A 115,343-nucleotide genomic window follows, 5' to 3' on the forward strand; every position below is an offset into this window, starting at 1 on the left:
GCTGCAGGTGGACGGCGACGGTGAAGCGGGAGTTGGCGGGTACGGCGGCCGGCGCCTGGGCGTCGACAGCCTGCCGGAGCGAGACGGTGTGCCGGCCGAACTTCGTGTCGGCGCGGCACGCATAAGTGGCGACGGGTGGCGTCGTCGGGGCGAGCAAGGCAAGAGTCACCGCAATACTGCAGTAAGTAGCCATATGGCTACTCTATGCAGTCACATCCCGAAGAGGAACCACCCGCCGACGGCCGCCGCGACGAACACGACGGGCAGCGCCAGCAGGAACCACGCGCGCCGCCGGCGCCGGCGCCGGACCGGCGGTTCGGTCGCGACCGTGGTGTCGATGTCGTCGTCGGTGATCGCGGTCCGCTCGCCGGCCCGCAGCGGCGCCTCCTGCTCCAGCCGGTACGCCTCCGCCTCCAGGCGCTCGGCCAGCGTGTCCGCGCGTTCCCAGCGGTCGGTGACGCGGTAGGCCAGCGTCCGCGCGAAGATGTCGTCGAGCTGCCCGACCGCGTCGTGCAGCACCGGACGCAGGCTCGGCGGCGGCAGGTCCGGGTCGCGGTTCAGCACGTCGCCGATCGAGCCCGCGGAGTACGGCGGATGCCCGGTGACGAGCGCGTACGTGACCGCACCGACCGCGTAGATGTCCGCGCGCTCGTCGAACCCGCCGTCACCGCGGCCCTGCTCGGGCGCCATGTACGACGGCGTACCGACGGCCTGGGTCAGCCCGGACGCCTCGGCGGCCCGTTTCGCCAGGCCGAGGTCGGCGAGCACGATCCGGTGCGTGCCGCCGCCGGCCTCGTCACCCGCCCGCAGCAGCAGGTTCGCCGGGGTGACGTCGCGGTGCACGACGCCTTCGCTGTGCAGGGCGGCCACCGCGCGCGCCAGGTCCGCACCCCACCAGAGCGCGTCCACCGCGTCGAGCGGTCCTTGCCGCAGGACGTCCCCGAGGGTGCCGCCGCCGACGTAGTCCATCACGAAGTACGGGCGGCCGTCCGGGAGCTTGCCGAGGTCGAACACCCGGACCACGCGGTCGCTGGAGATCCGGCGCATCAGCCGTGCCTCGGACAGGAAGCGCTCGCGCACGTCGGCCCGCGACGCCCAGTTGTCCGCGAGAACCTTGACGGCCACGTCGACGTCCAGGTCGTCGTCGTACCCCCGCCAGACGGTCGCGAACGCGCCCGCGCCGATCTTGTCCCGTAACCGGTACCGCCCGATGACATCCATCCCGGCTATTGTCGGTCACAACCAAGCTCAAAAGGGGGAGCATGACCGAGGAGTTGGAAGAACTCGCGGCTCGGGCGGCAGCCGGGGACCAGACGGTGCTTCCACAACTTCTTCAGGCGATCCGGCCGCAGGTGCAGCGCCGGGTGGCCAAGTTCCTGCCGTACCGGGAGGACGCCGAGGAGGCGGTCCAGGACACGCTCCTGCAGGTCGCGAACAAGGTCCATACCTTCAAGGGCACCGGCAGCTTCGCGGGCTGGGTGACGATCGTGGCCACCAACCAGGCGCGCCAGACCTACCGGACACTGAAGCGCCGCTCGGTCGAGCAGTCCGCCGAGGTGCTGCCGGAGTCGGTCGACCCGCGGACCACCTCGGTCATCGCCGGCTCGCGACTCGACCTGCTGGAGGCCTTGGAGGCCTTGGAGTCCAGCCATCCGCAGCTCGTCCAGCCGCTCGTGCTGCGCGACCTCGGCGCGTTGTCGTACGCCGAGATCGCCGACGAGCTGGACGTTCCGCTCGGCACCGTGAAGGCCCGGATCCACCAGGCCCGCAAGGCCGTCGCGGAACGTCTCACCGTCCGCTGACGCCGGCTCAGCCGTACGTCCGGCGGACCTCCACGGCCCGGCGGAGATCGTCGAGGAAGTCGGCGGTCTGGCGGCGGATGCCCGACACCACGGACTCGTCCGCGATCAGCGTCTCGGCCGGGGCGATCAGGTCCGCGTCCACGGTGAAGCGCGGCGCGATGCGGTGGGCGGTGAGCCCGAGGACCATCCCGGACCGGATCTCGCCGGTGTGCGCGATGTCGGTGAAGTAGCGCTGCGCGTACGGCGCCGTGGCGGCGGCCTGGATCGGGTGCCAGAAACCCTCGGCCGCGGCCAGCAACTCCTTCACGCCGACGGTCGGGTCGGTCATGATCCGGGTCCAGGCCGCCTCCTTGCCGTCGGGTAGCGCGGCCCGGCAGCGAGCGGCCTGGTTGACGCCTTCGGTGGAGCGGTCGCGCGCCAGCTCGGCGTCGATCTGCGCGGCGCCGTACGCCCCGAGTCGCACCAGCCGGAGAACGATCGCCCAGCGGAGGTCCGCGTCGATCGCCGGCCCGTCCGGACCTCCGGCGCCCTGCAACCAGGAGGTCAGCAGGCCGGCATCATCCGTGGTCGCGATCAACCCGCGCGCGGTCACCAGCTGCAGGCTGCTGCCCGGAACGGTCCTGGCCAGCTTGTCGCGCAGGGCCTCGGCCGCGAGCCCGTGGTACTGCTCGTAGTCCAGGTAGCGCCCGAGCAGCCGGATCTCCAGCCACTGGACGAGCGACCCGACGGCGATGTCGCTCGTCTCCTCCGGCAACGCGGCGACGAACAACTCGAGCGCCAGCCGCGGGTCGAACTCCGCGTCCGCCACCGAATCCCGGACCGAGTTCCACACCACCGCCCGGGTGGTCCCGTCGGCGATCTTCGGCAGCACCGCGGGCAGATTCGCCAAGCTCACGGCATCCAGCCGAACCTTCGCCCAGGTGTCGTCCTGAGCGTCCGGCACCACCACCGCCTCACCGACGACACCCACCTCTGCGGAGTCCTGGGTGATCACGGCATCCGCCGCAGCAGCCGATCCGTCCTCCCCGAACACCCCGACGGTCAACTTGTGCAGCCGCCGGGACGTGTCCGGACTCGACCGATGCAGCACCACCCCCGACGCCGTCCGCTCGACCGAGATCGTGTCCAGCCCGGACGTCCGCAACCATTGGTCCGACCAAGCATCCAGGTCGCGCGCGCCGGCCGCGGTCAGCTTCGCGACGAACTCCTGCAGATCCGCGTTCCCGTACGCATGCGCCTCGAGATGCGCGTTCACACCCGCGAGGAACACGTCGTCGCCCAGATACTTCGCCAGCTGCTTCAGAACCGCCGCGCCCTTGGCGTACGAGATGCCGTCGAAGTCGTCGAGCGACTGCCGCGCGTCCTTCAGGCTGTCCGGAGCGACCGGATGCGTCGAGCTGCTCTGGTCGGTGTGCAGCCCCCACCACTTGCGCACGAACGCGAAGTCCGTCCAGTTGTCCGCGTAGCTCGTCGCGTCCTCCGACACCCGGTGCGCCATGTACTCGGCGAACGACTCGTTCAGCCACATGTCGTTCCACCACTTCATCGTGACCAGGTCACCGAACCACATGTGCGCCATCTCGTGCACGACGATCCGGGCCCGGGTACTGCGTTCGGCCTCGGTCGACTGCCCGCGGTACACCAGGCTGTCGGCGAACGTCACACACCCCGGGTTCTCCATCGCGCCGAGGTTGAAGTCCGGCACGAACGCCTGCCAGTACTCGCCGAACGGGTACCGCTGCCGGAACAGCCGGTGGTACTCGTCGAAGGCCTCGCGGGTCGTCCGGAACAGGTCCTCGGCGTCGCGCTCGAGGTGCTCCTTCAGCGACTGCCGGCAGGCGAGCCCGAGCGGGATCCCGTCGTGCTCGGAGCGGATCTGGTGGTACGGGCCGGCCACGAGCGTGACGAAGTACGTCGACAGCGGCTTGGTCTCGGCGAGCGCCCACTCGCCCGGCGCCGTCCGGGTCGCGGCGCCGTTCCCGAGCACGACCCAGTCCTCAGGGCATTTCACGGTCACGGTGTACGGCGCTTTGAGGTCGGGCTGGTCGAAGCACGGGAAGTACCGCGGCGCGGACTCCAGCGAGGACATGCCGTACGTATAGACGCGGCCGTCCGCGGCGTCGACGGACCGGACGAGGCCCTCGCCGTCGGCGGAGTACTTCATGGCGGCAGTGACGACGAGCTCGTTCTCGGCCCGGAGATCGCTCAACGGATAGCGGCCGCCGTCCAGCAGCGACGGATCCAGGGCCTGACCGTTGAGCTCGACCGCGATCAGCCGCTCGGGCTTCACGTCCACCCAGCTGGTGGTGCTCGTCGCCCCGAACCGGATCCGGCCGGTCGTCACGAACGTGTCCCCGGCACCGGTCAGGTCGAACGCGATCTCGTACGACCGCAGGGTCAGGTCCGCCGCCCGTTGCCGGGCCTCTTCGACTGTCAGCGCGCGCATGCGGAGCACGCTATCTCCCCGGGCCGGTCGCCTTCCGGCGCGCGGTGTCTGCTGCCAGCGAAGCGACCGCGCGGATCTGCTCGTCGGTCGCCTGCTCCAGCACGCCCGAGATGAGCTCCGCGTCGTCCGGCTCGGCCAGCGTCGTCAGGACGTTCAGGGCGCTGAGGTGGTCGAAGCCGGCCCGGATGTCCTCGCTCGCCTCGACAGCGGGCCGGGCCAGGATCCCGAGCGCGACCTGGCGGACGTCGGCGGCCAGTGGTTCGAGCGGGTTGCCGCCGCTCAGCCGCGTGTACGCCGCGGCCACCTGGTACATGTTCAGCGCCCGGCAGACGGTCGGCACGTTCGGGCTGTGCAGCAACGCGTCGAACGCCTGCAGGGGGATGCCAACCTCGTCCGCGCTCATGTCTGAAGGCTAGTCGGCAGGCTCGCGCGTGAAGAACCGCAGTACCTTCTCGCCGGCGTCCGGGCCGGTCAGCAGGTCCGCGGCGGCTGCCGAGCGCCGTGCGGTCGCGGCGGCGCGGGACAGCATGGCCGGCTCGTACTCGTCGAGCGCCGCCTCCAGGTCACCGGGATGCGCGGCGACGGCCCGGGCCAGCTCGGCGGCGTCCAGCATGGCGTGATTCGCGCCCTCGCCGACCGGCGGCATCAGGTGGGCGGCGTCACCGAGCAGCGTGACACCCGGGCGGCGCGGCCAGGTCAGCCCGACCGGCAGCACGTACTGGGGACGGGCGACGAACGGTTCGTCGCAGGCGGCGAGCAACTGGCGGAACTCGGGCGCCCAGCCGTCGAGCAACTGATCGGCGGCGGGCAGTTCGAGATCCGGCGGGCCCTGCAGCGAGACGCCGACCGTGATCGTCCCGTTCCCGTTCCGCTGCGCGGCCAGCCGAAGCTCCGGCCCGAAGGCCCAGAAGTTGCCGCGGCCAACCATCGCCGCCAGGGCCGGCTGGGTGCGCTCCGCGTCGTGGATCGCGCTGAGGAACGAGACACTGCCGGTGAACTCGGGCTGGACGTCGGTCAGCAGGGAGCGGACGCGCGAGTTGGCGCCGTCAGCGCCAACCAGCAGGTCGCAGGTCGCCGTACTGCCGTCGGCGAAGTGCAGCGTGCGACCCTCCGCGTGCTGGAAGCTGCTCCCCCAGCGGACGGCGTCCGACGGCAACGACCGCAGCAGCAGGTCCCTGAGGTCCGCACGATCGATCTCGGGCCGCGCCATCGGGGCGTCGTCGGGCGTGTCCTCCTGGAGCAGCAAGGCGCCTGTGTAGTCGAACATGCGCATGTCCTGCCCCTCGCGACGGGCAGCGCGCAGAAACTCCTGCTCCAGACCGGCCGCACGCAGGGCGGCCTGGCCGGTGTCGGTGTGCAGGTCGAGCATGCTGCCCTGGTCACGGGCGTCGCGCGAGGCGTCCCGCTCGTACACCACCGCTTCGATGCCGTGCACGTGCAGCACCCGGGCGAGCGTGAGTCCACCGGGACCGCCGCCGATGATCGCGATCATGTCTCCTCCTCCTCGATACGCCGTATTGCTCGATACACTGTATCGGCAGAGGCAGTGTATCGTTCACCGGGTGCCGAACGACTCCGTGATCTGGGAACGGCCGGAGCCTCCCGAGCGGCAGGTCCCGAGCCCGCTCAGCCGGGAGCGGATCGTCCGCGCCGCGATCACGCTCGCGGACGCGGACGGCCTGGACGCCGTGTCGCTGCGGAAGGTCGCCGCCGCGCTCGACGCCGGCCCGATGCGCCTCTACCGGTACGTCGACACCAAGGACGAGCTGCTCGCGCTGATGGCCGACGCCGTGTACGCCGAGATCCCGGCGCCGACCGGGTCGACGCCGGGCGACGTGCTGCGATCGATCGGGCGCGGGATCCGGGACGCCGCACTGCGGCACGAATGGTTCGCCGACCTGCACGGTGGCCGGCCGCACCTCGGGCCGGCGACGCTGGCGCACGCCGAGGCATGCCACGCCGCGCTGCACGCCGCCGGTCTGGACGACCTCGACGCGAGAGCCGGCGCGATGGAGACGCTGAGCGTCTACCTGGTCGGCGCCGTCCGCAAGGAGGTCGCGGAGCGCCGCGCCGAGCGGGCGAGCGGGCTGGACAGAGCGCAATGGCAGCACGCGTTCGGGCCCTACCTGCAGCGGATGCTTGCCACTGGCCACTACCCACGGCTGAGCGAGTCGGTCCACGGCGCCCGGCACCTGACCGCGTCCGAGGTGTTCGAGCTGGGCCTGGACTATCTCGTCGCAGGTATGGATCCCCGTTAGCCGTCGGCCGCCGCGTGCAGATGGGAAGCGAGCAGGTGGGTGGCTTCCGGTGCGTCCGCGGCGTAACACAGCAGGTGGGCCCGCCGTGACCAGGCGTCCTGGAGCGGGCAGATCTCCGCGGCGGCCGTCGCGTTCACGGCCCGGCGCGGTACGACGGCGAGGCCGGCGCCGGCGGTGGCGAGCGTGATCAGCGCGTGCAGGGTCGGCACCAGCGTGCGGTACCGCGGGGCCGGCGCGTGCGGGCCGAGGCGGTCGACCATCCACTGGCTGAGCGGCGACGTCCGGTCGAGGCCGACGAGCGGATGCTCGGCCACTTCGGCGTACGCGATCGAGGCCCGGCCGGCGAGGATGCCGCCGGCCTGGCCGATCACCACCAGCGAGTCGTCGGCCAGCGGCTCGGTCCGGAGCTGGGTCGGTTCGTCGTCGAGGATCACGCCGAGATCCGCCTCACCGGCCGCGAGCAGGCGGACGCTGCGAATCGTCCGGCGTTCGCTCACGTTCACGTCGTACTCCGGGTGGTCGCGGAGGAAGGTGGCCAGCGCGAGCGGGACCAGTTGGTGCATCGCGGACCCGCCGGCGACCAGGCGGATCGGCGCCGCGCGCGACCCGGCGTACGACGCGACCGCGCTGTCCAGCCGGATCGTCTCGGCGAGCACCTCGCGGGCGTGCCGGGCAAGAGTGGCGCCCGCCGGTGTCAGCCGGACGCCGCGCCGCTCGCGCACCAGCAGCGGTACGCCGGCCTGTGCTTCGAGCGCTCTGACCCGCGCACTGGCCGAAGGCAGGCTGAGGTGCATCAGGCGCGCGCCGCCGGTGATCGAGCCTTCCGCCGCGACGTGGGTGAACAGCCGAAGATCGTCCAGGTCGTACCGCATGGAACCAGCCTACGTCTCAGGCTAAGGCTGGCTACGGGGATCGCGCATTGTGGAGTGCGCGCCGACCCCCGATCCTCAAAGGGTGCTGCTGATCCTCCTGGCCGGTGTCGCGGCCGGCGCGCTCAACGCCGTCGGCGGCGGCGGGAGCTTCGTGGCACTGGCCGCCCTGGTCGCCGCCGGGATGCCGCCGGTCACCGCGAACGCGACCACGACCGTCGCGTTGCTGCCCGGGAACGCGACCAGCGCCTGGGTCTACCGCCGGGAGATCGAGGGCCTCAGCCAACCGTCACCCGCCCGGCTCACGCTGACCAGCCTCGCCGGCGGGGCGATCGGCGCGGGCTTGCTGCTGCTGTTGCCGTCGGCCTCTTTCGACGCGGCGGTCCCGTGGCTCCTGGCGTTCGCGACCGTCGTGCTCGCGTTCGGCAAGCGGCTGACGGCGGCGCTGCGGCTCGGGCGCCCGGGCCCGGCGGCGATCCTGGCCGGGCAGTTCCTGCTGGCGATCTACGGCGGGTACTTCGGCGGCGCGGTCGGCCTGATGATGCTCGCGTTCTGGACCGCGACGACCTCGCTCGACCCGGCGCGGGGCAATCCGCTGCGGGTCATCCAGGTCGCGGCGGTCTACCTCACCGCGGCGGTGATCTTCGTGTTCGCGGCCGACGTCCTCTCGCAGCCGCTGCACCTGGTCGCCCTGCTCGCGGGCGCGGTGCTCGGCGGGTACGCCGGGGCGCATGTCGTCCGGCGGCTGCCGCCGGCGATGCTCCGCGGGCTGGTCCTCGGCACAGCCGTCGTGATGACCGGGCTGTTCTTCGTGCGGGCCTTCGGATGAACCGGGCGCAGCTCGCGATGGCGTACCAGGCCTGTGAGGTCGCGGATCTCGCCGCCGCCGCGGTCGAGCTGGACGATCCGGTGGAGGCGGCGACGCAGGCGCAACGTGTCCTCGCGGCGGCTCAGCAGCTGGTCGCAGCCGCGGACCGGTTCGGCTCGTGCGAGCTGCCCGCGGATCAGCCCGGCTCGTGCGAGGTGCCTGCGGATCCGCTGCAGCGGTTCGCCTACGAGTATCCGGACGAGGCCGCCGGGGACGTCGCCGAGTGGATCAGCCGGCGTCGGTAGCCCGGCGGCCGCGCGGCGGCTGGTGCGCGAGCTGCTCACGCTCCTTGCGGAGGTACAGGCCCGCGGCGGTCGACACGCTGGTGAGCAGCCAGACCACGACACCGGCGTCGTCGGTGACACCAATGATCGGCAGCAGGTCCGGAAGGATGTCGATCGGCGAGACCAGGTAGATGAGCGCGAGCAGCCACAGGAACGTCCGGCTCTTCGGCAAGTCGGCGTACGTCCCCTGGCGGACGTCCCGGAGCAGCCGCGGCAGCGCCTTCGCCCGGTCGATGACGTTCCCGACCGGCACCGGCTCCCCGTTGGCGATCTTCCGCCGCCGGACCGCGCGCCGGCGCAACACCCCCAGCACACCGGCCGTAGCGCCGATCACAACCAGCCCGGCGCCGACCGCGACAGCAGGCAGCCCGACGACGTCATCGTCGCGAAACAGCAACGTCAGCAGCCCGATCAGCCCGAGCACCGCACCGAAGTACACCATCAGTCCACTGTAGACGTCAGCGCGTGACCGACTACTGGTTGTAGGGCTGGGACAGGAGAGGGCGGGTGTTGGTGAGGACCTGGGCGTAGTTGGCGCGGATGGCCGCGGCGTTGACGGTGATCGCCGGCTCAGGTTTGCCGACGGGGATCTGCCAGGTGGGCGGGGTGGCGGCGCCGGACAGGGCCCAGGCGGCCTGGCGGGCGGCGCCGAGGGCGACGTACTCGGCCGGCTCGGGGAGGACGACCTCGGCCCCAAGGAGGGCCGGAGCGAGGGCCTGTACGGCGCGGGAGCGGGCTCCGCCGCCGAGGAGCAGGACGCGGTGGACCGGCAGGCCCTGGTCGCGGAGCGCGTCGACGGCGTCGGCGAGACCGCAGAGCAGGCCCTCGACCGCGGCGCGGGCCATCGTCGCGGGCTGCATGGTCGCGCGGGTCAGGCCGTAGATCAGGCCGGTCGAGTGCGGGAGGTCCGGCGTGCGTTCGCCGTCCAGGAACGGCAGCAGGACCAGCCCGTCGCTGCCCGGTGAGGTGATCGCGGCCTCGTCGAAGGCGGACAGTTCCAGGCCGAGCATCTGCGCGGTCGCGGACATCACCCGGGCCGCGTTGAGCGTGCAGACGAGCGGGAGGTATTCGCCGGTCGCGTCCGCGAAGCCGGCCACGAGGCCGGTCGGGTCCGCGGTCGGGTGCGCGGACCGCGCGAACGCCGTACCGCTGGTGCCGAGGGAGACCGCGACGTCACCCGGTTGGAGGTCAAGGCCGAGCGCGGCCGCCGCGTTGTCGCCCGTACCTGCCGCGATCGCCGCACCGAAGGCCGTCTCACCGACGATCTCGGCCGGACCCGCCACGCGCGGAAGGGCGAGCTGGCGACCGAAGGCGAGCTCGACCAGGTCGGTCCGGTAGCTGTTCGTGGTCGGCGACCACCAGCCGGTCCCCGAAGCATCCCCACGATCGGTGGTGATCCCCTCGATCCCGGACCGATCCGCCGCGAGCCGATGCGTCATCCAGTCATGCGGCAACACAACAGCCGCAGCCCGCCGCACCGCGTCCCGCCGCAACGCGGCAACCGCGGCAGCGGCGGCGAACCCGTCAGACCCGTCGGACCGAGGGCCGCCTGCGCCGTGCGCTGCATCCCCCGCGCTGTGCGCGCCGTGCGCCTCGCCCGTGGCGCGGGCGGCTTCGTCTCTCAGCCAGCGCAGTTTGGTGACGGTGAAGGATGGGACGGGAACGGACCCGACGGCCTCGGCCCAGGTCTGCGCGCCACCCAGTTCGGCGATGAGTTCGGTGGTGGCGTCGGCGGAGCTGGTGTCGTTCCACAGGACGGCCGGGTGGACGACCTCACCGGAGTCGTCCAGCAGGACCATCCCGTGCTGCTGCCCGCCGATCGCGATCGCCCGGACGCCGTCGAGCAGACCGTCGGACGCGATCTCCCATGCCTTCCACCACTCGGCCGGGTCGACCTGCGTGGCATCCGGGTGCGGCGCCCGGCCCTCGCGGACGACCGCACCGGTCTCGGCGTCGCACACCAGAACTTTGGTCGCCTGGGTGGAGCAGTCCACCCCGGCGACCAGCCTCAGCTCAGTCATAGACGACAGACTAGAGGGCTTCGAGCGTGGCGCGGGCGCCGATCTCGTGCAGTGACTTCAGCGCGGCCCGGTACGGCGTCACGAACCGCTCGTCCGACGCCAGGTCCCCGAACAGGTCCGGATCCGCGATGAACACCAGCGGATCCTCCCGGTTGTGCTGCGCCCGCTCGACCAGCTTGTCCCGCAGCCGGTCGACGACCTCGATCGGCTGCCCCTGCTCGTCGACGCCCTCGGCGTACCGCGCCCAGGACGCCACCACGAGCACCGACCGCTTGATCTCCCGGCCCGCCGCCAGCTGCTCGCGCACCACCGGCAGCAGCCACTTCGGGATCCGGTCCGAGCTCTCCGCGCACAGTCGCGCCAGCGTGTCCCGCACCTCGGGATTCGCGAACCGCTCGATCAGCTGGTGCTTGTACCGGTCCAGGTCGACCCCGGGCACCGGCGGCAGCGTCGGCGTCCCTTCGTGGTCCATGTAGCCGAGCAGGAAGTCGACGTACAGCTTGTCCTGGCACACCTCGTGCGCGTACCGGTACCCGTCCAGGTAGCCGAGGTAGCACAGCGCCTGGTGCGAGGCGTTGAGCAGCCGCAGCTTCATGAACTCGTACGGCTCGACGTCTTCGACGATCTGGACGCCGACCTCCTCGTACGGCGGCCGCACGCCGCCGAAGTCGTCCTCGAGCACCCACTGCGTGAACGGCTCGCACACCACCGGCCAGCCGTCCTCGATCCCGAACCGCTCGGCCAGCGCCTCCCGGTCGGCGTCGGTGGTGACCGGCGTGATCCGGTCGACCATGCAGTTCGGTAACCGCACCTCGCTGTCCAGGAAATCGGCCAGCGACGGATCCTTCAGCCGCGCGAACGCGGCGATCATCTTCCGCGCGACGTGCCCGTTGCCCGGGATGTTGTCGCACGACATCACCGTGAACGGCGGTACGCCGGCCTCCCGGCGCCGGCGCAGCGCCTCGACGATGAACCCGAACGCGCTCCGCGGCGTCGCCCCCGGCGCGAGGTCCGCGGCCAGCGCCGGGTCGGTGGCGTCCAGCTCCCCGGTCACCTGGTTGACGTGATACCCGCCCTCGGTGATGGTCAGCGACACGATCCGCGTCGCGGGATCCACCAGCCGCGCGAGCACCGCCTCAGGATCATCGGGCGCGAACAGGTACCCCACGATCGACCCGACGACCCGGGGCTCCAGCGTGCCGTCGGGATGCTTGATCACCAGCGTGTAGAGACCGTCCTGGGCCGACATCACCTCCGCCATCCGGCGGTCGTTCGGCAGCACGCCGACGCCGACGATCCCCCAGTCCAGCGCCTTCCCGTCGTTCATCAGCCGGTCCAGGTACATCGCCTGATGGGCACGGTGGAACCCGCCGACCCCGAAGTGCACGATCCCCGGCGTCACCGCCGCACGGTCGTAGGACGGCACCGGAACGTCGTTGCCCAGGGCATCGAGAGCAGCTGTGGACAGCTTCACTTGACCGCCCCCAGCGACAGGCCCTGGACGAGCTTGTCCTGGGCGGCGAACCCGGCGATCAGCACGGGCAGCGACACCACGATCGAGGCGGCACAGACTTTGGCGAGGAACAATCCTTGACTGGTCACGAACCCAGTCAAGAACACCGGCGCCGTCTGCGCCACCGTGCCGGTCAGCACGCGGGCGAACAGCAACTCGTTCCAGCTGAAGATGAAGCAGATCAGCGCCGCCGACGCGATCCCCGGCGTGACCACGGGCGCGACCACGGACCGCAGCGTGCGGGACAACGACGCGCCGTCGACCGAGGCCGCCTCGAGGATCTCCACCGGCACCTCGGACAGGAAGCTGCGCAGCATCCAGACCGCGATCGGCAGGTTCATCGAGGTGTAGAGGATGATCAGCAGCCAGATGTTGTCCAGGAAGTGGACCGACTGCGCGAACAGGTAGATCGGCAGCAGGCCCGCCACCACCGGCAGCATCTTCGTGGACAGGAAGAAGAACAGCACGTCGGTCCACTTCTTCACCGGCCGGATCGACAGCGCGTACGCCGCCGGGAAGGCGAGCAGGATGACCAGCGCCGTGGACAGCAGGCTCGCGGTCAGCGAGTTCAGGATCGACGGCCACGGCCCGCTGTCGAAGAACGCCCGGTAGCCGTCCAGGGTCAACGGCGCGGCGACGTCCGGCGGGTTCTTCGCCGCGTCCTCCTCGGAGTGGAACGACGTCAGCAGCATCCACAGCACCGGCAGCACGAACAGGATGCCCGCGATCCAGGCGAGCCCGCTCAGCGCCCAGCCACCACCTCGACGCTGATGCCCCTTCACAATGGTGATCTGGCCACTCATCGACCGGTCTCCTCTCGGAACAGCGTGGATACCGACCGCAGCGCGAGGGTCGCGATGACGATCGTGCCGATCACCACGATCACGCCCGCCGCCGAAGCGCGGCCGTAGTCGTGCGCGGTGTAGAAGGTCTGGTAGATCGTGTACGGCAGGTTCGCCGTCCCGAGACCGCCCGACGTGATCGTGAAGACCGCGTCGAAGTTCTGCACGACGTAGATCGAGCCGAGCAGCGCGGACAGCTCCAGGTACTGGCGCAGGTGCGGGAGCGTCATGTAGCGGAAGATCTCCCACTGGTTCGCGCCGTCGATGCCCGCCGCCTCGATCACGTCCAGCGGCCGGCTCTGCAGCCCGGCCAGCAGGATCAGCATCATGAACGGCGTCCACTGCCAGACCAGCGCGAAGATGATCGACCACAGCGGCTGGTTGCTGATCCAGTCCGGCTGCGGCGCGTTGTCGCCGAAGATCCACTTCAGCACGCCGTTGAACAGGCCGTACGTCGGGTTGTAGAGCGCGTGCTTCCACAGCAGCGCCGCGGCGACCGGTACGACCAGGAACGGCGTGATCATCATCGTCCGGACCGCGCCCCGGCCGCGGAACTTCCGGTCCAGCAGCAGCGCGATCGCCAGCCCCAGCGCGAGGCTGATCAGGACGACGCCCGCGGTGAGCACGATCGTCACCCAGATCGCGTGCCGGGTGTTCGCGTCGGTCAGCACCCGGCGGAAGTTGTCCACCCCGGCGAACCCGCGCTCGTCCGGGTAGTAGGCGTTCCAGTCCATGAAGGACACGACCAGCGTGACCAGGAACGGCAACTGGGTCACGATGATCATGAACACCAGCGCCGGCATCAGCGGCGCCCGCCGGGCCCAGTCGCCGGCCTTGCGCATCATCGTGCCCTCGGAGCCGGGCGGCGCGGTGTGGCCCTTCGGCCGGGTCGCGGTGTCAGGTTTCGCGTCGACGGACATGCCGGCCACCCCTCACTTCGCTTGCCGCGAGCGGTACCGCTCGGCGACGTCGTCGGCGAGCTCCTGCCCGCGTTTCAATGCCTCGTCGACGCTCATCCGCCCGGCGATCGCCGAGCTCACGTCCTGGCTGACCTGGGTGCCGAGGTCCGGGAACTCCGGGATGTCGACGAACTGGATGCCCGGCGCCGGCCGCGGCTGGGTGCCCGGGTCGGTCGGGTCGGCGTTCTCGATCGCGTTCTTGGTCGGCTCGGCGAACGCCGAGGCCTCCTTGACGTAGTCCGGGATCTCGTACGTCGACGCGCGCTTGCCGGCCGGAACGTTGGACCAGCCAACCTTCTCGCCGACGAGCTTCTCGTAGTCCTTGCCGGACGCCCAGGAGATGAACTTCCAGGCATTGTCCTTCTTCTTCGAGGCTTCCTGGATGCCCCAGGCCCACGCGTACAGCCAGCCGGAGCTGTCGGTTTTCACGACCGGCGCCGGCGCGTAGCCCATCTTGCCCTTGACCGGTGAGTTCGGCGCCTCGAGCGAACCGGCCGCCGACGTGGCGTCGTACCACATCGCGACGTTGCTCTGGATGGTGTTGTTCAGGCACTCGGTGAAGCCGGCCTGCGGTGCGCCCGCCTCGCCGTGCGCGCGGACCAGGTCGACGTAGAACTTGGTCGCCTCGGTGAACTCGGGCGCGTCGACCTCGGCCTGCCAGTCCTGGGTGAACCAGGTGCCGCCGAAGGTGTTCACGACCGTGGTGAGCGGGGCGAACAACTGGCCCCAGCCGGGCTGGCCGCGCAGGCAGATGCCGCGCATCCCCGGCTGTGCGTTGTCGACCTTGGCCGCGATGTCCGCGACCTCCTGCCAGGTTGGCTTGTCCGGCATCGTCACGCCCTTGGCCGCCAGGACGTCCTTGCGGTACATGAGGAACGACGACTCGCCGTAGAACGGTTCGCCGTAGATCTTCCCGTCCTCCGCGGTCATCGACTGCGTCATCGGCTTCAGCACGTCGTCCTGGTCGAACGACGGATCCTTGCCGATGTAGTCCGACAACGGCGCGATCCACTTGCTCTTGGCATAGATCGGGATCTCGAAGTTGCTGACCGACGCCACGTCGTACTGACCGGCCTGGCTGGAGAACTCCTGGCTGATCTTGTCCCGGACGTCGTTCTCCGGCAGCACGGTGAAGTTCACCTTGATGCCGGTCTGTTTGGTGAAGTTGTCGGCGGTGAGCTTCTGCAGATCGACCATCTGCGGGTTGTTCACCATCAGCACGTTGATGCTGTCGCTACCACCGCCGCCGCCACCGCCGCCACCCCAGCCGGCGCAGCCGCTGACCGCGCTCACCAGGACCGCGACCCCGACCGCTCCGATGCGTTTGCGCCTACTCAGCACATCTGCCTCCGCTCATTTGAGCACGCCTCCGCTCACACCATGAGTGAACCGGGAAGGGGCTTGACCTGTCAAGGGTCTGTGCAACACTTGGGGACACGTGTGCTCATATGAGCGGGTTAGGGATTGGGGAGCGTTGATGGAGACGTTCGGGCCGGCACAGCTGGTGCTGACGGCGTCGATCGCGCGGCGGTACTACGTCGACGGGCGGTCGAAGGTGGAGATCGCGGACGAGTTCCGGCTCAGCCGGTTCAAAGTCGCGCGATTACTCGACCAGGCGCGCAGCAGCGGACTGGTGCGGATCGAGATCAGCCATCCCGGCGCGATCGACCTCGACCTGTCGGCGCGGCTCCAGGAGACCCTCGGGCTGCGCCGCGCGATCGTCGTGGACACCCCCGAGGTCGACGAGCCCGCGCTCCGCACCCAGCTCGGCAAGGCGGCCGCCGACCTGCTCACCGAGATCGTGACGCCGGAGGACGTGCTCGGCCTGGCGTGGGCGCGCGCGGTGACCGCGATGACCGAGCAGCTGACCTCGCTCGCCCCGGTGCCGGTCGTCCAGCTCACCGGCGCGCTGACCCGCCCGGACGTCGAGGCGAACTCGGTCGAGCTCGTCCGGCACACCGCCCGGCTGTCGGGCGGCCCGGCGTACCTGTTCTACGCGCCGCTCGTGGTCCCGGACGCCGCGACGGCGCGGGCGTTGCGGCAGCAGCCCGAGGTCGCGGAGGCGATCAGCCACTTCGACTCGGTGTCGAAGGCGGTCGTCGGGCTCGGGTCGTGGGCGGCCGGGCAGTCCACGCTGTACGACGCGATGGACGAGAAGGCGTGTGAGCAACTGCAGCGCCGCGGCGTCGTCGCGGACATCTCCGGCGTTTTCGTGGACGCCGACGGCGTACCCGTCCAGAGCCGGGTGACCGACCGCGTGATCGCGATCAACGCCGAGCAGATGGACAAGATCGACGAGGTGATCGCGATCCCGTACGGCCTGGCCAAGGTGGCAGCGGTGCGGGCCGCCGTCCGCAGTGGGCTGGTGAACGCGATCGTTACCCACGCACCCCTGGCGAAGGCCCTGCTGGAGCCGTCAAACTGACCGGCGATGCCTGCTGCTGAGGTCGAGCTGGTCGGAGGTACGGCGAACCGCGGGTTGGTGGTGCGGGTCGGGGATACCGTCCGGCGGCCGCTGCGCGCCAGCAGTACGGCGACGCACGCGCTGCTGCAGCACCTGGAGAGCGTGGGATTCAAGGGAGCGCCGGCGTTCCTCGGCATGGACTCGCAGGGGCGGGAGGTGCTCTCGTACCTGCCCGGGGAGACCGTGACGCCGCCGTACCCGTCCTGGTCGATGACGGACGAGGCGCTCGACAGCGTGGCCGGTCTGCTGCGCGAGTACCACGAGGCCGTGGCGGATTTCCGGCCGATCGGCCCGGAGTGGGCGGAGCCGGTGCCGGCCGGGTACGTGACCGGGCTGATCAGCCACAACGACCCGAACCTCGACAACGTGGTGTTCCGGGACGGGCGCGCGGCCGCGCTCATCGACTTCGACCTCGCCGGCCCCGGCTCGGCGCTGTGGGACGTCGCCACCGCGGTCCGCCTGTGGGCGCCGCTGCGGCCCGACGCGGACATCCACGACGTACGCCGCGGGCGGTCGTTCGCTCGGCTGCGCCGCTTCGCGGACACCTACGGACTGAGCGACGACGACCGCGTCCGCCTGGTCGACGCGGCCGCGGACAACCACGTGTGGTGCATGGACTACGTGCGCCGCGGCTCGGAGTCCGGGCACCCGTGGTTCCACCAACGCTGGACCACCGGCGAAGCCGAACTGACCGACCGCACCAACCGCTGGTTCAAACAGTCGGAGGCCGCACTCCGTCAGGCGCTTCAGGATTGAGCTCCCGCTCAGCCTCGTCCCTGCCCTCGTAGTACTTCTCGTGCAGCCGCTGGAACCACGGCGGGATCAAGGCCGTCACGATGCTCGGAAAGGTGCCCCACTCGCCGCCCACCGCGTACACCACGAACTCGGCACCGAGCAGGGCGATCATCACGATCCAGCCTTGGCGGCAGATTCGTGGCCCGTCGGAGGACATCAACCCGCGCCGGGTGACCGCTCCGATGCCGAACATGACCCCGATCAGCAGGAACAGCGTCGCCCTCGCAGTCAGGTACCACTGGTCGGCACCGGCGAACTTGCTGTCTCCGCGAAAGGTCAGTACCGCGGACACGACCGCCCCGACCGCGAACAGCGCGTAGAACGCGGCCCCCAGCTTCAGCTTCGGCATGTCTGATTATCGCGGGGCGGGATTGGCTGTTACTGCAGGAAGTGGACGAGAATGTGCCGGTGCGTTCTCGGGTGGTGTTGCTGGCGGGGCCTTCCGGCGCGGGGAAGTCGCGCCTGGCGGAGCAGGTCGGCCTGCCCGTCGTCCGGCTGGACGACTTCTACCGCGACGGCGACGACGATGCGATGCCGCGGTCGCCGCTCGGCATCGTCGACTGGGACGACCCGCGCTCCTGGGACGGCGACCGCGCGGTCGCGGCCCTGGAGCAGTTGTGTACGACGGGGACCGCCGACCTGCCGATCTACGACATCGCCGCCGACGGCACCGTCGGTCACCGGCCGGTCACCACCGGTGGCTCCCCGCTCCTGGTTGCCGAAGGCATCTTCGCCGACCAGATCACCGGCGCACTCCGCGACCGCGACCTGCTGGCCACGGCGATCTGCGTCTACCACCACCGCGTGGTCACGTTCGTCCGCCGGTTCCAGCGGGACCTCCGCGAGCACCGTAAACCCCCGCTGACGCTGCTCCGGCGCGGTCTGCTGCTACTCCGCGACGACCCGCAGGTGGTCCGCCGCTGTGTCGCCGCGGGCTGCGACCCGCTGCATCCGAAGGCCGCCCGGGCCCGGATCGAGACGCTGCTCATCGAAGCGACGTCTCGCTAGCACGCGGCTGTTCGCCTGAAGTTCACCAACTTCTGTTGGTATCGGTGCCGTGAGACGGAATCCGTCGGGCGTCGCCGTGATAGTGACCGCCTTCGTGCTGGGCGTGACCGCCTGCGGGAGCGAGGAGGGCGCCTCGGCGAGCGCTGCCCAGACCCCGGCCGCGAAGCACTCCGCACTCTCCGGATCGGTGGGCAAGCCGGCCAAGAGCGCCCTCGCCGCACTGGCCGCACTCCCTCGTGGTTACGTCGCCGACGCGCGCAACGCCCCGGGTCCTTTCACCGCGACGGCCTACTTGAGCACCTGGTCGGCTGACCCGGCGCTGGACCGTGCGCTGCTGCTCAACGCGAGCTTCGTCGAGGGCTACCGGGCGACTCGCCTCAGCCCGGACAAGAAGAAGCGCTACACCGTGCAGCTGTTCAAGACCGGCTCCCCCGCCAAGGCGAAAGCACTGCAGCAGGGCCTCTGGACTCAGGACGTCCACGACCACCCGTTCACGGTCCCGCACGCCCTCTCCGACGCCCGGGTCGAGTACGACGGCAGCACGGACCAGTCGATCGCGATCGCCGAGGCCAGCCTCGCGGTCGGCGCCGTGGTCGTCGAGCTCACCGTCCGCGAGTCCGGCGCCCTGGGCACCAACCTCACCCCGGACACCACCCTGGTCACCGCCCTGGCGAACGAACAACACACCCGCCTGACCGCAACCACCAACTGACAGGCCGGCCCGTTCACGCGAACGGATATCCCCTCGTGTTGGGGGTTCTTCGCTCGCACACCGACGAAGAACCCCCAAGAACAGGGGATATCCGTTCGAGTTGCAGGTCAGGCGGTGATGCGGTCCAGGATCAGTGGGCCGTGCTCGTACGACTCGGCGACCTCCACCGCGTCTGCCAGCGACTCGAGGGCGCGCTCGATGCGGCTGGGGTCGTCGGTGTGCAGGGTCAGGAGCGGCTGCCCCTCGGTGACCTGGTCGCCCGGCTTGGCGTGCAGCTCCACGCCGGCCACCGCCGATACCGGGTCCTCCTTGCGTGCCCGCCCCGCACCGAGCCGCCAGGCCGCGACCCCGACCGCGAGCGCGTCGAGCTTGGACAGGACACCGGACGCCGGAGCGGGTACGACGTGCTGCTCGGGAGCGACCGGGAGCTCCGCGGACGGGTCGCCGCCCTGTGCCGAGATCATCGCGCGCCACGCGTCCATCGCCGTACCGTCGCGCAGCTTCTCGGCGGGGTCGACATCGGTGACACCGGCCGCGGCCAGCATCTCCTTGGCCAGGGCAACGGTCAGCTCGACCACGTCGGCCGGGCCGCCGCCGGCCAGCACCTCGACCGATTCGCGAACCTCCAGGGCGTTTCCGGCGGTCAGCCCCAGCGGAACTGACATGTCGGTGAGCAGGGCCACGGTCTTCACGCCGGCATCGGTGCCCAGCGCAACCATGGTCTCGGCGAGCTCGCGGGCGTCCTTCAGGTCCTTCATGAACGCGCCGGAGCCGACCTTCACGTCCAGCACCAGCGCACCGGTGCCCTCGGCGATCTTCTTGCTCATGATCGAGCTGGCGATCAGCGGGATCGCCTCGACCGTGCCGGTCACGTCGCGCAGCGCGTACAGCTTCTTGTCCGCGGGCGCCAGGCCGTCACCGGCCGCACAGATCACCGCGCCGACGTCCTCGAGCTGCTGCATCAGCTCGTCGTTCGACAGCGACGCCCGCCAGCCGGGGATCGACTCCAGCTTGTCCAGCGTGCCGCCGGTGTGCCCGAGGCCGCGGCCGGACAACTGCGGTACGGCGACGCCGCAGGCCGCCACCAACGGGGCCAACGGCAACGTGATCTTGTCACCGACACCACCGGTCGAGTGCTTGTCCGCGGTCGGCCGGCTCAGCGTGCCGAAGTCCATCCGCTCGCCGGACGCGATCATCGCCGCCGTCCAGCGGGCGATCTCGCGCCGGTTCATACCGTTCAGCAGGATCGCCATCGCCAGCGCGGACATCTGCTCGTCGGCGACGTCACCCTTGGTGTAGGCGTCGATCACCCAGTCGATCGCGCCGTCGCTGAGCTCGCCGGAGTCCCGCTTGGTCCGGATCACATCCACCGCGTCGAAGCTCATTACTCCTCCAGGAACTCGGGCCCGAACGCGTCGGGCAGCAACTCCCGCAGCGGCCGGATCCCGGTCGTCGTCTCGACCAGCAGGCTCGGCCCGCCGTTCTCGTGCAGCAACTGCCGGCACCGTCCGCACGGCGTCAGCAGGTGCCCGTGCCGGTCCACGCAGGTGAACGCGACCAGCCGGCCGCCACCGGTCCGGTGCAGCTCCGACACCAGCCCGCACTCGGCGCAGAGCGTGATCCCGTAGGACGCGTTCTCCACGTTGCACCCGGCAACCACCCGGCCGTCGTCGACCAGCGCGGCCGCCCCGACCGGGAAGCCGGAGTACGGCGCATAGGCCCGGCCCATCACCTCGACCGCGGTGGCCCGGAGGGCCTCCCAGTCCACCGGGCCCGCGCCGCCGTCGGGGCTATTCGGTGACGTAGGGCTCACCGTCGGCCTTCGGTGCTCTGACCCGGCCCACCAGCCCGGCCACCGCGATGATGGTCGCCAGGTACGGCGCCATCAGCAGCAGCTCGCCCGGGATCGGGGTCTGGATGATCTGCAGCTGGGACTGCAGCTGCGTCGCGAAGCCGAAGAACAGTGCCGCGACCATCGCGCCGATCGGGTGCCAGCGGCCCATGATCAGCGCGGCCAGCGCGATGAACCCGTTGCCCGCGGTCATCTCCTTGCTGAACGAACCGGCGTACCCGACGGTGAAGAACGCGCCGCCGAGCCCGGCGAGGATGCCGGCCGCGAGCACCGCGGAGTACCGGATCCGCTTGACCTTGATACCGACCGTGTCGGCCGCCTTGGGGTGCTCGCCGACCGCCCGGATCCGCAGGCCCCAGCGGGTCTGGAAGAGCACGAACGTGACGACCGCGACCGCCAGGTAGGTCAGGTACACCAGGATCGTCTGGTTGAACAGGATCGGCCCGATGAACGGGATGTCGGCCAGGCCCGGGATCTTCACCGCCGACAGCACGTTCGGCGTGTTCAGCTTCTCCGCCTCCGGCTGCATGAACTGGTCGAAGAGGAAGCCGGTGATGCCGGTCGCGAACACCACCAGGACGACGCCGAGCACGACCTGGTTGACCAGGTACTTGATCGAGAACACGGCCAGCAGCCAGGCCATCACCACACCGCTGGCGGCCGCCGCGATCAGCGCCGCGGTGGCGCTGTTCGTCGTACTCGACACCAGCGCCGCGGTGAAGGCGCCGACCAGGAACTGGCCCTCGATCGCGATGTTGATGACACCGGCCCGCTCACACATCACCCCGGCGAGCGCGCCGAGGATCAGCGGGGTCGCGAAGTTCAGCGTGCCCTGGAACTGGTTCGCCAGCGGGAAGGTCTTGCCCGCGGCCGCCCAGCACAGGAAGGCGCCGATGAAGCAGATCCCGAGCAGCGTCGCCAGGTACCCGGAGTAGGACTGCGGGACCCGGCGCAGGAGGTACGCGCCGGCCGCGATGATGCCGATGATTCCGAGGACCAGGGCGACCGGTTGGGCGGGCAGACCGAGCAGGTTGTTCTGCAGGTCGCCGGAGACCAGCTGGAAAGTCGCCTTGCCGCCCTTGGTGAAGGCAGCCAGGGCGAGACCGATCAGCGCGAACACCAGCATCACGCCACCGACCCGCAGCCGGCGGGTGCGGTCGGCCGGGGCCTCGATGGCCTGCGGCTTGGGTGCCGCCGCGGGAACACTGTCCGGAGTCGTCTCGGTCATCCGTTCCAGCCTTTCGCGAGCACTGCGCCGGCGCCGCGTTCCTTCGGCAGGAACCGGAAGATCGAGCGCACCAGCGCCGGGGCCGCGACGAACAGCACGATCACGGCCTGCAGGACAGTGGTCAGGGTCAGCGGCGTCTGCGTCACCAGCTGCATCTGCAGACCGCCCGCGTTCAGCGCGCCGAAGAGCAGACCGGCCAGCACGGTGCCGAGCGGCGTACCGCGGCCGAGCAGCGCGACCGTGATCGCGTCGAACCCGACCGAGGCCGCGACCCCGTCGGTCAGCGGCAGGTCGGTGCCGAGCACCTGCTGGGTCCCGGCCAGGCCGGCGAGCGCGCCGGCCACGACCATCGCGATCACGTACGCCCGGCCGACCGACATCCCGGCCGTCCGGGACGCGTCCGCGTTCGCGCCGACCGCCCGCAGCTCGAAGCCGATCGTCGAGCGGTTCAGCAGCCACCAGACGAAGACCGCGGCGAGCAGCGCCAGGAAGAACCCGATGTGCAGCCGGGTGCCGCCGATCTGCGGGTACTGCGCGTTCGCGTCGACGATCGGCGAGATCGGGTCGGTCCGCCCCGGCCGCCGGAACGTCGTCGTGGTCAGCAGCCAGGCGAGCAGGTAGATCGCGACGTAGTTCAGCATGATCGTCACGATCACCTCGTGCGCGCCGGTCCGGGCCTTCAGCAGGCCGACCACGCCGCCCCAGATCGCCCCGCCGACCAGACCGGCGACGATCGCCACGATCAGGTGCAGGACCGGCGGCAGGTGCCACGCGAACCCGACGTACGCCGCGAAGATCGCACCCACGATCAGCTGGCCCTGGGCACCGATGTTGAACAGCCCGGTACGGAACGCCAGCGAGACCGCGAGACCGCCGCAGATCAGTGGCGTTGCCTGGGTCAACGACTCGCTGATCGCCGTCCAGCTGCCGAACGCGCCGATCGCCAGCGCCTTGTACGCCTCGCCGACCGCGCTCACCGCGGCCGAGACGGTGTCCATCGGCGCGGCCCCGAAGTACTTGACCGCCGCCTGCACCTGGTCGTCGCCGACGATGATCAGGATCGCCCCGACCAGCAGGGCCAGCACGATCGCGCTCAGCGAGACCAGGCCCTGGACCGCCCAGTTCGGCAGGCCGGACCCGCGCGGCTCCGTCGCGGGCGCGGGCGCCGGCGCAACCTCTGTCTCAGTGCTCATCAGATGGTTCCCAGGGTCGTCGGGTGTTCGATCGCCTCGTCGTGCGCCTCCGCCTTCGACGCGCCGGCCATCATCAGGCCCAGCTCGTCGCGCGGCGTGTCGGACGGTACGACGCCGACCACCTTGCCGCGGTACATCACCGCGATCCGGTCCGCCAGCGCGGCGATCTCGTCGAGCTCGGTCGACACGATCAGCACCGCCGTCCCGCGGTCGCGCTCCTCCACGATCCGGCCGTGCAGGAACTCGATCGAGCCGACGTCCACACCGCGGGTCGGCTGCGAGGCGACCAGCAGCCGCAGCGGGCGGGACAGTTCGCGGGCCAGCACGACCTTCTGCTGGTTGCCGCCGGACAGCGACGACACCGGCAGGTCGATGCCCTGGGTACGGATGTCGAACTCCTCCACCCGGGCCTGCGCGTTCTTGTCGATCTCGTCGGTGCGCAGCGCCAGCCCCTTGCCGAACGGCGGCTTGCGGAACAGGTCGAGGACCAGGTTCTCGGCCACCGAGAAGGAGTCCACGAACCCGTCGTGCCAGCGGTCCTCGGGGACGTACCCGATCCCCGCGTCGAGTCGTTGCCGGGTGCTCCGGCCGGTCAGCTCCTGCCCGTCCAGCGAGATCTTCCCGGCCGCGATCGGCGTCAGGCCCAGCAGTGCCTCGGCGAGCTCGGTCTGACCGTTGCCCTGGACACCGGCCACCGCGAGGATCTCGCCGGCCCGCACCTCGAGGTCGACGTCGTCGACGGCGGTGAACCCACGCTCGTCGATCACGGTCAGCCCCTCGACCCGTAGGACGGCGTCCTTCGGCGCGGCCGGCTCCTTGTCCACCACCAGGTCGACCGCGCGGCCGACCATCAGCTCGGCGAGCTCCTCCTCGGACGCGGACGGCTCGGCCTGGCCGACCACCTTGCCGCGGCGGATCACGGTGATCTTGTCCGCGATCGCCTTGACCTCTTTGAGCTTGTGGGTGATGAAGACGATCGAGGTGCCGTTCTCCTTGAGCTGGCGCATCACGCCGATCAGCTCGTCGATCTCGGCCGGGGTGAGCACCGCGGTCGGCTCGTCCAGGATCAGCACGCTGGCGTCGTTCACCAGTGCCTTGATGATCTCCACCCGCTGCTGCACGCCGACCGGGATGTCCTCGACCAGCGCCTCGGGGTCGACCTCGAAGCCGTACCGGTCGGACAGCTCGCTGACCACGGCGTGGGCCTTCTTCCGGTCCAGGACGCCGCCGGCCCGGGTGTTCTCCCGGCCGAGCATGATGTTCTCCGCGACGGTGAACACCGGGACCAGCATGAAGTGCTGGTGCACCATGCCGATGCCGTGCTTGATCGCGTCGCTCGGCGAGGTGATCTGCACCTTCTCGCCGTCGATCACGATCTCGCCCGAGTCGGGCTGCAGCAGCCCGTACAGCATGTTCATCAGCGTGCTCTTGCCGGCGCCGTTCTCACCGAGCAGGCAGTGGATCTCCCCCGGCTCGATGACCAGGTCGATGTGGTCGTTGGCGACCAGCGAGCCGAAGCTCTTGGTCAGACCGGAAAGCTCGAGGTGCATACGGGCAGCCTCCCCTTCAGACGGCGAGCCAGGAAGGCGCGACCTGTGGGTCTGCTGCCTTCCTGGCTCGCACCGTACTACGCAAGTGCGTCGTGGTTCAGGAGGCCTTCGGCTGAACCTTCGACTGGACGGTGATCTTGCCGCTGATGATGTCGGCCTTGATCTGCTCCAGCTCCGACTTCACGTCGGCCGGGATCTTGCTGTCGAACTCGTGGAACGGCGCCAGCGCCGTACCGTTGTTCTGCAGCGTGCCGGTGAACTGGGTGTTGTCGAACTTGTTGTCGACGACCGAGACGACCGCGTCCTTCACGGCCACGTCCATGCCCTTCTCGACGCTGCTCAGCAGCACCGAGCAGTACTCCGCGGCGCTGATGCAACCGTCGGTGTCGACCCAGATCGCGTTCACCTTGCCGTTGCTGGCCTTGGCCGCCTGCAGACCGCCCAGACCGGACGGGCCGGCCACCGGGAAGATCACGTCGGCGCCCTGGGTGATCAGGTTCTGCGCGTTGTTCTGGCCCTTGGCCTTGTCCTCGAAGTCACCGGTGAACAGACCCGCCTGCTTGGCGTCGTCCCAGCCCAGGACCTGGACGTTCTTGCCCTTCTGCTGGTTGTAGTAGCGCACGCCCTCGGCGAAGCCGTCCATGAAGATCGTCACGGTCGGGATCTTCAGACCGCCGAAGGTGCCGACCTTGCCGGACTTCGACATCGCGGCGGCCAGGTAGCCGGCCTGGAAGCTGGACTGCGCGGTGTTGAACAGCAGCGGCTTCAGGTTCGGGATCGGCTTGGCCGGGGCCGAGTCGACGATCGCGAACTTGATGTTCGGGTTGGCCGTGGCCGCCTTCTCGGTGGCGTCCTCGAGCTTGAAGCCGACGGCGACGATGACGTTGCACTTGGCGTTGACCATCGCGGTCATGTTGGTCGGGTAGTCGTTGTCAGACTTCGACTCGGCCTTGACCTCGGTCAGGCCCTTCTCCTTCACCGCGTCCTGCAGGCCCTTGTACGAGGTCTGGTTGAACGACTTGTCGTCGAAACCCCCCGAGTCGGAGACCATGCAGGCCTTGAAGTCCTTGTTGGCGCTGCCGCCTGCGTTGTCCTCGGTCGGCTTGCTGCCACAAGCGGCGACGGCAAGCGTCACGACGCCCACGATCGCCGTTCCCCGCACGTACTTCTTCACCGGACGTCTCCTTCGTCGACCAGATTCTTTTACCTGCCGCACGCCTTCCCCCACGTGCCGCATCCGCAGACTATAGGGCGACCCCCGTCCTTCTTTGAACGTCAAGCAGGCCTCGATACCGGAAAGTGACCGGCGTTTGCGTCACATTTCGACAACTTCTCCGGTGCGCTCACCCGGTGCTGCCTGGACGTCACGGTGCGCACGCTCCGTGGTTGCGCTCACGGTGCGTGTCCGTGACGGGCGGTGACCGGCGGGGAGCGGCCCGTCGGGCGGTGGTTGCGGGATGAAACAATCGCGGGATGAGTCATCAGTTGCTGGTCGCGGACGTCCTGGCGCGCGTCGAAGCGGTGCGCGAGGACATGGTCGAGGTACGGCGCGACCTGCACGCGCACCCGGAGCTCGGGTGGCACGAGGTCCGGACGACCGAGCTGCTCGAGAAGCGGCTCGTCGACGCCGGGCTGTCGCCGCGGGTGCTGCCGACCGGGACCGGGCTGATCTGCGACATCGGCTCCGGCGACACCTGCGTCGCGCTGCGCGCCGACATCGACGCCCTGCCGGTGTCGGACGGCGTCGGGGCGCCGTGGCGCTCGACCGTCGACGGCGTGGCGCACGCGTGCGGCCATGACGTCCACACGGCGTCCCTGCTCGGTTCGGCGCTGGTGCTGGCCGGGATGGCGCGCGACGGGCAGCTCAACCGGCGGGTCCGGGTGATCTTCCAGCCGGCCGAGGAGGTCATGCCCGGCGGCGCGCTCGGGGTGATCGCGGCCGGCGGGCTCGACGGCGTACGGCGGATCTACGGCCTGCACTGCGACCCGCGGCTCCAGGTCGGGCAGGTCGGCCTGCGGGTCGGCGCGCTGACCGCCGCCGCCGACAAGCTGCTGGTCCGGCTCACCGGGCCCGGTGGTCACACCTCGCGGCCGCACCTGACCGCTGACCTCGTCTACGCGCTCGCGACGCTGGTCACCGAACTGCCCGCCGCCCTCTCCCGCCGGGTCGACCCGCGCGCCGGCATGTCGCTTGTCTGGGGCCGCATCACGTCCGGCTCCGCCGCCAACGCGATCCCGTCCCGCGGCGAGGCCGAAGGCACCCTGCGCTGCCTCGACGTCGACGCCTGGCGCCTCGCCGACGAGCTCATCCCGTCGCTGGCCGCGCAGATCGTCGAGCCGTACGGCGTCGAGGTCGACACCGAGGTCACCCACGGCGTACCGCCGGTGATGAACGACGCGATCGCGATCAACGTCCTCCAGAACGCCGTCCACCAGACCCTCGGCTCCAGCGCCGTCGCCCCCACCGACCAGAGCCTCGGCGGCGAGGACTTCGCCTGGTACCTGGAACACGTCCCCGGCGCCATGGCCCGCCTCGGCGTCCGCCCACCCACCCAGCAAACCGCCGCCGACCTCCACACCCCCGGCTTCACCCCCTCCGAAGAAGCCATCACCGTAGGCACCACAATCCTCACCTCCACCGCCCTGCTCGACTGAGCCAACCCGCCTCCGGCGGGGTGCACAACACGCACTGCGGCGAATGCCCTGCCGTCAGGCGCCGTGGTTCGCCGGGAAGGACACCGCTTCGCGGCGGCAGTCCTTTGCCGCCTTCGGCGGGTGCTCAGCACGCGCTGTCTGCGGATGCCCTGCCTTCAGGCTCTGTCCGCGCCCCCGCGGCCGCCGTTCGCCGCCTCGAGCAGGTGCGCGGCACGCGCTGCCGTGGATACCTTGCCGTCAGGCGTCGTCCGTCGCCTGACCCGTCGGCACCACCTGCACGGTACGTATGCCCGACGACATCGCCTCACGCGCCGTCGCCCAACGCGGCAGCCGGCGACCCTATCCCAGCTAGCGCACCAGTTCGGCGCCAACCGCACCCGCACGACACCATCACCTGCGCAGCCCGCCGACCGCGGCACGAAGACGGGCCCGGCCAGCGGACCGCGCCAGGTTCTGCCGGCGTCCTTTGTCGGGCAGGTGTTGGAAGTTGTGCAGACTGCGTGCGGGTGTGTGCGCTATCGTCCGCAAGCATGTTCGGTGTGCGAGGTAAGACAGCTCATCTGGCGTGGTACCGGACCGACGACTCGGCGGCTGAGGTTGCTTTCCTGCATGGGTTCTCGGACTCGGCGCAGTGCTGGGAGCCGCTCCTCGGTGAGATGCCAGGGGTTCGGGCGCTGGCGATCGACGCGCGGGGGCATGGTGAGTCGGGGCTACCTGAGGAGCCCGTGCGGTACACGGCGCACCGCGACGACACCGCACTCGTACTGGCGGACCAGCCCGGAGACGGCGGAATAGTCGTGGTCGGTCACTCGATGGGCGCGATGTCGGCCGCCTACCTGGCCGCGGCGAGACCGGACCTCGTGCGTGCAGTCGTACTGGAGGACCCGCCCACCGGAGAGTCGCCGGCCCGCCGCAACGACGTACCGTGGTCCGAGCCGCAGTGGCTCGCGGACGTCCGGGCGCTCGACCTGCCGGCCCGGATCGCGCGGGGCCGGTCCAACGACCCCGACTGGTCCGACGACGAGTTCGAGCCCTGGGCTGTCTCGAAGGCGCAAGTCAACCCGCACCTCTTCGACCTGCCGTACCAGGACCCCGCGCCGCTGACCGACCTTCTGGCCGAGATCACCTGCCCGGTACTCCTGATCCACGGCGACACCAACCGCGGTTCCCTCATCTCCACCGAGTACGCCGCCCGGTGCGCCCAGGCCGCGGCCGGCGACTTCCAAGCGGTACACATCCCCAACGCCGGCCACTCAGTACGCCGCGACAACCGCCCGCGGTACCTCGCAGCCCTCACCTCCTTCCTGAACCACCACCGCTGACCCTTCGGCACCAGCCCGGATCTGGCGCACCGCCATTGCCAGGACCGCTGGTCTGGTTCCCAGGTTCCGCTGGTGCGATGGCCGGCGAGGAGCTCGTCCAAGCATCTGCCGGAAAAGGCGAGGGCTGCGTCGAGATTCCAATAGGCCCGTGGATACTCCGCGAAGCTCGCCGCAGCCCGAGTAAACCCTGTGGCCCAGTCTTCACCCGGTGCTTGAATCCTCTCCGGCAAGACCATCCGGCGTCGCCCGGCTTCCCGGTCCAAGACCTTCGTCAGCCGGCGCGCATCGAACGGGATCGCCGCGACGATCCGTACGATGTCGGCCAGATCGCGATAGCGGCTCGAGGTCGCTCCGTTCGAGCCGTAGCGCTCGTAGAGCGCACAGATCTTGTCGGCAAGGTGATGCTCGATCGGCGTTGTAGGGACCGTAGGCAGATCCCGAAGCGTCTCGTGATCGATGACCGGCTTCAAAGGCACCTGGTCGACCGGGGCGTCGAGGTGGCGACGAACGGTGAGGTCGACGCTGAAGCTCTCAAAGACGTGGCCGCCCAGCAGAGCACGAGCTTTCACCTTGGCCGTTTCGGCGCCGTAGCCGGCGGGATCGACCTCCCGATGGATCGTCACTGAGGCAAGTTCGAACTCGAACGGATCGGCGTGATACGGCTGACCGGCGAATCGGCGGAGCTCGGCCAGGATCTCCTCGGAGTCGATCCAGGGCGTCTCGCGGGCCAGATCGATGTCCTGCGTGAAACGGCCGCCGCCGGTCCGGATCAGCAGTGCATTGCCGCCCAGCAGCACGAATGGTGCGTCGTGGTTCTGGAAGATGCGGCTGAGGAAGATCGCGAAGATGTACTGCTTGCGGATCGGATCGGCCGCGACGCCGCGATTCCTGGCCTCGTTCGCCAATTTGGTCCCGAGGGATGCCCGGAGGCGATTCAGTTCCAGCTGAGTCGGTCGTTGCGCCATCGTCGGCGTCCCCGGTTCAACGCCGCTGTTCGCCGGCGAGGTGCTCGGCCACGGCGTGGCTTACGAGGTCTTGGAATTGAGGCGTGCGGAGCAGCTCCTCCTGCAATTGCGGGGCCATCAGCTCCAGAAGCCAGGTGTCCGGACGGAAGTCAGTTGCCTTGAGCGCTGCGCGAAGCAATGCGTTGCCACTGGGAGCTCTGAGCGAGCCGGCCGCCGGCTCGAGTGCCTGTGCGAGGGCCGCCGCACCGACTTCTTTGGAGGCGATTGCATCTCGTATTGCGACGGCGAGGTGATCGAAATCGATGCCGCCTGTGGCCAGATCTCCCACGGTACGAGCGACAGTGGTCACCGGTAAGCCGTCGACCCACGTGACGTCGCCCTCCGGCAGATCGCGCTTGCGGTACCGCGTGTCGGGTTGCGTGGTCTGCCGGCGAACGGCGCTGGTGAATTCGTACTTTGCGGGCAACAGATCGCCGATCCCATGTACGGCTGCCGCGGACTCACCAGACACCACAGCCAGCGGCTGCTCACCTGCCGGCTGACTGGCGGTCGACAGCCAGGCCGCCCGCACACCCTGCAACGACCCGGCGTCGGCCGAAGGCAACGCGTAGACACCATGCCGCACACGCTGAACCGTGCCGCGGCCGGCGAGGCGAGAGAGCTGCATCTTGGACACACCTGCCTCGTGCGCCTGCGCCGTAGTCACCAGACCCCACTGACTGGAACCGAGAAGCTCCAACGACTCCAGAACATCTAAGGTTCGCACGATTCTCACCTCCTATGCTCTGATGGTAACGCCGGTGGCGTTACTTTTCGAGTCGATGTGGCTCAGCGGCTTCTTTGAAGGTAACACGCATGCCTGTCACGTCGGAGCGGGCTCACGGCAGGCGGCTCAACAGTTGAAGGGGATCCTCAGTTGGAAGAGCAAGCAGCACGTCGCAGCCATGGGCGACCGCCCCGTCCAGCGACTTCGTCTGACGCGCAACCGAGCCGTCAGGCGCATGAACTCGCTCCGGTTCGCAGGCCGCCGGGCAGCGACATGACCCTCCGGAACCTGCTGCGGACGTCCGTCGGTTTCCCGAGCCTTCACGACTGCGCACCGTGCAGGTCGGCTCTCGTCACCACGCACGAACGGCGGACCGCGGTCGACCTGTGTACTTACCGCCGCCGACGCCGGGGTTGACTCCGGCGAAACGACGCCGTCACGCCACATTCCTGGCGCCGCCGCACTCCAGCAAAACACGCGATCCGCAAACGCCGAACGCGGCAGAAGACAGCCACCGCGAAGCGGCACCTTTACCCGTCACACCAATTCCCCGGTGCCGCCGCGGGCCGGCGGCGGGCCGTGGCCACGCAGCCGAAGGCGACCGACAAGTAGCCGCCGCGAAGCGCTGTCCTTTCCCCGTCACACCACATCCGATGAGCGCCGCTGACTCCGGCCGACACCACAACGCGCACCCGCCGAAGGCGGCAGAAGACAGCCACCGCGAAGCGGTATCCATCACCCGTGCCACCACATTCCACGCCGCCGGCAGCACTCCGGCCCCGACACCAGAGTCGCCCACCCGCCGAAGGCGGTAGAAGGCAGCCACCGCGAAGCGGTGACCATCACCCGTGCCACCACATTCCACCGCGCCGGCAGCTCTCCGACCGACACCACAGTCGCGCACCCGCCGAAGGCGGCAGGAAGACAGCCACCGCGAAGCGGTGACCATCACCCGCCGCACCACAGCCCCGGCGCCGCGGCACCCCAGCAACAACACCTGATCCGCACCCGCCAAAGGCGGCAGAAGACAGCCACCGCGAAGCGGTGTCCACCACATTCCATCGCGCCGGCAGCACTCCGGCCGACACCACAGTCGCGCACCCGCCGAAGGCGGCAGAAGACAGCCGCCGCGAAGCGGTGTCCTTTGGGCGGTGCCTTCCAGGTGTTGGTCAGAAGGTGTCGGCGGGGACGTAGACGCCCCACACGTCTCGGAGGGTGTTGCAGACCTCGCCTACGGTGGCTCGGGCTTTCAACGCTTGTTTCATGGGGTAGAGGCAGTTGTCGTTGCCCTGGGCAGCTTTCTTCAGGGCGGCGAGCGCCTCGTCGACCGCGGACTGGTCGCGGGTGGCGCGGAGGGTCGCCAGGCGGTCCACTTGCTGGGCCTCGATGGCCGGGTCGACGCGGAGCGGTTCGTACGGCTCCTCGTCGGCGATCCGGAACTTGTTCATGCCGACGACGACGCGTTCCGCGGAGTCGATCTGCTGGGCGATCTGGTACGCCGAGCGCTCGATCTCCTGCTTCTGGAAGCCCTTCTCGATCGCGGCGACGGCGCCGCCGTACTCCTCGACCTGCTCCATCAGCTCGACCGCGGCGGCCTCGACCTCGTCGGTCAGCGACTCGACGACGTACGAGCCGGCGAACGGGTCGACCGTCGCGGTCACGTCGGTCTCGTAAGCCAGCACCTGCTGCGTACGCAGCGCCAGCCGCGCGGCCTTCTCGGTGGGCAGCGCGATCGCCTCGTCGTACGAGTTGGTGTGCAGCGACTGGGTCCCGCCGAGCACGGCGGCCAGGCCCTGGATCGCGACCCGCACCAGGTTCACCTCGGGCTGCTGCGCGGTCAGCTGCACGCCCGCGGTCTGGGTGTGGAAGCGCAGCATCAGCGACTTGGGGTTCCGGGCGCCGAACTCGTCCTGCATCACCCGCGCCCAGATCCGCCGCGCCGCACGGAACTTCGCGACCTCCTCGAGGAACGTGGTGCGGGCGACGAAGAAGAACGACAGCCGCGGCGCGAACTCGTCGACGTCCAGCCCGGAGGCGACCGCGGCGCGGACGTACTCGATCCCGTTCGCGAGCGTGAACGCGATCTCCTGCGCGGGCGTCGCCCCGGCCTCGGCCATGTGGTAGCCGGAGATCGAGATCGTGTTCCAGCGCGGCAGCTCCGCCTGGCAGTAGGCGAAGATGTCGCTGATCAGCCGCAGCGACTCCTTCGGCGGGTAGATGTAGGTGCCGCGGGCGATGTACTCCTTCAGCACGTCGTTCTGGATCGTGCCGGTGAGCTTGTCCCCGGACACGCCCTGCTCCTCGGCGACCAGCTGGTACAGCAGGAGCAGCACGGATCCCGGCGCGTTGATCGTCATCGAGGTGGACACCTGGTCCAGCGGGATCTTGTCGAACAGCACCCGCATGTCGTCGATCGAGTCGATCGCCACCCCGACCTTGCCGACCTCGCCGTGCGCGATCGGGGCGTCGGAGTCGTACCCCATCTGGGTCGGCAGGTCGAACGCCACCGACAGGCCCATCGTCCCGTGGTCGATCAGCTGGTGGTACCGCTGGTTCGACTCGGCGGCGGTGCCGAACCCCGCGTACTGCCGCATCGTCCAGGGCCGCCGGGTGTACATCGTCGGGTAGACGCCGCGGGTGTACGGGAACTGCCCCGGCTCCCCGAGCTTGGCCGCCGGGTCGAACCCGTCCAGCGGCCCGTACACCGGCGCGAACTCGAACCCCGACTCGCTGCGATGACTCATCCCCCCACGGTATTCCGAACCACCACCGCACTGGTATGCACCAGCGGGTGAGATCGAGCACGCGCCGTGAACTGTTGACTCGTGACGTGGGTCACATCAGGCTGCCGCCATATGCACCGTCGACCGGGGAGGGGCGACATGCGGAGAACTGCTGTTTTCATCGCGGTACTGGCCGTCGTAGCGGGGGGACTGGCCGTGGGGCAGGCGGCGACAGCGGCGCCGGCGCCAGGGGGTGACGGGCTCGAGGTGTACGTCGGCGACCTCGACGCCCAGCAGCTGCAGAAGGTCGTGGACGTCGGCGTCGACCGGGCCGACCTCGCCACCGGGAAGGGCGCCGGCGGCACGACGAGGGTCGAGGTCGTCATGTCGGAGCGGCAGGCGGCGAAGCTCCGTTCGGACGGCGTCGATCTGAAGGTCAAGAAGGTGAAGGGCCACACCGCCAGCGAGGAGGCCGCCCGGCTCGCGGCGGCCGGCCCGACGGTGTTCCGCCCGTACAGCGGGGCCGGCGGACTGCTCGAAGAGCTGACCCAGACGGCGGCCGCGAACCCCGGCCTGGCCAAACTCGTCACCATCGGCACGACGGTGCAGGGCAAGCCGATCGTCGCCGTCAAGGTCACCAAGGACGCCCGCCAGGTCACCGACGGCTCCCGGCCCTCGGTGCTGTACTCGGGCACCCAGCACGCCCGCGAGTGGATCACCCCGGAGATGGTGCGCCGGCTGATGCACTACGTCATCGACGGCTACGGCCAGAACGCCGAGACCACGAAGATCCTGAACACCACCGAGCTCTGGTTCCTGCCGGTGGCCAACCCCGACGGCTACGACTACACGTTCGTCGGCGACCGGCTGTGGCGGAAGAACCTGCGCGACAACAACGGTGACGGGCAGACCGCCCCGGGCGACGGCGTCGACCTGAACCGGAACCTCGCGACCAAGTGGGGCTACGACAACGAGGGCTCGTCCCCCGACCCGAGCAGCGACACGTACCGTGGCCCGGCCCCGGGCTCCGAGCCGGAGACGAAGGCCCTCGACCAGCTGTTCCAGAGGGTCCGCTTCACCGAGCTGATCAACTACCACTCCGCCGCCGAGCTCCTGCTGTACGGCGTCGGCTGGCAGGTGAGCACGCCCACGCCGGACGACGTGATCGCCGAGGCGCAGGCCGGCGACGACGCGCAACCCGCCGTACCGGGGTACGACCCGGACATCTCGGCCGAGCTCTACACGACCAACGGCGAGACCGACGGTCACGTGACCGACACCTACGGGACGATGGCGTTCACGCCGGAGATGTCGACCTGCCAGACCGTGTCGGCCGCGAACCCGAACGACCAGTGGCTGCCCGAGGACTGCGTCAGCGTCTTCAGCTTCCCCGACGACGAGGGCCTGATCCAGGCCGAGTTCGCCAAGAACATCCCGTTCGCGCTGTCGGTCGCGAAGTCCGCGCAGGACCCCGACGACCCGGTCTCGGTGGTCGGGCGGAAGGCCGCTGACCTGGTCGCCGACCCGTTCACGGTCTCGTACGGCACCACCCAGCCGGTCGCGGTGATCGCCAAGCGGGCGTTGAAGAACCTGCGGATCAACTACCGGATCAACGGCGGCGACGCGATCGACGACAAGGTCGCGGAGTGGAAGGGCGGCGAGCGGTACGGCGACACCGGCGACCGGTACTACGCCGAGTTCCGCGGCACCGTCCGGCGGACGAAGCCCGGCGACTCCGTCGAGGTGTGGTTCACCGGAAACAAGGTCGGAACCGGAGCAGTCTCCAGCGAGCACTTCACGTACCACGTGGCCAGTGACATCGGTGGACAGGTCCTGATCCTGGCCGCTGAGGACGTCACCGGCGCCAGCCCGGCACAGGGCCTCACGTCGGCCCGGTACGCCTCCAGCTACGCGACCGCGCTCACAGCGGCCGGCATCACCTCGGACGTGTACGACGTGGACGCCAACAACCGGACCGCGCCGCACCCGCTGGGTGTGCTGTCGCACTACAAGGCAGTGGTGTGGGAGACCGGCAACGACATCATCACCCGCAAGATCGGCCAGCCGGGCGGTACGGCGGCCGAACTGGCGCTCGACCTGGAACTGTCGGTCCGCGACTACCTGAACGAGGGCGGCAAGCTGCTGTACACAGGCAAGTACGCCGGCTTCGCCAGCAACCAGGACGGCGCGTATTACTACAACCCGTTCGAGGAGCAGCAGGGCGAGTGCACCACGCCGCAGGCGTACCCGTGTCTCCCGCTGCTGAACGACTTCGAGCAGTACTGGCTCGGCGCCTACGCCCAGGTCGACAACAGCGGCAGCGACAGTAACGGGACGCCGTTCTCGATCACCGGGACATCAGGTGCGTTCAACGGGTTCGCCGGGACACTCAACGGCGGCGACTCGGCCAACAACCAGGACCACACCAACGCGTACGTCCTCACGTCGAGTGTGTTGCCGGCGGCCCAGTTCCCGCAGTTCGCGAGCTCGGCACCGCTGAAGTGGCAGCGGCCGGGTGGTGCGCCGTTCGAGCCGTTCACGGGTTCGCATTACGTCTACAGCCAGCGTGCGGACATCAGTTACAAGCGGCTGGCGCGCACTGTGGATCTGACCAGCGTGACCGCCAGTACCCAGCCGTCCGTGTCGTTCAAGATCTCCTACAACACCGAGGCGGACTGGGACTACGTCTTCGTCGAGGCCCACACCGTCGGACAGGATGACTGGACAACGATGCCGGACCTGAACGGCCACACGTCACAGGACACCGGCCAGAGCTGCCCGGCCGGTTGGGTGGCACTGCATCCGCAGCTCGCGCACTACCAGGGCTCGGACTGCTCAGCGACCGGCACCACCGGAAGCTGGAACGCGGCAACGGGTTCCAGCGCGGGCTGGCAGGACTGGAAGGTCGATCTCGCGCCGTACGCCGGACATCAGGTGGAACTCTCGATCAGCTATGTCAGTGACTGGAGCACCCAGGGCCTCGGCACCTTCGTCGACGACACCACGGTCACGGCCGGTACGACCGTGCAGACGTCGTTCGAGACCGACCTCGGCGGCTGGACAGTAGCGGGTGCGCCGGCCGGCTCGGCGGCGAATCCGAACGACTGGATCCGCACCACGACCGCCTTCGTCGAGGGTGCCGGTGTGACCACGCCGGACACGGTGTACCTCGGCTTCGGGGCCGAAGGGCTCACCACGCAGGCGATGCGCACCGACCTGGTCCAACGGTCGATGTCCCACCTGCTCGGTACGCCGTAACGGTGGCCGAGGCGGCCGTGCCTCATCACGCACGGCCGCCTCGGCGGCGATGCCCAGAGTTCGCATCCGACTAACCAAGCACAGCCCGGTGGCAACCTGAAGGACACTTCAAGGCCCTGCAGCCGTCGCCAGGGCATCGACGCGGTGTCACGAGAGCGTCGCCCAGGGTTCATGGTCGGTGAGGAACCTTCGAGATGTGCGAATCGTGATGGTGGCCGAGACCTTCCTGCCGCAGATCAACGGCGTGGCGAACACGGCTCGCCACGTCGCCGACCGGCTGCGTGCCCGCGGGCACGAGCTGCTGATCATCGCCCCCGGCCCGGGTCCGGACAGCTACGGCGACGTCCCGGTGCTGCGGGCGCGGAGCTTCCGGACGCCGGGCTACAAGGAGTATCCGGTCGGTCTGCCGGACCCCTCGATCGAGCGGGCGATGGCCGAGTTCCGGCCGGACCTGGTGCATCTCGCCTCGCCGTTCATCATCGGCGCGTACGGGCTGCGCGCGGCGCGCCGGCTCGGCGTACCGACGGTCGCGATCTTCCAGACCGACATCGCCGGCTTCGCCCGCCAGTACCCCTGGTACGCCGCCGCGGACCGGGGTATCTGGCGCTGGGTACGGCGGACACACTCGCGCGCCGACCGGACCCTCGCGCCTTCGACCTCGGCCGTCGACGCACTGGTGCAGCGCGGCGTACCGCGGGTGTACCGGTGGGGCCGCGGCGTGAACCTCGATCTCTTCGACCCGTCGAACCGGGACGAACAGTGGCGCCGGGAGATCTCTCCGGACGGCAAGCCGATCGTCGGGTACGTCGGCCGGCTGGCGGCCGAGAAGAAGGTCCGGCGGCTCGCCGAACTGGCCGACCTGGACTGCCGGATCGTGGTCGTCGGCGACGGCCCGGACCGCGCCGCGCTCGAGCACGCGTTGCCGACGGCAACCTTCCTCGGGATGCGCCGCGGCGCCGACCTGGCGTCGATCTTCGCCGGCCTGGACGTGTTCGTGCACACCGGCGAGCACGAGACGTTCTGCCAGACGATCCAGGAGGCGCAGGCCTCCGGTGTCGCGACCGTCGGCCCGGCCGCCGGCGGCCCGCTCGACCTCATCCACCCCGGCGAGAACGGCCTGCTCTTCGAGCCAGGCAGGCCCGGCTCGTTGCGCGCCGCCGTGAAGACCCTGCTCGACCACCCGACGGCCCGCGGCCGAATGGCTGCCAACGGCCTGCAACGCGTGCAGTCGCGCACCTGGCCCGCGGTCGTCGACGACCTGGTCGACCGTCACTACGCCGAGGTGCTGCGCGACGCGGCCGCCGTACGGCGGGTTGCATGAGCGGCCTGCGGATCGCGCAGCTGGCGAACTTCGTCGGGCCGACGTCCGGCGGGATGCGGACCGCGATCGAGCACATCGGCCAGGGGTACGTCGAGGCCGGCGCCGAGCGGATCGTGATCACGCCCGGCGAGCGGGACTCGGTGGTCGAGACCGAGCTCGGCACGATCGTCCGGGTGAAGGCGCCGAAGGTGAGCGGCGGGTACCGGCTGATCACCACGCCGTGGACCGTGATCGACGTCCTGAAGCGCTTCCGGCCGACCACGGTCGAGATCTCCGACAAGTCGACGCTGCTCCCGGTCGCGCGCTGGGCCCGTAAGAACGACATCGGCACGGTGCTGTTCAGCCACGAACGCCTCGACGCGATGCTCGCCCTCGGCGCGGCGCGTCCCGGCCAGCTCGGCGGGAACGACGTACTGCGGCCCGGCCGGATGCTCGGCGTCGGCACGCAGTGGTGGGGCGCGGACGGCGTGAAGTACAGCCAGCTCGGGATGGTCGCCACGGTCGCCGCGCTGTACAAGATCCTCGGCCGCACGTACGACGCCGTGGTGGTCACCTCGCGGTACGCGGCCGCCGAGTTCGACGAGGTGACGACCCCGCTGGTCCGGATCCCGCTCGGCGTCGACCTCGACACGTTCCACCCGTCACTGGGTTCGCCTTCGGACGACGGGGTTCTGAAGCTCGTGCACGCCGGCCGACTCTCCCGCGAGAAGAGCCCGCACCTCGCCGTCGCCACCGCGGCAGAGCTCCACCGCCGCGGCGTGAACGTCCGGATGGACGTCTACGGCACCGGCCCGCACCTCGACGAGCTGATCGAGATCGCCGGCGACGCACCCGTCACCTTCCACGGCTACGTCGACGGCCGCCGTACCCTCGCCAAACACCTCGCCGAGGCCGACGTCGCCCTGTCCGTCTGCCCCGGCGAAACCTTCGGCCTGGCAGTCCTGGAAGCCCTGGCCGCAGGCACTCCGGTAGTCACCGCCAACACCGGCGGCGCCCGAGAACTCGTCGACGATTCCTGCGGCCGCTGGGCCCCCGCCAACCCCGTGGCCCTCGCCGACGCCGTCCTGGCCCTGGCCCAGCATCCCAACCGCCGCGCCGCCGCCCGCCACCGCGCAGAGCTCTACACCTGGCAATCCTGCATCGACCGCATGCTCACCCTCCACCACCGCCTGGCCCAGAGCCGCCTCGCTGCGTAAGCGCCCGGCGACTGTCCGCTGACCACACTTGCAGGAAGCGGCAAGAGTGTTGCGGTCAGGCCCAGAAAGGCGGTAAGTCTCTCCCTTTCGCCGGTGCCACTCGGGGTGCGCCGGAGTCCCCTGCCCTGGAGATTCAATGCGCCGCGCCCGCAAACCCGCCCTGTTCCGCGCCGCCCTGGCCACCGCCCTGGCAGCCATCACCATCCCCTTCATCGCCCACGCCGCCTTCGGCGAGGAAACCGCCCTCGGCGCTCCGACCGCGCAGGTGTTCCCCACCCGCGCCGGCATCGGAGTCACCTGGGAGGCCACCGACGCCACGGCGTACCGCGTGGAACGCAAACAAACGGCCGACTGGCAGGATGTCAGCGGATCGCTCGCCGCATCGACCACCACCTGGGTCGACGAAACCATCGCAGCCGGTGCCGCCGCCGACTATCGCGTGGTCGCGACCACGGATACCGAAACAGCCACCAGCCCCGAACTCCACGCCACCCGCGTCGCGGAGGCACCGGCGATCGGCGACATCGACGTACTCGCCCTCGACGCGAACCGCAGCGGAGGCGCCACCTGGCTGCACGACGAGACGGCCGGTCCGGTCACCGCGTCGGGCCCCGTCGGCGGTTCGCGAACCCTGACGGCCGGCTCGATGAAGATCAGGATCCCGGCCTTCTTCGCCGGTCCGGGGTACTACGGCTTGCGATCGCAATCGGCGATCACGGTGACCCAGGGCGCGCAGAGCTGCGACTCGTCGACGACCGTGCACGTCCAAGCGGTCACTTACACGGCCGACGGGCAGCTGGAGACGCTCGCCGCCTCAGTCGCGATCAGCACCTGTACCGGCGCCGACCCGACCGGCTGGCTCGAGGTCCGCTACCGGAGCGCGGTCGGCTACAGCCTGCTGTCCATCGCACCGGACAAGCTGGAGTTCGGCCGCGTCATGGTCGGCACCCCGAAGAGCTTGCCGCTCACGCTTACCAACACCGGCACTGAGCCGGTGGGGCTCGGCAACATGTCCCTCAGCTCACAGAGCACCGCGGTCTGGAAGCTGGATCGCGACGATTGCTGGACCCTGCCCGCGGGTGCGTCGTGCACGGTGAATCTGACCTTCGATCCGATCGGCACGTACGGCTACGGGGACTTCACCGACACCCTGTTGCTCGCGCAGTCCAGCAACGTCCAGCCACGCACAGTCCGCCTGACAGGCACCTCGATCTCCCTGCCCAAGGCGCCCGAGTGGCTCGGCGTCGTGCCAACGTACTCGGGTTTGGTGCTGAACTGGCCGACCTGGAAGGTCTCCGGCGGCACACCGGTCCGTGCGTATGTCGTCCACCGCTACCTCGACGGCGTCGAGACGACCCAGCGGGTCGCGGCCGACCCGGCGGCCGGCGACTGGACCACGGTCACCGAGCCCGACCCGAAACCTGGCACGCAGTACGCGCTGTCCGTGATCAACGATGTCGGCGAAGGACCGGCGACCGCGCCGAAGACGGCGACCCGGGCTACTGACCAGCTCGCCGTGACGATCGGCAGGCCCGATACAGAGCTCGCCACATCGACGCTCTCGGGGTACGTCGTACCGCTACCGCAGGACTCCAACTCCGTCACGCCCAAGGAGTCGCTCACGGCCGCGCCGGGTGGCCGGGCGCTCGCGTACGTCACGACCGATACCGAGCAGATCCTCTGGACCCGGCTTGTCGCCCCCGGCCAACTCGGCGTACCGGCCAAGTTGTTGACGTCCACGGCGCCGATCACCCATCTCTCCTGGTCCCCGGACGGCTCGCGGATCGCGTTCCAGTCGCCGGAGAACGGGACGCCCTGCGTGTACGTCGTACCAGCGGCAGGTGGCGCACGGGTGAAGATCGCCTGCGACGTGACCAGCCCGAGCTGGATGCCCGACGCGTACACCCTGATCGTCTCGGACCGCCGGTTCGACGGTGACGACCGGTTCGCCCGGATCAAGGCGACGCCCGGCGGCACCCGGATCGCTACGCTGCCGGCGCCGACAGCGGCCGCGGACGGCGCGCCGGTCCGGGTCTCGCCCGACGGCAACCAGGTCGCCTTCGGCTCCGGGTCCGACGTCAAGCTGACCGACTTCTCTTCGCAGACGATCACGGTGACCAGGACCTTGGACTCGAGGGTCCGGTCGATCGACTGGAGCCCGGACGGGCGGTCGCTGCTGGCATTGAGCGACGGGAACAAGCTCACCAGCATCACTCCGAGCACCCACGGAGGTGTCGAACTCGACACCAACACCACCGCCCCGCGCGTAGACATCGCCCGGCAGCAACTCGGTCCGGTGATCGCGCCGACTCCGGAGATCGTCGGACCGCAGACCTCGATCCCGTTCGACAGCTCCGCGCTGCTCCCGGACACAAAGTTCATATGCTCCGTCACCTTCTACGTACCGGCGGCACCGTGTACCTCGCCGTACCAGGTAAGCGGCCTGCGCCCCGGCGAAGCCGACGTGGTGATCACCGCGACCGAGCCGGACGGAAGGGTCACCACGGCGCGCCGGACGCTGACGGTAGACGCGATCGGACCGATAGCCCGAGTGACGGGACCGGCGTACCAGTCGTCGGTCGCAGCGACGGCGAAGGTGACCGTGACGGCGACGGATCCGACCAACGTGGCGCCTGCGAGCGGCGTGGCGTCGTACGACGTGCGGTACCGGCGGGCGACGTCCGCGGGGGCGTACAGCGCGTACGTCCAGCCGTGGACCGGGATCACGGCGACCTCGGTGGACGTCTCGGTGGCGGCCGGGTACGAGTACTGCTTCTCGGTGCGGGCCAAGGACAAGTTCGGAAACGTCGGGGGCTGGAGTGCGGACCGGTGTTTCTCGCGGCCGTTGGACGACCGGTCGTTGGCGATGGCAACGACCGGGTGGGCTCGTGGGGCGTCGTCGAAGTTCTACTTCGGGACCGACACGCAAACCACGGCGTACGGGAAGTCGCTGACGCGGACCGTGCAGGGGAAGCGGTTCTTCCTGATCGCCACCCGGTGCCCGACGTGTGGGGCGGTGGCGGTGTACGCCGGTAGTCGGCTGCTGACCACGGTGAACCTCGCCTACCCGACGACGCACTACCAGGTCGTGCTCGGTCTGCCGGTGCAGAGCACGCTGTTCAGCGGGACGCTCACCGTGCGGACCGTCACCAGCGGCAAGATCGTCCAGATCGACGGGCTGGCAGTCGGTAGGACCTGACGAGCGGCAGCTCGACAGGAGGTGTTGCTCAGCCGGGCGCCGGGAGGCGCCTGGCTGAGCGTGAGGCCTCGGCCTGGTGGGCGTATACGTACTGTCGTGCTGCAGGCGTCAGGTCAGGTGGTCGTAGTCGCCGCGGACCCAGGCGGCGTGGCGGTCGGCCGAGCGGCGGACTACGGCTTTGGCGTCGACCGGGATGACCGAGCCGAAGTTGTTGTAGAGGCGGTCGTACTCGAAGGGGTCGAGGGAGCGGGCCACCCGGTCGACGACGGCGCCCGACAGCGGGATGCGGTTCGGGTAGCTGCGCATGAAGCTGACCGAGGTGCGGTCAGGGTTGGCGAAGATGGTGTCGCCGGACAGGACGACTCCCTTGCCGTCGGCACCGTTCGCCCAGTGCACGACCGCGCTGCCGGGGAAGTGGCCACCGGGCTGGATCAAGGTCACTCCCGGTAGCGGGGTCAGCTCGCCGGACCAGGTCTTGATCACCGGGTCCTGCCGCGCGACCCACTCCTTGTCCGCCTCCGAGACGTAGACCGGCACGTCGCCGAGGCGGTGGCTCCACTCGACCTGGACGCCGTACATGTGCGGGTGGCTGGCCACGATCGCCACCACCTCGCCCAGCGCGCGGACCCGGCGGACGGCGTCGTCGTCCAGGTAACCGATCGGGTCCCAGAGCAGGCTGCCCTCGGCGGTTGTCAGCAGCATCGACTGCTGCCCGATCCCGACCGGCGGCTTGGAGCGGACGCCGTACAGGCCCGGCTCGACCTCGTCGATGGTGACCTCGGTGCCGGCCGCGGCCAGCTCCTCGAGTGTGGTCCAGTGCTGCCCGTCGGCGGGCACCCACTGCCGCTCGTCGGCGCAGATCGCACACACCTCGACCTGCTCCGAGTGCTCCACCGCACACGTCGCACAGATCCAGAAACTCACCGTAACTCTCCCCTCTCAGCGGAAACCGCCAGTGTTTTCGTTCAAGCTCAGTTGAAGTCAAGGGCATCGGAGGGGCACCGTCGAGGGCCATTCCGGGCCCGGGGCGGCGGGCCACCGACGCGACCGATCTCACACCTGTCAGGACATTTCGGGGTGGGCGGCGGGATTAGCATCGAATCGGCCTGGATTCCGCCAGGCCCGGGAGCTCCGATCGGAGGACGGTTTGCCCAGCAAACCAGCCGGCACGCTCTACCGCGGCCGGGAGGGCATGTGGTCATGGGTCGCGCACCGGATCACCGGTGTCGGGATCTTCTTCTTCCTGCTGGTGCACGTGCTGGACACCGCGCTGGTCCGTGTCTCGCCGGAGGCGTACAACGAGGTCATCGGGACCTACAAGAACCCGATCGTCGGCCTGCTCGAGGTCGGTCTGGTGGCGGCGATCCTGTTCCACGCGTTCAACGGCATCCGGCTGATCCTGGTGGACTTCTGGGCCAAGGGCCCGCGCTACCAGCGGCAGCTGATGATCGGCGTCGGCGTCGTCTGGGTCGTCCTGTTCGTGCCGTTCGTGATCCGGCACCTCTCACACGTCTTCGGAGGCTGAGATGAGCGAGATCGCGGCTCCCCGATCCAGCAGCCGGTCGAGAAACCTGAAGGGCGGCGGCCGGAACCGCTCCGGCCAGACCAACTTCGAGCTGTACAGCTGGCTGTTCATGCGGCTGTCCGGGCTCGCCCTGGTGATCCTGGTGCTCGGCCACCTGTTCGTGAACCTGATGCTCGGCGGCGGCATCACCGCGCTCGACTTCGGTTTCGTGGCCGGCAAGTGGGCCAACCCGCTGTGGCAGGTCTGGGACCTGCTGATGCTGTGGCTGGCGATGCTGCACGGCACCAACGGGCTGCGCACGATCGTCAACGACTACGCCGAGAAGGACCAGACCCGGTTCTGGCTGAAGGCGCTGCTGGTCACGGCCGCGATCGTGATCGTGGTCCTCGGCACCCTGGTGATCTTCACCTTCGACCCCTGCCTCGACCCCAACTCCACGTTGTCGGTCTGCACATAGTAAGGACGTCATGCAGGTCCATCAGTACGACGTAATCATCGTCGGCGCGGGCGGCGCGGGAATGCGCGCGGCCCTCGAGTCCAGCAAGCGCACCCGGACCGCCGTACTCACCAAGCTCTACCCGACCCGGTCGCACACCGGCGCGGCCCAGGGCGGCATGTGCGCCGCGCTGGCCAACGTCGAGGAGGACAACTGGGAGTGGCACACCTTCGACACGGTCAAGGGCGGCGACTTCCTGGTCGACCAGGACGCGGCCGAGGTGATGTGCCGCGAGGCCGTCGACGCGGTTCTCGACCTGGAGAAGATGGGCCTGCCGTTCAACCGGACGGCCGAGGGCAAGATCGACCAGCGGTTCTTCGGCGGTCACACCCGAAACCACGGCGAGGCCGTCGTACGGCGCTCGTGTTTCGCGGCGGACCGGACCGGTCACATGATCCTGCAGACGCTGTACCAGCAATGCATCAAGCAGAACGTCGAGTTCTTCAACGAGTACTACGTGCTCGACCTGCTGATGACGGACGGCAAGGCGAGCGGCGTCGTCGCGTACGAGCTGGCCACCGGCGAGCTGCATGTGTTCTCCGCCAAGTCGGTGATCTTCGCGTCCGGCGGTTTCGGCAAGGTCTTCCGGACGACGTCCAACGCACACACCCTGACCGGCGACGGTATGGGCATCGTCTGGCGCAAGGGCCTGCCGCTGGAGGACATGGAGTTCTTCCAGTTCCACCCGACCGGCCTGGCGGGTCTCGGCGTCCTGCTGTCGGAGGCGGCCCGCGGTGAGGGCGGCATCCTGCGGAACAAGGAGAACGAGCGGTTCATGGAGCGCTACGCCCCGACCGTGAAGGACCTCGCGCCGCGGGACATGGTCGCCCGTGCGATGGCGAACGAGGTCCGCGAGGGCCGCGGCTGCGGTCCGGACGGCGCGTACGTGATGCTCGACCTGACCCACCTGGAGCCCGCGCACATCGACGCGAAGCTGCCGGACATCACCGAGTTCGCCCGCACCTACCTGGGCGTCGAGCCGTACACCGAGCAGATCCCGGTGTTCCCGACCGCGCACTACGCGATGGGCGGCATCCCGACCAACATCAAGGGCGAGGCGCTGGCCAACAACGACGACGTGATCCCGGGCCTGTACGCCGCGGGCGAGGTCGCCTGCGTGTCCGTGCACGGCGCCAACCGCCTGGGCACGAACTCGCTGCTCGACATCAACGTCTTCGGCCGCCGGGCCGGGATCGCCGCCGCGGAGTACGCCGAGACCGCGTCCTTCGAGGAGCTGCCGGACGACCCGTCGGCGTACGTCGTGGAGCTGGTCGAGGGCCTGCGGAACTCGGCCGGCGAGGAGCGGATCGCAGCGATCCGGGCCGACCTCCAGGCGACGATGGACCTGAACGCGCAGGTGTACCGCACCGAGGGCTCGCTGAAGCAGGCGCTGGTCGACATCGAGGCGCTCAAGGAGCGGTTCAGGAGCGTCGGCGTCCAGGACAAGGGCCGGCGGTTCAACACCGACCTGCTGGAGGCCGTCGAGCTGGGCTTCCTGATCGACCTGGCCGAGGTACTGGTGGTGTCCGCGCTGGCCCGCAAGGAGTCCCGCGGCGGGCACTTCCGCGAGGACTACGACAAGCGCGACGACGTGAACTTCATGCGGCACACGATGGCGTACCGCGACGTCGATGCCGAGGGCAACGTGAACATCCGGCTCGACTACAAGCCGGTCGTGCAGACCCGCTACAAGCCGATGGAGCGCAAGTACTGATGGACGTCAAGGTCAAGATCCTGCGGTACAACCCCGAGGTCGTCGACGAGGCCGAGTGGAAGACGTACGCCGTCACGCTGCAGCCGACCGACCGGGTCCTGGACGCGCTGCACAAGATCAAGTGGGAGCAGGACGGCACGCTGACGTTCCGGCGGTCCTGCGCGCACGGCGTCTGCGGCTCGGACGCGATGCGGATCAACGGCCGCAACCGGCTCGCCTGCAAGACCCTGATCAAGGATCTGAACCCGGACAAGGAGATCACCGTCGAGCCCATCAAGGGCCTGCCGGTGCTCAAGGACCTGGTCGTCGACATGGACCCGTTCTTCGAGGCGTACCGCTCGGTGATGCCGTTCCTGGTCACCAGCGGCCACGAGCCGACCCGGGAGCGGATCCAGTCGCAGGCCGACCGGGACCGGTTCGACGACACCACCAAGTGCATCCTCTGCGCGGCGTGCACGACGTCCTGCCCGGTGTTCTGGTCCGACGGGCAGTACTTCGGCCCGCAGGCGATCGTCGGCGCGCACCGGTTCATCTTCGACAGCCGTGACGAGGGCACCGAGCAGCGGCTGGAGATCCTGAACGACAAGGAAGGCGTCTGGCGCTGCCGGACCACCTTCAACTGCACCGACGCCTGCCCGCGCGGTATCGAGGTCACCAAGGCGATCCAGGAAGTGAAGCGGGCGCTGATCTTCCGCCGAGTGTGAGGGTGGGCCTCTCCTCGCGTAAGATTCCTCCGCCGACCTGACCCGCCTCGCGGGGGACATCTCTGCCTTGGGGGGTGACTGTGGAGCCGCGCCTGCGGGAGCTTTCCGACCGCTACTACCGTCGCCTGGTGGAGCTGTTGGAGCGCTGCGGCCTACCCCGCGGTCTGCCGCCGTTCCTGCTCCTCGGAGTGCTCGCGGCGACCACGTCGATCGTCCTCGCGGTCGTGCACCTGGCGTCACACCGGTCCGCGTCCGACCGGCCGATCGCGATCGCGCCGGCCGCCGCCGGGCGGTCCGGGAGCTCGGTGGTGAACTCCGAGCGGGCCCAGGTGCTGTCGGTCACGATGGTCACCCGGAACCGCTGGGCGGCCGGCTGGTCCGACTGCACCAGCGGCCCGAACTGCCGGTACGCCGCCGTCATCGACCGCGACGGCTCCCGCGCCGTCGCCCCCGAGTGGCCGGTGCCGTACGCGACGCTCCGGGCCGGTAAGGAGGCGGTCGCGGTCGCGCCGCCGCTCGAGGGCACGCTCACCGGCGCGGCGACGATGATGTTCCGGCTGACGTACGACGGCCCGGTGCTGACCCGGCTCCGGTACCGGCTCCCGACCTCGACGTTCGAGCAGGACGAGATCCTCACCGACCGGATCGTGCCGGGCGCGATCGTCGTGGTGAATCCGGAGGAGTCCTCGGTCCGGCTGCTCAAGACCCGGGGCACCCGGTCGCCGGTCTGCGACGACAGCGGCCGCTGCTGGATCCTGAGCGGGATCGGCCGGACGGACATGGTCTGGACCGACGACGGCGGTCGTACCTGGGCCTCGCGGTCGCTCGACCATCACAACCAGCTCGGCCGGCTCGCGGTCAGCCCCGACGGGCGCACGCTGCTGACCACCGCGGTGACCGTCGGTGCCAACGGCCAGACCGTCTCGAAGATGGAGCTGTCCACCGACCGCGGCGCGAACTGGACCACGGTCCAGGACCCGCCGGCCGGCCTGAGCGCCTCGCCACTCGCCTTCGACGACGGCACCGCGCTGCTGCTCGGCGGCCGCCCCGGCGACCGCCCGCGCCTCTACCGGGTCCGCGACGGCGCCGCGAAGCTGGACCGCGGCTACCCCGGCGACCTCGCCGACCTGGCCGGCGACTCCCAGCTGATGTACGGCTTCGAGGTGCCGAAGCGCCGGACCACGGAGGTCGTGCTCAGCACCGACCAGGGCAAGACCTGGACGAAGTTCGCCCCTCGCTAGTGGTGCTTCGCGGCACCCTTCAAGGTCTTGTCGACAGCGTTCCGCGGCCCGTAGAACGCGATCCCGACCAGGTCGAGCTCAGCAGTCCGCACCGCCCGCACGGCCGCCCGGTTGTCCTGATCATTGCCGGTCGCAAACAGATCCTGGGTGAACACCGAGTGCTCGATCCCCCGCCCGAGCGCCCGCTCATGCGCCGTCGCCATGAACTCCTTGGACCCCTCGAACACCATCACCGGCTGCCGAAACATCGGCAGATACCGGACATCGTCCGCATCCTCGTAAGGCTCCCCCACGACCTCAGGATGCGTCCCAGCAATCCCACTGACGAGAAACGCGGTCACATTCACCCGCTGCCAAACAGCCAGATCGTCCCGCAACAACACAGCAATCTTCGTATCGAACTTGATCGGCTCATCCACAGCACCGAGCGTCGCCGACGGCGGCGGCGTGAGTCTTGTACGTTCTATGCATCCTGTCTGACACGCTCGAGCTGCCGTTCCGTAATCGCCGATCTACGATAAGTGATGGGCGAAGGGGGAGCGCGTGCCGGAGTGGGAGACGATTGAACTTCTGGTGACCGTGAAGGCCTATCCGGTCGTATCCGACATGCACGGCGAATGCGTCTGCGTCGCCGGCATCCGAACCGATTCTCCTACCCCCGCCTGGGCCAGGCTGTTCCCTGTCCCTTTCCGCGATCTTCCCTACCCACAACGCTTCAAGAAGTACGACATCCTCCGCCTGCGAGTTCGACGAACCAGCAGCGACACACGGCCCGAAAGCTACCTGCCGGACGCGAATTCGATCCGCGTCCTCAGTCATTTGGACAGCAAACGCGACTGGTCCAAGCGAAGGCCGTACGTCGACCCGCTGCGCGCACCGTCGATGTGCGCGATCCAGTCCGCGCAGGTCGAGTCCGGCATCTCACTCGGAGTCTTCAGGCCGCGACGGGTACTTGATCTGGTCTGGGAAGCGGCTGAACCGCGGAGCACCCGGCAACAGGCCAAACTCGATCAGCTGTCACTCTTCGATTCCCCCAGCGCCGAAGGGCTCGAAGAGATCCCGTACAAGTTCCGCTACCGGTATCAATGCGAGGATTGCACCGCCAACGACTCGCACCAGCAGCGTGTCCTGGACTGGGAGATCGGCCAAGCCTACCGATCCTGGCGTACTGAGTACGGAGAGGAGCGTGCGCTGCGCGCCGTTCGGAAGAGGTGGTTGTTCGAGATGGCGTCCGCGGCGAAGGATCTACATTTCTTCGTCGGAAACATTGCCAGGTTTCCACGGAGCTTCTGCGTTCTCGGCTGCTTCTACCCGCCGTTGCGTACGAGCACAGCGCCCATGTTCTAGGCGTAGGTGACGTCGCGCCGTTCCCGGCTGTTCGTCTCGTCGACGATCACCTGACGATGACACTGCTCATGGCTTTTCTCGAAGCAGAGCACGGCCAGCGTCGTGTTACGGCTCTCGTCGACGATCTGCTGGAGCGCGGATTCCGCCTCCGGCGCGGCGAGCAGCTTCCGGAACTCCTCGCAGCCTTCGGCAACCCTTCCCTCATGGAACGGGCTCCGGTTGGTCCGTGGGTTGCCAAGTGCCTTCAGGTGGCGATACTCGATGCCGGCCTCCGACAAGGCCTCGGCGAGGCGGGTCTTACTCAACCCTGGCTTGCGACTGATTGGGTTCAGGCGGATGTCGACAACCACAGTCGCCCCGTGGCTTCTCAGCACGTCCAGGAGGTCCTGTTGGCTGCGTCCCTCATACCCGACGGACAGAATTCCTGATCGACCCACGTTTCAGATCCTGCCCGCCGCGGGCCGAATCACCAAACCGCCTCAGCAGTACGGCGGGTTCGAGGTGACTGCTGTGCAGACGCGGAGGAACAGGTTGAAGAGGCGGTAGAGCTGGAGCATGTCTGCTTCGACGGTGACGGTGCGGTCGTCTCGGCGGGTTACGCCGGGGATGGCGGTCAGGTGGGACGTTACCGAGGCGGATTGCCAGCGGACCGCCATTGTCCGGGGGCCGGTCGGGTGAGTGGGTTGGGGGAGGTTGGCCAGGGCCTCGGCGGTGGTTGACTCGATGGCCTCGCGGGATTCCGCGACCGGGACCAGTTGGGCGGCGAAGCGGTCCTTGGCGTACTTGACGGGGACGGTTGCCACCGTGGGGTCCCACGCCTTCATCTCGTCGCAGGCGGTGTCGTCGCCGGTCAGGAGGGCTACCGGTACGCCGTACGCCGCGGCGGCCGCGTGGAACAGGCCGATCTCGCCGGTGACCTGGTCGTCGAGCCAGATGTCCTCGATCTCGTGGCCCATGAAGCTGTGGCTGAGGACGCCGAGGACGCCGGCGCGGGCGTGGTACCCGACGCAGAGCGCCGCGTCGTACTCCGGGGTGAGGCCCTCCATCATGCCCATCGGCTTCGGGCGGCCCTTGATCAGGCGGGCGCGCGGGTCGATGAGGTCGGGCAGCAGGTTGCGCATCGGGCCGTGCGCGTCGTTCACCAGGACCTCGGTCGCGCCGGCGGCGTACGCACCACGGACCGCGGCGTTCACGTCCTCCGTCATCAGCACCCGGGCGCGCTCGTAGTCCCGGCCCGGCGGCTGGACGTCCTCCGCGTCGACGACCCCGGTGATGCCTTCCATGTCCGCGCTCACATAGACCTTCACACGCAGCAGCGTATGTTCTGGGTATGAGCGGTCGCGCCGAGGTCCGGGCGTGGCGGCCCGGTCTGACCGGTGTCGTCGAGGTGCTGCATGCCCATTTCCCGTCGCACGCCTACCCGAGCCACACCCATGACGCGTGGACGGTGCTGATCGTCGACGAGGGCGCCGTGCGGTACGACCTGGACCGCCACGAGCACGGCCTCGCCCAGGCGCAGGTCTCGCTGCTGCCGCCGCACGTGCCGCACGACGGGCGCTCGGTGCTGCCGGAAGGTTTCAGAAAACGTGTTCTGTACCTGGCGCCGGACCGGCTCGGCGAGGACCTGATCGGCGCGGCGGTCGATCAGCCCGAGTACGTCGACCCGCTGCTGCGGCACCGGATCCACCAGCTGCATCGGGTGCTCGGCGACGGCCGGGAGGACCTGGAGGCCCAGAGCCGTCTGCTGCTGATCGAGGAACGCCTCCGGCAGCACCTCAAGCGCGAGGTGACCAGCCCACCGGACCGGCGCGACGCCGGGGTCGCCGCCCGGCTGCGTGACCTGCTGGACGAGCATGTCCGCGACGGCATCACGCTGGACGACGCGGCGAAGGTGGTGCACGCGCATCCGGCGCATCTGGTGCGGGCGTTCAGCCGGGAGTACGGCATGCCGCCCCACCGGTATCTGACCGGCCGACGCGTCGACCTCGCCCGGCGATACCTGCTCGACGGCCGCCCGGCCGCCGAGGTCGCCGCGCTGGCCGGCTTCTACGACCAGTCACACCTGAACCGGCACTTCCGGAAGATGCTCGGGGTCACACCGAAGAGTTTCGCGGCTCCTCGGCCTTAGCCGCCTTGTAGGCGCGGACACCCCAGGTGCCGAGCAGTGCGGCGATCAGGAAGTTCACGATGATCAGGATCGTGTGCGCCACGTAGTACCCGGTTGGCCGGTCCTCGGTGTCGACCAGCGCCTTGATGAAGCGCGCGTAGGTGATGACGTTCCAGGCCGCGATCGCGAGCAGGACGACGGCGTGTTTCCGTTCGAGTTTCACTCAGCCATTCTGACCGGGGCGGTCCACCATCCGGAGCAGCTGGGTGCGGTTGGCCACCCCGAAGCGGCGGTACAGCCTGGTCAGCTGCGACTCGACCGCCTTCACCGACAGGTACAGCGCCGCGGCGATCTCCCGGTTCGTCGAGCCGTCGCGGACCATCGAGACGATCTGCTGCTCGTTGTCGGTCAGCTCCGACGGCTGCCGGCTCCGGCTCGGTACGTCGAGGCGGGCGAGCTCGGTCTCGGCGACCTCGCGCCAGGCGGGTGCGCCGTACGCCTCGAACTGCTCGATCGCGTCCAGGAACGCGGTCCGGGCCACCGAGCGGCGCCGGGCCTGCCGCGCGATCCGGCCGCGGGTCAGCTCGCAGCGCGCGAGATCGAGCGGGTACACCCGGTCTCCCGCCGTACTGACGGTCTTCTCCAGCAGCTCCAGCGCCGCGGCCGGGTCGCCCTGCTTGGCGATCAGCAGCGCCTCGGCGCGGTCCAGACCGAGCTTGACCACGCCGCGGTCCAGGGTCTCGGCGCGGGTGCGGATCTCGGCGATCAGAGCGGCAGCGTCGTCCAGCCGGCCGGCGGCGACCAGGGCCTCGGCGTAGTCCGCGTGCCACGGGATCACCGCGGGATCCCACGGCATCGCCGCCTCCCCCGACTCCGCGATCGCGTCGAACGCCTCGACGGCCCGCTGCGGGTCGCCGGTCAGCACACCGAGCAGCCCGAGGCTGGCCAGCGCGGGGCCGGTCCACTCGTCGTTCCCGATCCGGCGGACCTCGTCCAGCGCGGCGTCGGCGAGCTCCCGGCCCATCGCCGCCGTACCGCCCGCCCATTCCGCGCGGCTGGCGATGATCAGACCGACCTCGGCCTCGTCGCCGATGTCGCGCATCAGCTGGTAGCACTCGTGCCCGGCGGCGAGCGCGTCCGCGCCCCGGCCGCTGCGCTCGTAGATCGCCGTCGCCGAGATCAGCACGGACGCCAGCCAGCGCATCGCGCCGTGATCGCGGACCTCGTCGGCCAGCGCGGTGATCGCGGTGATCGCCTCGGCGGTCCGGCCGCGGAACAGCTCCTGCATCGCGGCCATCTGGCGGGCGTTCACCGTGGCCTTGGTGAGCGGCAGCCCCTTGGCGAGCTCGGCGGCCTGCAGCAGCACGGCGTCGGCGGAATGCTCGGCGTCGCGGGCGATCAGCACCGAGCTGGCGGCGCTCAGCGCATCGACGACCGCCTCGGTGTCACCGGCCTCGCGCGCCAGCGCCTCGGCGATCCGGGCGTCCTCCTGCGCGTCGTCGAGGCTGCGGTCGAAGTAGTGGCTGTGGCTGCGCTCGATCCGCACCCGCGCCTCGAGCCGCGGATCCCCCGCGGCGGCCTCGAACGCCTCCGCGAGCAGCTCGACCCGGCGGTCCCGCTCCGGCCAGACGGCGTCCGCGCAGAGCAGCAGCGCCGGCACCTTGGTCGCCGGCAGGGTCGCGGTCTGTACGGCGAGGCGCGCCATGTCGGCCGACTCCGCCAGGTGACCGGCTGCGGCCGCGTCGTCGGCCGCGCGGGTGAGCCGCCGGGCGCGCTCGTCCGGCTGCGTGCACGGCGTACGGTCCGCGCTCAGCCGCCACAAGGTCGCGGCCGCACCGGGCGCTCCCCGGCCGGCGGCGACCGTGGCGGCCTCCTCGATCGCTGCGGCCAGCGCTGGGTCGGCTTCCTGGGTGGCGAGGGCACGGTGGGTCGCGTTCTCGACGGGCTCGTCCACGACGGCGGCGAGTTGGGCGTGGGTCTGGCGGCGAGCGGCCGACGTGGCCTCGGCGTACACGAACTCGCGGAGCAGCGGATGCGTGAACCGGAGCCGCTCGGCGGAGATGTCGATCAGGCCCAGGGTCTCGGCCTCGGCCAGGTCGGGGTCGATCGGGCGGCCGAGCGACTCGGCGAGCTGGGTCGTGGTCGGGCGCGGCGACGAGGCGGCGTGCAGGAGCAGCTCGTGGGTACCGGTGGACAGCGCGGCGAGACGCTCGCCGAGCAGGGTCTTGAGGCGGCTGGAGACCGGCAGCGGGTCGTTCGGCGAGACGCTCTTCGGATGCCGCAGTACGGCGCGGCCGAGCTCGAGGGCCATGAACGGGTTGCCGGCGCTCGCGGTGAAGATGCGCCGGGCCGTACGGACCGGGAGCGGGCTGGACAGCCGCTGACGAAGCAGGCCGAGCACATCGGGCTCGGTCAGCGGCGGGACCTCGAGCTGCAGGACGGGCTCCGGGCACGCGTCGGCCATCACCGGCAGATCCCCGTCGGCGACCTGCTCGGTGGCGAGCAGGTGCACCCCTTCGGTCAGCCGCCGGGCGCAGAACGTGAGTACCTCGAGGCTGGACGGATCCACCCACTGGATGTCGTCGACGACGATCAGCACCGGGCCGGTCGTGGCGAGCCGGCGGAGGACGTGCAGGACGGCGAGCCGGACGGCCAGTTCGTCACGGACCGTGTCCGGGGCGCTCGCCTTCAGCAGCGCCACCTCGAGCGGCTGGCGGAGGTGGTCGGGCAGCACCTGCCAGGCGAAATCGAGCTGGCTGGAGAGCAGGTCGAGGAGCGTGACGTACGGCAGGCCGGCCTCGGCGTTGGACGGTGCCGCGCTGAGGATCCGGCAACCCTGACGAACACGCTCCGCGACCAGCGCCCGGGCGAGGGCCGACTTGCCGATACCGGTCGGGCCGTAGAGCAGCACACTGCCGCTGGTCTCGAGCTGCTTGGTAGCACGCTCGACCAGTCCCGCTCGCCCGACCAGCTCGTCGTCAGTCAATACAACTCCTCGAAGGATTACCTTCGCCGATTATCACAGTCGATCGGTGTTCGACACGGCGAGTGTCACATGAGGAAAGATGCTGGCCACCATCCTGACACCCATTGCTGCCTGGTTCCGAGCAGTCAGCACGGCACGATCGTGCCGGGGCACCGGATGGTCTTTCGACGATTCCAGGGTCAGATCGATTCGAGGTCGCGCTCGATCGCGGCCAGTTCCTCCTCGGTGCCCTGGACCTTGGGGCCGGTGAACCAGCGGCGCGCGGACAGGAACCAGTACGCCGCCGCGAAGCCGAGCACGACCAGGACCGCGACCGGCGTGTAGTTGAACGTGCTACCGGTGACCGGGCTGACCTGCGGCAGCATGAACAGGACCGTGATGAAGGCCACCCAGACGATCGCGACGATGCCGATCGGCCGGCTCCAGCGGCCGAGGTTCCACGGGCCCGCCTGGAAGCGGTCACCCTGCAGCAGCCGGAGCAAGGTGGGCAGGACGTAGGCGATGTAGAGGCCGATGACCGCGATCGACGTCACCGCGGCGTACGCCGTCGCGTTCCACAAGTACGGCAGGCCGAGGACGAACGCGCCGCCCGCGGCCAGCCAAATGGCGTTCGTTGGCGTCCGGGTGCGGTGGTTGATCTTGTGCCAGAGCTTCGACCCGGGCAGCGCGCCGTCCCGCGAGAACGCGTAGATCATCCGCGAGTTCGCCGTCACCGACGACATGCCGCAGAACAACTGCGCGCCGATCACGATCAGCAGCAGGATCTTCCCGGTGACCATGCCGACCGCGTCGATGAAGATCTGCGCGGGCGGTACGCCGGTGTCGCCGCTGAGCGCGCCGTCGTAGCTCTGGATCGCGAACGTCAAGCCGATCAGCAGCACCCACCCGGCGGCCAGCGACACCAGGATCGACATCACGATCCCGCGCGGGCCCGAGCGGGCGGCGTCGTGCGTCTCCTCGGTCATGTGCGCCGAGGCGTCGTACCCGGTGAAGGTGTACTGCGCCAGCAGCAGGCCGAGCAGTGCGACGTAGAAGGTGGAGCCCCAGCCGGTGTTGTTGACGAAGTTGCCGAACACGAACGACGCCGATTGGTGCTTGTCCGGGACGAACACGAGCGCGCCGACGATGACCAGCACGCCGATGATGTGCCACCAGACGCTGATGTCGTTGAGCCTGGCGACCAGTTTCACGCCGAGCGAGTTCAGCAACGCGTGCACCAGCAGGATGATCCCGAACAGCACGATGGTGTGACCGGGGGTGGCGCTGAAGCCGAACTGGAGGTCGAGGAACGCGTTCAGGAAGAACGCCGCGCCGAAGTCGATGCCGGCCGTGACGGCGACCTGGCCGAGGAAGTTGAACCAGCCGGTGAACCAGGACCAGGCGGCGCCGTTCGACGGGGCGAGTTTCGCGGCCCAGTAGTACAGGCCGCCGGCAGTCGGGTAGCTCGAGCAGACCTCCGCCATCGCGAGGCCCACGAACAACGTCATCAGGCCGACGATCGGCCAGCCCCAGACGATCATCACCGGGCCGCCGGTGTTCATCCCGAACCCGTACAGGGTCAGGCAGCCGGACAGGATCGAGATGATCGTGAAGGACACCGCGAAGTTCGAGAAGCCGGACATCGTCCGGGACAGCTCCTGCGCGTATCCCAGCTGATGCAGGCGTTTCTCGTCGTCGGTCATCGGGGCGGACTCGGTGCGGTCGTTGCTCACTGGGGCCTCCTCAGCAGTGCGCCTCAATGGTCTCCCCCCAGACCTTTAGCTCATTGAGGCATCCGGCCCGGGGCGTGTCAAGGGAAACGGCGCGCATTGACATCGCCGCGCCGGACTGAGTCAATGGTTCAGGGACAGACCAATAGACTCCGGGAGTGTGCCGTGCTGGGTGTGGAGGATTTACGGAGGCTGGTCGACGCCGGTGAGGTCGACACGGTGCTGGTGGCGATCACGGACATGCAGGGGCGCCTTCAAGGAAAGCGTTGTGGTGCACGGTATTTCCTGGAGGAGGTGCTGAAGCACGGCACCGAGGGGTGCAACTACCTGCTCGCGGTCGACGTCGACATGAACACCGTCGACGGGTACGCGATGTCGTCCTGGGAGCGCGGGTACGGCGACATGGTGATGGCGCCGGACCTCGACACGCTCCGTCTGGTGCCGTGGTTGGAGGGCACCGCGCTGGTGCTATGCGACGTGCAGTGGCTGGACGGTACGCCGGTGGTCGCGTCGCCGCGGCAGGTGCTGCGGGCCCAGCTCGACCGGTTGTCCCAACGGGGACTGAAGGCCTATGTCGGGACCGAGCTCGAGTTCATCGTCTTCGACGACACGTACGAAACCGCGTGGAACAACCGGTATCGCGACCTCACGCCCTCGAACCAGTACAACGTCGACTACTCCCTCGTCGGCACCTCCCGCATCGAGCCGCTGCTGCGCGATATCCGCAACGGGATGACGGGCGCCGGTCTCTATGTCGAGTCGGCGAAGGGCGAGTGCAACCTCGGCCAGCACGAAATCGCTTTCCGGTACGACGAGGCGCTGGTCACCTGCGACAACCACTCGATCTACAAGACCGGCGCGAAGGAGATCGCCGCCAAGCACGGCAAGAGCCTCACGTTCATGGCGAAGTACGACGAGCGCGAGGGCAACTCGTGCCACATCCACCTGAGCTTCCGGTCCACCGACGGCTCACCGGTGCTGGCGGGTGACGGTTCTTATGGGTTCTCGCGGCTGATGGAGCATTTCATCGCCGGCCAGCTCGCCTGCCTGTCCGAGTTCACGTACCTGCTGGCGCCGAACATCAACTCGTACAAGCGTTTCGTCCACGGCAGCTTCGCGCCGACCGCCGTCGCCTGGGGCCTGGACAACCGCACCTGCTCGTTGCGCGTCGTCGGTCATGGCGATTCCCTGCGGGTCGAGAACCGCCTGCCCGGTGGCGACGTGAACCCGTACCTCGCCGTCGCCGCGATCATCGCCTCCGGTCTGCACGGCATCGAGCAGGAGCTGGAACTCGAACCGCTCCTGGAGGGCAACGCCTACGAATCCGCCGACAAGGAACACGTCCCGGCCACCCTCCGCGAGGCTGCCGCCCTCTTCACCGGCTCGAAACTCGCCCGCACCGCCTTCGGCGACGAGATGGTCGACCACTACGCCAACGCCGCCCGCGTCGAACTGGCCGCCTACGACGCCACCGTCACCGACTGGGAGCGAATCCGTGGCTTCGAACGCCTCTGAGACCGGCCCCGTGTGCGCCGTCCGCCGCGAAGCCCCCGGCCCGCCGGCGCTCAGCTCGAGGGGATATCCCCTCGTGTTGGGGGTTCTCCCCTGGTACACCAACGCAGAACCCCCAACAGCAAGGGATAACCCCTTGAAGGTGCACGTGAGAAGACGATGAACGGGAGCTCGGGAGGACGGCCGCCGCGGGTACGTTCCAAGCCGCGTATCGGGATCACGACGTACCTGGAGCCGGCCGCTTGGGGTATCTGGGAGCGGTCGGCAGCGTTGGTCCCACAGGTGTATCTCGACGCGGTGGTAGCGGCCGGAGGGGTGCCGCTGCTGCTGCCACCTGTGGGGACCGATCCTTCGGTTCTCGACGTTCTGGACGGCTTGGTCATCGCCGGTGGCTGCGATGTCGACCCGGCGTCGTACGCCGCCGTACCGCACCCGGAAACCGTCGACACCCGCGTGGACCGGGACCGCCATGAAGCAGTCTTGATCCAAGCTGCCCTGGACCGCGACCTGCCGTTGCTCGCGATCTGCCGCGGCCTGCAGATGCTGAACGTGACACTCGGCGGCACCCTGCACCAGCACCTCCCCGACGTCGTCGCCCACGACGAGCACCGGCCGTCGCCGGCCGTCTTCGGCACGACCGAGGTGAAGATCGAGCCCGGCACCCTGACCGCACAGATCCTCGGCGAGCGAGCCGCCGGCAGCTGCTACCACCATCAGGCAATCGACACCGTAGCCCCCGGCCTGAAGGTCACAGCCCGCTCCGACGACGGCACCGTCGAGGCAGCCGAGGTGGCGGGCCACCCCTTCGCCCTGGGCGTCCAATGGCACCCGGAGGAAACCCCCGACGACCTCCGCCTGTTCACCGCCTTGACCAGGAGCAGCACATGACACGCCTCCAGGTCGCCGGCCGCGACCCCCGCCTGTCCACCGCCTTGACCAGGAGCAGCACATGACACGCCCCCAGGTCGCCGGCTGTGACCTCCGCCGTTTCCTCGCTGCTCCGGGCGCTCTGCTCGCTCAGCTCCCCAGTCCAGGCCGGGAGGCCTCATGACGTATGACGTGATCAACCCGGCGACCGAGAAGGTGATCCGGACGATCTCTCTCGCCTCCGAGGCGGAAGCCGACGCGGCGATCGAGCGCGCCGCGCGGGCCTTCGAGACCTGGCGTGAGGTGACACCTGCCGACCGCGGGCGGCTGCTGCGGCGGTTCGCCGACGCGGTGGACGCCGACCTGGAGAACCTGGCTGCGCTGGAGGTCGAGAACGCCGGACACACGATCGGAAACGCCCGCTGGGAAGCCGGAAACGTTCGCGACGTCCTCACCTACTACTCGGCCGCCCCGGAACGCCTTTTCGGAAAGCAGATTCCGGTGGCCGGCGGCATCGACGTGACGTTCCAGGAACCGCTCGGCGTGGTCGGGGTCATCGTTCCGTGGAACTTTCCGATGCCGATCGCGGGCTGGGGCTTCGCGCCCGCGCTGGCGGCCGGAAACACCGTTGTGCTGAAACCCGCCGAGCTCACACCACTGACCGCCCTGCGCCTCGGCGAACTCGCACTGGAGGCCGGCCTGCCGCCCGGCGTCCTCGAAGTCGTGCCCGGTAAGGGAACCGTTGTCGGAAACCGTTTCGTCACGCATTCCGCCGTCCGGAAAATCGTCTTCACCGGCTCCACCACGGTCGGCAAGCAGATCATGGCCGGCTGCGCGGACCAGGTGAAGCGCGTGACGCTCGAGCTGGGCGGCAAGTCCGCGAACATCGTGTTCGCCGACGCCGACCTCGAGAAGGCGGCCGCGCAAGCGCCGTACGGCGTGTTCGACAACGCCGGGCAGGACTGCTGCGCGCGCTCCCGGATCCTTGTCGAGCGCACGGCATACGACCGGTTCCTGGAGCTGCTCGAACCGGCCGTCAAGAACTTCAAGGTCGGCGATCCGGGCGACCCGGCGACCGAGATGGGTCCGCTGATCTCGGCCGGGCAACTGGAGCGCGTCGCGTCGTACGTGGAGAACCCGGCGTTTCAGGGGACGGCACCGAGCGGGCCTGGGTACTGGTTCCCGCCCACCGTCCTGGCACCGGCTTCCGAACGCGCTGTCCGCGAGGAGATCTTCGGGCCGGTGGTCGCAGTGATCCCGTTCGAGGACGAGGCGGACGCGCTGCGGATCGCGAACGACAGCCAGTACGGGCTGTCCGGCTCGATCTGGACCCGCGACGTCGGCCGCGCGCTGCGGGTGGGCCGCGGCGTCGAGGCCGGCAACCTGTCGATCAACTCGAATTCGTCGGTGCGCTACTCGACACCGTTCGGTGGTTACAAGCAGTCCGGCCTAGGCCGGGAGCTCGGCCCGGACGCGCTCGCCGCGTTCACCGAGACCAAGAACATCTTCATCAGCACGGAGGATTGATATGGACGTCAAGGCACACCGGCTCGAAGGCAGAGTCGCTGTCGTCACGGGTGGCGCGAGCGGGATCGGGCTGGCCACGGTCCGGCGGCTCGCGGCGGAAGGCGCGCACGTCGTGATCGGCGACCTCGACCCGGCCGCGGGGAAGGACGCGGCGGACGAGATCGGCGGGCTGTTCGTACCGACCGACGTCACCGACCCGGCCGCGGTCGACAACCTGTTCAAGCAGGCCTTCGACACGTACGGCGCGGTCGACATCGCATTCAACAACGCCGGCATCTCCCCGCCCGACGACGCCTCGATCCTCGACACCGGCCTGGACGCGTGGCGCAAGGTCCAGGAGGTCAACCTGACCTCGGTCTACCTCTGCTGCAAGGCCGCCATCCCCTACATGCAACGCCAGGGCCGCGGCTCCATCATCAACACAGCATCCTTCGTAGCCGTAATGGGCGCCGCAACCTCCCAGATCTCCTACTCCGCCTCCAAGGGCGGCGTCCTCGCCATGAGCCGCGAACTAGGCGTCGAATTCGCCCGCCAGGGCATCCGCGTCAACGCCCTCTGCCCCGGCCCCGTCAACACCCCCCTCCTCACCGAACTCTTCGCCAAAGACCCCGAACGAGCCCAACGCCGCCTCGTCCACGTCCCCATGGGCCGCTTCGGCGAGCCGGAGGAGATCGCCGCCGCGGTCGCCTTCCTGGCCAGCGACGACTCCTCCTTCATCACCGCCAACACTTTCCTGGTAGACGGCGGCATCTCCGGCGCCTACGTGACCCCGATGTAGCCCCGGGTTGTCCGCTCGTCTTGGGGGTTCTCCGCTCGTAGACCAGCAAAGAACCCCCAACACGGGTGGATATCCCCTGAAGTTGCTGCGGGCGGGGCCGCCGGGCGCAGGGCTCCGGATCGTTCGAGGGATGGAGTCTTAGGCTGGGGGCATGGTCGTTCAGGCAGATGATGCGGTGTTCCGGCCCGTGCGGGCCGGGAACCCGTTCGAGGAGACGGTCGAGCGGTTGCTGCAGGCAATCAAGCTCGGCGTCGTCGTCCCCGGCGACCGCCTCCCGCCCGAGCGCGAGCTGGCCGCCCGCCTGAACGTCAGCCGAGTCACCCTCCGCGAGGCCATCCACGCCCTCACCGAAGCCGGCTACGTGGAGTCCCGCCGCGGCCGGTACGGCGGCACGTTCGTCAACGAGCACCTCCCCAAAACCCGCCGTACGACGGCCAAACGCCTCGCCCGCGACCTGGCCGCCGGCCTGGACGACGCCCTGACCCTCCGCCAGGTCCTGGAAACCGGCGCCGCCGAAGCCGCCGCCACCCGCACCCTCACCGACGCCGAACGCGACCACCTGGAACGCTGCCTGGCCGACACGACCGCCGCCACCCTCACCGACTACCGCCGCCTGGACTCCCGCCTCCACCTGGCCATAGCCGAAGTCACCGGCTCCCCCTCCCTCACATCAGCCATGGCCGACGTCCGAATGCGCCTCAACGAGCTCCTGGACGCCATCCCCCTCCTGGAACCCAACCTCCACCACTCCAACACCCAGCACCAGGCCATCGTCACCGCGATCCTCACCCAAGACCCCACGACCGCCCGCACAGCCATGCAAGAACACCTGGCCGGCACCGAGGCCCTCCTCCGCGCCTTCCTCGAATAGAAATGCCCCGGCCGATGAATCGGCCGGGGCAAGGAGCGGAGGTTCAGCTGATGGTGAGGATCTTGTTGACCGTGTAGGCCGGGGCGTGATCAGCGTCGCCCGGGAACCACACCCGGTAGGCGATCTGCCCGCGCACGGCCGGCTTGATGCCGAACGCGTACTTGCCGGACGTGCTGAGCTTCACCGACGCGATCGACTTCCAGACCTTGCTGCCGTACTGCTGCAGATACACGGTCTGTCCGGCGTGCGCCGGAGCGACGTAGCCACTGAACGCCGCGGCGCCACCGAGACGGATGGACGACGGCGACAGCACAGCCGAGATCGTCGGGCGGACCTGCACCGTGATGTCCGCGGTACGGGTGCCCATCAGGCTCTCGTTGCCCGGGAACGTCAGCATGTACACCGACGACACCAGCGGCTTGTGCACCACCGACAACGTCCCCGTCGACGACGTCTTCAACGCCGCCAGCAACGTGAACTTCGACGAGTTCTTCGGCCGCACATACACGTTCACCGGCAACCCGGCATAGGCCACGTTGTCGATCCGCAGCGTGCTCCCCCGCAGGGTGATCGAACCGCCGTAGTCGATCAACGTCGACGTCGTGCTGATCCCGGACTTCATCCCGAGCAGTTGTCTGGTTGCGACAGGGCTGACCTTGCCGCTGCGGTCCTTCACCCAGGCCGCGTAGGTGTACGTCGTACCTTGCGCGAGGCCGGTGTTCTTCACCGCGGTCCCGGTCCCCGCGTACGCGAGCGATCCGGTGGTCAGCGTAGGTGCGACACTGCTCGGGTTGCGTCGCACGATCACCTGGTCGAGGTCCGACATCGGCGCGATCTTCCAGCTGAGGTTCGCCGCGAGATAGGCGCCTGCGGCGGCAAAGTCCGGTTTCCCTGGAGTCAGGTCGACCGTCGTGAAGAGGCTGCTGAAGGCACCCATCCAGTTGTAGGTCGTGTCCTTCACGTCAACCGCGAGGATTCGGTAAGGCGTGTTGTCGAGCAGCGGCGTCGTCGGGCTGAGGATCGCCCTGTTGGTGGCCTTGTCGTACTCGACCGTCGCCGCAACGGTCGAATTGGTCTTGGTATTGATCAATCGGACCGTCGTCGTGTTCACGGTGTCCGCCATGGCCGGACGCGCGAATGTGACGAAAGGCCTGGAGTCCAGCGGCGCTCCGAACGACTGATCGCCCGGCGAGGCGTCGAGGGCCGGATATGCGTCTCCGCCCGATGTAGGCGTGGTCTGGCAGATGAAGCTGTCGACCGTGTAGGCCCGCGTGTCGCGCGCCCCGTTGTGGTTACGGATCGAGAAGTAGGTCGGACCGGCGTCGGGAAGTTCGACCGCAACTTCCAGACCGATCACTCCGGGGCGATCCGGCTGGCCGGGTGCGGGCAGGCGCACCTCGCCGAACCCCTTCGGCTTGAGCGAGGCGTCGTACACCGACACCACGGGAGCGAGATTCTGTGCGTACGCCGCTGAGTCGTACTCCGGCATGGTGACGGAGATGCAGATGTCCCAGTAGGTAGAAGTCATCTTGTACCAGTCGACATCGCCCTCGGTCCCGATGTTTCCACTGGCCCTCTGCTGCAGTTCGATCGATGTCGCGCGAACTGGCTGGTCGTCGGCGTCCGGGATACCGGGAGCGAAATCCGGAGCCCACGGGCCGCCGAGGGCGTGATAGGCGTCGACGACGCCGGACCCGTAGTACGGGTCGAGGCCTCGCGGACCGGAGTCGCGGGCGGTCGCCTTCAGGCGTGCGATCACCTGGTCCGGCGTCAACGACGGCCACTTGTTGCGGACCAGCGCAGCGACGCCGGAAACGATCGCTGTGGAGAAGGATGTACCCGACAGACCGGTGTAGTACGGCGCGCTACCTGAGGGCGTCAGAGCACGGGGTGCCGTACTGGCGATGCCGAAGCCGGGGGCGACCACATCGACGTCGCGGGGGCTGCTGAAGCTGGTCAGTACGCCGTTCCGGTCCGTCGCGCCGACGCCTAGTACTTCCGGATAGGAGGCCGGCCACGTCTGGAACTCCGCCGTACCGCTGTCGCCGACTGCCGCGACCACCAGCACACCGTTCGCGACCGCATTCTTGATCGCGTCGTGGACGATCTCGTTGGCGTACCCGCCGCCCAGCGACATGTTGATGATCCGGGCGCCGTTCTTGACGGCCCAGTTGATACCCATGACCAGTTTGCCGTCGGAGCCGTTGCCGTTGTCGTCCAGCACCTTGACCGGACGGATCTTGGCGTCCCAGGCTACGCCGGCGATCCCGATGCCGTTGCCGGTGCCGGCCGCGATGATGCCTGCCACCGCGGTGCCGTGCCCGTCGCCGTCGTTCGGCAGCGTCGCGGTGTTGAAGAGGTTGTATCCCGGCAGGAGATGGCCGGCCAGATCCGGGTGACCGGCGTCGACACCGGTGTCGAGTACGGCGATCGTCTGCGACCCGGCCGACTTGGTCAGGTCCCACGCCTGGTTGAGCCGAACGGTCGGCAGGTACTTCTGGTAGTTGGCGTAGAACGGGTCGGCCGGAGTGGCGAGCTTGTGCCGGATGTAGTTGAGCGAGGCGAGCTCGACCGACGGGTCGGTCTTCAAGCGCTTCAACGCGTCGGGCGCCGGCACGTCACCCGTCACCGTGACCACCTCGGAGGAGGTCACGGACACGTCGGGCTTGCCGTGGATCTTGGCCATGGCGGCCTTGCGGGCCGAGGTGGTGGCCTTTGATTTGAACTTCACGAGGACCGAGTTGGCTTCGTAGGACGGTCCGGCGGGTTTGCCGATGGTGGGCTTCGCCTCGAAGGGGCGGGGCTCGGCGGCGGTTCCCGAGGAGCCGGTGACCGCCACCAGGGTGGTGGCGACCAGGGCGGCGGGGAGGACGAGTCGTAGTACCTGGGCAGACGTCAGCGGCATGCGGGCGCGGCGCATCCAGAACTCCAGCAAGAGAGGGGGAGAGAACCAGTGCGGCCCCCGCGGCACCGGTATAGACAGGCAGACGTTTTATCGTTCAGAAGGCGGCTTGCGCAAGTACGTTGCAGCTAGTTGCAGGTGACCGGCGCGGTGGTGCCGTGGCACGGGTTGGTCAGGGAATGGGTTGGCACTGGTCGGGATGGTGGGGAAAATCGCGGGATTCGGCCGCACCGCCCAAAGCGGCCCGATTCATGGAGGACCGCTATGCGATCTTTCGTTACCCGTCCCCGCGCCCTGGCCGTGATTCTGGCCGGTACGGCGCTCGCGTTCAGTCCGCTCGGTGGACAGGCGACCGCGAAGGCGCCTGTCGACCAGACCGCCGGAGCGGCGTGTTTCACGCCTGAGGAAGGTCCTGCCGCGCGTGGTGGCTTCGGTGCCGACCACCGGGAGCTGTCGGCGGCCGAGCAGAAGGCCATCGACGCCAGGACCGCGCAGATCCTGAAGACCAAGCGCGGCTTCACGGCCGGCACGCTGGCTTCCGCGAGTGTGCCGGTGTACATCCACGTGATGCTGAGCAAGTCCGGCGCCGGCGACGTCACGTCGACCCAGATCAACCAGCAGATCGCCGAGCTGAACCAGAACTTCGCAGGTCAGGAGTCGTCCCAGGCCGCGAACACCGGTTTCACGTTCACGCTGGCGGGCGTCAACCGGTACTACAACGACCAGTGGCACAAGGACCGGCAGAGCAACTCGTACCGGTCCCAGACGCGCCAGGGCGGCAAGAACGCCCTGAACATCTGGCTGGTCGACTTCTCGTACCTCGGGATCGCGACCTTCCCGTGGGACTACGCGAGCAACCCGTCGATCGACGGCATCCGGGTGCAGTACAGCTCCCTGCCCGGCGGCTCGGCCACCAACTACAACGAAGGCAAGACCGCGACCCACGAGGCCGGTCACTGGTTCGGGCTGTACCACACGTTCCAGGGCGGCTGCACGAGCACGAACGACTCGGTGTCCGACACGCCCGCCCAGAGCAGCTCGTCCAGCGGCTGCCCGGAGGGCCGGGACTCCTGCTCGCTGCCCGGTCTGGACCCGATCCACAACTACATGGACTACTCCTACGACTCCTGCTACAACCAGTTCACCCCGGGGCAGTCGACCCGGATCAGCAACATGTGGACCGCCTACCGAGCCTGACCCAGGGCATGAGACCCGACTGTGACATCTGCACCGTCGGCCAACTAGAGTGCCGCCGATGCGTTTGCTTCTGACGGCCTGCGCTACCACCGCACTGGTGGTAGCCGGACCTCTGACAGCGACCGCCGCCGATACGGGCCCACAAGGCCCGGTCGGCGGCGAGCTGCTGACGGCGAAGCCGACGGTCGTCGCCAACGGGGCGGCACCGCCGGCCGTGCAGGCGTCGGCGTACGTCGTGGCCGACCTGGACACCGGGCAAGTGCTCGCCGCCAAGGCCCCGCACGCGAAGTTGCGCCCGGCCAGCACGCTCAAGACCCTGACCGCGCTGGTCCTGCTGCCGCGGCTGAAGAAGACCGACCCGGTCGTCGGCTCGGACGCCGACGCCGGCATCATCGGCAGCAAGGTCGGGGTGTACCCCGGCTTGCACTACACCGTCGACCTGCTCTTCCAGGGCATGTTCCTGGCGTCGGGGAACGACGCCGTGCACGCCCTGTGCGCCCACGACCAGGGCGGCGTCCCCGCGACCATCCAGCGGATGAACGCGAAGGCCAAGGACCTCGGCGCGCTCGACACCCACGTCACCGACCCGACCGGCCTGGACGCCGACGGGCAGTACTCGAGCGCCTACGACCTGGCCCTGTTCGCGCAGGCGGGGCTCGAGCGTCAGGACTTCGCGAAGTACGCCTCGACGAAGTACACGAACTTCCCGAACGTCGGCAACAAGGGCAGCTACCAGGTCGCGAACCAGAACAAGCTGCTGTTCAACTACGACGGCGCGCTCGGCGTGAAGACCGGCTACACCACGCTGGCCCGGAACACGTTCGTCGGCGCTGCCCGGCGCAACGGGCACACACTGGTGGTGACGCTGATGAACGCGCCGCACGGCATCACCGAGGACGCGAGCAACCTGCTGACCTGGACATTCACCAACTACGGCAAGCTCAAGCCCGTCGGCACCCTGGTCAAGCCGGCCGCCGCCCCGCCGAAGACCCAGCAGCAGGGCAAGCCCACAACCACCACGAAGGGTACGGCGGGCGCACCGCAGGCCCGCACCGCGCTGAACCCGGGCCAGGCGGTCAAGTCACTCGCCTTCCGCGTCCCCGACTGGGCGTACGCCGCCCCGCCGGTCCTGCTCCTCGGCCTGTTCCTCCGCCGCCCTCGCGCGCTCCGCCGCCGCCGTCACTGAGCCCGGGTGTAGGTCAGCGCCAGGTGCCCGCCGGAACCACTCACCTCGTCCAGCTGCAGCTGGTGGGACGAGGTGTCCAGCGGATTCAGGAGTGGCGGATCGAGCGGACCGCTCGGAGGCCCTGGAGGGCCAGGGTGGTGATTGTGACGCCGAGAAGCGTTCCGGCGGCGACAGCGACCGTGTCTGCCTTGCGTTGCGGGACCGGGACAACCTTGTAGCGCTTGCCGGGCGGGCCGGGGAGCAGCGGTTCGGGCTCGACGGCCCGGGGCTCCGACCCCTCTTCCGACTTCTCTTCAGACTTCTCTTCGCGGGCGTGGGCGTCGAGGGTGGCTTCCTTCGTCCACGCGGCGATCAGCATGATCGCGCGGGTCATCAGGTAGATCCACACCAGCAGCGCCAGCGGCACCGCCACCGCACCGTACGCCGCGTTCGCGCCGATCACGTGGTTCACGTAGAGGTTGCCGAGCCGCTGGGCGAGGTAGAACACGACGCCGCCGGCGAGCGCCGCGATCAGCGCCACCTTGGGGGGCAGGACGATCCGCGGCAGGACCGTCTGCATGTACAGGAACAGCACCGCCCCGGCGCCGATCCCGATCACCAGGCTGATCAGGCCGAGCCCCCAGTCCGCCAGCCAGGTGCCGTCCAGGTCGACCCAGTCGACGATGCGTTTCGACAGCGCGGTCAGGATCGACGACGCGCCGGTGGCGATCAGGCCGATCAGGCCGAGGCCGATCAGGGCACCGAAATCGACCGCCTTCAGCTTGACGATGTTTCCCGGCTCGTCGTCGAGCTCGTGCATCGAGCGGATCGAGGCGCGCAGCGAGTCGATCCAGCCCAGGCCGGTGAACAACAGCCCGATCGCGGAGATCAGGCCGATGGTCCCGGCGTGCGCGATCAGCGCGTCGATGTCGATCTTGTCGCCGATCCCGGGCAGGTTCTTCTCCAGGGCCTTCTTCAGCGTCTCGATCGCGTCGTCGCCGAGCAGCGGCCCGATGATCGCCGCGGCCAGCACGATCAGCGGGAACATCGACAGGAACCCGAAGAAGCTCGTCGCCCCGGCCAGCCGGTTGCCGCGCCGGTTGCCGTACCGCTGCCAGGCCCGCCACACCTGCGACTTCCTGAACCGCGCCCAGACCCGCTTGATGCTGCCCATGTGACTCCTGTACCCCGATGAACGAGTCTCAGCCTGCCAGCGGGAACTCGCGCTGCGGGCGCCACACGCCGTCGGCGCCGTGTTCGTAGCGGCTGAAGTGCTCGACGTCGAAGGTGCAGTCGTACTCGGACAGAGCGTCGTAGGCGCGGTCGAGCGCCTCCTTGTCCAGGTCGTGCGCGACCGTGACGTGCGGGTGGTACGGGAACTTCAGGTCGACCTGCAGCGGCCCGGAGCGCACCTGCGACTGCAGCACCTCGCACGACGAGATGCCCTCGGCCAGCGGGACGAACACCACCGGCGAGATCGGCCGGAAGGTCGCCGTACCGCGCAGCCGGATCCGGAACCGCGGGAACCGGGCCGCGACCGCGAGCAGGTGCTCGTCGATCAGCTCCAGGTCGCCGGGCCCGATCTCGGTCGGCGGCAGCAGCGTGACGTGGGTGGGGATCGACGCGGCCATCGGATCACCGAAGTCGGCCCGGTGCTTCTGCAGCTCCGAGCCGTACGGCTCCGCGATCGGGATCGCGACACCGATCGTGGTCATCGGCGGCCTACCGCCCCTGCGGCGGGCCGGGGACGAAGCCGAGCCGGTCGTAGACCCGGGCCAGCGTCGGCTCGGTGACCGCCCGGGCGCGCTCGGCGCCGGCCGCCAGGATCGCGTCCAGCTGGGCCTTGTCGTCGAGGTAGGTCAGCGTCTTCTCCCGGAACGGCGTGACGAACTCGACCACGACGTCGGCGAGGTCCTTCTTGAAGTCGCCGTACCCGCGGCCGGCGTACTCGTCCTCGAGCTCGCTGATCTTCTTGCCGGTCAGCGCCGAGTAGATCGTCAGCAGGTTCGACACACCGGCCTTCTCGACCGGGTCGAAGAGCACGTCCCGGCCGGAGTCGGTGACGGCGGAGCGGATCTTCTTCGCGCTCGCCTTCGGGTCGTCCAGCAGGTCGATGATGCCGGCCGGCGAGGACGACGACTTGCTCATCTTCGCCGTCGGGTCCTGCAGGTCGGAGATCTTCGCGGTCTCCTTGACGATGTACGGCTCCGGCAGCCGGAAGGTCTTGCCGAAGCGGTGGTTGAAGCGCTGCGCGAGATCGCGGGTCAGCTCCAGGTGCTGGCGCTGGTCCTCGCCGACCGGGACCCGGTCGGCCTGGTAGATCAGGATGTCCGCGGCCTGCAGGATCGGGTACGTGAACAGGCCCACGGTGGCGCGGTCGGCGCCGCCCTTGGCCGACTTGTCCTTGAACTGCGTCATCCGGCTGGCCTCGCCGAACCCGGTCAGGCAGCCGAGCACCCAGGACAGCTGCGCGTGCTCGGGCACGTGCGACTGGACGAACAGGGTGGACCGCTCCGGGTCGATCCCGGCCGCGAGCAGCTGCGCGGCGGACCGGCGGGTGCGGTCGCGGAGCGCCTTCGGCTCGTAGTCCACCGTGATCGCGTGCAGGTCCACGACGCAGTAGTACGCCTCGTGGTCGTCCTGCAGGGCCACCCACTGCCGCAACGCGCCGAGGTAGTTGCCGAAGTGGAAGGAGTCCGCCGTCGGCTGGATCCCGGAGAGCACGCGGGGGCGTCGCTGGGAACCGGCTGCGGAGGGGTCAGACGCAGCATGGGACATGCGTCCGATTCTGCCAGCGGTCTCAGTTCACCCTGCACCCGGGCGGGTTATCAGTCATATCTCAACGAGTACGAGTCACCCGGCGGTGTCGCTCACCAGGACCAGCCGCGGGCGGCGAGCTCCTGCTCCTCCTGCCAGCGCTTCTCCTCGGAGCGTTTCACCTCCGCCTCCCCCGGGCATCCGGCCAGCCGGCAGGCCTCGTCGAGCAGGTCGTCGTACGCCGCCTCCAGCGCCATCAGCTTGTGCGCGCGGGCGTACACGTGCGGAGTGGACTCGATGCTGCGGATCTTGGTGGACAGATGCCCCAGACGCGTCTGCAGGCGCAGCGTGTCGAACGGGTCCGGCTCGGGCTCCCGGTGCCGGCGCAGTCGCACGGTCAGCCGCGCCGTCCGCCGCTGGACGCCCCGCCGCCACCGCGACGGCGGCGGAGCCGGCAGCAGCAGGCTCAGCAGGACGCACAGCGTCAAGAACAGAACCACGACTGCCAGCCACTCCATCGCACTCACTCCCCTCCTCCGAGCGTACGGCGGCGAGGCGCTGACGGCGATGGGGTTTTATCCGTTCGTAGCCGGGTTTCCGTCGACGGCGGCGGCCAGCTTCGGGACGAGCTGGTCGAGCACGATCGGCAGGCTGAGGACCGAGACGAAACTCGTCGCGCCGTACAGCTGGTCGTCGTAGTTCTCCTCGACGAACACGTCCCGTGCCTGGGTGCGCACCTTCAGGTTCCGGTACAGCGGGTCGGCCTTCAGCTTCGCCGTGCCGCCCTTGGTCGGGAACCACACCAGGGCCTGCTGGTCGAGCAGCGAGATGCGCTCCGCGCTGATGTTCGCGCCGAACTTGTCCCCGATCGCCTTGTCCAGCCCGGCCGGCAGCGTGAACCCGAAATCGGTCAGCAGCCGCGAGCGCGGGTCCTGCGTGCCGTAGATGAAATACCCCTCGTACGGCGTGGCCATCAGCGCCGGCTTGCCCTGGAACTCGGGATGCTGCTGACGCACCCCGGCGAACCGCGCCTCGATCCCCTTGACCAGCTCGTCGGCCTGCCCCGGCTTCCCGACCGCCTGGCCTACGGTCCGCGCCACGACCTGCCAGGACACGCCGTAGTCCGGTACGCCGGCCGGCTGCGCCACGGTCGGCGCGATCGCGCTCAGCTTCTGGTAATCGTCGGCGCTGATCCCGGAGTAAAGCCCGATGATCAGATCCGGCCGCAGCGCCGCGATCTCCTCGAACTGCAGGCCGTCCTTGTCGCTCAGCACCTGTGGTACGGCGGCGTCGCCGAGCTTCGCCTTCGCCCACGGGAACAACGCGCCCGGCTTCTCACCGAACCACTCGGTCGTCGCCACCGGTACGACGCCGAGCGCGAGCAACGCGTCCTGCTCGACCAGGCCGACCGTCACGACCCGCTGCGGGGCCTGCCCGACCACGGTGTCGCCGTACTTGTTCTTGATCGTCACGGGGAAGGGGCCGCCCTGTGAGCCGGTGACCTGCGGCGCGTCGTCGTTGGCGCTTCCGCACCCGGTCAGGGCGAGCAGGAGTACGGCCAGGAACACCAGCGGGCGGCGCATGGAGACCTCACAGAGGTAGGTTAGGTTGCCCTAACCTAACCTAGATCTCAGTCCCGGTGGTACTTCGTCACCGCGGAGTCCTGTTTCAGCTTGTCGGCCGCCGCCTGGATCCGGGCCGTCCACTCGGACTGCTGCAGGCCGCCGGCCATGAACTGCGCGGTGGCCGTGGCGGCCGCGTCCGCGAACTGCGGGTACCAGTCGTCGAAGTACCAGATGATCAGCTGGTCACCGGCCGCCGACAGCAGGTCCCGGGCGGAGCGGAGCGCCGTCCCCATCTCGAGCCCGTCGGCCGCGCCCCGGACGATGGTGAGCTGGCTCGCCTCCGAGGTGACCTGCGCGGCGACGTCCGCCGACAGCATGGCCCGCAGGTACTCGAGCCCGCCGGCCTTGTTCCGCGCCTTGTCCGGCACCAGCAGCGGCGCGGTCGCCGCGACGTGCACCCCGCTGGCGAGCGCCGGCGACGAGTCCAGCGGCGGAACGGCGAACATCGTCAGCGCGAAGTCCTGCGGGACCAGGCCCTTCATCTCGTTCTCGAGCCAGTTGCCGCACGGCAGCATCCCGGCCTTGCCGGCCAGGAAGCGTTTCTGCGCACCGATGTGGTCGTTCGCCGCGGTGCCGGCCGCGAGCAGCCCGCGCTTGGCCAGCTCGCCGACCGCGGTGATCGCCTTGGTGACGCTCTCGTCCTTCCAGGCGCCGTCCTCGAGGTTGTCGATCCGCTTCACGACATCCGGCCCGCCGGTCTTGGCGGCCAGCGTGAGCACGAGTTCCAGCAGGTAGTACGGGTGCGTGCCGGCGTAGATGAACGGCCCGAGCCGGGCGGCCTTCATATCGTTGCCGAGCGCAAGCAGATCCGGCCAGGTGCGCGGCACCTCCCAGCCGTTGCGCTGGAAGAGGCTGGCCGAATACCAGAGGCCGTACACGCTCGCGATGTAGTTGACGGTGCGCTGCGTCCCGTCGTACCGGCCGAAGTCCAGCATGTCCGGCAGCAGTTGGTCCTTGACCGCCGCGTTCGGGTTGTCCCAGGACGGCGCGTCCAGGAGCTGCTGCAGGTCGGTCAGCTGGCCTTCCTTGACCAGCCGTCCGAGCGCCAGCTCGTCGTCGCCGGTGCTGAGCACCACGTCGGGCGGGTTGCCCGCGGCGAACCGGGGCAGCAGCTGGGCGGACAGCTGCGGTGTCAGCTTCGGCGTGACGACGGCGGCGGCGTACCTCTTCCGGTACGCCGCCGCCGCGAAACCGCCGTACTCCTCGCTGACGACCAGGTCGACCGGAGCGTTCCCGTCGACGGTGAACGGGTTCTCCTTCGACACGGGCGGCGCGACCGGCGTCTTCGAGCATCCGCCCAGGACCGCGCCGGCCAGCGCTCCTTGCAGTAGTGTCCGGCGTTTCAGCATCCCGGCAGGCTATCTACTTCACGCCTCCGGCGGTGACGGAGACCTGCAGTTGACGCTGGAAGATGATGTAGACGACCAGGACCGGCGCCACCGTGATCACCACGGCCGCGAACAGCGCGCCGAAGTCCACCGCGTAGCCGGCTTGCGACGCGAACGAGGCCATGCCCTGCGAGAGCACGTAGTTCTTCGAGTCGGTGTTCAGCGCGACCGGGAGCAGGAACTGGTTCCACAACCCGAGGAAGTTGAAGATCGCGACCGACGCCATCCCCGGCCGGGCCATCGGCAGCATCACCGAGAAGAACGAGCGCCACTCACCCGCGCCGTCGATCTGCGCCGCCTCGTAGACCTCACCCGGCAGCGCCTTGAAGAAGGCGTGCAGGAAGAAGACCGTGAACGGCAGTGCGAACGCGACGTAGGTGGCGATCAACCCGGGCAGGGTGTTGAGCAGCGCGAGGTTCTTCAGCACGAAGAACAGCGGCACGATCGCCAGGAAGACCGGGAACGTCAGCCCGGCCAGCATCGAGTAGTAGATCAACCGGTTGCCGGGGAACGTGAACCTGGCCAGCACATAGGCACACATGGCGCCGAGGATCATCACCAGCACCAGCGCGGAGCCCACGACGATCACGGTGTTCAGGAAGTAGCGGCCGATCCCGGCCGTCGTCCAGGCGTTGGCGTAGTTCTCGAACCGCAGCTTGCTCGGCAGCGACAGCGGGTTGCCCAGGACCTCCTGCGTCGACTTGAACGAGGACAACAGCGTCCACAGCAGCGGCAGGATCACCAGCAGCGACCACAGGATCAGCGCGACGTGGGCGGTCGTCGCCACGCCTCTGCCCTCGCGGGCCCCGTGGTGGGGTGCGCGGCGGGCCCCGGCAACGACGTCGGCCCGGTCAGTGGCGGTGGTTGTCATCGGCGTACCTTCACTTTCCGCTCACGTCCGCCGGTCAGCGCGTTCACCACGAAGACCAGGAGCGCGAACAGCATCGTCACCGCGGCCAGGACCACGCCCATCGCCGTCGAGTACCCGAACTGCCCCTTGGTGAAGGCAGTGGTGAACAACTGCTGGGGCATGACGAGGGTCGAGTTCTGCGGACCGCCGCCCGGGTTCAGCGCCTGCATGTAGACGAAGGCGTCGAGAGCGGCGATGCCGAGGTAGATGTAGGCCGTCTGCACGTTGTCCCGGATCAGCGGCACCGTCAGCGACACCGCGGTCCGGAACCGGCCGGCGCCGTCGATGCGGGCCGCCTCGAACACCTCGGGGTCGATACCGCGGATGGCGGCGATGAACAGCACCATGTAGAAGCCGACGAAGCCCCAGATCATCACGAACATCGACGCCGGCATCGCGGTCCGCGCGTCACCGAGCCAGGCGTAGTTCTCGAACTGCTCGAGCCCGATCTTCGTCAGCACCGCGTCCAGGATGCCCGAGCCCGGCGTGAACACCTGGGCCCAGATCAGACCGATCACGATCGCCGGGATCACGTACGGGAAGAACGAGACGATCCGGTAGAAGCCGGAGTTGCGCAGCCCGCGGACGGTCCCGGTGCCCGAGCCGCCGATCGTCACCAGCGTGGCCAGGGTCAGCGCCAGCACGATCGTCACGATCGGCACGACGATCGCGAGCAGGATGTTGTTGCGCACGGCCTTCAGGAAGATGTCGTCGTGGAACAGCTTCACGTAGTTGTCGAAGCCGACGAAGTTCTGTCCCGCACTGAACCCGGACCAGTCGGTCAGCGAGTAATAGAGCGCCTGGACGAACGGCGAGACGACGAAGATCACGAACACCGCCAGCGGCAGGCCGAGGAACACGACCATGAAGCTGACCCGATCGAAGGTCAGCGGCCGGCGGCGCCGGGTGACGGACCGCGTGGGTCCGTCGCCCGGCACAGCTTCTTGCGTCGTGGTCACTTCGTGACCGGGATCTTCTTGACGGAGCTGTCGTTACGTACCTTGTCGGTGATCTGCTGCAGGCCCTTCGTCAGGCCGGCCGCGTCGATCTGGCCGGACAGGAACGAGTTCCAGACCACGAGGTTGTCGGTGTTCATGCCGTACAGGCCGACGAACTGGTAGTCGAAGACGTTGGTGCCGGCCGCGTCCAGCATCTGCGTCTGCGACTGCAGTGCGGTCGAACCGAACCCGTCCGCGGGAACCAGACCCTTGACGATCGTCGGCGCCAGCCGGGTCTTGGCGAAGTTGGTCGCCGCCTCCTTCGACAGCATCGCCCGCAGCAGCTCCTTGCCGCCAGCAACGTTCTTGCCCTTCGACGGGACGATGAACGGCTCGCCGGCCGCGCTGCGCAGCGCCTCGTACGGCAGCTTCGGGGCGTCGGTGAGCACCGGCTCCGGGACGCCCTTCATGTTGAAGCCCGCCTTGGTGGCCTTCTTCATCTCGTTCTCGATCCACGAACCCGAGGGGTAGAGGATGGCCTGCTGGTCGTTGCTCCACTTCGCCTGCGCGGCGGTGAACTGGGTGCCCGCGCCACCGGGGACGAAGTACCCGTTCTTGACCATCGTCTCCAGCGCCTTGAAGATGCCCTGGATCTGCGGCATCGACCAGCAGTTCTCCTTGAGGTTCTCCAGCGCCAGCCGGACCTCGTCGCCGCCCTCCTTGATCGCGCCGTCGACGGCCATCGTGTGGTAGTAGGTCGCGGCTTCCTTGCCCCAGACGAACAGGTACTTGCCCTTCGCCTTGGCCTTGGCGCCGAGGTCGAGCAGCCCGTCGTACGTCTTCGGCGGCTCCCAACCGTTCTCCTTGAACAGGCTGTCGGAGTACCAGATGCCGTAGAGGGTCAGCACGTAGTTCATCGCGACGAACTTGCCGTCGTACGTACCGGGGTTCTTGGCGCCCGGGTACAGGGTGTCGGCGATCTTCGTGCCCTCGTAGTTCTGCGCCTCGAAGACGTCGTCCAGCGTCGACAGCTGGTCCAGGATCGTGTTGAAGCCGATCTGGTTCGCGCCGGAGTTGTCGATCAGGTCCGGCGGGTTGCCGCCGACGAAGCGCGGCTGCAGCTGCTGGGCGATCTGCGTCGACGGGGCCACCTTGAACGTCGAGCCCGCGAACTTCTTCTGCGCGATGTTGGCCGCGAAGGTCACGTAGTCGTAGCCGTACCCGCCGTTGAAGATCACCGCGTCGACGGTCGCCTTGTCCGCCATACCGAACGGGTTGTCCGCGGTCTTGTCGGCGTTGCCACTGCCGGAACCGCTGTCGTCGCTGCCACTGCCGGCGCAGGCGGCCAGCAGCGTGCTGCCGCCGGTCGCCATCAACGTGCCGACCGCCGCGCGCTGCAGGAACAGCCGCCGCGAGAGGTTGTTGGGAGTGGTCATGATGCCGCCTTCCGAGTGTGATTCAGGCAGTACGCCGGATACGACCGGCGTACCGTGCTTCAAGGGCGTGGTTGTGCTCGTCGCCGCCCGGGATGTTCGCGGACAGGTACACCGGCGGCGTCTCGCCGGCGTCCGTCATTCGGCGCAGCACTTCCGCGACCAGCAGCTGCGCGATCAGCGCGGCGGTGATCGACGACACCGCGCAGACCTTGCCCGCACCGTCGGGCAGGTCGAGGACCGAGTCGCCGTACGGCGCGTGGTTGTCGAGCACCACGTCGGCGAAGTCGATCAGCTTCTTGCCGGACGGGTGCCGCGACTCCATACCGCCGGTGTGCTGCAGCGACGTGATCGCGATCAGCGGGTGGCCCTGCTCCTTGACCACGCGCGCGAGCTCGACGATCGAGCCGTTCACGCCCGAGTTCGAGGCGATCACGAACAGGTCGCCCTCGCGGGCCGCGGACAGCTCGTAGAGCTTGCGGGAGTACTGCGGGTCGCGCTCGAGCTCGGCGCTGCGCAGCAGCTCCGGCGACTCACCGCCGAGCAGCACCAGGTCGCGCAGCGCGATCCGGTTGGTGGCGATCAGTCCGCCGGCCCGGCCCGCGATCTCCATCGCGAGCGCCTCGGAGTGCCCGGAGCCGAACGCCTGGATGACGCCGTTCGCGCGCAGCGACGCCGTCATCAGGTCGGCCGCCCGCTGGATCGGGCCGTCGATCTGCGTCGTGACCGCAGCCATGATCGGCATCAGGGTTTGAACATAAGCCTGCGCGCTCACGCCGCCGGTCTCCCCCGTGTTATCGCTGGCCATCAGCGGGCCCACCCCTCGACTACTGTGCTCGCAGCGACACTCCAGGTGCCGACAAATGCGCAAGTTTGCGGTTTGCTGGACAGAACTTTTCTCAACTCGCAGCTAAAGTCAAGGCTCATCAGTGTGATCTCCCCAGATCGGGACCGTTGCGTAACCTTGTTTCCTTGTGCTTACTTATAAGCTCTTTCGAGCAGTTTGGAGCATCGCGTATGTCGGTCGAACGCCCGCTTCCGGACGCTGACGCCGCACCTGTCGACCAGGTGGTCCTGATACCTGCCGGACCGCTGGTCCTCGGCGGCGACCTCGGCGGTACGTCCACCCGGATCGTGATCGCGGACTCTGAGGGCAACGTAATCGGTCGCGGTGCCGCAGCGGGAGGGAATCCGACCAGTCATCCCGCAAGCGCGGCGGCCAACTTCGGGCAGGCGCTTCACGCCGCACTGACCGGGCTGGACCCGACGGCCGTCAAGGCGGCCGTCGTCGGCATGGCCGGCGGTGTGGCGCTCGCACGACCGGACGTGGCCGCGCAGTTCGAGGCGGCCTGGACGGGCGCCGGCCTGATCGTTGCCCCCGACTACATCGGTGATCTCGAGGTCGCTTTCGCCTCAGGTACGCCGGAACCGGACGGCACCGTGCTGATCGCGGGCACCGGCAGCAACGCCGGTCTGGTGCGCAACCACCAGCTCGTCCGCACCGCGGGCGGGCACGGCTGGCTGCTCGGCGACGACGGCTCCGGCTTCTGGCTCGGCCGCGAGGCGGTGCGCAGCGTGCTCCAGGCGCTCGATCTGCGCGAGCCGCTCGGGGCGCTCGGGCAGGCCGTCGTACAGGCGATCCTGCCCGATCGGGACGAGCACGCTGCTGCACAGCGTGAAGGATACGACGCGTTGCGTGACGATCTGGTGAGGACGGTGAACAGTCGCCCACCCGTTCTGCTCGCCGAACTCGCGCCGGCGGTGATGACGGCGTACGCACAGGACGACGAGACTGCGCGGGCCTTGGTGAAACGCGCAGCCGAATTGCTCACAGAAACCGCCGCCCGGCTGAAGACAACGTCGGACAAGGGCCCGATGGTGCTCGCGGGCAGTGTCGCGGGTGAATCTTCACCCGTCGGACAACTCATCCGGCAGCATTTTGCCGGCGAGGTCCGCACCGCCCGCGACGGCGTCGGCGGCGCCACCTGGCTGGCCCTCGGCAGCCTTGACCCCGCCCTCCCGACCACCGAGAACCACCAACGCCTGGTCGCGAACTGACGTAGCGGGGAGCGACTAGTCGAGGACGGAGACCGGGCGGACTTCCACCGCGAAGAACTCGGCCTCGGGGATGGTGGCGGCTACCTCCTCCGCTCGGGACTGGGTGGCGACGTCGATGAGGAAGACGCCGGCGAGTTGTTCCTTCGCCTCGGAGTAGGGGCCGTCGGTGGTGGCTCGGACGCCTTCGCGGACGCGGACCACGCGGGTCTTCGACGGTGGGTCGAGCGGGACGGCGGTGATCAGCTCGCCGTTGGCCTCGAGTTCCTTCAGCAGGGTGTCGAGCTGGGCGGCGAGCGCGTCGCGGGCCTTCTTCGGCAGCGCCTTGCCGGCCTCGGTGTGCAGGAACGACGGGTGACCCCAGGTGATCGGGTTGCTGTGGATCATCAGCAGATACTTCATGACCGGTGTCCTTTCGGGCAGTGAGTGGATCTTCGCAGCAGAGGTCGGAAGCAACCGGCCGCACTCGACATTTCGGCACTTTAGGCTGACGAGCATGGAGGAGATCGACTTCCGGCTGCCCGACGGGCGCGTCCTGCACGCCTACGACAGCGCGCCTGGCGACGACGCTCGACTGGCCGTCGTCTGGCACCACGGCACGCCGAACCTGGGCACCCCACCACAGCCGCTGTACGACGCGGGCGAGTGGCTCGGCATCCGCTGGATCTCGTACGACCGCCCGGGGTACGGCGGTTCGACGGCCGCGCCGCACCGCACGATGGCCTCGGTCGCCGCCGACCTGACCGCGCTGCTGGACAGGCTCGGAGTCGGCACCTGCGCACTGATGGGCTACTCCGGCGGCGGCTCGTACGCCCTGGGCGCGGCCGCGATCCTCGGCGACCGGGTCGAGGCGGTCGCCACCTTCGCCGCGATCGCGCCGTACGACGCCGAAGGCCTCGACTGGTACGACGGCATGGTCGCGTCCGGCCGCGCCTCACTGACGGCCGCCGCCGCGGGCCGCGACGCGAAGGTCCGGCACGAGAGCTCCGGCGTCGAGTACGACCCCGAGTTCACACCGTCCGACCTGGGCATGTTCGACGGTCCGTGGGGCTGGCTCGGCTCGGTCGCCGGCGAGAAGTCGATGCCGCACGGCCCCGACGGCCTGATCGACGACGACTGCTCGTACACCCGGTCCTGGGGCTGTACGCCGACCGCGATCACCGCGCCGACGCTCCTTGCCCACGGCACCGACGACGGCATCATCCCGTGCACCCACGCCCGCTGGCTGGCCGGCCGCCTCCCGGCCGCCACCCTCGACATCCACGAGGACCTCGGCCACATCTCGATCCTCAGCCGCGCCGAACCCGCCCTGGAATGGATTCGGGACCGAACTGGCTGAATCGTCAGCTTGTCATCGGGGTACCGGACGGACGTGCTGCTTGCGGAGCGCTATCGCACGTCCGAGATCCTCGGCCACGGTGGGATGGGCGAGGTCTATCGGGGGTGCGACGAACTGCTCGGTCGCCCGGTCGCGGTGAAGCTGCTGCGGCCCGACCTGACCGACCCGTTCGCCGCGGCCCGGTTCCAGCGCGAGGCGCGGGCCGCGGCCATGGTGCGCGATCCGCATGTCGTCGCGGTCTACGACTTCGGCCACTCCAACGGCGAGTACTACCTGGTCATGGAGCTCCTGGAAGGCCGCAGCGTCGCGCACGAACTCGCACTGCACGGCCCGCTCCCCGTGGACCGCGCGGTCGACATCGTCCGGCAGGTCGCGCGCGGGCTCGCGGCCGCGCACCGGCACCACATCGTGCACCGCGACATCAAGCCGGACAACCTGCTGATCGATGTCGACGGCTCGGTGAAGATCGCCGACTTCGGCATCGCGCACTCACCCGGCGGATCCATCACCCCGGCGTCGTCGGGCCTGATCCTCGGCACCAGCCTCTACCTCGCGCCCGAGCGGGCCCTGGGGCACCCGGCCACGCCCGCCACCGACGTGTACGCGCTCGGTTGCGTGCTGTACCAGCTGCTCACCGGCCGTCCGCCGTTCGAGGGCGAGAACCCGACCGTGGTCCTGTCCCAGCACGTCCAGGCCTCGCCGGCCGTGCCCGAGGAAGTCCCGGTGCCGGTCGCGGACCTGATCCGCCGGATGCTGGCCAAGGAGCCCGCGGAGCGTCCGACGACCGACGAGGTCGCGTCCTGGATCTTCTTCGACCCGCGGAACGCGACGACGGCCGAGCTCCCGCCCCCACCGCTACGCCGAAACCGGCGGGCGGTTTTCCTTGCCCTGGCCGCGCTGCTCGCAGTTCTCGCCGCGGTGACCATCGGCGTACTCACCGCTCAGAACCCCGGTACGCCGCCGGCGCCGACGGATGTCGCCCCGTCCCACGCCCCGCGGCCGTCGGCTTCACCGTCCAGGGTGGTCACGACTCCGACCGCCACGAGGACGACCACCAGAACCCCGCCCGCGACCTCGGCCCGGCCGACGGCGAAGACCCGGCCGCCGGCGACGTCGCAACCCGCCACCAAGCAGCCTCCGGGCAAACACAAACCGAAGCCCGGCAAGACTGACAAGCGCTGACAAGCGCTGACAAGCACCGGCGAGCAGCGACATTCCAAGCAATGCCTTGACATCGGATCCGGCCTGCCGCATATTCCAAGCATGTCTTTGGAAAAGGACCCGCGGCGGACGCGGCTGCTGAGTGACCCGCTGGCGATCCGGGCGATGGCGCATCCGGTCCGGCTCGACCTGAGGTCGCTGCTGGGACGGGAGGGACCGATGACCGCGGCCGAGGCCGCGCGGCATCTGGGGATCAGCCAGGCGCTGGCGTCCCACCACCTGCGGCAGCTGGCGAAGTACGACTTCGTCGAGCCGGCGCCGGGCAAGGACAACCGGGAGCGGCCGTGGCGCCTGGTATCGACGTCGCAGTCCTGGCGGGACGCGATGAAGACACCCGAGGGCGCCGCGGCCGCCGACGTCCTCGAGCAGCTGATGGCCGAGCGTGCCCTGGACGACCTGGCGAAGTGGCAGCAGCAGCGGCTGAGCGAGGACCCGGTCTGGCGGGACCACTCCGGCATCGGCCAGACCGGGCTCTATCTCACCGGCGACGAACTGGCCGAGCTCGTCGAGCAGGTCGACGCGTTGCTGCAGCGCTGGGTCGACGAGCGGCCGATCGACGACAAGTCCAAGCGCCCGCCGGGCAGCCGGCACATCTCGTTGACCCAGATCCTCACCGTTTCACCCGAGCAGGAGCAGGAGTAGTCATGAAGGACTTGTGGGGCGTCCTCGCGCGGCAGCGCGACTACCGGCTGATGCTCGGCGCCGGCCTGATCTCGCTGATCGGCGACTGGTTGCTGCGCACCGGACTCGCGTTCCAGGTGTACGTGCTGACCGGCTCGACGCTGGCGTCCGGCGGCCTGCTGCTGGCGTCGTTCCTCCCGGCCGTCCTGCTCGGCTCGCTGGCCGGCGTCTTCGTCGACCGGTGGAACCAGCGGACCACGATGATCGTGACGAACGTGCTGAACGCGCTCGTCCTGATCCCGCTGGTCGCGGTCCACGACGCGAGCACGATCTGGATCGTGTACGGCGTCGTCCTCGCGCAGAGCTGTCTGCAGCAGTTCTTCACGCCAGCCGAGCAGTCGCTGGTCCCGGTCCTGGTGAACGCCGACCAACTCGTCACCGCGAACGCGCTGAACAGTCAGATCCGCGACCTCGCCCGGCTGATCGGCGCCGCGCTCGGCGGCGTACTGGCGGCCGCCGGCGGGCTGACCCTCCTGGCGCTCGGCGACGCCGCGACGTTCCTGATCGCGGTCGTCCTGGTCGCGGCGATGCGGCACCGGCAGCAGCGACCGCACCCGACGGAAGAGACGGCCGGCGGTGCGATCAAGCGGCTGAGGGACGAGTGGACCGAGGGTCTGCGGCTCTGCGTCGCGGGACCCGCGATGCGGCTGCTCTTCGTGTTCTGCCTGGTCACCGGGGTCGGCGAGGGCATCATGAGCACGCTGTTCGCGCCGTTCGTCAGTGCCGAGGTCGGCGGCGACGGGAAGGTCTACGGCCTGATCGTGTCGTCGCAGGCGATCGGCGGGATCATCGGCGGCCTGGTCGCCGCCGCGATCGGCTCCCGCTGGCCGGCGGCAACCCTGTGGGGTATCGGCGCGTTCGCGTTCGGCGTGATCGACACCGCGCTGTTCCTCTACCCGCTGGTGTCGAGCAGTGTGATCCCCGCGTTCGTCTGCATGATCGTGGTCGGCCTGCCCGGCGCGCTCGCCCTCGCCGGCATGATGACGGTCTTCCAGAACCTCACTGTCGACGGCACCCGCGGCCGGATCTTCGGCGCGGTCGGCGCCGCCGAGAGTGTCGCCGTCCTGGTCGGCATCGCCGCGGCCGGCGTGCTCGGCGACGCTGTCGGCATCATCCCGGTCCTCGTCGTCCAGGGCCTCGGGTACGTCGCCGGCGGGTTCGTGGTCCTCAGTCGGCGGCGGGTGCTGGCGCCGCGGCCGGAAGCTGTTCTTCCTCAGCCGGCTTGACCCGGTGCAGGCGGACGCGGGCGACCCGGCGGCCGTCCATCTCGGTCACGGTCAGGGTGTGGATGTCGAGCGCGACCTCGTCGCCGGTGGACGGGACCTTCCCGAGCCGGGCGGCGAGGAAGCCGCCGACGGTCTCGTACGGGCCGTCGGGGAGCTCGATCGCGGTGGCGTCGGCGAAGTCGTCGAGGTTCAGCAGACCGTCGACCTCGATGTCGCCGCTGCGCAGCCGGGTGGTCTCGGCCGCCTCCTCGTCGTACTCGTCCTTGATGTCGCCGATCAGCTCCTCGACCAGGTCCTCGAGCGTGACGATGCCGGCGGTGCCGCCGTACTCGTCGAGCACGATCGCGAGGTGCGTGCTGCGGCGGCGCATCTCGGTCAGCGTCGGCAGCAGCTTCGCGGTGTCCGGCAGCATCAGGACCTCGCGCGCCAGGTCGCCGACCCGCACCGAACGGGTCGCGACCGCTGGGTCGAACAGGTCCCGGACGTGCACGAACCCGACGATGTCGTCGGCCGAGCCGTTCATCACCGGGTACCGCGAGTGCGGCCGCTCGGCGGCGAACTTGACCGCCTTGTACGCCGGCATCTCCGCGTCGACGAAGTCCACCTCGGTGCGCGGCAGCATCAGCTCGCGCAGCTGCCGGCTGCCGGCCTCGAAGACGTCGTCGACGATCTTGCGCTCCTCCTCGCCGAGCGACTCGTGCGCCGAGACCAGGTCGCGGAGCTCCTCGTCGGTCATCACCTCACGGTTCGCGTTCGGGTCGCCGCCGAGCGCCCGGACCACCAGGTCGGTGGACTTGGACAGCAGCCAGATGACCGGCCGCGCACCGGACGCGATCTTGTCGACCAGCGGTGCCAGGCCGAGCGCGAAGGTCTCGGCACGCTGCAGCGCGAGCCGCTTGGCCGCCAGCTCACCGAGCACGATCGACACGTACGAGATCAGGATCGTGATCAGCACCAGCGCGACCGTGTCGGCGACCGACTCGGGCAGGCCGAGCTTCTGCAGGTGCGGCGAGAGGCCGTCGGCGAGCGTCGCACCGCCGAAGGCGGCGGACAGGAAGCCCATCAGAGTCACGCCGATCTGCACGGCGGACAGGAAGCGGTTCGGGTTGGCGGCCACCTTGGCGACCGTCTCGCCCCGCCGGCCGCGGTGCGAGAGCGCCTTCAGCTGGCTCTCCCGCAGCGAGACCAGGGCCATCTCGGCGGCGGCGAAGACCCCGCCGATCAGCACGAAGACCAGGATCAGGACGATATTGAGCAGGGTGTCGTTCATGGGTGGGGTTTCCTAGCGCCCTCTCGTCGACTGTCGAGAGGGCGGGCGTTGGGCGTAGTCGTCCATCTACCAACTCTAGCGGTGGGCAGTCCCACCGTGCATGTTCGACTTTGTTGGTTTACGATGATTCCTGGCCGGACGCGTCGTGCGGCCGGGAGGGTCACACGATGAACACACCCCGCGGCGTGCGCCGGACCGACACCAAACTGTCGGACGGCCGCGAGCTGATCTACTACGACCCGGCCGACGCGCCGGCCCGGGTGCCGCTCGAGGACACCCGCGGGCTGCCGGCCCCGCAGCCGCAGATCGAGCTGCGCACCGATCCGCTGACGGGCGACGTCATCTCGTACGCGACCCACCGCAACACCCGCACCTACCTGCCGCCGGCGGACCAGTGCCCGCTGTGCGCGAGCAAGCCGGGCAACCCGACCGAGATCCCGGACCACGACTACAACGTCGCGGTCTTCGAGAACCGGTTCCCGTCCTTCGCCGGCCCTGGCCGGACCGAGGTGATGTGCTTCACCAGCGACCACAACCAGTCGTTCACCGACCTCTCCCAGGGCCAGGCCCGGCTGGTCGTCGACACCTGGGCCGACCGGACCGCCGAGCTCGGCGCCCGCGACGACGTCGAGCTGGTCTTCCCGTTCGAGAACCGCGGCCGCGAGATCGGTGTCACGCTCAGCCACCCGCACGGCCAGATCTACGCCTACCCGTTCCTGCCGCCGCGGATGCGCACGCTGCTGGCGCAGGCCCGCAAGCACCAAGAGGTTGCCGGCAGCAACCTGTTCGCCGACGTGCTGGCCGCCGAGCGCAAGGAGGGCACCCGGGTCGTCGCGGAGAACGGCAACTGGACCGCGTTCGTGCCGGAGGCCGCCCGCTGGCCGGTCGAGGTGCACCTGTACCCGCACCGCCAGGTCGGCGGCATCGACGAGCTGTCGGTCGGTGAGCGCGACGACTTCGCGGAGCTGTACCTCGACGTCCTGAGCCGCTTCGACGGCCTGTACGGCGACCCGCTGCCCTACATCGCGGCCTGGCACCAGGCGCCGGTCCGGATCGACCGCGAGCTCGGCTACCTGCACCTGGAGCTGTTGTCGATCCGGCGGGCCAAGGACAAGATCAAGTACCTGGCCGGCTCCGAGTCCGGCATGGGCGCGTTCATCAGCGACACCCGGCCCGAGGACGTGGCCGAGACCCTGCGGAAGGTTGGCTCGTGAGCTTTCAGGACGTTTTCGGTACCGCGCCCGACGGCAGCTGGCGCGCGCCGGGCCGGGTCAACCTGATCGGCGAGCACACCGACTACAACGACGGCGTCGTACTGCCGATCGCCCTGCCGAACCAGATCGTGGTCATCGCCGCCCGGCGGACCGACGGCCGGATCGCGGTGACGTCCGGCGGGCACGACGGGGTGGTCGAGTTCGCGATCGACGACCTCGCACCGCACTCGGTCGGCGACTGGGCGGCGTACCCGGCGGGTGCGGCCTGGGTCCTGCGCGAGTCCGGGTATCCGATCGGCGGCGCGAACCTGCGCTTCGAGTCCGACCTGCCCTCGGGTGCGGGGCTGTCGTCGTCCGCGGCACTGCTCTGTGCGACCGCGATCGCGCTGCTCGGCCTCGCCGACGTGGAGGTCGACCCCGCGGAGGTGGCCCGGCTCGCCCAGCGCGCCGAGAACCAGTACGTCGGCGCCCCCGTCGGCCTGATGGACCAGACCGCGTCGATGTGCTGCACGGCCGGTCACGCGCTGGCCTTCGACATCCGCTCCGGCGCGCTGGACCAGATCCCGTTCGACCCCGAGGCCGACGGCCTGCGGCTGCTGGTGGTGGACGTGAAGGCGCCGCACCGGCACGCCGACGGTGAGTACGCCGCGCGCCGGAAGAGTTGTGAGCACGCGGCGACCGCCCTCGGCGTACCGTCGCTGCGCTCGGTCGGGTACGACGAGCTGGACGCCGCGCTCGCCCGCCTCGACGACGACGTCGACCGGCGCCGCGTCCGGCACGTGGTCACCGAGATCAAGCGCACCGAGGACGCGATCGCGCTGATGCGCGGCGGCCGGCTGCGCGACGTCGGGCCGCTGTTCACCGCGTCGCACGTCTCGCTGCGCGACGACTTCGAGGTCACCGTGCCCGAACTCGACGTCGCGGTCGACGCCGCGCTCGAGGCCGGCGCACTCGGCGCGCGGATGACCGGCGGCGGTTTCGGCGGCTGCATCATCGCGCTGGTCGAGGCCGCCGCCGCCGACTCCGTGCTGGCCGCGATCGAGAAAGCCTTCGCGGAGCAGGGATTCACCGCACCGACGTCGCTCGCCGCGACCCCGTCGGCCGGCGCGTCCCGGATCAGCTAGCGCGTCCCGGACCGACTAGGAGGCGATCACCAGGTCGCAGCCGGTGTCCCGCATCGCCTTGCGGGCCGCGGTCGACAGGCCGTTGTCGGTGACGATCACGTCCAGGTCGGACCAGGTCGCGAACGTGCTGAGCCCGACGGTCCCCCACTTGGTGTGGTCCGCGACCACGACGACCTCGCGGCTCGCCGCGATGAACGACCGGTTGGTCTCGGCCTCCATCAGGTTCGGCGTGCTGAGCCCGTGCTCGGCGTCGACTCCGTGCGCGCCGAGGAACAGCAGATCCAGGTGCAGCGAGGCCAGCGCCGCGGTCGCGATCGGGCCGACCAGCGCGTCCGACGGCGTCCGGATGCCGCCGATCAGCACGACGGTGCGGTCCGAGCGCCCGTTGCCGTGGAACACGTCGGCGATCCGCGCCGAGTTCGTGACAACTGTCAAGTTCTCCACCCGCAGGAGCTGACGGGCCAGCGCGTACGTCGTCGTACCGGCGCCGATGCCGATCGCGCTGTCCGGCTGGACGCGGGTGGCGGCCTCGGCCGCGATCGCCTGCTTGGCCGCGGACTCCTGGGTGAGCTTGGCGTCGAAGCCCGGCTCGTGCGCGCTGCGCAGCCCGACCGACGTGGCGCCGCCGTGCACCTTGTGCAGCAGGCCGCTGGAGTCCAGGGCGTCCAGGTCGCGCCGGATCGTCATGTCCGACACGCCGAACCGGTCGACCAGTTCGGCCACCGTGATCGCGCCCCGACTGTTGACCTCGGCAACGATCGTGGCCTGCCGCTGGGCGGCCAACTGGCCGCCGCGGCCGCGTGGCGGTTCTGCTCCGGCTGCGTTCACGCCCCACAGCCTAATCGCGGAACGTGCCCGTGTCAGGGAAATGTGTTGCCCGGCCGGTGGCAGCGCGTCACGCTGGAGCATGCGATTCCCCAAGGATGTCCCCGAGTTGACCGACGGCGCGGTGACCCTGCGTGCGCACACGGCGGACGACGTCGAGCCGGCCTACCGGATGTGCCAGGACCCGGTGATGCAGGAGTGGACCACCATCCCGGTCCCGTACCTGCACGAGCACGCGGTCGGCTATCTCACCGAGATGATCCCGGCCGGCTGGCGCGAGAACACGTCCTGGGCGTGGGCGATCGAGTACGACGGTCAGTACGTCGGCACCGTCGACCTGCGCGACGGCGAGGGCGGGGTGGGCGAGGTCGGGTTCGCGGTCTCGCCGGAGGTCCGCGGCAACGGGGTGATGACGCGCGCGCTCAAGCTGGTGGTGCGGTACGCGTTCGACCGGCTCGGCTGGGACCGGGTGATCTGGCGCGCGTACGTCGGCAACTTCGCGAGCCGGCGGGTCGCCTGGAAGGCGGGATTCCACGGCCTGGTGACGATCCCGGGCGGCGGGCTGTCGCGCGGCGTCCGCAAGGACGAGTGGGTCGCGTCGATCGGTCGCGACGACGAGCTCGAGCCGCACGGCCACTGGTGGACGGTGCCGGTGCTCGAGGGAGGCGCGATCCGCTTGCGGGCCTTGCGCGAATCCGACGCCCAGCGGGTGATGGAGGCGTGCGGCGACGAGCGGACGCAGCAGTGGCTGACCGGCATGCCCTCGCCGTACGGGCTGGACGACGCCAAGGGCTTCATCAACAACCGGCCCGTTGCCGCGGCGGAGGGTGAGGCCGTGGCGTGGGCGATCGCGGACGCGGTCACCGACGAGCTGCTCGGCAACGTCAGTGTCTTCGGCATGACCCACCGGATGGACACGACGGTCGGCGAGCTCGGGTACTGGATGCACCCGGACGCCCGCGGCCGCAAGGTGATGTCGAGCGCCGTCGAGCTGGTGATCGCGCACGCGTTCCGGCCGGTCGAGGACGGTGGCCTCGGCCGTCGCCGGCTGGTGGTGAGATGCGCCGCCGGGAACACCGCGTCCGCGCACGTTGCCGAGGCCAACGGCTTCACCCGGGTCGGCAACGAGCGCAGCGCCGACCGGCGCCGCGACGGCAGCTACGACAACCTGCTCACCTACGACCTGCTCGCCGGCGAGTTCAGGGGTTGACCCCGGCGACTCCGGCGCGGTATCGGTGACCCGCTGCAGGCAGAGGTTTACGGCCAGTTGGTGACAAACGACACCGGTTCCCCTCGCCGTGGCGCGATCGGGCTGCTTGAATCGACGGGTGAGAGATCGTGAGGAACTCGTCCGCCGTTGGCAGGCCGGGTGGTCCGTCTCGCGGGGCTGGACCACGGTTGAGGACGACAACGACGGCATCCTGATCGTCCGGGCAGGTGAGGAGAGCAGGCCGACCGAGTACGTCGTACTGGACGCCGACGACAAACCGGAGCGGGTGGAACGAGCCGCCCAGCTGGCCCTCGCCGACGGCGGCGGGCGCGGATCCGGCTGGATCACGCTGGCCACCGACGACAAGGAAGCCCGGATCGAGCAGCTGGAGAGTCTCGGCCTGGAGGTCCAGCAGGACCAGGACTGGCTGATGACGATCCAGCTCTCGGAGCAGCCCGCGCTGAAACTGCAGGACCGCTATGCGCTGCACACCGAACTCGAGGACGACCTGATCATCACCCGGGCCACGATGCACGGCGGGGTGGTGTCGAGCGGCCGGATGGCGGTCGTCGGCGAGGACGCGGTCGCGGACCGGATCGAGACCGACCCGGCGCACCGCCGGCGCGGACTCGGCAGCGCGGTGATGGCGTCGCTGGTCGAGGCAGCCGCGGCGAAGGGCGCCAAACGCGGCATCCTGATCGCCTCCATCGACGGCCTGCGCCTGTACCGCAGCCTCGGCTGGAAAGTGATCTCCGACATAGTCATCGCCCGCTCCCGCTGACATTCGAACCCCCTCCCCACCGCCGCGAAGCGGCGTGTCTTTCGTCGCAAGGTGCGGGAGGGCCAGGCATTCAAACGATTGCCATAGTCAAAGGGCTGTTAAAGCGGGCCTTCGCGCGCGTTGGCAAGCGTTGGCCTGGGCAAGGCTGCACAGCATGACGAACCACAGACGGCCATCCCGCAGCGGCGTGGCCGGTCCCCTCCTCGCGTCCTTCTCGGCTCTTGTTCTGATGGCCGGCGTCGGGTGGTTCGTCATGCGGCAGTCGGACAGCAAGGTGACGAGCCAGGAGGAGCCGATCACGTCGATGACCACGGCGGCCGACGACGCGTCGACCACGCCGGCCCCTCCGACGAGCCCGGCGTCCACACCTCGCCGTACGACGCCGACACCGACGCCGTCCAGGACACCGTCCACGGTCCGGAGCGTGACGCCGAAGCCGTCGCGGTCGACCACTGCACCGAGCCGCGGCAGCACCCGGACGCCGAAGCCCAGCACGTCGACACCGACGCGCTCCGCGACCCCGACACCGACCAGGACCACGAAGACCTCGAAGCCGGTCGGCGGATCCGGCCCGGCCGAGGCGCAGGTCCTGGACCTGACCAACCAGGAGCGGGCCAGGGCCGGCTGCGGACCGCTGCGCACCAACAAGGCACTGACCCAGGCCGCCGAAGCGCACGCGGCCGACATGGTCGACCTGCACTACTTCGCGCACGACAGCCTGGACGGCCGCAGCCCGTTCGACCGGATGAAGGCCGCCGGGTTCCGCGGCGGCGCGATGGCCGAGAACATCGCCGTCGGCTACTCGACCGCGGCCGCCGTCGTGCAGGGCTGGATGAACAGCCCGGGCCATCGCGCGAACATCCTGAACTGCTCGTACACGATGATCGGCATCGGCTACGACAGCGGCGTGGTGAAGCCGGACTGGGGCAACGGCAGCTGGGTGCAGGATTTCGGCGGCTGACTCGCGAGTTCAGTCAATCGTTTTCTTCAGGATTCGTTAAGAGGGTCATCGGCTCTGTAACGATGACCTCGCGCGTCGGTTAAGGTCGCTGTTCGGTGACCAGGGGGGACCTGGCTGTACCACGGGGAACGACGCGCAACTCGGTACGAAAAACGAAGAGGATTCGCCCATCCCATGACGGATTCGCCTACCCCCCGGCGGCACCGCGGCAGTAGACGAGCTCCCCGGCGGAGCCGTGGCCTGGTCGGCCCGATCGTCAGCGCGCTCTCGGTCCTGGTCGCGATCGGCCCCGTGGTCTGGCTGATGTCGCGCGACACCACCCGGGTCGACGACGCCGCGAAGGTACTGAACGTCTCCGAGGAGAGCCGCGTCGACGGTGGCTCGACCGTCGAGGGTACGACGGCCGGCACCCCGCTGATCACCGTCACCAAGACCTTGCCGAACGGCCGCACGACCACCGCCGTGGTCGGTACGCCGGCGCTCGGCGCGGCCGCGACCTCGTCGGTCTCCGGCACACCGGCCAACTCCGGTACGCCGGCCGGCACGCCAGGCAGCGTGCTCACCACGCCGACGGCACCGACCGTCGGCGTGACCACCGTGACCGTGCGGCCGACCACGCCGCGCAGTACCGCAACGACGACCGGCAAGCCGCGGCCGACGAAGACCTCGAGCTCGACCCCGGCCGGTACGCCGACCAAGACCCGGAGCACCAGTCCGACGCCGAGCGACACCCCGGAGCCGCCGACCGGCGGCGGTGGGACGAACACGCAGGAACGGCAGGTCCTGGAGTACACGAACCAGATCCGGGAGCAGCAGGGCTGCGGCCCGCTCCGGCTGGACAGCGCGCTCGTCGAGGCCGCCGGGAGGCACGCCTCGGACATGGTCCGCCGGCACTACATGGACCACACGAACCCCGACGGACAGGACCCGGGCGACCGGATGGCGGCCGCCGGGTACCGCGGGTCGAGCTGGGGCGAGAACATCGCGGCCGGCTACGACAGCGCGCAGAAGGTGGTCGCCGCCTGGATGCAGAGCGACGGGCACCGCAAGAACATCTTGAACTGCCGATTCACCACGATCGGCATCGGGTACGACCCCGGCCGGGTGCGGTCGGACTGGGGACCCGGCAGCTGGGTCCAGGACTTCGGCCGAAGCTGAGGCCGGGCCGACATGGTTGTCACTGTGCCTAGAACACCGAGTGTGGCCGGAACGTTGTCCCACGGCCACAATGTCCGACCGGTTCGCGGTCGGTCGCGGCGGGTAGATCCGTCCTTGTCATGTTGCCGGACGTTCCTGGGGGGTTCCGGTGAGACGGCTGGTGAGGCGTCTCGAGCTGGCGAGGCACGTCTTGGGGGCGCGACTTTGAAGGGAACCACGACCTGATGTCCGAGTCCGGCAACGGCCGGTACAAACCACGCCGGAAGGCGACCCGAGCGGCGTCCCGCTCGTCGCGCTCCGGCAACCGGCCCACTCCGCCCGCGGAATCCACCCCGCCCGCTCCGCCCGAGCCCCCGCGGTACGCGCCACGCACCAGCGACGAGTCACCGTTCTGGGCGAGCGCACCGAAGGGCGCCTCGTCGAGCGAGTCCCCGTTCTGGGCCGGCGGCAACCAGTCGCGCCCTGCCACCCCGCAGTACGCGCCTCGCGGCGCGCTGCCCAGCTACACCGCTCCTGACACGACGTCAGGCCTGCCCACCCGCCCGGCCGAGGAGCCCGCTCCCGGCACGGCGAGCCGGCGTCCTGCAGGTGGTACGCCGTCGTGGGTCGAGCAGTCCCTCGCGGGCGCCGACTCGGAGCCACCCAGCCGCGCCCGCCGAGCCGCCCGCTCCGAGCCCCCCACACCGCCGGGCGAAACCGCCGGCACCTGGTCCTCCCGCCGAGCCGCCGACGACTGGGCCTCCCTGGCCGCGCCGAAAGAGCCAGCAGACGCCCCGCGCGGCGGTTCAGGCCTGTCACCCAACGAATCCGGCCTCGCGAGCCGCGCGAACGGATGGGACCCGTCGTCCAGCGCAAGCGGTTCCAGTCGCGCCGCCGACGCAGGTCGCGCCGGCGCCGCCAGTACAGCTGCCGACGACCTGGCCAACGCCGGCCGCCGCTCAACCACCCGAACCGACGCAGCCGGCGCCGCGGCCGGCCTCGGCGGGGGCGCAAACGCCTCCGGCGTCAGCGGATCAGGCTCGGACGAGTTCGGCGCCAGCGGGTCGGGCCTTGGCGGATCCGCCTACGGCACGCAAGACCGGTCGGACGCGCGTGCGCGGGCGGCGGAAGGCGGCGCCGGCGGCGCGGAGCGCGCCGACGACCGGGCGGAGGCTCGTGCGCGGGCGGCTGCGGCCGGTGGCGCCGGCTTTGGAGCCGAGCAGGCTGCCTCGGCTGGTGTGAGCGCCTTCGGCGCCGAGCGTTTTGGGGGCGAAGCCGGCGGGGACGAGCACGTTGCTGCCGGTGCGGCTGGGGCCGGTGGGCGAGGGTCGTCCGGGCCGGGGCGCGGGAGTTCCGGGTCTGGCGGGCCGGGGCGGCGGGCTGCGGCTCGGTCTGCGGCGGCGGAACGAGCTTCCAAGGGACGGCGGGCAGTGATTGCCATCGCGTCCGTGGTGCTGGTGATCACGCCGATCTCCTGGATCCTGCTGCACCAGCCGCAGAACGACGAGGCGGACGCGTCCGTGCCGATCGTGACCCGCACCGACGACACCTACATCACCCCGACCACGAAGGCAGCCGTCGCGACCCCGTCGGCGCGCGTCACCGTCACACCGACGGCAACCCCGACAGTCACGCCGACCAGCACCCCGTCGGCCACTCCCACGTCGACCCCGACGGAGAGCCCGACGGACACCCCCACCACCAAGTCCTCGACCGTCACCCCCACGGTCGCACCGACGTCGGCCCCGACCACGAAGCCCACCACCGCGCCGACGTCGCCGGGCCGCACGGTCACCACACCGGGCCCCACCCAGACCACCACAACGACGCCCCCGCCCCCGCCGCCGCCCCCGGTGGACGGCGGAATGGACGCGAACGAGAAGCAGCTCTTCGACATGATCGACAACGCCCGGGTGAACAACGGGTGCGCGCGTCTGAAGCAGGACCCGAGCCTGACCAACAGCGCCGAGGGGACGGCCGGTAGCCGGGCGAAGACGGGCAGCGGGATGAACGACTCGTCCGGATCGCAGGTCGGCGCCGGCGGCGACAAGATGAACGCCCAGCAGGCCTACGACGACCTGATGGCGGACAGCAGGGGCACGGTCCTGAACTGCGGCCTGGACACGCTCGGCGTCGGGTTCGGTACGGCGCCGCGATGCACGCTCCTGCTCTTCTGCACCGACCGCAACGTGTGGGTGGCGAACTTCTCGTAGTAACCCACGCACGATTCCTCCCGGTTGGTGCGACCATGGTTTTGCGACCTGGTCCACCAATGCGGGGGAGGCTGGATGTTTTCCGAGCGTGATGACCTGGATCGGGTGGAGCCGGCGCACTTCGGGATCCATCCGGACGCGCTGGCGGCGGAGCGGCCGGATCCGCGGCCGGAGGAGGCCCGGCGGATGGGGCTGAGCCGGCACACCGAGGAGGGCGCGGTGCTGTCGTTCGCGTCGTCGCTCGACCGCGGCAAACCGGCGCACCGGATGATGGCCTGGATCCTGCTCGTCACGTTCGCCGCGCCGGTGATCTACGTCCTGCTCGTGCTGCTGTAGAACTCCTGCCGGTGCCGCTGCGGCGTCGTCCCCAGCAGGGTGTGGAAGTGATGCCGGAGCGCGTCGCTGCTCCCGAACCCGCTCTCCGCGGCCACCCGCTCGACCGCCAGATCCGTTGTCTCCAGCAACAATCTCGCCCGGTCCAGCCGCTGCCGCAACAGCCACGCCTGCCCCGAGCTCCCGGTCCGTGCCCGGAACTGCCGGGTGAACGTCCGCCGGGACATCGCCACCGCCCCCGCCCACTCGTCGAGCGACACCGGCTGGTCGAGCCGCGCCCGCGCCCACACCATCGCCTTCTCGATCACGTCGTCGGCCGGGTCCGGCGGCACCGGCACCGGGATGTACTGCGCCTGCGACCCGCTGCGGTGCGGCGCGACGACGATGTCGCGGGCGACGTTCTCGGCGACCTCGACCCCGTGATGCGTCCGGACCAGGTGCAGGCAGCAGTCCAGCGAAGCCGCCGTACCCGCGGAGGTGATCAGATCCCCCTGGTCGGACCACAGCACGTCGGCACGCACCTTCAGCGACGGGTGCCGCGCCTGCAGGTCGTCGGCGAACCGCCAGTGCGTCACGACCTCACGCCCTTCGGCGATCCCGCTCTCGGCGACCAGGAACGCCCCGATGCACAGCCCGACCACGGTCGCCCCACGCGCGTGCGCCCGCCTGATCGCGTCCAGCAGTACGCCGGACGCCTCGCGCCCGGGATGCCAGCTCGGCAGCACCACGACGTCGGCCCGGTCCATCACGTCGAGCCCGTGCTCGACGCTGATGCCGAACCCGGCGTTCGTCCGCATCGAGCCCGGCTGCTCGGCGCAGACGAGGACGTCGTACCGGTCCGGGAACCCGCGCCGCTCGCCGAGCACGAGGCACGGCACGGACAGGTGGAACGGGCTCATCCCGTCGTACGCGAAGACCGCGACTGTACGCATGGACCCAGTATGACCGAGGATGGCCCGATCTTCGGCAACTATGGCTCCCGGGCCAATGGTGAGACAGGCGGCCGGCCCGCAGGATCGTGGTCATGAAGATCACGCACATCGGCGGCCCGACCGCCGTCCTGAACCTCGGCGGCCTGACGTTCCTGATCGACCCGGCCTTCGACGAGCCGCGGGACTACCAGCTCCCGGGGCGGGTGATGACCAAGCTGATCGGCCCGGCGATCCCGGCCGCGGAGCTCGGCCCGGTCGACGTCGTCCTGGTGTCGCACGACCAGCACAAGGACAACCTCGACGACGCCGGGCGCGCGCTGCTGGCCGGCATCCCGACCGTGCTCTCGACGCCGGACGCGGCGACCCGGATCCCCGGCGTCCGCGGGCTGGCGAACTGGGAGTCGATCGACCTGCCGCGTCCGGACGGCGGCGTGATCACGGTGACCGGCGTACCCGCGCTGCACGGTCCGGAGGGCGCAGAGGAAGTCCTTGGCGTGGTCACCGGATTCGTCCTGCAGGGTGCGGGGCTGCCGACGGTTTACGTCTCCGGCGACAACGCGTCGCTCGGCCTGGTGAAGGAGATCGCCGACCGCTTCGCACCGATCGACGTCGCGGTCCTGTTCGCCGGCGCGGCGCGCACCACGCTGCTCGACGGAGCCAACCTGACCCTGACGTCGCAGGACGCGGTCGAGGCCGCACGCCTGCTCGACGCCGCCGTCGTCGTGCCGGTCCACACCGAGGGCTGGGCCCACTTCACCGAAGGCCCCGACCAGTTCGCGGCCGCGTTCGCCGAGGCCGGCCTGTCCGACCGCGTGAAGGTCCTCGCCCACGGCGTCGCGACAACCCTTGATTGAGCACTTGACGAGCACGGAGCGTGACGGCTAGCGTGTGCGACCGCCGGGGGGAACCGGCAGTTCGTGTTCATCGGGCCGGGGGGATTTCGGCCCACTGCCAAGGGGGATATTCCTTGTTCGTACGACGCTTCCGCACGCTCTTGTCCGCTGCGACCGCCGCGGTGGTGCTGGCCGGCACCGCGGCGCTCGCACCACTGCAGGCCGACGCCGCGATCACCGTCGTCCTGAGCGGTATCCAGTACGACCCGCCGGGCGCCGACGTCCGGACCAACGCCCAGCTGAACAACGAGTTCTTCACCGTGCGCAACATCAGCTCGCGGCCGATCAACCTGTCCGGCTTCCGCGTCCTGGACGCGGCCAACCACCTGTTCGTGTTCCCGCGCGGCTACGTGCTGCCCGGCCGGTCGACGGTGATCGTCCGGACCGGCAAGAACCGCAACCGCGCACTCACGCTGTACTGGAACCAGAGCTGGTACGTCTGGAACAACACCGGCGACACCGCCCGCTTCCAGACCCCGGCCGGCAAGACCTTCGACACCTGCACCTACAAGGCCGTCACCGGCCGCTACCGGGTGGCCTGCTAGCCGCGCGTCGCCGGCGCGGGGTCGGCGCCCTCGGGGATCCATTCGTGGACGACGATCTCGTCGCCGACCCGAATGTTGCCGGGAGCAAGCACTGCGGCCTTGACGCCGAAGCTCACGCCGCCGCCGTAGGCGGGCTCCCGCCGGTACGTCGCCAAGGTCCGGGTCGGTTCCGGCCCGGACTTGGCGCCGGTCGCCTGGTCCACGGTCGGTACGGCGCAGCGGATCCCGCGCGCGGAGTACCCGATCTCGACCTCGCCGGCAGCCATCCGGAGCACCTTGTCCTCGGTGTGCGGCTCGTCCCACCCCGAGACGACGAGGTTCGGCCGGAAGCGGTTCATCGGGATCGCGTCGCCGCCGCGCTCGAGGATGCGGGCGTTCAGCCCGTCGAGTGACGACTGCGACGTGATCATCAGCGCGTGCGCGTCGCCGAAGCCGGTCAGCCCGCGGTGCGCGCCCCATCCGGGCCGCTCGTGCTCGGGCGTCACCCGGACCAGCGCCGCCGGCGTGCCGAGCCGCGCGCTGAACCATTCGTCCGCGGCCGGATCCTGGACCACGCCGAGCCCGAACCATTTCTCGAACAGGCTGACGTCGCGCCGCTTCCCGTCGTACCGGATCCCGACCTCGAGCTCCGGCGCGCCCGGCGCCGACAACCGCAGCGCGTCACCGGCGAGCGCGGCGTGCAGCGTCGCCATGGCCGGCAGTTTGCGCTGACTGAGGAACGTCCCGTCGGGCTGGACCAGCATGAACAACCGGTCGTTCAGCAGACCGGTCGGTCCGACCTCAGCGGTCTCGACAGGGACCCCGGCGAGGCCCTTCACCGGGTAGTAGGCCAGGGCGGCAACCTTCGCGACAGACACAGGCACAAGCCTAACTGCCCTTGCTCTGTTGAAACGTGTTGAGTTATGTTTGATCACGTGCAGGACTTCGCAGGGGCCTTACAACGGGTACGCCGGCACGCGGGCCTGAGCTACCGCCAACTGGCCGAGCGTGCGCACTACTCGCATCCACACCTGATCCGCGCGACCAGCGGCAAGCACCTGCCGACGTGGGACGTGACAGCGGCCTATCTGCGGGGCTGTGGGGTCCCGGCCGACCTGATGCCGGTCTGGCGCCGGCGCTGGGAGCAAGCGAGCCGCGACCCGCGCGACATCGTCGGCCTGCTGGAGAGCGCGGAGAGCCTGCAGGACCTGGGCGCGGCCGTCGCGGCGCTCGCGCGACCGCGCTCGCTGCGCGCGCTGGAGCAGGAGACCGGCATTCCCCGGACCACGATCCAGGCCTGGTTCCAGGGCACCCGCCGGGCCGGTCCGGACCGGCTCGACAAGCTGGTTCGCTCGCTCGGGGCAACGCCCGAGGAGCGGTCGGCCGTCGCCCGGGCCGCGCACCGGTTGAGCGCGGGGCGAGCCGGCCCCGCACAGGAGCGAGGCGGCTCCGGACCCGAGCGAGCTGGCCCCCGACCCGAGCGAGCTGGCCCCGGACCCGAGCGACCTCGCGCCGAACCCGGGCGTCTCAGCTCCGGAAGACCGAGGCCGGCGCGCGCGGCGTGACGAAGCCCTCGGCGTCGGTCAGGGGCGCAGCCTTGCCGGCGAGCTCGCCCAGCGGCATCACGTCGTACGGCGGTTGCGCCCGCCGGCCCGCGTCGGTCAGGTCCGGCACCGGCTGCCGCGACGCGACCATGATCACGTTCCCGAAGCCCTTGCCCCGCAGGATCTTCCGCTCCGCCAGCACCACACCCGCCCCGATCGACTCCTGGACGGTCGCCGCGGTCCGGCGGATGAACGGCAGGCCGGCCTTGCCGTCGATGAGGTTCGCGACGAGGACGCCGGTCGGGCGGAGCACCCGCGCGCACTCGGCGAAGAACTCCGCCGTGACCAGGTTCGCCGGGACGGCCTCGTGCTCGAACGCGTCCAGGATGACCAGGTCCATCGAGTCGTCGTACAGCTCGGTGATGCCCGCGCGGCCGCTGACCGGGCGGACCTTGATCCCGGACCGCTTCGGCAGCGGCAACGCCTCGCGGACGAACTCGGTCAGGTCCTCGTCGGGTTCCAGCACGATCTGCCGGGACCGCGGCCGGGTCACCGCGACGTACCGCGGCAGGCTCAGCGCGGCCCCGCCGATATGCGCGACCGCGACCGGCTGCCGCCGCGGCGCGACCGCGTCCACGACGTCACCGATCCGCCGCATGTACTCGAACGCCAGGTGACCCGGGTCCGCGAGGTCCAGCTGCGACTGCGGCGACCCGTCGATGCGCAGCACGAACGTCCCGTCGTGCTGCACCTCGACACTCGCCAGCCCCGAACCGGTCTGCCGCTCCACGCGGCTATCTTTCCAGGCCTACCGGGCTTCCTTCTCCGCAGCCACCGCGATGTCGGTGTTGTCGGTGAACAGGCCGTCGACACCGGCCTTGCGGTACGCCGCGATCTCACCGAACAGGTTGCCCGAGTCCGACGGCACCGCGGAGCTGTCGAAATCGGCCGGCAGGAAGGTGTTCTCGACCCGGAAGGTGTACGGGTGGACGACCAGCCCGGCCTTGTGCGCGTCCGCGACCAGAGCGGTCGGCGTGCCGAGCTTGCCGGTCGCGTCGAGCGGGATCACCTGGTCCTTGCTGGGGCCGACGCCGTCGGCGTACGTCGCGACCTCGCGCAGCCCGCGAGCACTGACGATGTCGGCGTACGTGCGCTTGTCGCCGGAGACCACGAAGTCGTACGGCGCACCGCTGGAGCTGGTCAGCTGCACCAGCGGGACGCGGAGCTCGTTGGTCAGCGCCTTCAGGTTGCCGACCTCGAAGGACTGGACGTAGACCCCCGCGTCCTTCCGGTTCAGGCCGTTGCGGTTCAGGGTCCGCACCAGCTCCGGCTCGAGCGCGAGGCCCTGCTGCCGGAAGTACGTCGGGTGCTTGGTCTCCGGGTAGATGCCGACCGGGCGTCCGAGCTCCTTGGAGAGCCGCTTGCTGAGGTCGATCACTTCCTGGAAAGTCGGGATCTGGTAGTGCCCGTCGAACACGGTGTTGTGCTGCCGGGTGGCGGGGATCCGCTCCTTCGCGCGCAGCGTCTTCAGCTCGGCGAGCGTGAAGTCCTCGGTGAACCAGCCGGTGACGGCAACACCGTCGAGCAGCTTGGTCGTCTTCCGGCCCGCGAACTTCGGGTGGGCGGCGACGTCCGTCGTACCGCCGATCTCCGGCTCGTGCCGCGCGACCAGTACCCGGTCCTTGGTGGTGACCAGGTCCGGCTCGATGAAGTCGGCACCCATCCGGGCGGCCAGCTCGTACGACGCCAGCGTGTGCTCGGGCCGGTAGCCGGACGCGCCCCGGTGCCCGACGATCACGAAGTCGTCGTGCTTGCTCGCCTGGACGGCCGCGGGAGCGGCAGGTCCGGTGGACGGCACGGCCTGCGGTACGACGACGGCCGCGGCGACCGCGAGCGACGAGGCGGCCACGGGGACCAGCCGGCGAGGCAGCTTCATGAGACTCTCCTAACAAGTCAGGGACTGGGCGCAACCTTCCGGCATGCCGGAGTCCCCCGAGTAGCCGCACGGTGAACGATCGCCCGGAATGTGAGCAACCCAGCGTTGGACCTCGGCGCGAGGCTTGCTAGCGTCCGAAGCACACAATCGGATGAGCTAGGAGCGAGTCGTGAGCACTACACCGGTGAAGGTGGCCGTTACCGGGGCCGCGGGGAATATCGGTTACAGCCTGCTGTTCCGGATCGCGAGCGGAGCGCTGCTCGGCCCCGACACGCCGGTGGAGCTGCGGCTGCTGGAGATCACCCCGGCGCTGAAGGCGCTCGAGGGTGTGGTGATGGAGCTCGAGGACTCGGCCTTCCCGACGCTCGCCGGCATCGAGATCGGCGACGACCCGAATGTCGTGTTCGACGGTGTCAACGTCGCGCTACTGGTGGGTGCGCGGCCGCGCACCAAGGGGATGGAGCGCGGTGACCTGCTGGAGGCCAACGGCGCGATCTTCACCGTCCAGGGCAAGGCGCTGAACGAGCACGCCGCGGACGACGTCCGGATCACCGTCACCGGCAACCCGGCGAACACCAACGCGCTGATCGCGAAGAGCAACGCGCCGGACATCCCGGCCGAGCGGTTCTCCGCGCTGACCCGGCTGGACCACAACCGGGCGCTGGCGCAGCTGGCGAAGAAGACCGGCACGCACGTCACCGACCTGAAGAAGCTCACCATCTGGGGCAACCACTCCGCGACGCAGTACCCGGACATCTTCCACGCCGAGGTGGCCGGCAAGAACGCGGCCGAGGTCGTCAACGACCAGGCCTGGGTGGAGAACGACTTCCTGCCGACCGTGCAGAAGCGCGGCGCCGCGATCATCGAGGCCCGCGGCGCGTCCTCGGCGGCCTCCGCCGCGGCCGCCACGATCGACCACACCCGCGACTGGCTGAAGGGCTCGGCCGACGGCGACTGGCTGTCGATGGCGGTCGTCTCCGACGGTTCGTACGACGTCCCGGAGGGCCTGATCTCGTCGTTCCCGGTGACCACCAAGGACGGCAACTGGGAGATCGTCCAGGGCCTGGACATCAACGAGTTCTCCCGCGGCAAGATCGACGCGTCGGTCGCCGAGCTCGGCGAGGAGCGCGACGCGGTCAAGGAGCTCGGCCTGATCGGCTGACCACACCCCTGACAGCACCTTGACAGCACAGAACGCCCCCGGGACGCGGTCCCGGGGGCGTTCTGCTGTTCTCACCGCAGCGCGTAGGCGGCGATCACGGTTTGCTTCGTGCTGTTCCCGGCCGCGTCCGTCGCCGTCGAGCGCAACGAGACGGCCTTGCCGGCCGGCGTCGCGAAGATCGCCTTACCGCCGGCGACCGCTGCCTGGCGCCAGGTCGCGCCGCCGTCGGCGGAGTACTCGATCTTGACCTTCGCGACCGCGCCGCCCTTGACCTCGAACGGCAGTGTCGTGACCGGTGTGCGCGCCATCGCGTTGTTCCCGTCCACGTCCGGCCGGAAGCCGACCGTGTGGATCGGGATGGTCTGCTGGTCCGCGGACGACGTGAACGTCGCCTCCAGGTCCATCCGCGTCGAGAACGGCCAGATCTCCTGCGTGCCGGTCGTGACCAGCTTGTACGACGCCTGACCGGCCGGCTGATCCGCGACGCTGACCAACCCGAACCGGTCCGAGGATCCGACCTCGGTCCCGTCCCGGTACAGCTTCGTGCTGCCGGTCGAATCGATCCTGCCGACGTGCCCGTCCGCGTCGGTGAGCGTGTACAGCGAGATGCCGAGCTCCCCCGCCGACCGCGTCGCGGCGCGCACCGCCGGGGCGAACACGGCCGCGTTCCACCGCTCCCGGTAGTACCGCCCGGCCTTGTACGGCATCGACCTGCCTTCCAGCGACCAGGCGCCGAACGGGAAGTCGGAGCCGTCCGTGTCCTCCTCGGTCGCGCCACCGAAGCCGTACGGCGTCTCGTCGACGTAGTACCGGATGGTCCGCGCGGGGTCGAGGCGGATGACGCGTGCCCAGCCGCTGTCGCCGTTCGGCCCGATCGGGAACAACATCTTGAACAGGCGCTTGCCGTCGGCGGAGTTGACTGTCGCGTCGACGGTCGCCAGGTCGGACTGCTTCACCTTCCGGTCGAATCCGGTCGGGAAGTCGCCCGGGAAGTAATTCGCGATGCCGTACAGGTACGGCGTATTGGTGTAGAGCCCGTCCTCGCCGGGGACGCCCCACTGCGACGTCACGTGCCCGGTCAACTGGTCCGCCGGCAGCTTCGGCCCGGCATTGTAGGTGAACATGCTGGACAGGAAGCCGCTGGCGCTGTAGGTGTAGATCCCGGTCTTGATCTTCCGGTCGAACCCGATCCCCGAGTTCGCCTGCTTCGCGGTCGGATCGGGGACCGAGGTCTTGACCTGCTCCGCCTTCCGCGCGTCCAGCACGACGGTCTGGTCCGACGTGAGCTTCACACTCGGCGCGACGAGCGTGAAGAAGATCCAGTCCTCCGGACCGCGCTCGAACTCCTGGAACGTGTCGACGGTGTACTCACCCTGCGGCAGCCGGACGGTGTAGGTGCCGGTCTCATCCGGCATGTTCGAGAATGACACGACGTCGGTGTCGACACCGAAGACGCTGACCGGGTAGTCCACGTCGGGCTTGCCGTCGCGCATCACCATCTTGACGGTCAGGTTGTACGACGGCCCCTCCTTGTCGACCCCGACCGGTACGACGACGGTCTGGCCGCCTCCCGTGGCGGTGATCCGGCCGCTGTACAGTCCGTCCGCGCCGCCGAGCGTGGTGTCCGACGTCGCCTGGACGGATGCCGTACCGCCGGCCGGAACAGTGACCGAGTCGGCGCTCAGCTTCAACGCACCGGCCGGAGCCGCCGCGCCGTCCGGGCCGGCCAGGACCGAGGACAGCGAGAGCGTGACCGGGGCGTCGCCGAGGTTGCGGAAGGACACCTCGCGGGTGACCGGCTGGTCGTCGTTGTGCGGGAAGGCGGCCAGGCCGAACGACACGCTGCCAGGCTCGGAGACCACGGTCTGCTTGATCGCCGTCGTCAGGTCGATCCGTCCGGCGCCCTGCTGGAACGACGTCTGGTCGGCCGCTACCTTCGCCGACCCCATCAACGCGGCCTTCAGCTCGGCCGGTGTCCAGGACGGGTGCTCCTGGAGCAGGATCGCGGCCGCGCCGGCGGTGTGCGGCGTGGCCATCGACGTACCGGACAGCCGCAGGTACCGGTCGCCGACCGGCTCACCGATCGAGGAGTCCTTCGACTTCGCGGCCACGATGTCGGTGCCGGGCGCGGTCACGTCCGGCTTCAGCGCGCTGTCGCCGATCCGCGGACCGCGGCTGGAGGTCTCGTTGAGCTGGTCCTGCTTGGTGACGTTGCCGACCGTCAGCGCGGCGTCCGCACTGCCCGGTGACTCGATCGTCCCGTCACTCGGGCCACTGTTGCCCGCAGCAACGACAAACAGCGTGCCGGTCTGCGCGGTCAACCGGTTCAGGGCCTCCTCGACCGGGTCGAGCTCCGGTGAGTCCGGGCCGCCGATGCTGAGGTTGACGATCTTCGCCTTGACCTCGGTCGCGGCCCACTCCATACCGGCCAGGATCGCGGACTCCTCGCAGCCGTAGACCTCGCAGATCTTGCCGTCGTAGATCCGCGCGTCCGGCGCGACCCCCTTGTAGCGCCCGTCGGACGCGGCGCCGGTGCCCGCGATCGTCGACGCGACATGCGTGCCGTGTCCGACCACGTCGTCGGCGGACTCAGTGGTGAAGTTCTTCGCGCCGGCGATCTGCGGTGCGAGATCGGGATGCGTCGCGTCCACCCCGGTGTCGAGGACCGCGACGGACACGCCCTTGCCGGTGTATCCGGCCTGCCAGGCGACCGGTCCGCCGATCTGCGGCACCGACTGGTCCAGCAGTACCTTGCGCTTGCCGTCCAGCCACAGCTTGCTGAAGCCGGCGGTTCCGATGAAGTTCTTCGCACTGCTCTTGGTGACCTTCATCGCCGTGCCACTGATCGACGGCAGCTGCCGCGTGACCTTCGCGCCGGCCGGCACGGCACGCTTCGCGGCGGCGTTCCCGGCGTACGTCGTGAGCACCGGGATCGTGCTCGTCGACGCGTCGTCGTACCCGTTCTTCACCAGCTCGGCGACGTCGAACAGCCGGCGGTCGATCCGGCCGCTGCCGACGTCCTTGCTGACGTCGGCCGGGATCACGTACGCGTGCCCGCGGAACCGCTGCTTGACGAAGCGGACGTTCTCCCGGCCGGAGCCCGGCTCGACGCTCAGCTTGGAGACATCGCCACCGGGCAGCAGCACCCGGTCGCCGGTGATCAGTGTGACGCTGACGTTCTTGCCACCGGCGGCCGCCTGTGCCGCGGGTGCCAGTGGCGCTGCCGGTTCCGCCTGAGCCGGTGTCACGGCCCCGACAGCAAGGCCCGCGACCGCCAGGACGGCGATCGCGGGCGTTCCTCTGCGCATGGATCTCGAACTCACAGCCTCACCCCAAAAGTCGGTTGTCTGCGCACCTGCTAAACGCCCCGACCGACCTTCAGGGTTGCATCAGTTCATTCGGTACGACCTGATTACGGTCAGGTCCGTTAGGTTGCCGGCGCCGTCGACCAGGTGCGACCGCAACGAGACGAACTGACCGGCCGGCGTCTTGAAGATCGCCTTGTACCGGCCGTGGCCGATCGGCGCGACCGCGGCGTCCTGCCAGGTCTTGCCGTCGTCACCCGACACCTGGACGGTCAGCTTCCGAATCGCCGGCAGTTGCTGACCGGCCTGTGCGTCCAGCACGACCGGCAGAACGGTCACCGGCCTGCGCCCGGCCACGTTGTGATCGTCGACGGTCGGTTGGTAGCGGATCCCCAGCAGCGGCAGTTCGGTCCGCTCCGCAGTGGTCGCCGAGCTGAACGTCCAGCGCAGGTCGGTCCGCGTCGCGAACGGGCTCTGCGACTGCGTCTGTGTCGCCTCCAGCGTGTATTTCGTCCTCGCAGCCGGCAGCCCGGTCGCCTCGACGTACCCGAAGTACGGCGACTCGGCGACGACCTTGCCGTCCCGGATCAGCTTGCTGGACGCCGAGTCGGTGGCGATGAACCCGCCGTTCCCGTCCGCGTCACCGACGCCGTACACGGACGCGAGCAGGTCGTCGCCGGTCCGGAACGCCTCGCCCGGCGCGATCGTGAAGGCGGCCGCGTTGAACCGCTCGTCGTACGACCTGCCGGCCCGGTACTCCTTCGACGGCGACGTCAGCTGGCTGATCGTCTGCGGGAACGGGTCCTCCGGATCCGGGCTCGGGACGATCTCGTCGATCTCCGTCTGCCAGGTGGCCGGCTTGCCGTCGGCGTACACCGTCGTGGTCAGCGGGGCCTTGCCGTAGGTGAGCACGGTCGACCAGGCGCCGCGCATCCCCGGCCCGATCCCCATCACGACCCGCTCGTGCGCCCGGTCGCTGGTGGCGTTGACGGTCTGCCGGACCACGGCCTGTTCCTGCGCCTTGACGGCGCGCACGAAGCCGGTCGGGTACCGTCCCGGGAACGTGTCGAGTTGACCCACGAAGTACGGCGAGTCGTCGAACGACCCGTTCGCGTCCGGCTTCGCCCACTGCGACGCGACATGGCCGGTGAACTGTTCGAGCGGGAACACCTCGGACCCGACCTGCGCGGTGTACATCGGACCGAATCCGAACGACAGGCCCGAGTAGCTCAGGCCGTACGCGCCGTCCGGGGACAGGCGGTCGAACCCGACGTCGGCGAGCGCGGCCTCCGCACCGGCCTGCGGCACGGTCACCTTGACCAGCTTCGCCGTCCGCGCGTCGAAGACCACCGTGGTGTCCTTGGTCAGCTTGATCGAGGGCTGCACCAGGGCGTAGCTGACGAAGTTGCCGTCCGGCTGCTCGACGTACTGGCTGTTCTGTACCAGGTACTCGCCCTTCAGCAGCCGCAGCTCGAGCGTGTCGCTGCCGTCGCCGAGGAACTGGAACAGGTTCCGGTCGATCGCGCTCAGCACGCCGTCGAACGGAGCCGGCTTGCCGTCCGGACCGACCGACTTCACGGTGAGCGTGTAGCTCTCCTTCTCCTTCTCGACGCCGATCGCCGACGTCACGCCGATGCCGCCGGCGGTCGCGGTCAGCCGGCCGGAGTACAACCCGTCCGGTCCGCTGTGCTTGGTGTTCGAGGTCGCCTGGACCGTGGCCGTCCCGCCCGCGGGAACCGTGACCGTGGTGGCGCTGAGCTTCAGCGCCCCGGCCGGGGCCGCGGCGCCGTCCGGACCGTTCAGCGACGCGGCCAGGTCCAGGGTCACCGGCTGGGCGCCGAGGTTGCGGTACGTCACGATCCTGGTCACCGGCGCGTCGTCGTCGTGCGGCCACACCGCGGTACCGAACGAGACGTTGCCCGGCTCGGCGATCACGGTCTGCTTGATGCCCTTGGCAACATCTACCCGGCCGGCGCCCTGCTCGAACGCGGTCTGGTCCGCGGCCGGCTCGGCCGCTCCCATCAGCGCGCCCTTGAGCTCGGCGGCCTTCCAGTTCGGGTGCTCCTGGGCGAGGATCGCGGCGGACCCGGCGACGTGCGGCGTCGCCATCGACGTCCCGTCGAGGCGCAGGTAGTCGTCGCCCACCGGCTCGCCGATGATCGAGTCTTTCGCCTTCGCGGCCACGATCGAAACACCGGGCGCACTGATGTCCGGCTTCACGGCGCCGTCGCCGACGCGCGGGCCGCGGCTGGAGAACTCCGCCAACTGGTTCTGCTTGTCGACCGCGCCGACGGTGAGCGCGGAATCCGCGCTACCCGGCGAACCGACGGTCCGCTCCGTCGGGCCGTCGTTGCCGGCGGCAATCACGAACAGGGTGCCGGTCCGTGCGGTCAGCCTGTTCACGGCCTCCTCGAGCGGGTCGATGCCCGGGGTGTCGGTGCCGCCGAGGCTGAGGTTGACGACCTTCGCCTTCACCTCGGTCGCGGCCCACTCCATCCCGGCCAGGATCGCGGAGTCCTGGCAGCCGCCGAAGTCGTCGCAGACCTTGCCGTCGTACAGCTTCGCGTCCGGCGCGACGCCCTTGTACTTGCCGCTCGACGCGGCCGCCGTACCGGCGATCGTCGAGGCGACGTGGGTGCCGTGACCGAAGTGGTCACCGTCGGGCGACTCGGTGAAGTTCTTGCCGCCGGCCACCTGGGTGGCGAGGTCCGGGTGCGACTTGTCGATACCGGTGTCCAGGACCGCGACCGGGATGCCCTTGCCGGTGTAGCCGGCCTGCCAGGCGGTCGGCGCACCGATCTGCGGGACCGACTGGTCCAGCGTGACCTTGCGCTTGCCGTCGAGCCAGACCTTGTCGATCCCCGGCTGGCTCAGGACCTTGGATTCCTTGCTCGCGGTCAGTGCGGCGCCGTTGATGACGGGCAGTTGACGCTTGACGGTCGCGCCTGGCACGGCGCTGCGCGCCTTACCGGTGTACGTGATGATCAGCGGCAGCCTGTCGCCGTACCCGTCCTTGATCAGCGCGGTCACGTCGAACAGCCGGCTGTCGAGCTTGCCGCCGGCCACGCGGGCGCCGACGTCGGACGGTACGACGTACAGGTGGCCCTTCGAGCGGTACGAGTTGAACGCGACGCCGGTACGGCCGTCGCCGGGCCGGATCGAGGCGCGGGCGGGATCCCCGCCGCGCAGCGTGACGCGGTCACCGGTGATCAGCGTGACGCTCTGGTCCTTGGTCGCCGGCTCTTCGGCAGACGGTGGTGTGCCTGCGATGGCTTGGTTCGGTACGACGAGCCCGAAGGCGACGATCGAGGCGACGGCGGCAATGCCGAAGCGCCTCGATCGTGGTGTGGATCCCACGATGAGTCCCTCCCGAATCGGTTGTCCTCACGGTGACCGCACCAGACCACTTACACAGCGGAGTCACGCGGCCACTCACCGATAGATGTCCGGACCCTACCGAATAGTTGCCCGAACCTCCTGCCACGGCAGGTTGTTGCCTCGTCACTGCCCGTAAAGGCAGGCGGAGTCAGGCTAGGGGGCAACGGTGGCGTCGGCCTGGCCGGAGGCAGCCAGAGACGCGGCGACGAAACCCGAGGACTTGAGGTCCTCGATCAGGTCGTGGAGGTAGGCAACGGTCTCCGGGCGCTTCGACTTCGCAGTGCCGACGGCCTGCTGAATCTGCATGAAGCGCTCGTCGATGAGGCGCAGGTCCGGATTCCCGGCGACATACCGGGTGATCGGCTGACGGATGCCGGCCGCCGCCTCCAGCCCCTCGGCGCGGAACACGTCGACGCCCTCCGCGCCCCGGACGACCGTGGCCTGCTGCAACGACCTCGTCAGGTACAGGTCATACGCCGAGCCTTGCTTCACGCCGATCCGCACCCCCGGCGCGTCGACCTCGGCGACCGTCGTCAGCGCGGACTCCCGCGGTACGGCGTACACGCCCTCGATCACGACGTACGGCGCGGTGAAGGCGACCTCGGTCGCGCGCGCCGGGTCGATCGCGAGGAAGCAGAGATCCGCCCGGCCGGTCGTCATCGCCTCGAACGACTTCCGCGCCGCGTCGAAGCAGACCAGCTCCAACGGCAGCTCCAGCCGCGCGGCCAGCTCCCGCGCGATGTCGACGGTCACGCCGGCCGGCGCCTCCGCCGTGCCCTGCGCCAGCACCGGATTCCCCAGATTGATCGAGGCCCGCAGTGCCCCGGACGGCGCGAGATCGCCGGCAACAGTCGTCATACCGGCATTCTAGTTTTCGCAGAGTCATTGCCTAAGTCGGGTGGTGGTCCTACTGTGGCCGCAGGAACCGTCCGATGGGGGTGTTATGAGGCGTCGGAGTGTGGGGCTGCTGGCGGCAGCCGCGATGGTCGTTCCAACGACTGTCGCCGTGCCTGCCGAAGCACACGGCAGCGACAAGCGAGTGGTGGGCTACTACACCAACTGGAGTGGGTACGGCCGGAACTTCCTGGTCAGCGATCTGGTGAAGAACGGGTCCGCCGCCCGGCTGACCCAGATCAACTACGCGTTCGGCTTCGTCGACGCCCAGGGGAACTGTTACAGCAGCGACCCGTGGGCCGACTACCAGCGGCCGTTCACCGCCGAGCAGAGTGTGAACGGCAAGGCCGACGAGCCCGGACAGGTGCTCAACGGCAATCTCAACCAGCTCAGGCAACTCAAGCAGAAGTACCCGAAGCTCCGGATCAGCATCTCGCTCGGCGGCTGGACCGGCTCGGCGCACTTCTCCGACGCGGCGCTCACGCCGGCCTCACGAGCCGCCCACGTGAAGTCGTGTCTGGACCTGTGGGTGAAGGGCAATCTGCCCGGTCTGCCCGCCGGCGCCGCGAAGGGGATCTTCGACGGCATCGACCTGGACTGGGAGTGGCCGGCCAGCGAGGGCAACCCGGGCAACGTGATCCGGCCGGAGGACAAGCAGAACTTCACCGCGCTGGTGCACGAGTACCGCAAGCAGCTCGACCGGCTCCCGGGCCGGCACGACCTGACCGCGTTCCTGCCCGCGAACCCGGCGATGATCGACCGCGGCTTCGAAGTCCGGCAGCTGTTCAAGGACCTGACGTTCGGTACGACGCAGGGCTACGACTACCACGGCCCGTGGGAGACGACCACCAATCAGCAGTCCGCGATCGACGGTCCGGCCGGTGATCCGACCACACCCGAGTTCAGCTCGCAGGTGACGATCGACGCATACCTGTCCCGCGGCGCGCCGCGGAGCAAGCTGGTGATGGGCGTGCCGTTCTACTCGCACGGCTGGACCGGTGTGACCGACCAGAACCACGGCCTGTTCCAGCCGTCGACCGGTCCGGCGCCGTCGACGTTCGACGCCGGTACCGAGGACTACCGCTACCTGAAGGCACAGCTGGCCAACTACACCGTCTACCGCGACAACCGTGCCGGGTTCGCCTGGCTGTTCGACGGTACGACGTTCTGGACCTGGGACGATCCGGTCGAGATGAAGCGCAAGGCGCAGTACATCTCGCACCGCGACCTGGGTGGGGCGATGATCTGGTCGCTCGACGGCGACACCGAAAAGGGGGAGCTGATCTCGGCGTTGCACCGTAACCTTCGCTGAGTGGATCTCTCTGCTCTCCAGGACCGGTTCGGCGCCGATCACGCCGAACCGGTCCACGTCGGTTTCTCCGGCGCGACCGTCGTCAGGCTCAGCCAAGGCCGGGAACGCCTGTATTACAAGGCCGGAGCAGGTGTCGATCTCGAGGCCGACCGGCTGTCCTGGCTCGCGTCGACCGGATTCCTCTGCCCACGGATCGTTGACCGCGGCAACAACTGGCTGCTGACCACGGAGCTCGCCGGCCGGGACGCCTCACAGAACTGGCCCGCAGCGGACCGTCCCGCGGTCCTGGCCGCGCTGGCCGAAGGCCTTCGTGATCTCGACGAGCTCTCGGGCTGCCCGTTCCCGTCCCCGTTCCCCGGCGCGGGTTCCGCCGTGACGCACGGGGATTACGCGGCACCGAACGTCTTCATCGACCCGGTCACGCTCCGCTTCGCCGGCGTCCTCGACCTCAGCCGGCTCGGGACCGGCGACCGCTACCTGGACCTCGCGCTCATGTTCAAGAGCCTCCGCGGCGGCCTCAACCCGCAGTACGGCGGCCTGCCCGCCGCCCGGCGCTTCGTCGAACTGTACGGCGCCGACCCGGACGACGCGCGCCTCGAGCACTACATCACGCTCGACGACACCGGTGACTACATTCCCTGATAGGCCCGCCGGTAGGCGCTCGGGGTGGTGTGCAGCGCGGCGCGGAATCGTCTGCGCAGGTTGGTCGCGGACGAGAGGCCGACCCGGGCGGCGATAGCCTCGACGGAAAGGTCCGTTTCCTCCAGCAGAACACGTGTTCTGGCGACCCGCTGGGCCAGCAGCCACTGCCCCGGCGCCATCCCCAGCTGCTGCTCGAACCGGCGAGCCAAGGTCCGCGCCGACACGTTTCCGCGCCGGGCCAGGTCGTCGACCGTGATCGGCTCCCCCAACCGCTCCCCTGCCCACGCCAGGAGTTCGCCCAACGACTCGCCGCCCGCCTTCGGTTCCGGGCTCGCGGAGCGGTACTGCGTCTGACCGCCTTCGCGATGCGGCGGCATCACCATCCGCCCCGCGACCCGGGCCGCATACGCCGCGCCCTGATCCCGCCGTACCAGATGCAGGCAGAGGTCGATCCCCGTCCCCGACCCGCCACTCGACGCGATGTCGCCGTGGTCGATGTACAGCACATCCGCATCCACGTGCACGGCGGGGAATCGGCGCTGCAGCTCCTCGGCGTACCGCCAATGTGTCGCCACGCGGCGCCCGTCGAGCAGCCCGGTCGCGGCGAGCAGGTACGCCCCCGAGCAGATGCTGACCAGCCGGGCCCCGCGCCGATGGGCCCGGGTGAGTGCGCGGACGACCGCGGGCGTCGGCTCGCGGTTGACCGGCAACCAGCCCGGCACGACGATTGTGCCGGCCCGGTCGAGAGCGCGCAGCCCGGATGTGACCACCATGTCGAAACCCTCGGTGGTGCGGATGTTGCCCGGCTCCTCGGTGCACACGCCGAACCGGTACGGCGCGTCGCGAAAGACCGCGGCCGCACACCCGAGCTCGAAACTCGCCTGCGGCGCGGTCACCAGCGCGAGGACACGGTGCATGGCAGAAAAGTACCTCACCAGGACTATCCAGACACTGGGGACAAACCTGTGCACACCGCCAGGATCGGACGTATGGAGACCTACGAATGGGCGTCCGTCGACGACGCACCGGTCCGCGAACTCTTCCCGGGCATCAGATTGCGCTCGCTCTGGTCCGGGACGGTCGCCAAGGCGTTCGTCCTGCAGATGGAGCCAGGCTCACGCTGGGAAGGTATCGACGTCCACGACCCCGGCCCCGAGGAGGTCTTCGTCGTCGACGGCGTCTTCAACGACGGCACCCGCGACTACCCGGCCGGCTCCTTCATCCACGCTCCGGCCGGGTCGTCCCACGTCCCGCAGTCCGCGCAGGGCTGCACGCTGTTCCTGTTCTACCCCGAAGGCTGATCAGGGCTTGCCGAGCCGGACCACGTCGAAGTCCGTGCCAGGTAGCGCACCGGGTCCGAGCGGTGGCGGGAAGCCGAGGTCGAAGCGGGCGTTGCCCAGCGCGAGCCGATGACCGTCCCCCTCGGCACCCGGAAGAGCGCATTGGTGACCGTGGCGACGACGAAGACCGCTCCTTCGCCGGTGCGCAGACTCCCGTCAGTGCCACCGCGGACACGACGAGCACAAGCTTCCTGAATCTGGACATGATGTCCCCTGCATCCCCGAATCCCCTTGCTGTGAAGGTAGATCCGGAGATTCCGGGTGTCCAGAGCAACTATTCGGTACTGCGCAGTTCGGTCGGGGCGCCGTGGACCGCGGGGATGGTGCCGAGCTTGCCCGCCTGGAAGTCCTCGAAGGCCTGGATGACCTCGGCGCGGGTGTTCATCACGAACGGCCCGGCCATCGCGATCGGCTCCCGGATCGGGCGGCCGCCGATCACCAGGACGTCGAGGTTCGGCTCCGCCTGCGGCTGCGACGTGCTCGCCGCCGTACGGATGGTGTCGCCGGGACCGAAGACCGCCAGTTGACCCTTGCGGATCGGGCGGCGCTCGGACCCGACCGTGCCCTGGCCTGCCAGCACGTAGACGAGAGCGTTGTAGTCCGGCTGCCACGGAAGCACCATCTCCGCGCCGGGGCTGACCGTCGCGTGCACCAGCGTGATCGGGGTGTGGGTCGAACCCGGGCCGTTGTGGCCGTCGACCGAGCCGGCGATGACCCGGATCAGCGAACCGCCGTCGGGCGTGGACAGCAGGGCGGAGTCGCCGCCGCGGATGTCCTGGTAGCGCGGCGGGGCCCACTTGAGCGCCTTCGGCAGGTTCACCCAGAGCTGGATGCCGTGGAACAGGCCGCCGCTCACCACCAGGTGCTCCGGCGGCGTCTCGATGTGCAGCAGGCCGCTGCCGGCCGTCATCCACTGCGTGTCACCGTTGGAGATCACGCCGCCACCGCCGGTGGAGTCCTGGTGCTCCATGATCCCGTCGAGCATGTAGGTGACGGTCTCGAAGCCGCGGTGCGGGTGCCACGGTGTGCCCTTCGGCTCACCCGGCGCGTACTCGACCTCGCCCATCTGGTCCATGTGGATGAACGGGTCCAGGTCGCGCAGGTCCACGCCCGCGAAGGCCCGCCGGACTGGGAAGCCCTCGCCCTCGTAGCCGCTCGGCGCGGACGTCACCGACTTCACGGCGCGCTCCCGCACCACGGCCGGGTCCTGCTCGCTGATGCGGGGCAGGACGGTGATGTCGCTGACGGTCACGGCGGGCATGATGTGCTCCTCGCTGGTCGGTAGTTCAAGAATAAACTATCTCCTCGAACAGGGGCAAGAGCCCGCGCATTCCCGGCTCCCAGTGAGCTCCCAGCCGCCGTCCAGGGCGGCCGAAGACCCAGTTGCCATCGTCACCAGTGGAAGCCGTACGCCGACCTGGAGACGATCATGACCACGCTGCTCGACCGACCCGCTCGTACCGCCGAACCACCCGCCGCGGGTCCGCCCCCGCCCGGCAGGCTGCGGCGACTGATGCGCGGGCCGGCCGCGCAGGCGGCGTACATCCGGCCGGCCGCGCTGGTGATGCTCGTCGGTACGGCGTTCCTCTACCTGTGGAACCTCACCGCGTCCGGGTACGGGAACAGCTTCTACGCCGCCGCGGAACTCGCCGGCACGCAGAGCTGGAAGGCCTGGCTGTTCGGGTCGCTCGACGCGGGGAACGCGATCACGGTCGACAAGCCGCCGGGCGCGCTGTGGGTGGCGACGGCGTTCGCGCGGGTGTTCGGGTTCAACAGCTTCACCGTGCTCGCGCCGCAGGCGTTCATGGGGATCGCGGCGGTCGGGCTGTTGTACCTGACGGTCAAGCGGGTCGCCGGGCCGGTCGCGGGACTGGTCGCGGGGAGTGCGCTGGCTTTGACGCCGGTCGCCGTACTGATGTTCCGCTTCAACAACCCGGACGCGTTGCTGGTGCTGCTGATGGTGACCGCGGCGTACTTCGTCGTACGAGCGTTGGAGCGTGCGTCTGCTCGGTGGTTGATGCTCGCCGGGGTGGCGGTCGGGTTCGCGTTTCTGACCAAGATGGGGCAGGCGTTCCTGGTGTTGCCGGGGTTCGGGCTGGCTTATCTGATCGCGGCGCCGACGTCGTTTCGGCGGCGGTTGCTGCATCTTGTTGCGGCGTTGGGTGCGGTGGTCGCGAGTGCCGGGTGGTATGTCGCGCTGGTGGAGTTGTGGCCGGCGTCGAGCCGGCCGTACATCGGTGGGTCGACCAACAACTCGCTGCTGGAGCTGGCGCTGGGGTACAACGGGCTGGGGCGGCTGCTGGGCGGGGCCGGGAACGGTGGCGGTGGTGGCGGGAGTACTGGTTTTGGTGGGAGTCCGGGGATCACGCGGATGTTCGGTGATGCCTTCGGGGCCGAGATCTCGTGGTTGCTGCCGGCCGCGTTGATCGCGCTGGCGGGCGGGCTGTGGGTGACCCGGCGGGCGCCGCGCACCGACCTGATGCGTGCTGGGCTGGTGCTCTGGGGTGGGTGGCTGCTGGTCACGGCCGGGGTGTTCAGCTTCATGAGCGGGACGGTGCATCCGTACTACGCGGTCGCACTCGCTCCCGCGATCGCCGCGCTGGTGGCGCTCGGCGCGTGGCTCGGGCGGCGGCACCGGTGGTTGCTGGCAGCAATGGTCGCGTCGACGGCGGCGTGGGACTACGTGCTGCTGACCCGGACACCCGACTTCGCTCCGTGGGCCAAGTACGTGGTTGTCGTGGTAGGCGCCGTCGCAGCCGCCCTACTGCTCACTGGCCGCCGAATCCAACGCACCCTTCCTGCGGCGATCCTCGCCGCCACTGTGTCACTAGGCCTCGGCAGCACGGCGTACGCCGCGTCCACCGCTTCACAAACCCACAACGGCTCCATCCCAACATCCGGCCCAACCACCAGCGCGATGCCCGGCCGAATGGCCGCCCGCAGCACTGCACCCACAGACCCCCAACCCCCAACCAACAGCTCCACCGGCTCCACCGACACCACCGACACTTCCGGCACCGCCGGGTCGTCCGCCACCTCCAACACCTCCGGGTCGTCCGGGTCGTCCGGGTCGTCTGGCACCGCCGGCTCGTCCGGCTCGTCCGGCACCGCCGCCTCCTCCGGCGCGTCCGGCGCGTCCGGCACCGCCGGCACCGCCGGCACCGCCGGGTCCTCCGGCACAGCCGCCTCCTCCGGCGCGTCCGGCACCGCCGGCACCGCCGGGTCCTCCGGCACCTCCGGCACCTCCGGCACCGCCGGGTCCTCCGGCACCTCCGGCGCAGCCGCCTCCTCCGGCGCGTCCGGCACCGCCGGCACCGCCGGGTCGTCCGGCACCGCCGGCACCGCCGCCTCGTCCGATTCGTCCGGGTTTTCGGGCCCGGGTGGGGTGCCGGGTGGAATGGGTGGGGATGCTTCGGCGAGCAGTGAGCTGACGGCTCTGCTGTCGAAGACGACCACGACCTGGGCCGCCGCAACCAGCGGGTCCCAGTCGGCCGCATCCCTCGAGCTCGCCACCGGCAAGGCCGTCATCGCCATCGGCGGCTTCAGCGGCACCGACGACGCGCCTACCCTCTCCCAGTTCCAGCAATGGGTAGCCGAGGGCAAGATCTCGTACTACATCGCAGGCGGCCAAGGCGGCCGAGCCGGCGGATCGTCCGCCGCGAGCGAGATCCAGTCCTGGGTCGAGGCCAACTACACGGCAAGCACCGTCGGCAACACCACCGTGTACACGCTGACGAGCTGACCAGGCGGACCTCCATCACCCACCAACCTCCCGAATGCCCACGCGCCCGACCAACGTCAGGCTGACCGCACACACCTGCGGCGCGCTTGGTGAGTGATGCACGTCCGCTCACCAAGCGCACCGAAGCCCAACCTCCCCGTGAAGGCGATCCGGATGCGACTCGGGCCGGCGCGCGTGGCAGACTCTGGAGTCGTGACGGCGCAGATTCTGGACGGTAAGGCAACGGCGGCAGAGATCAAGGACGAGCTGAAGGTCCGGGTCGCGAAGCTCGCCGAGCAGGGCGTGGTGCCCGGGCTCGGCACGATCCTGGTCGGCGACGACCCGGGCAGCCGGGCGTACGTGGCGGGCAAGCACCGCGACTGCGCGGCGGTCGGGATCTCC

101 protein-coding genes and 1 pseudogene (2 of these 102 cut by a window edge) are annotated in these 115,343 nt (G+C 69.6%); 50 read left to right on the forward strand and 52 right to left on the reverse strand.

Annotated elements, in window-relative coordinates; genetic code table 11:
• Positions 1-193 carry the start of a hypothetical protein gene (locus ABZW60_RS03770; protein WP_355473699.1) on the reverse strand. 404 nt of this gene lie to the left of the window's left edge, so only the first 193 of its 597 coding nucleotides appear in the window; its start codon is at positions 191-193; its stop codon lies beyond the left edge, outside the window.
• Between the two features lie 17 nt (positions 194-210).
• On the reverse strand, positions 211-1,221 hold the full coding sequence (locus tag ABZW60_RS03775; RefSeq protein ID WP_355473701.1) for a serine/threonine-protein kinase: 1,011 nt from the start codon (positions 1,219-1,221) through the stop codon (positions 211-213).
• Positions 1,222-1,262: 41 nt separating this feature from the next.
• Here ABZW60_RS03775 and ABZW60_RS03780 point away from each other — a divergent pair, with 41 nt between their 5' ends.
• Complete coding sequence (locus ABZW60_RS03780) at positions 1,263-1,802, forward strand: RNA polymerase sigma factor (RefSeq protein ID WP_355473703.1); 540 nt, start codon at positions 1,263-1,265, stop codon at positions 1,800-1,802.
• 7 nt (positions 1,803-1,809) lie between these two features.
• Here the strand turns inward: ABZW60_RS03780 and pepN are convergent, their stop codons facing one another.
• The 3 genes from pepN to ABZW60_RS03795 are packed head-to-tail and all read right to left on the reverse strand — an operon-like array spanning position 1,810 to position 5,740.
• Positions 1,810-4,248 (reverse strand): aminopeptidase N, encoded by a 2,439-nt coding sequence (gene pepN, locus ABZW60_RS03785; protein ID WP_355473705.1) that lies wholly within the window; start codon positions 4,246-4,248, stop codon positions 1,810-1,812.
• Between the two features lie 10 nt (positions 4,249-4,258).
• Entirely contained in the window at positions 4,259-4,651 is a 393-nt protein-coding gene (locus ABZW60_RS03790; protein ID WP_355473706.1) for a hypothetical protein, read from the reverse strand.
• Between the two features lie 9 nt (positions 4,652-4,660).
• Positions 4,661-5,740, reverse strand: coding sequence for an FAD-dependent monooxygenase (locus ABZW60_RS03795; RefSeq protein WP_355473708.1), 1,080 nt, complete (start codon positions 5,738-5,740; stop codon positions 4,661-4,663).
• Positions 5,741-5,810: 70 nt separating this feature from the next.
• Here ABZW60_RS03795 and ABZW60_RS03800 point away from each other — a divergent pair, with 70 nt between their 5' ends.
• On the forward strand, positions 5,811-6,506 hold the full coding sequence (locus ABZW60_RS03800) for a TetR/AcrR family transcriptional regulator C-terminal domain-containing protein (RefSeq protein ID WP_355473710.1): 696 nt from the start codon (positions 5,811-5,813) through the stop codon (positions 6,504-6,506).
• Here the strand turns inward: ABZW60_RS03800 and ABZW60_RS03805 are convergent.
• A complete protein-coding gene (locus tag ABZW60_RS03805) occupies positions 6,503-7,378 on the reverse strand; it encodes a LysR family transcriptional regulator (protein ID WP_355473711.1) in 876 nt (291 codons plus the stop codon). The genes ABZW60_RS03800 and ABZW60_RS03805 overlap by 4 nt on opposite strands.
• Positions 7,379-7,460: 82 nt before the next feature.
• Between ABZW60_RS03805 and ABZW60_RS03810 the strand changes: the two genes are divergently transcribed.
• The gene (locus tag ABZW60_RS03810) at positions 7,461-8,204 is read left to right on the forward strand and encodes a sulfite exporter TauE/SafE family protein (RefSeq protein ID WP_355473713.1); all 744 of its coding nucleotides are present in this window, start codon (positions 7,461-7,463) and stop codon (positions 8,202-8,204) included.
• Positions 8,201-8,488 (forward strand): hypothetical protein, encoded by a 288-nt coding sequence (locus ABZW60_RS03815; protein ID WP_355473714.1) that lies wholly within the window; start codon positions 8,201-8,203, stop codon positions 8,486-8,488. Before ABZW60_RS03810 ends, ABZW60_RS03815 begins: the two co-directional genes overlap by 4 nt.
• Here ABZW60_RS03815 and ABZW60_RS03820 read toward each other — a convergent pair.
• The 6 genes from ABZW60_RS03820 to ABZW60_RS03845 are packed head-to-tail and all read right to left on the reverse strand — an operon-like array spanning position 8,472 to position 15,203.
• Positions 8,472-8,969, reverse strand: a complete 498-nt coding sequence (locus tag ABZW60_RS03820; RefSeq protein ID WP_355473716.1) for a DUF1232 domain-containing protein — start codon at positions 8,967-8,969, stop codon at positions 8,472-8,474. The two genes, ABZW60_RS03815 and ABZW60_RS03820, sit on opposite strands and share 17 nt — an antisense overlap.
• A 31-nt stretch (positions 8,970-9,000) precedes the next feature.
• Positions 9,001-10,548 carry an FGGY family carbohydrate kinase gene (locus ABZW60_RS03825; RefSeq protein ID WP_355473718.1) on the reverse strand — a complete coding sequence of 516 codons (1,548 nt, stop codon included), beginning with the start codon at positions 10,546-10,548 and terminating at the stop codon, positions 9,001-9,003.
• A 10-nt stretch (positions 10,549-10,558) separates the two neighbouring features.
• A complete protein-coding gene (locus ABZW60_RS03830) occupies positions 10,559-12,022 on the reverse strand; it encodes a mannitol dehydrogenase family protein (RefSeq protein ID WP_355473720.1) in 1,464 nt (487 codons plus the stop codon).
• Positions 12,019-12,864 carry a carbohydrate ABC transporter permease gene (locus tag ABZW60_RS03835; protein WP_355473722.1) on the reverse strand — a complete coding sequence of 282 codons (846 nt, stop codon included), beginning with the start codon at positions 12,862-12,864 and terminating at the stop codon, positions 12,019-12,021. The genes ABZW60_RS03830 and ABZW60_RS03835 overlap by 4 nt, the downstream gene beginning before the upstream one ends.
• Positions 12,861-13,823, reverse strand: coding sequence for a sugar ABC transporter permease (locus tag ABZW60_RS03840; RefSeq protein ID WP_355473723.1), 963 nt, complete (start codon positions 13,821-13,823; stop codon positions 12,861-12,863). Before ABZW60_RS03840 ends, ABZW60_RS03835 begins: the two co-directional genes overlap by 4 nt.
• Positions 13,824-13,835: 12 nt before the next feature.
• Positions 13,836-15,203, reverse strand: a complete 1,368-nt coding sequence (locus ABZW60_RS03845; RefSeq protein WP_355473725.1) for a sugar ABC transporter substrate-binding protein — start codon at positions 15,201-15,203, stop codon at positions 13,836-13,838.
• A 136-nt stretch (positions 15,204-15,339) separates the two neighbouring features.
• Here ABZW60_RS03845 and ABZW60_RS03850 point away from each other — a divergent pair, with 136 nt between their 5' ends.
• Together ABZW60_RS03850 and ABZW60_RS03855 are read left to right on the forward strand one after the other, a co-directional pair.
• On the forward strand, positions 15,340-16,287 hold the full coding sequence (locus ABZW60_RS03850; protein ID WP_355473726.1) for a sugar-binding domain-containing protein: 948 nt from the start codon (positions 15,340-15,342) through the stop codon (positions 16,285-16,287).
• A 6-nt stretch (positions 16,288-16,293) separates the two neighbouring features.
• Complete coding sequence (locus tag ABZW60_RS03855) at positions 16,294-17,082, forward strand: phosphotransferase (protein ID WP_355473728.1); 789 nt, start codon at positions 16,294-16,296, stop codon at positions 17,080-17,082.
• On the opposite strand, the gene ABZW60_RS03860 is transcribed toward ABZW60_RS03855, so the two are convergent.
• Positions 17,039-17,470, reverse strand: a complete 432-nt coding sequence (locus tag ABZW60_RS03860) for a hypothetical protein (protein WP_355473730.1) — start codon at positions 17,468-17,470, stop codon at positions 17,039-17,041. The two genes, ABZW60_RS03855 and ABZW60_RS03860, sit on opposite strands and share 44 nt — an antisense overlap.
• Before the next feature lie 59 nt (positions 17,471-17,529).
• On the opposite strand from ABZW60_RS03860, the gene ABZW60_RS03865 reads away from it, so the two are divergent.
• Together ABZW60_RS03865 and ABZW60_RS03870 are read left to right on the forward strand one after the other, a co-directional pair.
• Positions 17,530-18,129, forward strand: a complete 600-nt coding sequence (locus ABZW60_RS03865; protein WP_355473732.1) for an ATP-binding protein — start codon at positions 17,530-17,532, stop codon at positions 18,127-18,129.
• Between the two features lie 49 nt (positions 18,130-18,178).
• Entirely contained in the window at positions 18,179-18,841 is a 663-nt protein-coding gene (locus tag ABZW60_RS03870) for a hypothetical protein (protein ID WP_355473734.1), read from the forward strand.
• 107 nt (positions 18,842-18,948) lie between these two features.
• Here the strand turns inward: ABZW60_RS03870 and ABZW60_RS03875 are convergent, their stop codons facing one another.
• From ABZW60_RS03875 to ABZW60_RS03900, 6 genes are all read right to left on the reverse strand, one after another.
• Positions 18,949-20,226 carry a thymidine phosphorylase gene (locus ABZW60_RS03875; protein ID WP_355473736.1) on the reverse strand — a complete coding sequence of 426 codons (1,278 nt, stop codon included), beginning with the start codon at positions 20,224-20,226 and terminating at the stop codon, positions 18,949-18,951.
• The gene (locus ABZW60_RS03880) at positions 20,226-20,609 is read right to left on the reverse strand and encodes a cytidine deaminase (protein ID WP_355473738.1); all 384 of its coding nucleotides are present in this window, start codon (positions 20,607-20,609) and stop codon (positions 20,226-20,228) included. Before ABZW60_RS03880 ends, ABZW60_RS03875 begins: the two co-directional genes overlap by 1 nt.
• 22 nt (positions 20,610-20,631) lie before the next feature.
• Positions 20,632-21,921: an ABC transporter permease gene (locus tag ABZW60_RS03885; RefSeq protein WP_355473739.1), complete on the reverse strand. Its 1,290-nt coding sequence runs from the start codon at positions 21,919-21,921 to the stop codon at positions 20,632-20,634.
• Positions 21,918-23,114: an ABC transporter permease gene (locus tag ABZW60_RS03890; protein ID WP_355473741.1), complete on the reverse strand. Its 1,197-nt coding sequence runs from the start codon at positions 23,112-23,114 to the stop codon at positions 21,918-21,920. The genes ABZW60_RS03885 and ABZW60_RS03890 overlap by 4 nt, the downstream gene beginning before the upstream one ends.
• A complete protein-coding gene (locus tag ABZW60_RS03895; RefSeq protein WP_355473742.1) occupies positions 23,114-24,664 on the reverse strand; it encodes an ABC transporter ATP-binding protein in 1,551 nt (516 codons plus the stop codon). The genes ABZW60_RS03890 and ABZW60_RS03895 overlap by 1 nt, the downstream gene beginning before the upstream one ends.
• Positions 24,665-24,761: 97 nt before the next feature.
• A complete protein-coding gene (locus tag ABZW60_RS03900; RefSeq protein ID WP_355473744.1) occupies positions 24,762-25,838 on the reverse strand; it encodes a BMP family ABC transporter substrate-binding protein in 1,077 nt (358 codons plus the stop codon).
• A 299-nt stretch (positions 25,839-26,137) separates the two neighbouring features.
• Here ABZW60_RS03900 and ABZW60_RS03905 point away from each other — a divergent pair, with 299 nt between their 5' ends.
• Both ABZW60_RS03905 and ABZW60_RS03910 read left to right on the forward strand, forming a co-directional pair.
• Positions 26,138-27,319, forward strand: a complete 1,182-nt coding sequence (locus tag ABZW60_RS03905; protein ID WP_355473746.1) for an amidohydrolase — start codon at positions 26,138-26,140, stop codon at positions 27,317-27,319.
• A 530-nt stretch (positions 27,320-27,849) separates the two neighbouring features.
• Complete coding sequence (locus ABZW60_RS03910) at positions 27,850-28,641, forward strand: alpha/beta hydrolase (protein ID WP_355473748.1); 792 nt, start codon at positions 27,850-27,852, stop codon at positions 28,639-28,641.
• A 176-nt stretch (positions 28,642-28,817) separates the two neighbouring features.
• Here ABZW60_RS03910 and ABZW60_RS03915 read toward each other — a convergent pair.
• The 3 genes and pseudogenes from ABZW60_RS03915 to ABZW60_RS03925 form a co-directional block, all read right to left on the reverse strand.
• Positions 28,818-29,606: pseudogene (locus ABZW60_RS03915) on the reverse strand (nucleotidyl transferase AbiEii/AbiGii toxin family protein); the annotation flags it as partial.
• A 16-nt stretch (positions 29,607-29,622) separates the two neighbouring features.
• Positions 29,623-30,372, reverse strand: a complete 750-nt coding sequence (locus tag ABZW60_RS03920; protein ID WP_355473750.1) for a type IV toxin-antitoxin system AbiEi family antitoxin domain-containing protein — start codon at positions 30,370-30,372, stop codon at positions 29,623-29,625.
• A 1,169-nt stretch (positions 30,373-31,541) separates the two neighbouring features.
• Positions 31,542-33,116, reverse strand: a complete 1,575-nt coding sequence (locus ABZW60_RS03925; RefSeq protein ID WP_355473752.1) for a methylmalonyl-CoA mutase family protein — start codon at positions 33,114-33,116, stop codon at positions 31,542-31,544.
• 138 nt (positions 33,117-33,254) lie between these two features.
• Between ABZW60_RS03925 and ABZW60_RS03930 the strand changes: the two genes are divergently transcribed.
• The 4 genes from ABZW60_RS03930 to ABZW60_RS03945 all read left to right on the forward strand — a co-directional run bounded on the left by ABZW60_RS03930 (position 33,255) and on the right by ABZW60_RS03945 (position 42,069).
• The gene (locus ABZW60_RS03930; protein WP_355473754.1) at positions 33,255-36,353 is read left to right on the forward strand and encodes a M14 family zinc carboxypeptidase; all 3,099 of its coding nucleotides are present in this window, start codon (positions 33,255-33,257) and stop codon (positions 36,351-36,353) included.
• Positions 36,354-36,549: 196 nt separating this feature from the next.
• Complete coding sequence (locus ABZW60_RS03935; protein WP_355473756.1) at positions 36,550-37,674, forward strand: glycosyltransferase family 1 protein; 1,125 nt, start codon at positions 36,550-36,552, stop codon at positions 37,672-37,674.
• Positions 37,671-38,870 (forward strand): glycosyltransferase, encoded by a 1,200-nt coding sequence (locus ABZW60_RS03940; protein WP_355473758.1) that lies wholly within the window; start codon positions 37,671-37,673, stop codon positions 38,868-38,870. Before ABZW60_RS03935 ends, ABZW60_RS03940 begins: the two co-directional genes overlap by 4 nt.
• A 136-nt stretch (positions 38,871-39,006) precedes the next feature.
• Positions 39,007-42,069 carry a hypothetical protein gene (locus tag ABZW60_RS03945; RefSeq protein WP_355473760.1) on the forward strand — a complete coding sequence of 1,021 codons (3,063 nt, stop codon included), beginning with the start codon at positions 39,007-39,009 and terminating at the stop codon, positions 42,067-42,069.
• Positions 42,070-42,177: 108 nt separating this feature from the next.
• Here the strand turns inward: ABZW60_RS03945 and ABZW60_RS03950 are convergent, their stop codons facing one another.
• On the reverse strand, positions 42,178-42,993 hold the full coding sequence (locus ABZW60_RS03950) for an MBL fold metallo-hydrolase (RefSeq protein ID WP_355473762.1): 816 nt from the start codon (positions 42,991-42,993) through the stop codon (positions 42,178-42,180).
• A 223-nt stretch (positions 42,994-43,216) separates the two neighbouring features.
• Here ABZW60_RS03950 and sdhC point away from each other — a divergent pair, with 223 nt between their 5' ends.
• The 5 genes from sdhC (at position 43,217) to ABZW60_RS03975 (ending at position 47,749) form a co-directional block, all read left to right on the forward strand.
• Positions 43,217-43,594, forward strand: coding sequence for a succinate dehydrogenase, cytochrome b556 subunit (gene sdhC / locus ABZW60_RS03955; protein ID WP_355473764.1), 378 nt, complete (start codon positions 43,217-43,219; stop codon positions 43,592-43,594).
• 1 nt (position 43,595) lies between these two features.
• Positions 43,596-44,051: a succinate dehydrogenase hydrophobic membrane anchor subunit gene (locus ABZW60_RS03960; RefSeq protein WP_355473765.1), complete on the forward strand. Its 456-nt coding sequence runs from the start codon at positions 43,596-43,598 to the stop codon at positions 44,049-44,051.
• A gap of 10 nt (positions 44,052-44,061) precedes the next feature.
• Positions 44,062-45,804, forward strand: a complete 1,743-nt coding sequence (gene sdhA, locus ABZW60_RS03965) for a succinate dehydrogenase flavoprotein subunit (RefSeq protein ID WP_355473767.1) — start codon at positions 44,062-44,064, stop codon at positions 45,802-45,804.
• Entirely contained in the window at positions 45,804-46,508 is a 705-nt protein-coding gene (locus tag ABZW60_RS03970; protein ID WP_355473769.1) for a succinate dehydrogenase iron-sulfur subunit, read from the forward strand. Before sdhA ends, ABZW60_RS03970 begins: the two co-directional genes overlap by 1 nt.
• Positions 46,509-46,636: 128 nt before the next feature.
• Positions 46,637-47,749 (forward strand): hypothetical protein, encoded by a 1,113-nt coding sequence (locus ABZW60_RS03975; RefSeq protein WP_355473771.1) that lies wholly within the window; start codon positions 46,637-46,639, stop codon positions 47,747-47,749.
• Here the strand turns inward: ABZW60_RS03975 and ABZW60_RS03980 are convergent.
• Positions 47,746-48,168: a DUF2000 domain-containing protein gene (locus ABZW60_RS03980; RefSeq protein ID WP_355473773.1), complete on the reverse strand. Its 423-nt coding sequence runs from the start codon at positions 48,166-48,168 to the stop codon at positions 47,746-47,748. The two genes, ABZW60_RS03975 and ABZW60_RS03980, sit on opposite strands and share 4 nt — an antisense overlap.
• A 124-nt stretch (positions 48,169-48,292) precedes the next feature.
• On the opposite strand from ABZW60_RS03980, the gene ABZW60_RS03985 reads away from it, so the two are divergent.
• Entirely contained in the window at positions 48,293-49,096 is an 804-nt protein-coding gene (locus ABZW60_RS03985) for a hypothetical protein (RefSeq protein WP_355473775.1), read from the forward strand.
• On the opposite strand, the gene ABZW60_RS03990 is transcribed toward ABZW60_RS03985, so the two are convergent.
• Positions 49,093-49,533: a DUF488 domain-containing protein gene (locus tag ABZW60_RS03990; protein ID WP_355473777.1), complete on the reverse strand. Its 441-nt coding sequence runs from the start codon at positions 49,531-49,533 to the stop codon at positions 49,093-49,095. The genes ABZW60_RS03985 and ABZW60_RS03990 overlap by 4 nt on opposite strands.
• Positions 49,534-49,575: 42 nt before the next feature.
• A complete protein-coding gene (locus ABZW60_RS03995; RefSeq protein ID WP_355473779.1) occupies positions 49,576-50,403 on the reverse strand; it encodes a M55 family metallopeptidase in 828 nt (275 codons plus the stop codon).
• 23 nt (positions 50,404-50,426) lie between these two features.
• Between ABZW60_RS03995 and ABZW60_RS04000 the strand changes: the two genes are divergently transcribed.
• On the forward strand, positions 50,427-51,224 hold the full coding sequence (locus tag ABZW60_RS04000; protein WP_355473781.1) for an AraC family transcriptional regulator: 798 nt from the start codon (positions 50,427-50,429) through the stop codon (positions 51,222-51,224).
• Here the strand turns inward: ABZW60_RS04000 and ABZW60_RS04005 are convergent.
• From ABZW60_RS04005 to ABZW60_RS04015, 3 genes are all read right to left on the reverse strand, one after another.
• On the reverse strand, positions 51,190-51,426 hold the full coding sequence (locus ABZW60_RS04005) for a hypothetical protein (RefSeq protein ID WP_355473783.1): 237 nt from the start codon (positions 51,424-51,426) through the stop codon (positions 51,190-51,192). The two genes, ABZW60_RS04000 and ABZW60_RS04005, sit on opposite strands and share 35 nt — an antisense overlap.
• The gene (locus tag ABZW60_RS04010; protein WP_355473784.1) at positions 51,427-54,189 is read right to left on the reverse strand and encodes an AAA family ATPase; all 2,763 of its coding nucleotides are present in this window, start codon (positions 54,187-54,189) and stop codon (positions 51,427-51,429) included.
• A 179-nt stretch (positions 54,190-54,368) separates the two neighbouring features.
• Positions 54,369-55,901 (reverse strand): amino acid permease, encoded by a 1,533-nt coding sequence (locus ABZW60_RS04015; protein ID WP_355473786.1) that lies wholly within the window; start codon positions 55,899-55,901, stop codon positions 54,369-54,371.
• 171 nt (positions 55,902-56,072) lie between these two features.
• Between ABZW60_RS04015 and ABZW60_RS04020 the strand changes: the two genes are divergently transcribed.
• The 5 genes from ABZW60_RS04020 to ABZW60_RS04040 all read left to right on the forward strand — a co-directional run bounded on the left by ABZW60_RS04020 (position 56,073) and on the right by ABZW60_RS04040 (position 61,453).
• Entirely contained in the window at positions 56,073-57,413 is a 1,341-nt protein-coding gene (locus tag ABZW60_RS04020; protein WP_355473788.1) for a glutamine synthetase family protein, read from the forward strand.
• A gap of 156 nt (positions 57,414-57,569) precedes the next feature.
• A complete protein-coding gene (locus tag ABZW60_RS04025; protein ID WP_355473790.1) occupies positions 57,570-58,298 on the forward strand; it encodes a gamma-glutamyl-gamma-aminobutyrate hydrolase family protein in 729 nt (242 codons plus the stop codon).
• A gap of 159 nt (positions 58,299-58,457) precedes the next feature.
• Positions 58,458-59,804 (forward strand): aldehyde dehydrogenase family protein, encoded by a 1,347-nt coding sequence (locus tag ABZW60_RS04030; RefSeq protein ID WP_355473792.1) that lies wholly within the window; start codon positions 58,458-58,460, stop codon positions 59,802-59,804.
• A 1-nt stretch (position 59,805) separates the two neighbouring features.
• On the forward strand, positions 59,806-60,582 hold the full coding sequence (locus ABZW60_RS04035; RefSeq protein ID WP_355473793.1) for a 3-oxoacyl-ACP reductase: 777 nt from the start codon (positions 59,806-59,808) through the stop codon (positions 60,580-60,582).
• 151 nt (positions 60,583-60,733) lie between these two features.
• Complete coding sequence (locus ABZW60_RS04040; RefSeq protein ID WP_355473795.1) at positions 60,734-61,453, forward strand: FCD domain-containing protein; 720 nt, start codon at positions 60,734-60,736, stop codon at positions 61,451-61,453.
• Positions 61,454-61,496: 43 nt separating this feature from the next.
• Here the strand turns inward: ABZW60_RS04040 and ABZW60_RS04045 are convergent, their stop codons facing one another.
• Positions 61,497-64,373 carry a S8 family serine peptidase gene (locus tag ABZW60_RS04045; protein ID WP_355473797.1) on the reverse strand — a complete coding sequence of 959 codons (2,877 nt, stop codon included), beginning with the start codon at positions 64,371-64,373 and terminating at the stop codon, positions 61,497-61,499.
• Between the two features lie 246 nt (positions 64,374-64,619).
• Here ABZW60_RS04045 and ABZW60_RS04050 point away from each other — a divergent pair, with 246 nt between their 5' ends.
• Positions 64,620-65,552, forward strand: a complete 933-nt coding sequence (locus tag ABZW60_RS04050) for a zinc metalloprotease (RefSeq protein ID WP_355473798.1) — start codon at positions 64,620-64,622, stop codon at positions 65,550-65,552.
• A gap of 58 nt (positions 65,553-65,610) precedes the next feature.
• The gene (locus ABZW60_RS04055; RefSeq protein WP_355473800.1) at positions 65,611-66,738 is read left to right on the forward strand and encodes a D-alanyl-D-alanine carboxypeptidase family protein; all 1,128 of its coding nucleotides are present in this window, start codon (positions 65,611-65,613) and stop codon (positions 66,736-66,738) included.
• An 85-nt stretch (positions 66,739-66,823) separates the two neighbouring features.
• On the opposite strand, the gene ABZW60_RS04060 is transcribed toward ABZW60_RS04055, so the two are convergent.
• From ABZW60_RS04060 to ABZW60_RS04105, 10 genes are all read right to left on the reverse strand, one after another.
• The gene (locus ABZW60_RS04060; protein ID WP_355473802.1) at positions 66,824-67,891 is read right to left on the reverse strand and encodes a YihY/virulence factor BrkB family protein; all 1,068 of its coding nucleotides are present in this window, start codon (positions 67,889-67,891) and stop codon (positions 66,824-66,826) included.
• Between the two features lie 28 nt (positions 67,892-67,919).
• A complete protein-coding gene (locus ABZW60_RS04065; RefSeq protein WP_355473804.1) occupies positions 67,920-68,432 on the reverse strand; it encodes a 2'-5' RNA ligase family protein in 513 nt (170 codons plus the stop codon).
• A gap of 7 nt (positions 68,433-68,439) precedes the next feature.
• A complete protein-coding gene (trpS, locus tag ABZW60_RS04070) occupies positions 68,440-69,495 on the reverse strand; it encodes a tryptophan--tRNA ligase (RefSeq protein ID WP_355473806.1) in 1,056 nt (351 codons plus the stop codon).
• 92 nt (positions 69,496-69,587) lie between these two features.
• Positions 69,588-69,992: a hypothetical protein gene (locus ABZW60_RS04075; protein WP_355473808.1), complete on the reverse strand. Its 405-nt coding sequence runs from the start codon at positions 69,990-69,992 to the stop codon at positions 69,588-69,590.
• Between the two features lie 57 nt (positions 69,993-70,049).
• Positions 70,050-71,057 carry an iron-siderophore ABC transporter substrate-binding protein gene (locus ABZW60_RS04080; protein WP_355473809.1) on the reverse strand — a complete coding sequence of 336 codons (1,008 nt, stop codon included), beginning with the start codon at positions 71,055-71,057 and terminating at the stop codon, positions 70,050-70,052.
• Between the two features lie 47 nt (positions 71,058-71,104).
• Positions 71,105-72,448, reverse strand: coding sequence for an N-acetylglucosamine/diacetylchitobiose ABC transporter substrate-binding protein (ngcE, locus tag ABZW60_RS04085; RefSeq protein WP_355473811.1), 1,344 nt, complete (start codon positions 72,446-72,448; stop codon positions 71,105-71,107).
• Between the two features lie 13 nt (positions 72,449-72,461).
• Positions 72,462-73,358 (reverse strand): carbohydrate ABC transporter permease, encoded by an 897-nt coding sequence (locus tag ABZW60_RS04090; protein WP_355473812.1) that lies wholly within the window; start codon positions 73,356-73,358, stop codon positions 72,462-72,464.
• On the reverse strand, positions 73,355-74,356 hold the full coding sequence (locus ABZW60_RS04095) for a sugar ABC transporter permease (RefSeq protein ID WP_355473814.1): 1,002 nt from the start codon (positions 74,354-74,356) through the stop codon (positions 73,355-73,357). Before ABZW60_RS04095 ends, ABZW60_RS04090 begins: the two co-directional genes overlap by 4 nt.
• Positions 74,353-75,771, reverse strand: a complete 1,419-nt coding sequence (gene ngcE / locus ABZW60_RS04100) for an N-acetylglucosamine/diacetylchitobiose ABC transporter substrate-binding protein (protein WP_355473815.1) — start codon at positions 75,769-75,771, stop codon at positions 74,353-74,355. Before ngcE (ABZW60_RS04100) ends, ABZW60_RS04095 begins: the two co-directional genes overlap by 4 nt.
• Positions 75,772-75,793: 22 nt before the next feature.
• Positions 75,794-76,576, reverse strand: coding sequence for an SIS domain-containing protein (locus ABZW60_RS04105; protein WP_355473817.1), 783 nt, complete (start codon positions 76,574-76,576; stop codon positions 75,794-75,796).
• Positions 76,577-76,785: 209 nt separating this feature from the next.
• Here ABZW60_RS04105 and ABZW60_RS04110 point away from each other — a divergent pair, with 209 nt between their 5' ends.
• Complete coding sequence (locus tag ABZW60_RS04110; protein WP_355473818.1) at positions 76,786-77,826, forward strand: BadF/BadG/BcrA/BcrD ATPase family protein; 1,041 nt, start codon at positions 76,786-76,788, stop codon at positions 77,824-77,826.
• 15 nt (positions 77,827-77,841) lie between these two features.
• Here the strand turns inward: ABZW60_RS04110 and ABZW60_RS04115 are convergent, their stop codons facing one another.
• Positions 77,842-78,225, reverse strand: a complete 384-nt coding sequence (locus tag ABZW60_RS04115) for a YciI family protein (RefSeq protein ID WP_355473820.1) — start codon at positions 78,223-78,225, stop codon at positions 77,842-77,844.
• 94 nt (positions 78,226-78,319) lie between these two features.
• On the opposite strand from ABZW60_RS04115, the gene ABZW60_RS04120 reads away from it, so the two are divergent.
• The 4 genes from ABZW60_RS04120 to ABZW60_RS04135 all read left to right on the forward strand — a co-directional run bounded on the left by ABZW60_RS04120 (position 78,320) and on the right by ABZW60_RS04135 (position 82,290).
• Positions 78,320-79,162: an alpha/beta hydrolase gene (locus ABZW60_RS04120; RefSeq protein WP_355473821.1), complete on the forward strand. Its 843-nt coding sequence runs from the start codon at positions 78,320-78,322 to the stop codon at positions 79,160-79,162.
• Between the two features lie 33 nt (positions 79,163-79,195).
• Complete coding sequence (locus ABZW60_RS04125; protein ID WP_355473823.1) at positions 79,196-80,344, forward strand: serine/threonine-protein kinase; 1,149 nt, start codon at positions 79,196-79,198, stop codon at positions 80,342-80,344.
• 81 nt (positions 80,345-80,425) lie between these two features.
• The gene (locus ABZW60_RS04130) at positions 80,426-81,025 is read left to right on the forward strand and encodes a helix-turn-helix domain-containing protein (RefSeq protein ID WP_355473825.1); all 600 of its coding nucleotides are present in this window, start codon (positions 80,426-80,428) and stop codon (positions 81,023-81,025) included.
• A gap of 2 nt (positions 81,026-81,027) precedes the next feature.
• Complete coding sequence (locus tag ABZW60_RS04135; protein ID WP_355473826.1) at positions 81,028-82,290, forward strand: MFS transporter; 1,263 nt, start codon at positions 81,028-81,030, stop codon at positions 82,288-82,290.
• Here the strand turns inward: ABZW60_RS04135 and ABZW60_RS04140 are convergent.
• Positions 82,232-83,560, reverse strand: coding sequence for a hemolysin family protein (locus ABZW60_RS04140; RefSeq protein ID WP_355473828.1), 1,329 nt, complete (start codon positions 83,558-83,560; stop codon positions 82,232-82,234). The genes ABZW60_RS04135 and ABZW60_RS04140 overlap by 59 nt on opposite strands.
• A gap of 167 nt (positions 83,561-83,727) precedes the next feature.
• Between ABZW60_RS04140 and galT the strand changes: the two genes are divergently transcribed.
• Together galT and galK are read left to right on the forward strand one after the other, a co-directional pair.
• On the forward strand, positions 83,728-84,774 hold the full coding sequence (gene galT / locus ABZW60_RS04145; protein ID WP_355473830.1) for a galactose-1-phosphate uridylyltransferase: 1,047 nt from the start codon (positions 83,728-83,730) through the stop codon (positions 84,772-84,774).
• Entirely contained in the window at positions 84,771-85,898 is a 1,128-nt protein-coding gene (galK, locus tag ABZW60_RS04150) for a galactokinase (RefSeq protein WP_355473832.1), read from the forward strand. Before galT ends, galK begins: the two co-directional genes overlap by 4 nt.
• Positions 85,899-85,913: 15 nt before the next feature.
• Here the strand turns inward: galK and ABZW60_RS04155 are convergent, their stop codons facing one another.
• Entirely contained in the window at positions 85,914-86,726 is an 813-nt protein-coding gene (locus ABZW60_RS04155; protein WP_355473833.1) for a DeoR/GlpR family DNA-binding transcription regulator, read from the reverse strand.
• Positions 86,727-86,805: 79 nt separating this feature from the next.
• Between ABZW60_RS04155 and ABZW60_RS04160 the strand changes: the two genes are divergently transcribed.
• The 6 genes from ABZW60_RS04160 (at position 86,806) to ABZW60_RS04185 (ending at position 93,361) form a co-directional block, all read left to right on the forward strand.
• Positions 86,806-87,933, forward strand: a complete 1,128-nt coding sequence (locus ABZW60_RS04160; protein ID WP_355473835.1) for a GNAT family N-acetyltransferase — start codon at positions 86,806-86,808, stop codon at positions 87,931-87,933.
• A 118-nt stretch (positions 87,934-88,051) separates the two neighbouring features.
• Positions 88,052-88,714, forward strand: coding sequence for a GNAT family N-acetyltransferase (locus ABZW60_RS04165; RefSeq protein WP_355473837.1), 663 nt, complete (start codon positions 88,052-88,054; stop codon positions 88,712-88,714).
• 154 nt (positions 88,715-88,868) lie between these two features.
• Entirely contained in the window at positions 88,869-89,675 is an 807-nt protein-coding gene (locus ABZW60_RS04170) for a CAP domain-containing protein (RefSeq protein ID WP_355473839.1), read from the forward strand.
• Between the two features lie 174 nt (positions 89,676-89,849).
• The gene (locus ABZW60_RS04175; protein ID WP_355473841.1) at positions 89,850-90,833 is read left to right on the forward strand and encodes a CAP domain-containing protein; all 984 of its coding nucleotides are present in this window, start codon (positions 89,850-89,852) and stop codon (positions 90,831-90,833) included.
• A 224-nt stretch (positions 90,834-91,057) separates the two neighbouring features.
• Positions 91,058-93,025 carry a hypothetical protein gene (locus ABZW60_RS04180; protein WP_355473842.1) on the forward strand — a complete coding sequence of 656 codons (1,968 nt, stop codon included), beginning with the start codon at positions 91,058-91,060 and terminating at the stop codon, positions 93,023-93,025.
• A gap of 75 nt (positions 93,026-93,100) precedes the next feature.
• Positions 93,101-93,361: a hypothetical protein gene (locus ABZW60_RS04185; protein ID WP_355473844.1), complete on the forward strand. Its 261-nt coding sequence runs from the start codon at positions 93,101-93,103 to the stop codon at positions 93,359-93,361.
• Here ABZW60_RS04185 and ABZW60_RS04190 read toward each other — a convergent pair.
• Positions 93,337-94,290, reverse strand: coding sequence for a helix-turn-helix domain-containing protein (locus ABZW60_RS04190; protein ID WP_355473846.1), 954 nt, complete (start codon positions 94,288-94,290; stop codon positions 93,337-93,339). The genes ABZW60_RS04185 and ABZW60_RS04190 overlap by 25 nt on opposite strands.
• A 92-nt stretch (positions 94,291-94,382) precedes the next feature.
• Between ABZW60_RS04190 and ABZW60_RS04195 the strand changes: the two genes are divergently transcribed.
• Together ABZW60_RS04195 and ABZW60_RS04200 are read left to right on the forward strand one after the other, a co-directional pair.
• Complete coding sequence (locus ABZW60_RS04195) at positions 94,383-95,144, forward strand: MBL fold metallo-hydrolase (RefSeq protein ID WP_355473848.1); 762 nt, start codon at positions 94,383-94,385, stop codon at positions 95,142-95,144.
• 113 nt (positions 95,145-95,257) lie between these two features.
• On the forward strand, positions 95,258-95,728 hold the full coding sequence (locus ABZW60_RS04200; RefSeq protein ID WP_355473850.1) for a lamin tail domain-containing protein: 471 nt from the start codon (positions 95,258-95,260) through the stop codon (positions 95,726-95,728).
• Here the strand turns inward: ABZW60_RS04200 and ABZW60_RS04205 are convergent.
• Positions 95,725-96,585: an MOSC N-terminal beta barrel domain-containing protein gene (locus ABZW60_RS04205; protein WP_355473852.1), complete on the reverse strand. Its 861-nt coding sequence runs from the start codon at positions 96,583-96,585 to the stop codon at positions 95,725-95,727. The two genes, ABZW60_RS04200 and ABZW60_RS04205, sit on opposite strands and share 4 nt — an antisense overlap.
• 57 nt (positions 96,586-96,642) lie before the next feature.
• On the opposite strand from ABZW60_RS04205, the gene ABZW60_RS04210 reads away from it, so the two are divergent.
• Positions 96,643-97,272: a helix-turn-helix transcriptional regulator gene (locus tag ABZW60_RS04210; protein ID WP_355473854.1), complete on the forward strand. Its 630-nt coding sequence runs from the start codon at positions 96,643-96,645 to the stop codon at positions 97,270-97,272.
• Here ABZW60_RS04210 and ABZW60_RS04215 read toward each other — a convergent pair.
• On the reverse strand, positions 97,235-98,041 hold the full coding sequence (locus ABZW60_RS04215; protein WP_355473856.1) for a fused MFS/spermidine synthase: 807 nt from the start codon (positions 98,039-98,041) through the stop codon (positions 97,235-97,237). The two genes, ABZW60_RS04210 and ABZW60_RS04215, sit on opposite strands and share 38 nt — an antisense overlap.
• Before the next feature lie 18 nt (positions 98,042-98,059).
• Positions 98,060-99,187: a glycerophosphodiester phosphodiesterase gene (locus tag ABZW60_RS04220; RefSeq protein WP_355473858.1), complete on the reverse strand. Its 1,128-nt coding sequence runs from the start codon at positions 99,185-99,187 to the stop codon at positions 98,060-98,062.
• 169 nt (positions 99,188-99,356) lie between these two features.
• Here ABZW60_RS04220 and ABZW60_RS04225 point away from each other — a divergent pair, with 169 nt between their 5' ends.
• Entirely contained in the window at positions 99,357-100,349 is a 993-nt protein-coding gene (locus tag ABZW60_RS04225; RefSeq protein WP_355473860.1) for a malate dehydrogenase, read from the forward strand.
• Positions 100,350-100,420: 71 nt separating this feature from the next.
• On the opposite strand, the gene ABZW60_RS04230 is transcribed toward ABZW60_RS04225, so the two are convergent.
• The 3 genes from ABZW60_RS04230 to ABZW60_RS04240 all read right to left on the reverse strand — a co-directional run bounded on the left by ABZW60_RS04230 (position 100,421) and on the right by ABZW60_RS04240 (position 107,890).
• Entirely contained in the window at positions 100,421-103,672 is a 3,252-nt protein-coding gene (locus ABZW60_RS04230; RefSeq protein WP_355473862.1) for a S8 family serine peptidase, read from the reverse strand.
• 66 nt (positions 103,673-103,738) lie between these two features.
• Positions 103,739-107,011, reverse strand: a complete 3,273-nt coding sequence (locus tag ABZW60_RS04235; RefSeq protein ID WP_355473863.1) for a S8 family serine peptidase — start codon at positions 107,009-107,011, stop codon at positions 103,739-103,741.
• A 174-nt stretch (positions 107,012-107,185) separates the two neighbouring features.
• Positions 107,186-107,890, reverse strand: a complete 705-nt coding sequence (locus ABZW60_RS04240) for a transporter substrate-binding domain-containing protein (RefSeq protein WP_355473865.1) — start codon at positions 107,888-107,890, stop codon at positions 107,186-107,188.
• A 148-nt stretch (positions 107,891-108,038) separates the two neighbouring features.
• On the opposite strand from ABZW60_RS04240, the gene ABZW60_RS04245 reads away from it, so the two are divergent.
• Both ABZW60_RS04245 and ABZW60_RS04250 read left to right on the forward strand, forming a co-directional pair.
• The gene (locus ABZW60_RS04245; protein ID WP_355473867.1) at positions 108,039-109,238 is read left to right on the forward strand and encodes a glycoside hydrolase family 18 protein; all 1,200 of its coding nucleotides are present in this window, start codon (positions 108,039-108,041) and stop codon (positions 109,236-109,238) included.
• Positions 109,239-109,880, forward strand: a complete 642-nt coding sequence (locus ABZW60_RS04250; protein ID WP_355473869.1) for a phosphotransferase — start codon at positions 109,239-109,241, stop codon at positions 109,878-109,880.
• Here the strand turns inward: ABZW60_RS04250 and ABZW60_RS04255 are convergent.
• Positions 109,868-110,797 carry a helix-turn-helix domain-containing protein gene (locus tag ABZW60_RS04255; protein ID WP_355473871.1) on the reverse strand — a complete coding sequence of 310 codons (930 nt, stop codon included), beginning with the start codon at positions 110,795-110,797 and terminating at the stop codon, positions 109,868-109,870. The genes ABZW60_RS04250 and ABZW60_RS04255 overlap by 13 nt on opposite strands.
• Before the next feature lie 72 nt (positions 110,798-110,869).
• Between ABZW60_RS04255 and ABZW60_RS04260 the strand changes: the two genes are divergently transcribed.
• Positions 110,870-111,181, forward strand: a complete 312-nt coding sequence (locus ABZW60_RS04260; RefSeq protein WP_355473873.1) for a cupin domain-containing protein — start codon at positions 110,870-110,872, stop codon at positions 111,179-111,181.
• 313 nt (positions 111,182-111,494) lie between these two features.
• On the opposite strand, the gene ABZW60_RS04265 is transcribed toward ABZW60_RS04260, so the two are convergent.
• A complete protein-coding gene (locus ABZW60_RS04265) occupies positions 111,495-112,481 on the reverse strand; it encodes a pirin family protein (protein ID WP_355473875.1) in 987 nt (328 codons plus the stop codon).
• Between the two features lie 168 nt (positions 112,482-112,649).
• Between ABZW60_RS04265 and ABZW60_RS04270 the strand changes: the two genes are divergently transcribed.
• The gene (locus tag ABZW60_RS04270; RefSeq protein WP_355473876.1) at positions 112,650-114,962 is read left to right on the forward strand and encodes a glycosyltransferase family 39 protein; all 2,313 of its coding nucleotides are present in this window, start codon (positions 112,650-112,652) and stop codon (positions 114,960-114,962) included.
• 192 nt (positions 114,963-115,154) lie between these two features.
• Positions 115,155-115,343, forward strand: the 5' end (the start) of a protein-coding gene (locus tag ABZW60_RS04275) for a bifunctional methylenetetrahydrofolate dehydrogenase/methenyltetrahydrofolate cyclohydrolase (RefSeq protein WP_355473878.1). 669 nt of this gene lie beyond the right edge of the window; the window shows 189 of its 858 coding nt (coding positions 1-189); the start codon lies at positions 115,155-115,157; its stop codon lies beyond the right edge, outside the window.

Origin of the sequence: Kribbella sp. NPDC003557, assembly GCF_040610805.1 — a bacterium.
GTDB lineage: Bacteria > Actinomycetota > Actinomycetes > Propionibacteriales > Kribbellaceae > Kribbella.

Coding starts and splice junctions, on each gene's coding strand:
- ABZW60_RS03775 (WP_355473701.1), bottom strand. CDS start 1,221: ATGGATGTCATCGGGCGGTACCGGTTACGGGACAAGATCGGCGCGGGC.
- ABZW60_RS03780 (WP_355473703.1), top strand. CDS start 1,263: ATGACCGAGGAGTTGGAAGAACTCGCGGCTCGGGCGGCAGCCGGGGAC.
- pepN (WP_355473705.1), bottom strand. CDS start 4,248: ATGCGCGCGCTGACAGTCGAAGAGGCCCGGCAACGGGCGGCGGACCTG.
- ABZW60_RS03790 (WP_355473706.1), bottom strand. CDS start 4,651: ATGAGCGCGGACGAGGTTGGCATCCCCCTGCAGGCGTTCGACGCGTTG.
- ABZW60_RS03795 (WP_355473708.1), bottom strand. CDS start 5,740: ATGATCGCGATCATCGGCGGCGGTCCCGGTGGACTCACGCTCGCCCGG.
- ABZW60_RS03805 (WP_355473711.1), bottom strand. CDS start 7,378: ATGCGGTACGACCTGGACGATCTTCGGCTGTTCACCCACGTCGCGGCG.
- ABZW60_RS03815 (WP_355473714.1), top strand. CDS start 8,201: ATGAACCGGGCGCAGCTCGCGATGGCGTACCAGGCCTGTGAGGTCGCG.
- ABZW60_RS03820 (WP_355473716.1), bottom strand. CDS start 8,969: ATGGTGTACTTCGGTGCGGTGCTCGGGCTGATCGGGCTGCTGACGTTG.
- ABZW60_RS03825 (WP_355473718.1), bottom strand. CDS start 10,548: ATGACTGAGCTGAGGCTGGTCGCCGGGGTGGACTGCTCCACCCAGGCG.
- ABZW60_RS03835 (WP_355473722.1), bottom strand. CDS start 12,864: ATGAGTGGCCAGATCACCATTGTGAAGGGGCATCAGCGTCGAGGTGGT.
- ABZW60_RS03840 (WP_355473723.1), bottom strand. CDS start 13,823: ATGTCCGTCGACGCGAAACCTGACACCGCGACCCGGCCGAAGGGCCAC.
- ABZW60_RS03850 (WP_355473726.1), top strand. CDS start 15,340: ATGGAGACGTTCGGGCCGGCACAGCTGGTGCTGACGGCGTCGATCGCG.
- ABZW60_RS03855 (WP_355473728.1), top strand. CDS start 16,294: ATGCCTGCTGCTGAGGTCGAGCTGGTCGGAGGTACGGCGAACCGCGGG.
- ABZW60_RS03860 (WP_355473730.1), bottom strand. CDS start 17,470: ATGCCGAAGCTGAAGCTGGGGGCCGCGTTCTACGCGCTGTTCGCGGTC.
- ABZW60_RS03875 (WP_355473736.1), bottom strand. CDS start 20,226: ATGAGCTTCGACGCGGTGGATGTGATCCGGACCAAGCGGGACTCCGGC.
- ABZW60_RS03885 (WP_355473739.1), bottom strand. CDS start 21,921: ATGACCGAGACGACTCCGGACAGTGTTCCCGCGGCGGCACCCAAGCCG.
- ABZW60_RS03890 (WP_355473741.1), bottom strand. CDS start 23,114: ATGAGCACTGAGACAGAGGTTGCGCCGGCGCCCGCGCCCGCGACGGAG.
- ABZW60_RS03895 (WP_355473742.1), bottom strand. CDS start 24,664: ATGCACCTCGAGCTTTCCGGTCTGACCAAGAGCTTCGGCTCGCTGGTC.
- ABZW60_RS03905 (WP_355473746.1), top strand. CDS start 26,138: ATGAGTCATCAGTTGCTGGTCGCGGACGTCCTGGCGCGCGTCGAAGCG.
- ABZW60_RS03910 (WP_355473748.1), top strand. CDS start 27,850: ATGTTCGGTGTGCGAGGTAAGACAGCTCATCTGGCGTGGTACCGGACC.
- ABZW60_RS03925 (WP_355473752.1), bottom strand. CDS start 33,116: ATGAGTCATCGCAGCGAGTCGGGGTTCGAGTTCGCGCCGGTGTACGGG.
- ABZW60_RS03930 (WP_355473754.1), top strand. CDS start 33,255: ATGCGGAGAACTGCTGTTTTCATCGCGGTACTGGCCGTCGTAGCGGGG.
- ABZW60_RS03940 (WP_355473758.1), top strand. CDS start 37,671: ATGAGCGGCCTGCGGATCGCGCAGCTGGCGAACTTCGTCGGGCCGACG.
- ABZW60_RS03945 (WP_355473760.1), top strand. CDS start 39,007: ATGCGCCGCGCCCGCAAACCCGCCCTGTTCCGCGCCGCCCTGGCCACC.
- ABZW60_RS03960 (WP_355473765.1), top strand. CDS start 43,596: ATGAGCGAGATCGCGGCTCCCCGATCCAGCAGCCGGTCGAGAAACCTG.
- sdhA (WP_355473767.1), top strand. CDS start 44,062: ATGCAGGTCCATCAGTACGACGTAATCATCGTCGGCGCGGGCGGCGCG.
- ABZW60_RS03970 (WP_355473769.1), top strand. CDS start 45,804: ATGGACGTCAAGGTCAAGATCCTGCGGTACAACCCCGAGGTCGTCGAC.
- ABZW60_RS04000 (WP_355473781.1), top strand. CDS start 50,427: ATGAGCGGTCGCGCCGAGGTCCGGGCGTGGCGGCCCGGTCTGACCGGT.
- ABZW60_RS04025 (WP_355473790.1), top strand. CDS start 57,570: ATGAACGGGAGCTCGGGAGGACGGCCGCCGCGGGTACGTTCCAAGCCG.
- ABZW60_RS04030 (WP_355473792.1), top strand. CDS start 58,458: ATGACGTATGACGTGATCAACCCGGCGACCGAGAAGGTGATCCGGACG.
- ABZW60_RS04035 (WP_355473793.1), top strand. CDS start 59,806: ATGGACGTCAAGGCACACCGGCTCGAAGGCAGAGTCGCTGTCGTCACG.
- ABZW60_RS04040 (WP_355473795.1), top strand. CDS start 60,734: ATGGTCGTTCAGGCAGATGATGCGGTGTTCCGGCCCGTGCGGGCCGGG.
- ABZW60_RS04045 (WP_355473797.1), bottom strand. CDS start 64,373: ATGCGCCGCGCCCGCATGCCGCTGACGTCTGCCCAGGTACTACGACTC.
- ABZW60_RS04050 (WP_355473798.1), top strand. CDS start 64,620: ATGCGATCTTTCGTTACCCGTCCCCGCGCCCTGGCCGTGATTCTGGCC.
- ABZW60_RS04055 (WP_355473800.1), top strand. CDS start 65,611: ATGCGTTTGCTTCTGACGGCCTGCGCTACCACCGCACTGGTGGTAGCC.
- ABZW60_RS04060 (WP_355473802.1), bottom strand. CDS start 67,891: ATGGGCAGCATCAAGCGGGTCTGGGCGCGGTTCAGGAAGTCGCAGGTG.
- ABZW60_RS04065 (WP_355473804.1), bottom strand. CDS start 68,432: ATGACCACGATCGGTGTCGCGATCCCGATCGCGGAGCCGTACGGCTCG.
- trpS (WP_355473806.1), bottom strand. CDS start 69,495: ATGTCCCATGCTGCGTCTGACCCCTCCGCAGCCGGTTCCCAGCGACGC.
- ABZW60_RS04075 (WP_355473808.1), bottom strand. CDS start 69,992: ATGGAGTGGCTGGCAGTCGTGGTTCTGTTCTTGACGCTGTGCGTCCTG.
- ABZW60_RS04080 (WP_355473809.1), bottom strand. CDS start 71,057: ATGCGCCGCCCGCTGGTGTTCCTGGCCGTACTCCTGCTCGCCCTGACC.
- ngcE (WP_355473811.1), bottom strand. CDS start 72,448: ATGCTGAAACGCCGGACACTACTGCAAGGAGCGCTGGCCGGCGCGGTC.
- ABZW60_RS04090 (WP_355473812.1), bottom strand. CDS start 73,358: ATGACAACCACCGCCACTGACCGGGCCGACGTCGTTGCCGGGGCCCGC.
- ngcE (WP_355473815.1), bottom strand. CDS start 75,771: ATGACCACTCCCAACAACCTCTCGCGGCGGCTGTTCCTGCAGCGCGCG.
- ABZW60_RS04105 (WP_355473817.1), bottom strand. CDS start 76,576: ATGGCCAGCGATAACACGGGGGAGACCGGCGGCGTGAGCGCGCAGGCT.
- ABZW60_RS04110 (WP_355473818.1), top strand. CDS start 76,786: ATGTCGGTCGAACGCCCGCTTCCGGACGCTGACGCCGCACCTGTCGAC.
- ABZW60_RS04115 (WP_355473820.1), bottom strand. CDS start 78,225: ATGAAGTATCTGCTGATGATCCACAGCAACCCGATCACCTGGGGTCAC.
- ABZW60_RS04120 (WP_355473821.1), top strand. CDS start 78,320: ATGGAGGAGATCGACTTCCGGCTGCCCGACGGGCGCGTCCTGCACGCC.
- ABZW60_RS04130 (WP_355473825.1), top strand. CDS start 80,426: ATGTCTTTGGAAAAGGACCCGCGGCGGACGCGGCTGCTGAGTGACCCG.
- ABZW60_RS04135 (WP_355473826.1), top strand. CDS start 81,028: ATGAAGGACTTGTGGGGCGTCCTCGCGCGGCAGCGCGACTACCGGCTG.
- ABZW60_RS04140 (WP_355473828.1), bottom strand. CDS start 83,560: ATGAACGACACCCTGCTCAATATCGTCCTGATCCTGGTCTTCGTGCTG.
- galT (WP_355473830.1), top strand. CDS start 83,728: ATGAACACACCCCGCGGCGTGCGCCGGACCGACACCAAACTGTCGGAC.
- ABZW60_RS04160 (WP_355473835.1), top strand. CDS start 86,806: ATGCGATTCCCCAAGGATGTCCCCGAGTTGACCGACGGCGCGGTGACC.
- ABZW60_RS04170 (WP_355473839.1), top strand. CDS start 88,869: ATGACGAACCACAGACGGCCATCCCGCAGCGGCGTGGCCGGTCCCCTC.
- ABZW60_RS04175 (WP_355473841.1), top strand. CDS start 89,850: ATGACGGATTCGCCTACCCCCCGGCGGCACCGCGGCAGTAGACGAGCT.
- ABZW60_RS04180 (WP_355473842.1), top strand. CDS start 91,058: ATGTCCGAGTCCGGCAACGGCCGGTACAAACCACGCCGGAAGGCGACC.
- ABZW60_RS04185 (WP_355473844.1), top strand. CDS start 93,101: ATGTTTTCCGAGCGTGATGACCTGGATCGGGTGGAGCCGGCGCACTTC.
- ABZW60_RS04190 (WP_355473846.1), bottom strand. CDS start 94,290: ATGCGTACAGTCGCGGTCTTCGCGTACGACGGGATGAGCCCGTTCCAC.
- ABZW60_RS04195 (WP_355473848.1), top strand. CDS start 94,383: ATGAAGATCACGCACATCGGCGGCCCGACCGCCGTCCTGAACCTCGGC.
- ABZW60_RS04220 (WP_355473858.1), bottom strand. CDS start 99,187: ATGAAGCTGCCTCGCCGGCTGGTCCCCGTGGCCGCCTCGTCGCTCGCG.
- ABZW60_RS04240 (WP_355473865.1), bottom strand. CDS start 107,890: ATGACGACTGTTGCCGGCGATCTCGCGCCGTCCGGGGCACTGCGGGCC.
- ABZW60_RS04255 (WP_355473871.1), bottom strand. CDS start 110,797: ATGCACCGTGTCCTCGCGCTGGTGACCGCGCCGCAGGCGAGTTTCGAG.
- ABZW60_RS04260 (WP_355473873.1), top strand. CDS start 110,870: ATGGAGACCTACGAATGGGCGTCCGTCGACGACGCACCGGTCCGCGAA.
- ABZW60_RS04265 (WP_355473875.1), bottom strand. CDS start 112,481: ATGCCCGCCGTGACCGTCAGCGACATCACCGTCCTGCCCCGCATCAGC.
- ABZW60_RS04270 (WP_355473876.1), top strand. CDS start 112,650: ATGACCACGCTGCTCGACCGACCCGCTCGTACCGCCGAACCACCCGCC.